The sequence below is a fragment of the Streptomyces sp. NPDC047525 genome (assembly GCF_040643025.1).
GTDB lineage: Bacteria > Actinomycetota > Actinomycetes > Streptomycetales > Streptomycetaceae > Streptomyces > Streptomyces durmitorensis.
This window is the reverse complement of sequence record NZ_JBEYTL010000001.1, coordinates 1-114,972: the sequence shown is the minus strand read 5'-3', so window position 1 is coordinate 114,972 and position 114,972 is coordinate 1. Positions and strand designations below refer to the sequence as shown.

Annotated in this window: 97 protein-coding genes and 2 pseudogenes (1 of these 99 only partly in view); 45 read left to right on the top strand and 54 right to left on the bottom strand. The window is 70.5% G+C overall.

Annotated features, from left to right (window positions below):
* Positions 1-3,278, top strand: partial view of an ATP-binding cassette domain-containing protein gene (locus tag ABZ833_RS00495; protein ID WP_361039034.1) — the 3' portion only. 598 nt of this gene lie to the left of the window's left edge; 3,278 of the gene's 3,876 nt are visible here — the last part of the coding sequence; the start codon falls outside the window, past its left edge; it ends in the stop codon at positions 3,276-3,278.
* A gap of 24 nt (positions 3,279-3,302) precedes the next feature.
* Here the strand turns inward: ABZ833_RS00495 and ABZ833_RS00490 are convergent, their stop codons facing one another.
* Entirely contained in the window at positions 3,303-3,686 is a 384-nt protein-coding gene (locus ABZ833_RS00490) for a hypothetical protein (protein ID WP_361039032.1), read from the bottom strand.
* 75 nt (positions 3,687-3,761) lie between these two features.
* On the opposite strand from ABZ833_RS00490, the gene ABZ833_RS00485 reads away from it, so the two are divergent.
* The 3 genes from ABZ833_RS00485 to ABZ833_RS00475 all read left to right on the top strand — a co-directional run bounded on the left by ABZ833_RS00485 (position 3,762) and on the right by ABZ833_RS00475 (position 8,215).
* Positions 3,762-5,387 (top strand): AMP-binding protein, encoded by a 1,626-nt coding sequence (locus tag ABZ833_RS00485; RefSeq protein WP_361039030.1) that lies wholly within the window; start codon positions 3,762-3,764, stop codon positions 5,385-5,387.
* Positions 5,388-5,482: 95 nt separating this feature from the next.
* Entirely contained in the window at positions 5,483-6,949 is a 1,467-nt protein-coding gene (locus ABZ833_RS00480) for a hypothetical protein (protein WP_361039027.1), read from the top strand.
* 141 nt (positions 6,950-7,090) lie between these two features.
* Positions 7,091-8,215: an alpha/beta hydrolase gene (locus ABZ833_RS00475; protein ID WP_361039025.1), complete on the top strand. Its 1,125-nt coding sequence runs from the start codon at positions 7,091-7,093 to the stop codon at positions 8,213-8,215.
* A 28-nt stretch (positions 8,216-8,243) separates the two neighbouring features.
* Here the strand turns inward: ABZ833_RS00475 and ABZ833_RS00470 are convergent, their stop codons facing one another.
* A complete protein-coding gene (locus ABZ833_RS00470) occupies positions 8,244-9,515 on the bottom strand; it encodes a benzoate/H(+) symporter BenE family transporter (RefSeq protein WP_361039022.1) in 1,272 nt (423 codons plus the stop codon).
* A 139-nt stretch (positions 9,516-9,654) separates the two neighbouring features.
* Between ABZ833_RS00470 and ABZ833_RS00465 the strand changes: the two genes are divergently transcribed.
* On the top strand, positions 9,655-10,197 hold the full coding sequence (locus ABZ833_RS00465; protein ID WP_361039020.1) for an XRE family transcriptional regulator: 543 nt from the start codon (positions 9,655-9,657) through the stop codon (positions 10,195-10,197).
* A gap of 100 nt (positions 10,198-10,297) precedes the next feature.
* Here the strand turns inward: ABZ833_RS00465 and ABZ833_RS00460 are convergent, their stop codons facing one another.
* Both ABZ833_RS00460 and ABZ833_RS00455 read right to left on the bottom strand, forming a co-directional pair.
* Positions 10,298-10,900: a hypothetical protein gene (locus ABZ833_RS00460; RefSeq protein WP_361039017.1), complete on the bottom strand. Its 603-nt coding sequence runs from the start codon at positions 10,898-10,900 to the stop codon at positions 10,298-10,300.
* On the bottom strand, positions 10,897-11,508 hold the full coding sequence (locus ABZ833_RS00455; protein WP_361039015.1) for a hypothetical protein: 612 nt from the start codon (positions 11,506-11,508) through the stop codon (positions 10,897-10,899). Before ABZ833_RS00455 ends, ABZ833_RS00460 begins: the two co-directional genes overlap by 4 nt.
* Before the next feature lie 356 nt (positions 11,509-11,864).
* Here ABZ833_RS00455 and ABZ833_RS00450 point away from each other — a divergent pair, with 356 nt between their 5' ends.
* Complete coding sequence (locus ABZ833_RS00450) at positions 11,865-13,310, top strand: helix-turn-helix domain-containing protein (RefSeq protein ID WP_361039013.1); 1,446 nt, start codon at positions 11,865-11,867, stop codon at positions 13,308-13,310.
* On the opposite strand, the gene ABZ833_RS00445 is transcribed toward ABZ833_RS00450, so the two are convergent.
* The gene (locus tag ABZ833_RS00445) at positions 13,291-14,310 is read right to left on the bottom strand and encodes an AsnC family transcriptional regulator (RefSeq protein WP_361039010.1); all 1,020 of its coding nucleotides are present in this window, start codon (positions 14,308-14,310) and stop codon (positions 13,291-13,293) included. The two genes, ABZ833_RS00450 and ABZ833_RS00445, sit on opposite strands and share 20 nt — an antisense overlap.
* Positions 14,311-14,402: 92 nt before the next feature.
* Between ABZ833_RS00445 and ABZ833_RS00440 the strand changes: the two genes are divergently transcribed.
* Both ABZ833_RS00440 and ABZ833_RS00435 read left to right on the top strand, forming a co-directional pair.
* Positions 14,403-15,695 carry an amidohydrolase family protein gene (locus ABZ833_RS00440; RefSeq protein ID WP_361039007.1) on the top strand — a complete coding sequence of 431 codons (1,293 nt, stop codon included), beginning with the start codon at positions 14,403-14,405 and terminating at the stop codon, positions 15,693-15,695.
* Positions 15,692-17,287 (top strand): AbgT family transporter, encoded by a 1,596-nt coding sequence (locus ABZ833_RS00435; RefSeq protein WP_361039005.1) that lies wholly within the window; start codon positions 15,692-15,694, stop codon positions 17,285-17,287. The genes ABZ833_RS00440 and ABZ833_RS00435 overlap by 4 nt, the downstream gene beginning before the upstream one ends.
* 65 nt (positions 17,288-17,352) lie before the next feature.
* Here the strand turns inward: ABZ833_RS00435 and ABZ833_RS00430 are convergent, their stop codons facing one another.
* Positions 17,353-18,054 carry a DUF2470 domain-containing protein gene (locus tag ABZ833_RS00430; protein WP_361039003.1) on the bottom strand — a complete coding sequence of 234 codons (702 nt, stop codon included), beginning with the start codon at positions 18,052-18,054 and terminating at the stop codon, positions 17,353-17,355.
* A gap of 160 nt (positions 18,055-18,214) precedes the next feature.
* Between ABZ833_RS00430 and ABZ833_RS00425 the strand changes: the two genes are divergently transcribed.
* Both ABZ833_RS00425 and ABZ833_RS00420 read left to right on the top strand, forming a co-directional pair.
* Complete coding sequence (locus tag ABZ833_RS00425; RefSeq protein ID WP_361041253.1) at positions 18,215-18,850, top strand: TetR/AcrR family transcriptional regulator; 636 nt, start codon at positions 18,215-18,217, stop codon at positions 18,848-18,850.
* A gap of 102 nt (positions 18,851-18,952) precedes the next feature.
* Positions 18,953-20,527: an MDR family MFS transporter gene (locus ABZ833_RS00420; RefSeq protein WP_361039000.1), complete on the top strand. Its 1,575-nt coding sequence runs from the start codon at positions 18,953-18,955 to the stop codon at positions 20,525-20,527.
* A 199-nt stretch (positions 20,528-20,726) separates the two neighbouring features.
* Here ABZ833_RS00420 and ABZ833_RS00415 read toward each other — a convergent pair whose 3' ends face one another.
* Both ABZ833_RS00415 and ABZ833_RS00410 read right to left on the bottom strand, forming a co-directional pair.
* A complete protein-coding gene (locus tag ABZ833_RS00415) occupies positions 20,727-22,742 on the bottom strand; it encodes an NB-ARC domain-containing protein (protein ID WP_361038997.1) in 2,016 nt (671 codons plus the stop codon).
* Positions 22,743-22,916: 174 nt separating this feature from the next.
* Positions 22,917-23,819 carry a helix-turn-helix domain-containing protein gene (locus ABZ833_RS00410; RefSeq protein ID WP_361038994.1) on the bottom strand — a complete coding sequence of 301 codons (903 nt, stop codon included), beginning with the start codon at positions 23,817-23,819 and terminating at the stop codon, positions 22,917-22,919.
* A 106-nt stretch (positions 23,820-23,925) separates the two neighbouring features.
* On the opposite strand from ABZ833_RS00410, the gene ABZ833_RS00405 reads away from it, so the two are divergent.
* The 4 genes from ABZ833_RS00405 to ABZ833_RS00390 all read left to right on the top strand — a co-directional run bounded on the left by ABZ833_RS00405 (position 23,926) and on the right by ABZ833_RS00390 (position 27,338).
* Complete coding sequence (locus ABZ833_RS00405; RefSeq protein WP_361038992.1) at positions 23,926-24,522, top strand: non-oxidative hydroxyarylic acid decarboxylases subunit B; 597 nt, start codon at positions 23,926-23,928, stop codon at positions 24,520-24,522.
* 47 nt (positions 24,523-24,569) lie between these two features.
* Complete coding sequence (locus tag ABZ833_RS00400; protein WP_361038989.1) at positions 24,570-25,997, top strand: non-oxidative hydroxyarylic acid decarboxylases subunit C; 1,428 nt, start codon at positions 24,570-24,572, stop codon at positions 25,995-25,997.
* Positions 25,998-26,051: 54 nt separating this feature from the next.
* Positions 26,052-26,303, top strand: a complete 252-nt coding sequence (locus tag ABZ833_RS00395; RefSeq protein WP_361038986.1) for a non-oxidative hydroxyarylic acid decarboxylases subunit D — start codon at positions 26,052-26,054, stop codon at positions 26,301-26,303.
* 162 nt (positions 26,304-26,465) lie between these two features.
* Complete coding sequence (locus ABZ833_RS00390; protein ID WP_361038984.1) at positions 26,466-27,338, top strand: LLM class flavin-dependent oxidoreductase; 873 nt, start codon at positions 26,466-26,468, stop codon at positions 27,336-27,338.
* A gap of 29 nt (positions 27,339-27,367) precedes the next feature.
* Here the strand turns inward: ABZ833_RS00390 and ABZ833_RS00385 are convergent, their stop codons facing one another.
* A complete protein-coding gene (locus ABZ833_RS00385) occupies positions 27,368-28,000 on the bottom strand; it encodes a maleylpyruvate isomerase family mycothiol-dependent enzyme (protein ID WP_361038981.1) in 633 nt (210 codons plus the stop codon).
* Positions 27,984-28,997, bottom strand: a complete 1,014-nt coding sequence (locus ABZ833_RS00380; protein WP_361038979.1) for a LysR family transcriptional regulator — start codon at positions 28,995-28,997, stop codon at positions 27,984-27,986. The genes ABZ833_RS00385 and ABZ833_RS00380 overlap by 17 nt, the downstream gene beginning before the upstream one ends.
* Before the next feature lie 219 nt (positions 28,998-29,216).
* On the opposite strand from ABZ833_RS00380, the gene ABZ833_RS00375 reads away from it, so the two are divergent.
* The 4 genes from ABZ833_RS00375 to ABZ833_RS00360 all read left to right on the top strand — a co-directional run bounded on the left by ABZ833_RS00375 (position 29,217) and on the right by ABZ833_RS00360 (position 32,396).
* Positions 29,217-30,056 carry an inositol monophosphatase family protein gene (locus tag ABZ833_RS00375; protein WP_361038977.1) on the top strand — a complete coding sequence of 280 codons (840 nt, stop codon included), beginning with the start codon at positions 29,217-29,219 and terminating at the stop codon, positions 30,054-30,056.
* A 111-nt stretch (positions 30,057-30,167) separates the two neighbouring features.
* Positions 30,168-30,836 (top strand): NAD(P)-binding domain-containing protein, encoded by a 669-nt coding sequence (locus tag ABZ833_RS00370; protein ID WP_361038974.1) that lies wholly within the window; start codon positions 30,168-30,170, stop codon positions 30,834-30,836.
* A gap of 59 nt (positions 30,837-30,895) precedes the next feature.
* Positions 30,896-31,369 (top strand): NUDIX domain-containing protein, encoded by a 474-nt coding sequence (locus ABZ833_RS00365; protein WP_361041250.1) that lies wholly within the window; start codon positions 30,896-30,898, stop codon positions 31,367-31,369.
* Positions 31,370-31,451: 82 nt separating this feature from the next.
* Positions 31,452-32,396: a TIGR01777 family oxidoreductase gene (locus ABZ833_RS00360; protein ID WP_361038972.1), complete on the top strand. Its 945-nt coding sequence runs from the start codon at positions 31,452-31,454 to the stop codon at positions 32,394-32,396.
* A 92-nt stretch (positions 32,397-32,488) separates the two neighbouring features.
* Here ABZ833_RS00360 and ABZ833_RS00355 read toward each other — a convergent pair whose 3' ends face one another.
* The gene (locus ABZ833_RS00355; protein ID WP_361038969.1) at positions 32,489-33,721 is read right to left on the bottom strand and encodes a MalY/PatB family protein; all 1,233 of its coding nucleotides are present in this window, start codon (positions 33,719-33,721) and stop codon (positions 32,489-32,491) included.
* Positions 33,722-33,870: 149 nt separating this feature from the next.
* Between ABZ833_RS00355 and ABZ833_RS00350 the strand changes: the two genes are divergently transcribed.
* Positions 33,871-34,455 (top strand): MSMEG_1061 family FMN-dependent PPOX-type flavoprotein, encoded by a 585-nt coding sequence (locus ABZ833_RS00350; protein WP_361038966.1) that lies wholly within the window; start codon positions 33,871-33,873, stop codon positions 34,453-34,455.
* Positions 34,456-34,757: 302 nt separating this feature from the next.
* Here ABZ833_RS00350 and ABZ833_RS00345 read toward each other — a convergent pair whose 3' ends face one another.
* Positions 34,758-35,417: a hypothetical protein gene (locus ABZ833_RS00345; RefSeq protein ID WP_361038963.1), complete on the bottom strand. Its 660-nt coding sequence runs from the start codon at positions 35,415-35,417 to the stop codon at positions 34,758-34,760.
* A 523-nt stretch (positions 35,418-35,940) separates the two neighbouring features.
* Here ABZ833_RS00345 and abc-f point away from each other — a divergent pair.
* From abc-f to ABZ833_RS00330, 3 genes and pseudogenes are all read left to right on the top strand, one after another.
* Positions 35,941-37,614, top strand: coding sequence for a ribosomal protection-like ABC-F family protein (gene abc-f / locus ABZ833_RS00340; protein ID WP_361038961.1), 1,674 nt, complete (start codon positions 35,941-35,943; stop codon positions 37,612-37,614).
* A gap of 42 nt (positions 37,615-37,656) precedes the next feature.
* Entirely contained in the window at positions 37,657-37,833 is a 177-nt protein-coding gene (locus ABZ833_RS00335) for a hypothetical protein (RefSeq protein ID WP_361038958.1), read from the top strand.
* Positions 37,834-37,905: 72 nt separating this feature from the next.
* Positions 37,906-38,001 (top strand): annotated as a pseudogene (locus tag ABZ833_RS00330) (VOC family protein); the annotation flags it as partial.
* 40 nt (positions 38,002-38,041) lie between these two features.
* Here ABZ833_RS00330 and ABZ833_RS00325 read toward each other — a convergent pair.
* Positions 38,042-38,977, bottom strand: a complete 936-nt coding sequence (locus ABZ833_RS00325; RefSeq protein WP_361038956.1) for a zinc-binding dehydrogenase — start codon at positions 38,975-38,977, stop codon at positions 38,042-38,044.
* A 67-nt stretch (positions 38,978-39,044) separates the two neighbouring features.
* Here ABZ833_RS00325 and ABZ833_RS00320 point away from each other — a divergent pair, with 67 nt between their 5' ends.
* Positions 39,045-39,698 carry a helix-turn-helix domain-containing protein gene (locus tag ABZ833_RS00320; protein WP_361038954.1) on the top strand — a complete coding sequence of 218 codons (654 nt, stop codon included), beginning with the start codon at positions 39,045-39,047 and terminating at the stop codon, positions 39,696-39,698.
* On the opposite strand, the gene ABZ833_RS00315 is transcribed toward ABZ833_RS00320, so the two are convergent.
* A complete protein-coding gene (locus tag ABZ833_RS00315) occupies positions 39,686-40,273 on the bottom strand; it encodes a helix-turn-helix domain-containing protein (RefSeq protein WP_361038951.1) in 588 nt (195 codons plus the stop codon). The two genes, ABZ833_RS00320 and ABZ833_RS00315, sit on opposite strands and share 13 nt — an antisense overlap.
* 70 nt (positions 40,274-40,343) lie before the next feature.
* On the opposite strand from ABZ833_RS00315, the gene ABZ833_RS00310 reads away from it, so the two are divergent.
* Together ABZ833_RS00310 and ABZ833_RS00305 are read left to right on the top strand one after the other, a co-directional pair.
* Positions 40,344-41,237, top strand: coding sequence for an NADP-dependent oxidoreductase (locus ABZ833_RS00310; protein ID WP_361038948.1), 894 nt, complete (start codon positions 40,344-40,346; stop codon positions 41,235-41,237).
* Between the two features lie 301 nt (positions 41,238-41,538).
* Entirely contained in the window at positions 41,539-43,008 is a 1,470-nt protein-coding gene (locus ABZ833_RS00305) for an alpha/beta hydrolase (RefSeq protein ID WP_361038945.1), read from the top strand.
* Here the strand turns inward: ABZ833_RS00305 and ABZ833_RS00300 are convergent.
* Both ABZ833_RS00300 and ABZ833_RS00295 read right to left on the bottom strand, forming a co-directional pair.
* Entirely contained in the window at positions 42,948-44,645 is a 1,698-nt protein-coding gene (locus tag ABZ833_RS00300; protein ID WP_361038942.1) for an amidase family protein, read from the bottom strand. The genes ABZ833_RS00305 and ABZ833_RS00300 overlap by 61 nt on opposite strands.
* Before the next feature lie 999 nt (positions 44,646-45,644).
* On the bottom strand, positions 45,645-46,094 hold the full coding sequence (locus tag ABZ833_RS00295; RefSeq protein ID WP_361038940.1) for a carboxymuconolactone decarboxylase family protein: 450 nt from the start codon (positions 46,092-46,094) through the stop codon (positions 45,645-45,647).
* A gap of 95 nt (positions 46,095-46,189) precedes the next feature.
* Between ABZ833_RS00295 and ABZ833_RS00290 the strand changes: the two genes are divergently transcribed.
* Together ABZ833_RS00290 and ABZ833_RS00285 are read left to right on the top strand one after the other, a co-directional pair.
* Positions 46,190-47,068: a sigma-70 family RNA polymerase sigma factor gene (locus ABZ833_RS00290; RefSeq protein ID WP_361038938.1), complete on the top strand. Its 879-nt coding sequence runs from the start codon at positions 46,190-46,192 to the stop codon at positions 47,066-47,068.
* A gap of 210 nt (positions 47,069-47,278) precedes the next feature.
* Positions 47,279-48,433, top strand: a complete 1,155-nt coding sequence (locus ABZ833_RS00285) for a serine hydrolase domain-containing protein (RefSeq protein WP_361038936.1) — start codon at positions 47,279-47,281, stop codon at positions 48,431-48,433.
* A gap of 52 nt (positions 48,434-48,485) precedes the next feature.
* On the opposite strand, the gene ABZ833_RS00280 is transcribed toward ABZ833_RS00285, so the two are convergent.
* The gene (locus ABZ833_RS00280) at positions 48,486-49,175 is read right to left on the bottom strand and encodes a nitroreductase (protein ID WP_361038934.1); all 690 of its coding nucleotides are present in this window, start codon (positions 49,173-49,175) and stop codon (positions 48,486-48,488) included.
* 101 nt (positions 49,176-49,276) lie between these two features.
* Here ABZ833_RS00280 and ABZ833_RS00275 point away from each other — a divergent pair, with 101 nt between their 5' ends.
* Positions 49,277-49,870 (top strand): TetR family transcriptional regulator, encoded by a 594-nt coding sequence (locus tag ABZ833_RS00275; RefSeq protein ID WP_361038932.1) that lies wholly within the window; start codon positions 49,277-49,279, stop codon positions 49,868-49,870.
* Positions 49,871-49,883: 13 nt separating this feature from the next.
* Here the strand turns inward: ABZ833_RS00275 and ABZ833_RS00270 are convergent, their stop codons facing one another.
* The 8 genes and pseudogenes from ABZ833_RS00270 to ABZ833_RS00235 form a co-directional block, all read right to left on the bottom strand.
* Complete coding sequence (locus ABZ833_RS00270; protein WP_361038930.1) at positions 49,884-50,993, bottom strand: hypothetical protein; 1,110 nt, start codon at positions 50,991-50,993, stop codon at positions 49,884-49,886.
* 2 nt (positions 50,994-50,995) lie between these two features.
* Complete coding sequence (locus ABZ833_RS00265) at positions 50,996-52,063, bottom strand: hypothetical protein (protein ID WP_361038927.1); 1,068 nt, start codon at positions 52,061-52,063, stop codon at positions 50,996-50,998.
* Positions 52,064-52,172: 109 nt separating this feature from the next.
* Positions 52,173-53,459, bottom strand: coding sequence for a phosphatase PAP2 family protein (locus tag ABZ833_RS00260; RefSeq protein ID WP_361038925.1), 1,287 nt, complete (start codon positions 53,457-53,459; stop codon positions 52,173-52,175).
* 144 nt (positions 53,460-53,603) lie between these two features.
* A complete protein-coding gene (locus ABZ833_RS00255) occupies positions 53,604-54,008 on the bottom strand; it encodes a nuclear transport factor 2 family protein (protein WP_361038923.1) in 405 nt (134 codons plus the stop codon).
* Between the two features lie 32 nt (positions 54,009-54,040).
* Entirely contained in the window at positions 54,041-54,871 is an 831-nt protein-coding gene (gene nadE / locus ABZ833_RS00250; protein WP_361038921.1) for an ammonia-dependent NAD(+) synthetase, read from the bottom strand.
* Positions 54,872-54,971: 100 nt separating this feature from the next.
* Positions 54,972-55,304 (bottom strand): annotated as a pseudogene (locus tag ABZ833_RS00245) (DUF899 family protein); the annotation flags it as partial.
* A 67-nt stretch (positions 55,305-55,371) separates the two neighbouring features.
* Entirely contained in the window at positions 55,372-57,984 is a 2,613-nt protein-coding gene (gene rph, locus ABZ833_RS00240) for a rifamycin-inactivating phosphotransferase (RefSeq protein WP_361038919.1), read from the bottom strand.
* 109 nt (positions 57,985-58,093) lie between these two features.
* Positions 58,094-61,153 carry a LuxR C-terminal-related transcriptional regulator gene (locus tag ABZ833_RS00235; protein ID WP_361038916.1) on the bottom strand — a complete coding sequence of 1,020 codons (3,060 nt, stop codon included), beginning with the start codon at positions 61,151-61,153 and terminating at the stop codon, positions 58,094-58,096.
* Between the two features lie 306 nt (positions 61,154-61,459).
* Between ABZ833_RS00235 and ABZ833_RS00230 the strand changes: the two genes are divergently transcribed.
* The gene (locus ABZ833_RS00230) at positions 61,460-63,217 is read left to right on the top strand and encodes a putative Ig domain-containing protein (protein WP_361038914.1); all 1,758 of its coding nucleotides are present in this window, start codon (positions 61,460-61,462) and stop codon (positions 63,215-63,217) included.
* A gap of 57 nt (positions 63,218-63,274) precedes the next feature.
* Here the strand turns inward: ABZ833_RS00230 and ABZ833_RS00225 are convergent, their stop codons facing one another.
* The 3 genes from ABZ833_RS00225 to ABZ833_RS00215 form a co-directional block, all read right to left on the bottom strand.
* On the bottom strand, positions 63,275-63,700 hold the full coding sequence (locus tag ABZ833_RS00225; RefSeq protein WP_361038911.1) for a hypothetical protein: 426 nt from the start codon (positions 63,698-63,700) through the stop codon (positions 63,275-63,277).
* A 182-nt stretch (positions 63,701-63,882) separates the two neighbouring features.
* Positions 63,883-64,344, bottom strand: coding sequence for a polyketide cyclase (locus ABZ833_RS00220; protein ID WP_361038908.1), 462 nt, complete (start codon positions 64,342-64,344; stop codon positions 63,883-63,885).
* 43 nt (positions 64,345-64,387) lie between these two features.
* A complete protein-coding gene (locus ABZ833_RS00215; RefSeq protein WP_361038906.1) occupies positions 64,388-65,680 on the bottom strand; it encodes an ROK family protein in 1,293 nt (430 codons plus the stop codon).
* A 249-nt stretch (positions 65,681-65,929) separates the two neighbouring features.
* On the opposite strand from ABZ833_RS00215, the gene ABZ833_RS00210 reads away from it, so the two are divergent.
* Both ABZ833_RS00210 and ABZ833_RS00205 read left to right on the top strand, forming a co-directional pair.
* Complete coding sequence (locus ABZ833_RS00210; protein WP_361038904.1) at positions 65,930-67,978, top strand: hypothetical protein; 2,049 nt, start codon at positions 65,930-65,932, stop codon at positions 67,976-67,978.
* 56 nt (positions 67,979-68,034) lie between these two features.
* Positions 68,035-69,843, top strand: coding sequence for an RICIN domain-containing protein (locus tag ABZ833_RS00205; protein ID WP_361038902.1), 1,809 nt, complete (start codon positions 68,035-68,037; stop codon positions 69,841-69,843).
* A 21-nt stretch (positions 69,844-69,864) separates the two neighbouring features.
* On the opposite strand, the gene ABZ833_RS00200 is transcribed toward ABZ833_RS00205, so the two are convergent.
* On the bottom strand, positions 69,865-70,524 hold the full coding sequence (locus tag ABZ833_RS00200; RefSeq protein ID WP_361038899.1) for a DUF4232 domain-containing protein: 660 nt from the start codon (positions 70,522-70,524) through the stop codon (positions 69,865-69,867).
* 405 nt (positions 70,525-70,929) lie between these two features.
* Between ABZ833_RS00200 and ABZ833_RS00195 the strand changes: the two genes are divergently transcribed.
* Positions 70,930-71,640, top strand: a complete 711-nt coding sequence (locus tag ABZ833_RS00195; protein ID WP_361038897.1) for a GNAT family protein — start codon at positions 70,930-70,932, stop codon at positions 71,638-71,640.
* Position 71,641: 1 nt separating this feature from the next.
* Here the strand turns inward: ABZ833_RS00195 and ABZ833_RS00190 are convergent, their stop codons facing one another.
* The 3 genes from ABZ833_RS00190 to ABZ833_RS00180 form a co-directional block, all read right to left on the bottom strand.
* On the bottom strand, positions 71,642-72,874 hold the full coding sequence (locus tag ABZ833_RS00190; RefSeq protein WP_361038895.1) for a cytochrome P450: 1,233 nt from the start codon (positions 72,872-72,874) through the stop codon (positions 71,642-71,644).
* A gap of 124 nt (positions 72,875-72,998) precedes the next feature.
* Complete coding sequence (locus ABZ833_RS00185) at positions 72,999-73,883, bottom strand: aldo/keto reductase (protein ID WP_361038893.1); 885 nt, start codon at positions 73,881-73,883, stop codon at positions 72,999-73,001.
* Positions 73,884-73,897: 14 nt separating this feature from the next.
* Entirely contained in the window at positions 73,898-74,839 is a 942-nt protein-coding gene (locus tag ABZ833_RS00180) for an NAD-dependent epimerase/dehydratase family protein (RefSeq protein WP_361038890.1), read from the bottom strand.
* Positions 74,840-74,909: 70 nt separating this feature from the next.
* On the opposite strand from ABZ833_RS00180, the gene ABZ833_RS00175 reads away from it, so the two are divergent.
* Together ABZ833_RS00175 and ABZ833_RS00170 are read left to right on the top strand one after the other, a co-directional pair.
* Positions 74,910-75,821 (top strand): LysR family transcriptional regulator, encoded by a 912-nt coding sequence (locus ABZ833_RS00175; RefSeq protein WP_361038887.1) that lies wholly within the window; start codon positions 74,910-74,912, stop codon positions 75,819-75,821.
* A gap of 73 nt (positions 75,822-75,894) precedes the next feature.
* The gene (locus tag ABZ833_RS00170) at positions 75,895-76,641 is read left to right on the top strand and encodes a DUF1838 family protein (RefSeq protein ID WP_361038884.1); all 747 of its coding nucleotides are present in this window, start codon (positions 75,895-75,897) and stop codon (positions 76,639-76,641) included.
* Between the two features lie 14 nt (positions 76,642-76,655).
* Here ABZ833_RS00170 and ABZ833_RS00165 read toward each other — a convergent pair whose 3' ends face one another.
* Together ABZ833_RS00165 and ABZ833_RS00160 are read right to left on the bottom strand one after the other, a co-directional pair.
* Positions 76,656-77,069, bottom strand: a complete 414-nt coding sequence (locus tag ABZ833_RS00165) for a peptidase inhibitor family I36 protein (protein ID WP_361038882.1) — start codon at positions 77,067-77,069, stop codon at positions 76,656-76,658.
* 162 nt (positions 77,070-77,231) lie between these two features.
* A complete protein-coding gene (locus ABZ833_RS00160) occupies positions 77,232-80,180 on the bottom strand; it encodes a family 16 glycoside hydrolase (RefSeq protein ID WP_361041247.1) in 2,949 nt (982 codons plus the stop codon).
* A gap of 643 nt (positions 80,181-80,823) precedes the next feature.
* On the opposite strand from ABZ833_RS00160, the gene ABZ833_RS00155 reads away from it, so the two are divergent.
* Positions 80,824-81,492, top strand: a complete 669-nt coding sequence (locus ABZ833_RS00155) for an HAD family phosphatase (RefSeq protein WP_361038880.1) — start codon at positions 80,824-80,826, stop codon at positions 81,490-81,492.
* A 134-nt stretch (positions 81,493-81,626) separates the two neighbouring features.
* Entirely contained in the window at positions 81,627-82,832 is a 1,206-nt protein-coding gene (locus ABZ833_RS00150) for a cytochrome P450 (RefSeq protein WP_361038878.1), read from the top strand.
* Positions 82,833-82,907: 75 nt separating this feature from the next.
* Here the strand turns inward: ABZ833_RS00150 and ABZ833_RS00145 are convergent, their stop codons facing one another.
* Entirely contained in the window at positions 82,908-83,843 is a 936-nt protein-coding gene (locus ABZ833_RS00145) for a ScbA/BarX family gamma-butyrolactone biosynthesis protein (RefSeq protein WP_361038876.1), read from the bottom strand.
* Positions 83,844-84,303: 460 nt separating this feature from the next.
* Between ABZ833_RS00145 and ABZ833_RS00140 the strand changes: the two genes are divergently transcribed.
* Both ABZ833_RS00140 and ABZ833_RS00135 read left to right on the top strand, forming a co-directional pair.
* Positions 84,304-84,969, top strand: coding sequence for a ScbR family autoregulator-binding transcription factor (locus ABZ833_RS00140; RefSeq protein WP_361038873.1), 666 nt, complete (start codon positions 84,304-84,306; stop codon positions 84,967-84,969).
* Positions 84,970-85,064: 95 nt separating this feature from the next.
* Positions 85,065-85,856, top strand: coding sequence for a glucose 1-dehydrogenase (locus ABZ833_RS00135; protein WP_361038870.1), 792 nt, complete (start codon positions 85,065-85,067; stop codon positions 85,854-85,856).
* Positions 85,857-85,891: 35 nt separating this feature from the next.
* Here ABZ833_RS00135 and ABZ833_RS00130 read toward each other — a convergent pair whose 3' ends face one another.
* From ABZ833_RS00130 to ABZ833_RS00045, 18 genes are all read right to left on the bottom strand, one after another.
* Positions 85,892-87,037 (bottom strand): MFS transporter, encoded by a 1,146-nt coding sequence (locus ABZ833_RS00130; RefSeq protein ID WP_361038868.1) that lies wholly within the window; start codon positions 87,035-87,037, stop codon positions 85,892-85,894.
* Positions 87,038-87,206: 169 nt separating this feature from the next.
* Positions 87,207-87,875, bottom strand: a complete 669-nt coding sequence (locus ABZ833_RS00125; protein ID WP_361038865.1) for a LysR substrate-binding domain-containing protein — start codon at positions 87,873-87,875, stop codon at positions 87,207-87,209.
* A gap of 202 nt (positions 87,876-88,077) precedes the next feature.
* Positions 88,078-89,565, bottom strand: a complete 1,488-nt coding sequence (locus ABZ833_RS00120) for a hypothetical protein (protein ID WP_361038862.1) — start codon at positions 89,563-89,565, stop codon at positions 88,078-88,080.
* A gap of 285 nt (positions 89,566-89,850) precedes the next feature.
* Positions 89,851-91,395 (bottom strand): MFS transporter, encoded by a 1,545-nt coding sequence (locus tag ABZ833_RS00115; RefSeq protein WP_361038860.1) that lies wholly within the window; start codon positions 91,393-91,395, stop codon positions 89,851-89,853.
* 143 nt (positions 91,396-91,538) lie between these two features.
* Positions 91,539-92,780, bottom strand: a complete 1,242-nt coding sequence (locus ABZ833_RS00110) for an FAD-dependent oxidoreductase (protein ID WP_361038858.1) — start codon at positions 92,778-92,780, stop codon at positions 91,539-91,541.
* The gene (locus ABZ833_RS00105) at positions 92,777-92,971 is read right to left on the bottom strand and encodes a ferredoxin (protein WP_361038855.1); all 195 of its coding nucleotides are present in this window, start codon (positions 92,969-92,971) and stop codon (positions 92,777-92,779) included. The genes ABZ833_RS00110 and ABZ833_RS00105 overlap by 4 nt, the downstream gene beginning before the upstream one ends.
* Positions 92,972-92,991: 20 nt before the next feature.
* On the bottom strand, positions 92,992-94,209 hold the full coding sequence (locus tag ABZ833_RS00100; RefSeq protein WP_361038852.1) for a cytochrome P450: 1,218 nt from the start codon (positions 94,207-94,209) through the stop codon (positions 92,992-92,994).
* Positions 94,210-94,333: 124 nt separating this feature from the next.
* Complete coding sequence (locus tag ABZ833_RS00095; RefSeq protein ID WP_361038850.1) at positions 94,334-95,533, bottom strand: acyltransferase; 1,200 nt, start codon at positions 95,531-95,533, stop codon at positions 94,334-94,336.
* A gap of 48 nt (positions 95,534-95,581) precedes the next feature.
* A complete protein-coding gene (locus ABZ833_RS00090) occupies positions 95,582-96,472 on the bottom strand; it encodes a fumarylacetoacetate (FAA) hydrolase (RefSeq protein WP_361038847.1) in 891 nt (296 codons plus the stop codon).
* A 158-nt stretch (positions 96,473-96,630) separates the two neighbouring features.
* Positions 96,631-97,902, bottom strand: coding sequence for a pyridoxal phosphate-dependent aminotransferase (locus ABZ833_RS00085; protein ID WP_361041244.1), 1,272 nt, complete (start codon positions 97,900-97,902; stop codon positions 96,631-96,633).
* A 23-nt stretch (positions 97,903-97,925) separates the two neighbouring features.
* Positions 97,926-99,653: an AMP-binding protein gene (locus ABZ833_RS00080; protein WP_361038845.1), complete on the bottom strand. Its 1,728-nt coding sequence runs from the start codon at positions 99,651-99,653 to the stop codon at positions 97,926-97,928.
* A 41-nt stretch (positions 99,654-99,694) separates the two neighbouring features.
* Positions 99,695-100,861, bottom strand: a complete 1,167-nt coding sequence (locus tag ABZ833_RS00075) for a Glu/Leu/Phe/Val dehydrogenase dimerization domain-containing protein (protein WP_361038843.1) — start codon at positions 100,859-100,861, stop codon at positions 99,695-99,697.
* A 79-nt stretch (positions 100,862-100,940) separates the two neighbouring features.
* Positions 100,941-101,504, bottom strand: coding sequence for a gamma-glutamyl-gamma-aminobutyrate hydrolase family protein (locus ABZ833_RS00070; RefSeq protein ID WP_361038840.1), 564 nt, complete (start codon positions 101,502-101,504; stop codon positions 100,941-100,943).
* Positions 101,505-101,532: 28 nt separating this feature from the next.
* Positions 101,533-102,381, bottom strand: a complete 849-nt coding sequence (locus ABZ833_RS00065; RefSeq protein ID WP_361041241.1) for an acetylglutamate kinase — start codon at positions 102,379-102,381, stop codon at positions 101,533-101,535.
* An 8-nt stretch (positions 102,382-102,389) separates the two neighbouring features.
* Positions 102,390-103,445: an N-acetyl-gamma-glutamyl-phosphate reductase gene (argC, locus tag ABZ833_RS00060; protein ID WP_361038837.1), complete on the bottom strand. Its 1,056-nt coding sequence runs from the start codon at positions 103,443-103,445 to the stop codon at positions 102,390-102,392.
* A complete protein-coding gene (locus tag ABZ833_RS00055) occupies positions 103,442-104,293 on the bottom strand; it encodes a RimK family alpha-L-glutamate ligase (RefSeq protein ID WP_361038834.1) in 852 nt (283 codons plus the stop codon). Before ABZ833_RS00055 ends, argC begins: the two co-directional genes overlap by 4 nt.
* A 29-nt stretch (positions 104,294-104,322) precedes the next feature.
* Complete coding sequence (locus ABZ833_RS00050) at positions 104,323-104,511, bottom strand: lysine biosynthesis protein LysW (protein ID WP_361038831.1); 189 nt, start codon at positions 104,509-104,511, stop codon at positions 104,323-104,325.
* A gap of 41 nt (positions 104,512-104,552) precedes the next feature.
* The gene (locus ABZ833_RS00045; RefSeq protein WP_361038828.1) at positions 104,553-105,713 is read right to left on the bottom strand and encodes a LeuA family protein; all 1,161 of its coding nucleotides are present in this window, start codon (positions 105,711-105,713) and stop codon (positions 104,553-104,555) included.
* A gap of 273 nt (positions 105,714-105,986) precedes the next feature.
* Here ABZ833_RS00045 and ABZ833_RS00040 point away from each other — a divergent pair, with 273 nt between their 5' ends.
* Entirely contained in the window at positions 105,987-107,192 is a 1,206-nt protein-coding gene (locus ABZ833_RS00040; protein WP_361038825.1) for a nuclear transport factor 2 family protein, read from the top strand.
* A 128-nt stretch (positions 107,193-107,320) separates the two neighbouring features.
* Here ABZ833_RS00040 and ABZ833_RS00035 read toward each other — a convergent pair whose 3' ends face one another.
* Entirely contained in the window at positions 107,321-107,923 is a 603-nt protein-coding gene (locus ABZ833_RS00035; protein ID WP_361038822.1) for a ScbR family autoregulator-binding transcription factor, read from the bottom strand.
* 534 nt (positions 107,924-108,457) lie between these two features.
* Here ABZ833_RS00035 and ABZ833_RS00030 point away from each other — a divergent pair.
* The 6 genes from ABZ833_RS00030 to ABZ833_RS00005 all read left to right on the top strand — a co-directional run.
* A complete protein-coding gene (locus tag ABZ833_RS00030; protein WP_361038820.1) occupies positions 108,458-109,645 on the top strand; it encodes a transposase in 1,188 nt (395 codons plus the stop codon).
* A gap of 31 nt (positions 109,646-109,676) precedes the next feature.
* Complete coding sequence (locus ABZ833_RS00025) at positions 109,677-110,438, top strand: response regulator transcription factor (RefSeq protein WP_361038817.1); 762 nt, start codon at positions 109,677-109,679, stop codon at positions 110,436-110,438.
* Between the two features lie 206 nt (positions 110,439-110,644).
* Positions 110,645-111,250 carry a sigma-70 family RNA polymerase sigma factor gene (locus tag ABZ833_RS00020; RefSeq protein ID WP_361038814.1) on the top strand — a complete coding sequence of 202 codons (606 nt, stop codon included), beginning with the start codon at positions 110,645-110,647 and terminating at the stop codon, positions 111,248-111,250.
* Positions 111,251-111,262: 12 nt separating this feature from the next.
* Complete coding sequence (locus ABZ833_RS00015; protein WP_361038811.1) at positions 111,263-112,474, top strand: MFS transporter; 1,212 nt, start codon at positions 111,263-111,265, stop codon at positions 112,472-112,474.
* A 38-nt stretch (positions 112,475-112,512) separates the two neighbouring features.
* A complete protein-coding gene (locus ABZ833_RS00010) occupies positions 112,513-114,405 on the top strand; it encodes a 2-oxoacid:acceptor oxidoreductase subunit alpha (protein ID WP_361038808.1) in 1,893 nt (630 codons plus the stop codon).
* Positions 114,395-114,972, top strand: a 578-nt coding sequence (locus ABZ833_RS00005) for a 2-oxoacid:ferredoxin oxidoreductase subunit beta (RefSeq protein WP_361038806.1), incomplete at its 3' end; no start/stop codon positions are given. The genes ABZ833_RS00010 and ABZ833_RS00005, both read left to right, overlap by 11 nt.

Below are 114,972 nucleotides of genomic sequence, written 5' to 3'. Positions count from 1 at the left end.
CGGTGATCCGAAGGGCGGGCTATCTGCGGTCACTTGCCGTGGATCCCGAGCCCGCCAAGGAGATACGCGTCTTCGGGCTCGGTGACTGGCTCGCCGACCGGATGACGGCCGTCTGGCAGTCGGGCATGGCCAGGGTCTGGGCCAGTAGAGGAGAAGCCGCGCGGCGAGCCTATGGGGCCGTGGCGTTCGTGGTCCTCGCGGAGGGCGTGGTCCTGGGGTACGCGGCCTTCGCCGCCGCGCGCGGCGACCTCGGGCTCACCCAGCTCGTGATCAGCGCCCAGGCGGCGCTCGCGCTGCCCGCGCTCGGCTGGGTCGGCGACGACGACCTCATGGTGCGTGACGCGCTGCTGGGGCTGAGGTCGCTCGCCGCGCTGGAGTTGCGGGGGACCGCCGACAGCAGGGCCCGGGGTGACGTGCCGGGCCCTGCTGTCGGCGACCGGGGTGGTTTCCGCGCCGACGGACAGAGTCCGGCCCGCAGCGGTCACATCAACGGCCGGGCTCCGGCAGCCCACGGCCGCATCGCCTTCGAATCCGTGGACTTCACCTATCCCGGCACGACCAAGCCCGTCCTGCGCGGGCTCGATCTTCAGATCCCGGCCGGGGCCTCCGTGGCGATCGTCGGGGCGAACGGATGCGGCAAGACGACGCTGATCAAGCTCCTCGCGCGGCTGTACGAGCCGGATGCCGGGCGCATCACGGCGGACGGCGCGGACGTACGGGAGTGCGACGCGCGGCAGTGGCGCCGAGGAATCTCCGTCGTCTTCCAGGACTTCGTGAAGTATCCGCTGACGCTGCGCGACAACGTGGCGATGGGCGCACCGGACATCGGCGGCGACCCGGACGCCCTGGAGCGCGCCCTGGAACTTGCCGACGGCGGCGAGCTGCCCCGCGGGCTCGGCGCGGGCTGGGACACCGTGCTCTCCCGGCAGTTCGCGGGCGGTGCCGACCTGTCCGCCGGTCAGTGGCAGCGGGTCGCGCTCGCCCGTGCGCTCCTGGCCGCACGCTCGGGCGCGGTGCTCGTCCTCGACGAGCCCACCGCACATCTCGACGCGCGGGCGGAGGCCGACTTCTTCGACCGTTTCCTGACGGTCAGCGGGGGCGCCACCACGGTCCTGGTCTCGCACCGCTTCTCAGGCGTACGCAGGGCCGGTCTCATCCACGTCATGGACGGCGGGCGGATCGTGGAGAGCGGCACGCACGACGCGCTGATGGCGCTCGGCGGCAAGTACGCCCGGATGTACCGGCTGCAGGCGGAGCGATTCGTCGACGATGATGCGGGCCGGGGTGATGGAGGCGGAGCTGGTGCGGGCGCCCGGGACGATCGTGCTCCTGCCTGCGAACCCGTGGCGTTGCCACCGAAGGCATCGGTGGCGTCGCCCCGGCCGGAGGACGAGACGCCGGACGGCCCCGGCGGCGGCGACTCTCCTGAGATGTCCGAAAGCGGTTGGCGCAGCGTGCTCGACGCGCTGCGCACCCTGGTCGCCGAGTCCTTCCGGGAGTCGTGGAAACTCGCCGTGCTCGGGCTGCTGCTCGTGCCCGCCGCGGCCGGACTCGCGGCTCTGCAGGCCCTGTGGCTGCGGTCCATGGCCGAGGGCGCACAACAGGAGCTGCTGGAGTCCACGTTGACGGCGGCGCTCCTGCTGGTGGTGAGCCTCGGGGTGTGGGAGGCGGTCGAACTGGCGGCCATCGGCGCCAGGATCGGGCTCAGTGAGCGCGTGGGCTTCGCCTTCGACCGGTTGCTGGCCCGCATCGCCGCGGGCATCCCCGGGCTCCGCCACCAGGAGTCGCCCGCGTTCCAGGACCGGCTCCACCTGCTGCGCGACCGCACCCTGGCCATGGGAGCGCTGCTCAACTGGGTGCTCAACCTGCTCGAACAGCTCGGCGGCTTCCTGGTGACCGCCGCGCTCCTCGCCACCGTCCACCCCGCCCTGCTGGTGCTGCCGCTCATCGGGGCGCTCGCCCTGCGCCTGCAGATTTCCGCCCGCGGCGTCATCGCCCGCGCCCAAGAGGCGACGGCGGTCGACTACCGGCTCGCCGCGCGCCTCGCCCGCCTTGCCACCTCACCGGAGGCGGGCAAGGAACTGCGCGTCTTCGAAGCCGGGCCCGAACTGTGGTCCAGGGTGGGCGAGTTGCGCAGCCGCGCGGACGGCGTCGCGAGCCGGGCCCAGTGGCGGTTCGCCGCGATCGGCTGCGCGGCGGGACTGCTCAACTCGCTCGGCCTGATCGGAGCGGTCGCCTTCGTCGTGCAGCTCGCGGTGACCGGTCACACCAGCCTGGGCGCGGTCCTGCTCGCCGTCGTCCTGGCGGGACGGTTCACCGGTCATGTCGGCGGACTCGTGCAGGCCACGGGGGCCGTCGTCGAACTCCTGCAGAGCGCCGAGCGGTTGCGCTGGCTGCGGACCTACGCGGAGCGGGCGAATCCGGCGCCTGCGGTGACCGCCGCTTCCCCCACGACGGCTTCGGGCACCGCTTGGGCTGCCGTGCCGTCGGTGCTGCGGCAGGGCATTGCCGTGGAGGGGCTGACCTTCCGCTATCCGGGCACGGCGGCGATGACACTGCGAGACGTCGATCTGCGGCTACCGGCCGGGGGAGTGGTGGCCCTGGTCGGTGAGAACGGCTCCGGAAAGACCACCCTGGTCAAGCTGTTGTGCCGGATGTACGAGCCGACGCTGGGCCGGATCACGGTCGACGGGGTGCGTCTCGACGCCCTGGCGCCGGAGCAGTGGCGCGAGCGTCTCGGAGCCGCCTTCGAGGACTTCGCACGCTTCGAGTTCGTCCTCCGCGAGGCGGTCGGTGTCGGGGATCTGTTGCGGATCGCCGACCCGCGGGCGGTCGTCGGAGCGCTCGGCCGGGCCGGGGCCACCGACCTGCCCGGCACGCTGCCGGACGGTCTGGAATCCCAGCTGGGCAGCCGCTGGGAGCGCGGGACCGACGTGTCGACGGGCCAGTGGCAGAAGCTGGCGCTCGCGCGTGCCCTGATGCGGCAGGACCCGCTCCTGCGCATCCTGGACGAGCCGACCGCGTCCCTGGACGCGGAGACCGAGCACGTCATCTTCGAGCGCTACATCGAGGCCGCGCGCCGACCCCGGCCGGACGGCGGCCGCCCGGACACGGTCACGCTGCTGGTCTCGCACCGCTTCTCGACCGTACGCAGCGCCGACCTCATCGTCGTGCTCGACCACGGACGGGTCGCCGAGACGGGCACGCACGAGGAACTGCTGAGGCGAGGCGGCCTCTACGCGCAGATGTACGGGCTCCAGGCGCGCGCCTACCTGTGAGTGGGGCCTCCGGCGCGCTGCCGCTCAGTCCAGTTCGGGCAGGATTCCCTCAGGGCCACCGGCGTCCATGATTCCGCGAAGGGACGCCATCATCGCGTCGACCCCTCCGGTCGGGACGATGACGAGGTCGGGGCACTGGAAGAACGCGCCGCCCGCGCATTCGCCCGTCTGCTTCCAGCGGTCCATGACCTCGGCGATCTCGCGGAGCGTCATGAAGGTGGCACTCCACCTCGTTCCGTCGGGCAGGCGGAGCTCGACGTCGACGTTCTCGACGTCCTCGGCGCGGTCGTCGGCGCCCAGCATGAAGAGAGCCGAGAACCGGTCGTCCTCGACGACGTACTGCGGGTCACTTTGCCCGCCCATGACGGTGAACTGCATCAGTGGGCCTGCCTTTCGACGGTAGGGCATGGTACTCCGCCTGCTGATGGCCGAAGTTGACCCCTGTGCGACCATGGATTCTGAGTGGCATGTTTGCATGTGTCCATGATCATTACCGCACAGCAAACATCCGAGCAGCAGACGTACGTGGACCGCATCCTGGAGCACTGGAACAAGGACGAGGATGCCGAAGCGCTCGTCCAGGGTGCGCAGCGGCTGACCCGGGGTGAGGCTCGGCGGCGGCTGTTCGGTCTGGGGCACGCGCTGCGCCGGCAGGGACTGGAACCCGGCGACGGAGTGGGACTGTTCCTGGCCAATCGCGTGGACTCCGTCCTGGTGCAGCTCGCCGTCCATCTCATCGGCTGCCGCGTCGTGTTCCTGCCGCCTGAACCGGGCCCCGGCGAGCTCGCCGCACTGGTCGAGCAGTCCCGGGCGCGCGCCGTGGTCACCGACCCGGTCTTCGCCGGGCGGGCCGCCGACGCCGCGGGACGCAGCGTCCACGCGCCTGTACTGCTGAGCCTCGGGCCCTGCGAACTGCCGTGCACGGACCTGCTGACCCTGGCGGCCGAGTGCCCCACGGCGCGCCCCGAGGGCGTGCCCGCCCCGGGAGCTGACGAGGCCGTCACCGTTCTCTACACCGGCGGCACCCTGGGCCATCCCAAGCTCGCCGCGCACACCCACCGGCTCTACGACACGGTGGTGGACCTCGCGGACGGCGCCCCGGAGGACTCCGGATCCGCCTTCTTCCCGACCATGGACGCGGACACGGACCGGGTGCTCGCCGCCACACTGCTCACGCACGGCAGCGGCCATCTCACCTCGATCCAGGCGCTGGTGACAGGGTCCGTCCTCGTCGTGCTGCCCGAGTTCGAGGCGGGCGCGGCGCTGGCGGTACTGCGCGAGGAGCGGATCACCGCCACCATGTTCGTACCGCCCATGCTGTACGCGCTCCTCGACCACCCGGAGTGCGTGCCGGGCGTCCTCCCCGCGCTGCGGCGCATCGTCGTCGGCGGCGCGGCTTCGTCGCCCAGCCGGCTGCAGCAGACGGTCGAGGTCTTCGGACCCGTGCTCAGCCAGGGCTACGGGCAGTCGGAGGCGCTCGGCATCGCCGCCTTCGGCGCGGAGGATCTCGCCTCGGAAGGAGCCCGTCGCCCCGAGCTCTGGCGCAGCTGCGGTCGCGCGATATCCGACACCCAGATCGAGATCCGTGCCGATGACGGTGTGACCGCGCTGCCCGTCCGGCAGGTCGGCGAGGTGTGTGTCCGGGGCAAGGCCGTGATGCTCGGCTACTACGAGGACCCGGAGCGCACCGCGGAGGCGCTGCGCGACGGCTGGCTGCGCACCGGGGACATGGGCTACCTCGACGCCGAGGGATACCTCTATCTCGTCGACCGGGCCAAGGACATCATCGTCACCGGCAGCACCAGCGACAACGTCTACTCCCGAGTCCTCGAGGACTTCCTGCTCACGATCCCCGGGGTGCGCAACGCGGCGGCGCTCGGCGTGCCGGACGAGGAGTTCGGGGAGGCCGTGCAGATCTTCCTGGCCACGGCCGATGGCGCCGACGTCGACCCGATCACGGTCGGCGCGGCGGTGACCGCCGAGCTGGGAGACCTGTACACGCCCCGGAAGACGGTCCTGCTGGACCGGCTGCCGACGACCAAGGTCGGCAAGGTGGACAAGAAGGCGCTGCGTGCCGAGTGGGCGAGCGCAGCCCTGACGACGCCGTAGGCGCCGCCGCCGAACGTCGGGGATCCGCTCCGGGACGAAGGGCGTACCTGGCCGTCTCGCGGTCCTCGGCGATCACGGCGCTAGGGTGCGGACGTATGACCGATCGTGTTCTGGAGCTCTTGCGGACCCGGGCCGACCTGGCCGAACTGGCCGCGTTCCCCTTCAACTTCGATGTGAGCCGTGCGTATCACGTCGAGGACGTGCACCTGGCCTCCGGTGCGTCGTTGGAGCCGATCGCCGGCGACGACACCGGCGGCACGTACTTTCTCTGCGCGGGATCGGCCGTGCTCCACGCGTCGTCCGAAGGGGACGCCGTGCTCATCGCCGACAGCGTCACCGAGGCGCTCGAGATGCTCGTCCGGCTGCCCGAGTGGTGCGAGGAGCTGACCTCAGAGCTGGACGAGGAGGGCCTTCGTGCCCACGTGCGCGCGGCGGACGACGAGGCGCGCGAGGAGTTCGCCCCCGACCTGGACGCGCAGCGAGTGGCGTTGATCAGTGGCCTCGGCCTTCCGGAGCGGCCTTTGGTGGAGCTCTTCGCGCTGATGGAGTCGGCCGCCGGGCGTACCGAGCCGGACCACGTCCTGCTCAACTCCCGTGACCTTCTGGCGTATCGACTGCACGAGTCCTACCGCCGTCCGCTGCGGGAGTTCGTGCTCCGGCCAGGACGGGAGACCCTGGATCGGATGCGCACCGGCGACCTGGGCGCCCGCGACGCGGCAGCGGCCGATCCGGTGCTGCGGGCAGGTGTGCTGCGGGCGGCGCAGTTCGACCGGGGTCAGGGCGACCTGCCACTGCTGCGGTTCCTGTTGGAGTGCGAGAGCGCCGAGCGCACCGAGTGGTTCGAGGAACGGCGCCTCGCCGCGGTGTTGGTGGCGTCGCACGGGCGGGACGAGGATGTCCCGCTGCTGCGCTCGGCCGCCGCAGGGCACGTCACCGACGGTCTCGGAGCACGGGAATGGTCCCGCGCGGAGGAGGCGAGGCGGTTCGGACGCGACGTGGCCGCGGAGAGCGAGTTCACCTGGGTCGAACTGGCCCACCGGCAGGGGCACGTCGAGCACGCCCGGGTCGCACTCATCCGCATGCTGGACGACACGGGCCCGCACGCGGACCGCCTCCGGGAGCTGAGCCGCGCGCTGGAGCGCATCGGCGACCACGCGCAGGCGGCGCGCGCCCAGTTCTTCCTTGTCTCACTCCAGGACACAGGGTGGGAGCGGGCCTCGGAGGCGTACGTCCTTGCCCGTCTGGAGCGCCTCAAGGGCGACCTCGCCGCAGCGGGGCGCGCGTTGAAGCGGGCTCGGGAGGCGGTCGGCGCGGAGGGGGCCGCCCCGGACGGAACGGTGGATCAGTGGCACCGGCGAGGGCTCGGCCGGCTCATCACGGAGCAGCACCTGGAGCTGACGCTGGCCGCGATCGACGCGGCTGACGAGGACTTCGCACGGGCGACGATGGCGCATGCCCGGCGCCTGCTCGCCTCGATAGGCAAGGAGTCGGCGAAGGCGCTCGGTCCGCTGTCCACGCGCGCGAAATGGGCGGTGGCGGGGCTGGGGAGGCAGGGCGGTTGAGCGCAAGCGCCTCGCGTGGATGGATCCGTCCGGGGACGTAATCCCCGGGGTGAGTACCTCTCACCGGATGTGGACCACAGGGCGATGGGGAACGCCCCCGCCGTCCCTAGCGTGGAGGCACCGGTCGACGAGAGGACTTCAGTGAGACGCATATCCCTGGTGGGGGCCGCCGTAGCCATGGCGCTGGCGGGATCCGTGAGCGCGCCGACTGCCTCTGCCGACACCACAGCGGACCCGTCGCCCACGACGGCATTGGTGTTGCCGGAGCCATCGGGGCGCCACCCGGTCGGCAGGGCCACCGTCCATCTGGAGGACGAGGGCCGCCCCGACCCCTGGGTGCCGTCGGTAGCCCGGGAATTGATGGTCTCCCTCTGGTATCCAGCCGTGAGGGCGTCCAGCACACCCGCCCCCTATATGACTCCCGCCGAGTCCGCGCAGTACATCGAGGCCAACGAACTGGGCCTGCCGCCCGACCTGTTCAGCAAAGTGATCACCCACTCCACCGCCGATGCCAAGCCTTCTGGAACTCGGCGCGGGCTGCCCCTCGTCGTACTGTCCCCGGGCTTCGGCATGCCGCGCGCCACGCTCACGGGACTTGCCGAGGAACTCGCGAGCCGTGGCTACGTCGTCGCCGGGATCGGGCACAACTACGAGGCCAGCGGCATCTCGTTCCCCGACGGGCACACCACCCCTTGCGCGGTGTGCCAGGACCCGGACTATCCCAAGGTCGGCGCGGTCCGGGCCGAGGACGTCTCGTTCGTGCTCGACGAACTCACCTCGGAGCGACCTGCGTGGAAGGGCGGCACGCTCATCGACGCCGACCGCATGGCCATGGCCGGGCACTCGGCCGGTGGGTTCAGCACGGTCCCGGCCATGCTGCGCGACCCGCGCATCAAGGCCGGGGTCAACATCGACGGCAATTTCCACTTCCCCGATGACACCCCGCTGGACCGGCCGTTCCTGATGCTGGGAAAGGCTCGTCACGTGCCGGGCGCCGAGCCGACGTGGGACGAGACGTGGACCGAACTGGCCGGATGGAAGCGCTGGTTGAGCGTCGAGGGCACGGAGCATCTCTCCTTCACCGACTTGGCGCCCCTGGCCAAGCAGCTCGGCATGCCGCTCCAGGACTTGGACGGCGATCGCAGCGACGCCGTCACCCGCGCCTACGTCGCCGCATTCGTCGACAAGCACCTGCGCGGCAGCAACACACGACTGCTGGATGGTCCCTCGGCACGCTACCCGGAAGCGCGGTTCCATCGACCCTGATGCGAGCCCTGGCCTCAGTGGCCAGTGTTCACGCGGAGGTTCGCTCAGGTGCGCGCGAGGCCGATGTGACCGCCTGCGGGGCGGGTACGGGTGCGGGAGCAGGCCCGGCTGCGGCGGCTCGGCGCCGGCGTCCCACTGACGCGATGACGCTGGTGAGCACGCCCGCGAGCAGCCCCCAGAACGCGGACCCGATGCCGAGCAGCGTCACACCCGAGGCCGTGGCGAGGAAGGTGACGACGGCCGCCTCCCTGGATGCGGGGTCCGACAGGGCACTGGCCAGGGACGCCTCGATCGTGGCGAGCAGGCCGACCCCGGCGACGGCCAGGACGAGCGCGTGCGGCATCGCGGTGAGCAGCGAGGCGACGGTCGCGCCTAGCAGGCCGACGCACAGGTAGAAGACGCCCGCCCACACGGCTGCGAGGTAGCGCTGCCGGCGGTCGGGGTGGGCCGATTCGCCGGTGCAGATCGCGGCGGTCATCGCCGCCAGGTTGATGCCGAACGCCCCGAACGGCGCGAGCACGGCCTGCACGGCACCGGTCCACGTCAGGACGGGCGAGACGGGCACCTCGTAGCCGGACCCCCGCAGCACGGCGACGCCGGGCAGGTTCTGCGAGGCCATGGTGACGACGAACAGCGGGACGCCGACGCTGATCAGTACCTTCCAGTCGAACTCGGGAGCCGTGAACACCGGATGCGCGAGCGAAAGACGGACCCGTTCCAGATGCCAGCCCCCGGTGAGGACGGAGGCGACGACCCCGCCGCCGAGCGCGATGAGGACGGCGTAGCGGGGGAGCAGCCGGCGCGCGAGGAGGTAGAGCACGAACACCGGAAACGCGATCGCGAAACTGCCGCCCATCTGGGAGAACAGCCCCGTCCCGAAATCGAGCAGCACACCGCCGAGCAGCGCCGACGCGAGCGGTACCGGGATCCGGTCCATGATCCGCGCGAACCATCCCGTCAGACCGCTCACCGCGATCAGCGCGCCGCTGAACACGAACGCGCCCACGGCCTTGCCCATGGACACCCCGCTCAGGCTCGTGGCGAGCAGGGCGGCTCCCGGCGTCGACCAGGAGGTGACGATCGGGGCCTTGTACCGCAGCGAAAGACCCACGCAGGTCACGGCGATCCCGACGCCGAGCGCCAGCATCCACGAAGAGACCTCCCGCGCATCCGCTCCCGCGGCCCGCGCCGCGGTGAACACGAGGGCAGCGGCACTGGTCACCCCGACGGTGACCGCGATGAGCGCCGCCGCCACGGCCGAGGGTGGTGCGATGGCGCGTATGCGGGCGAGCGGGGACATGCGGGCATCACTTCCGGAGGGGGCAGGAGAACAGGTCCAGGCGTTCCTTATACGGAACGTTCTGTTTGTGGAACACTAAGGACGCAGGTGGCGGCACGTCAAAGCGCCGGTGGGCGTGGAAACGGACGGAAGCGGACGGATGGGTCTGAACGACGAGGTGGGGCGCAGGCTGAAACGGCTGCGGCAGGACGACGGCCTGTCCCTGTCGGAGCTCTCGCGCCGCTCGGGTGTCGGCAAGGGCACGCTCTCGGAACTCGAGACGGGCCGGCGCAACCCCACGCTGGAAACGCTCTACGCCCTGACGACCGCGCTCGGCCGCCCGGTCAGCGCCGTGCTCGACGACCCGGCGCCCGGCGTCGCGGCGGGCGCGGGAGGAGTCTCCGGCAGCGCCGTCACCGCGGTCCTCCTGGAGCGGTACGAGGACGAGGAAGCGGCCACGGACGTCTTCCGCGTCACCGTCGCCGAGGGCGCGACCCAGGAGTCGGCCGCGCATGTCCCGCTCACCACGGAGAGCCTGATGGTGCTCTCCGGAACGGCGGTCGTCGGCCTGCCGGACGCGCCGCAGACGGCCGGGCCCGGCGGCCACGCCCACTGGCCGGCCGATGTCCCGCACTTCTACAGCGCACCGGACGGCGAGGTCCAGGGCGTTCTCTTCGTCCGGTATCCGAAGACGCGTTCATGATGCGGGCGTCTTCATCCAGTGCTCTGTGCTGACCCCAGCCGATGGCGCACGGAAGGAGCGCCGGCACTGGCCGGCGCTCCCCTGTCGTGCGTACGGACGACTACGCCGCGGCGTCCCGCGCCACCACCCATGCCGGGTCCAGCGGCTCCACCTTGTTGGCGAAGGCGACGAGCTGCGTGTACGCGGCCAGGTCGGCCATCGCGGACTGGATCCGCGGCAGCGCGGTGTCCGCCGCCGGGGCGTCGATCCGCTCCAGCCACTCGCCGATGAGCGCGGCCACGGCCAGAGTGCGCTCGCGCATGTCGTGGCAGATCCCGAGCGGGCCACCGGTCAGGGCCTGCCGGGTGAACGCCTGCCACAGCTCGGCCGCGTGCGGCACCGCGCCCAGGCTGATGCCCGAGCGGTAGAGCCGGTCGTAGTCGAGCCTGCTGTACCACGCGGCCGACTCCGGGCTGAGGCTGCCCTTCGCGAGGATGTCGGCCACCTGGGCCAGCATCCGGGCGGCGCCGTCGAGCCGGTCCCGTGCCGCCGCGGCGTACACCGCGGCACCGGCCACCCCGTCGCCGTGCTCGGCGAGTTCCAGGGCCCGGCACAACTCACTGGTGGCCGCGGTCACTTCGGTGCCCGCTGCCTGCGCGAGCTGCTTCTTGCTGCGCAGGTCCTCCTCACCGAGGCTGAGGAGCTTGTTGCAGACTGCGCTCATATCCTGGTGCTCCTTTCCTGCCCGGCGCCGGCGATGGCGACGGCGGCGGGGGTCATGCCGAGGATGTTGACGACGGCCAGTGCCTGACCGTAGATCCGGATGCGGTCGAACCCGGTGAGCAACTGCCAGGCCAGGCGCTGCCAGTCGGCAGGACCGGCTTCGGTGGCCTGAGCCGCGAAGCCCTCCAGCTCGGCCGAGAAGCCGGTCAGTTCGGTCACGAAGTGGCCGAACGCCGCCTCGTCCCCGCCGTCTTCGTAGCGCCGCGCGACGGCCTCGATGGCTCCCCGGTCCAGCTGGACCAGGTCCGCGTCACGGGCGGCGCCGAGCGTCTCGCGCACCGGGGCCGTCCCGCCGCCCGCGACCCGCAGCCGCTCGTCGTGGACCGGGTAGAAGCCCAGCTCCTGGGCGACGCGGTGCGAGGTGCGGTACTCCACCAGTGCGGCCCGGACGGCGGCGGCAGCACAGCGCACCCGCAGGGCGGCCTGGCGCACGTCGTTGAGCTCCAGGTCGGAATGCATCAGGTGCAGCTCACTGCCCGCCCGCATGAAGTGGGCCGAGCCGGTGGCGATGGGGCCGTCCACGCGCTCGTACAGAGACTGTTCGGCCACGCTGCCGTCAGGCAGGCTGGGGGCTTTGTTGCAGACCCTACTCATATAGGTCGTGCCTCCTTGGTTGTCCGATGTCGGTTGTCCGATGTCGGTCGTGCGGTGTTGCGACGCTCGGCCCGCGGCGTCCGCCGGGAAGCCGCACCAAACCGGAGGGCGATAATCCACGAATGCCGTAGTGACAGCCGGTACGGTGCCCGGTCGCCGATACGCGGGATCCGAGCGGTAGACGGATGCTCGCAGCGCGTCCCGGGGGGAGATCCCCGGAATCGGGCACCACCGGACAGGTCCGGATGGCCTCGGCCAGGCGACGGTCACACGAGGTCGCCCGGCGCGAGCCGGTGCGGAGGATGCCAGCCATGTCAACGGGGGCGGCGGGACACCCGCCGGACGGGGGAGCGCGGGACGCGGCGGCGGACGTCGGCCCGGTCGAATCCGTGCACACGGCCGATGCGTTGGCCGCGCTGCTGCGGCAGCTGCGCAGACGCGCCGCGCGCAGGGACGGGGGCGCCCAGCTCACTTACCGTCAGCTGGCGGCGCGGACGGGCTGGGCGCACGGGGTGATCGGCGACTACTTCGCGGGCAAGACCCTGCCGCCGACCGACCGCTTCGACACCCTGGTCCAACTGCTCGGGGCAACCGGCCGCGAGCTGCGGCTGCTCGCGACGGCCCGCGACCGGGTGGAGGAGACGCGCCGCTCGCGCACGGCTGCCCACGGCCGCGCGGGCCCGCCCGGCACGGACAACGCCGGTTGCCCGCCGGCCGTGCCCCGCCAGTTGCCCGCGGACATCCCGGAACTCTCCGGAAGGGGAGGGGAGTTGGAGGCGCTCGATGCGCTCCGCCCGTTGCCGCGGGGCAGCGGCCCCCTGGTGGTCGCGCTCGACGGTCCCGGCGGTGTCGGCAAATCGGCGCTCGTCGTGCACGCGGCCCATCGGCTCGCCGAGCGGTACCCCGACGGTCAGCTCTATGCCGACTTACGGGGCTCACGCCACGACGAGCATCCCGTCCCGCCCGCTGTCGTCCTCCGGCGTTTCCTCTGCGCGCTGGGCGCGCCGAGGCCGACTCCGGGCAGCGAGGCGGACGCGGCAGCCGCCTACCGCACCCGGCTCACCGAGCGGCGGGTGCTCATCGTCCTCGACAACGCCCTGGACGCAGCCCAGGTGCGTCCCCTGCTGCCCGCGGCGCACGGCTGCGCGGTGCTCGTCACCAGCCGCGGGGTCCTCGCCACACTGAACGGCGCCGCCCACCTCCACCTGACGCCGCTGCCACCCCCGGCCTCCGTCGAGGTGCTCGGCCTCTGGGCGGGACCGGGGAGACTGACCGCCGAACCCGGAGCCGCCGATGCGATCGCGCACCACTGCGGTCACCTCCCGCTGGCCCTGCGCATCGCGGGAGCCCGCCTGGCGGCACGGCCCCGGTGGCCGGTGCGGGAACTCGCCGACCGGCTGGCCGACCCCGCGCGGCGCCTGGCGGAGCTGTCCTTCGCGGATCTGGACATGCGCGCGGCCCTGGAGGTGGGCCACCGGGAGCTTCTGGCCCGCGGCGCCACCGGACGGACCGCGGCGCTCGCGCTCCCCCTGCTGGCGGCGGGGCAGGGCGAGTTGACGGTGGCGCGGGCGGCAGCGACGACCGGCGCGGCGCCCTCGGCGACCGAGGTGATCCTGGAGCAGCTGGTCGACGTCCAGTTCCTGGAGTCCCCGGCCCCGGGGCGCTACCGCTTCCACCCGCTCACCCGGCTGTTCGCCCTGCGACCGGCGGGCCGGAGCACCGCAGAGCGGAACACCCTTACGTGTCCCAGTAGTTGAGCGGCGCCGGTCCCACGCTGTGCCCCCTGCGGTCGAGCACCCGCCCCACGTGCTTGACCGTGCGCAGCACCACGGCGCGCTCCGTGATCCGCAGATCCAGGTGCGCGAGGCGGCTGTTGAGCAGCGCCTCGGTGGTGTGGACCTCGGACAGGGCGGGCAGCCAGATGTCGAGCATCAGATTGTGCGCGCCCGCCGTGATGCTGCACATGCGCAGGCCCGGCAGGGTGCGCAGCGCGCTCACCGTCTCGTCGAGATGCTGGGCGGGCACCGAGCCGAAGTAGACGACCGAGACCGGGAAACCGGTCAGCGGCCTGGCAAGGGCGCAGCGCAGCGAGAGCCGCCCGGTGCCGGTCAGGACGCGCAGCCTGCGCCGGACGGTCGCGGCGGAGGCGCCGACGGTCTCCGCGAGCTCCGTCAGGGGCATCCGGCCGTCGGCGCCGAGCGCGAGGGCGATGCGGCGATCGAGGGGCCGCAGCGGTTCGTCGGGCAGCGCGGGCTTCTCCACGGTGAGCGCGGTGCGCTGCTGCCGGGTGAGGATGCGCAGCCGCCACGAGGCCCCCTCGAAGGGCGCCGCGGTGATGACGTGGCTGCGTACGGCACGTACTCCCGGCAGCTGCGACACCCGGTCGCCGGAGAGCCTGGCGAGACCGTCGAGGTCGGCGGCGGCGACGATCGCGAGCAGATCACGCCCGCCCGAGGTCTGCTTGAGGCTCAACACGTGCGGATCACGGGCGAGTTGCCCGATGGTGTCCTCGCTCAGGCGGCCGTCCATGTCGATCTCGATCTGGGCGTAGACGCCCTCGTCGTGGCCGGGCGACAGATAGCCGTCCACCCAGGCCACGCCCGCGCGCACCATGCGCTCCCAGCGCCGGGCGACCGTCACCGCGTCGACCTCCAGGACCTCGCCCATCCGCACCCAGGGGACCCGGGGCTGGATCTGGAGGGCGTGCACGATCGACAGATCCAGTTCGTCCAGGGTGTGCGTCCGCTGCGTGTCCATGGGAGGTGCCGAATCCTGCGTCGAAGGCGTCGTGGTGAAGGATTCCGGCGATTTTACACAGTCGTGATCCCTGATACCGAGGATCGTCGGCCATGAGCCACGCACAGTTCTCCTCCTTGCGCATCATCCGGGCCCGACTCGTCGACGGCACCGGTGCGGCCCCCGTCACGGACGCCGTCATCGACATCGACGAGGACGGCACGATCGTCCACGCAGGACCGGCCGCCACCGCGCCCGAGGCCCCCGCCAGGGCCCGGACCGTGGACGCGGCGGGACGCACGGTTCTGCCGGGCTTCATCGACACACACGTCCACCTCGCCATCGAATCGCCCCGGCAGATGGTCCGCCGGCACGAGAGCGACCAGACCCTGGAGACCTTCCGCACCGCCGAGCGCCTGCGCATCACCCTGGAAGCGGGCATCACCACCGCCCGCGACCTGGGCGGCCTGCCGGCGGGGTACCGGGACGCGGTCGCCGCGGGCCTCACCACAGGACCCCGCCTGCACACGGCCGTCCGCATCCTCAGCCACACCGGCGGCCACGCCGACTTCCGCTCGGAGTGCGGCTTCGACCCCAGCGCAGGGGTGGGCGAGATCGCCGACACCCCGGACGAGGTGCGGGTCGCGGTGCGCCGCCTGCTCCGCTCGGGCGCCGACGTGATCAAGGTCTGCGCGACCGGCGGAATGAGCAGCCCCTACGACCAGCCCGACGACGAGGGCCTGACCGTCGAGGAGATCAGTACGGTCGTCGACGAGGTGGCCCGGCACGGCGGCCGCCCGGTGGCGGCCCACGCACAGGGCACCGCGGGCATCGTCAACGCGATCCGCGGCGGCGTGAGCAGCGTCGAGCACGGCTACGGCCTCACCGCGCAGGCACGTGAACTGGCGGGCGAGCACGGCACGTTCGTGGTGCCGACCCTATCGACGGTGTTCGACGGCATCGACCGCTCGACCATGCAGCCCTTCCACTACGAGAAGAAGATCCGCTGGTCCGGCATCACCCGGGAGAACATCGCCGCGGCCATCGCCGACGGCGTACGCATCGCGATGGGCACCGACGCGGCGATGGTGCCCCACGGCCGCAACCTGCGCGAGCTCTCCCACCTCGTGGCCCTCGGCATGACGCCGCAGCGGGCCATCGAGGCGGGCACTCGCAGCGCCGCCGAACTCCTCGGACTCTCCGCGGAGATCGGCACGCTCGAAGCGGGCAAGCACGGCGACCTGGTGATGTGCGACGGCGATCCCCTCGCGGACATCTCGGTGCTGTCCGACCCGGCGCGCATCGTGCTCGTCGCCCAGCGCGGCGCCGTACGCAAGGACACGCTCGGCCTGGCACGGACCGCCCCGGCGGCCGACGGAGCGCCATCGGAAGGAGCCGCCGGATGAGCACCTCGGTCACCTCCACGAAGACGCCGACGGGCGGCCCGCCGAAGCGGTCCGTGCTCGACAAGGTCCTGAACGGCATCGAGCGTGCGGGGAACAAGCTCCCGCACCCGGTGCTGCTCTTCCTCGGTCTCTTCCTGATCATCGGCACGGTGTCGACGGTCCTCGCCGCCACCGGCACCACCGTCACGGTGCCGGGCGAGGACGAGACGCTCGCGGTCAAGGGCCTGTTCAGCGGTGAGGGCGTGCGCTGGCTGCTCGAGAACTTCATCCCGAACTTCACCGGATTCCCCTCGCTCGGCACCGTCCTGCTGATGATGGCCGCGGTCGGCGTCGCCGAGAAGACGGGCCTGCTCGAAACAGCCGTACGCGCCTCCATCGCGCGGGCGCCCCGGCGGCTGCTGCCCTACCTGGTCGCCTTCGTGGCGTGCCAGGCGCACCTGATGAGCGACGTGGCGATCCTGGTGATCCCGCCGCTGGCCGCACTCGCCTTCAAGAACGCGGGCCGCAACCCGATCGCCGGCCTCATGGGCGGCTTCGCCTGTGTCTGTGCCGGCTACGCGGCGGGCTTCTCGATCGGCGCGCTCGACGCGCTCTACACGGGCATCACGCATCAGGCCGCCGCGGTCGTGCCCGGCGGCGAGAGCGCCCCCACGCACATCCTCATCAACTACTTCTTCACGGCCGCCGCCAGCTGCGTGCTCGCCCTGATCGGCGGCTTCCTGATCTCCCGCGTCCTGGAGCCCCGGCTGCCCCAGCCGGATCCGACCGCAGAGGGCGAGGGCGAGGGCGAGACCGATGGCGACGGTGCGGGCTCCGCGGTCACGGTCACCGTGACCGCGAGGCAGCGCACGGGCCTGCTGCGTTCGGGCCTGGCCGTCCTGCTCTATGCGGCCGTCGTGGTCACCTGCTGGCTGCTGCCGGGCTCCCCGCTGCGCGGCGAGGGCGGTGCGCTGGTCCCCTCACCGGTCCTCAACGGCATCGTGCCGCTGCTGTTCGTCGCCTTCGTCCTGGCGGGCGTCGTCTACGGCCGCACCGTCGGCACGCTCAAGCGCGCCGACGACGCTCCGCGCATGATGGCCGAGTCGATCACCGGCATGTCCGGCTACATCGTCCTGATCCTGGTGATCTCACAGGTCATCGGCGTCTTCGACTGGTCCAACGTCGGCACGCTGCTCGCGGTGAAGGGTGCGAACCTCCTGGAGTCCGCGGGCCTCACCGGTTTCACGGGCCTGGTCCTCTTCGTCCTCCTGGTCTGTGTCCTGAATCTGTTCGTCACCTCGGGCTCGGCCCTGTGGTCCCTGGTCGCGCCGGTCTTCGTCCCGGCGTTCATGCTCCTCGGCATGGAACCGGCCGTCACCCAGGCCGCGTTCCGGATCGGCGACTCCGCGACCCAGATGATCACGCCGCTCAATCCGTACGTCTTCCTGATGCTGACGATCCTGCGCCGCTACGAACCCGGGGCGCAGCTCGGCACGGTCATGGCCCGGCTCTCGGTGTTCGTGGTCCCGTTCCTGATCGCCTGGCTCGCGGTACTCGGCCTCTTCTACGGCCTGGGCCTGCCGCTTGGCCCCGGCGCGGACATCCACCGCTGACCTGACGCCCGCCTGTGCCGTTCAGACGTTCACAGACGTTCACAGGCGGTCAGGCGGTCAGGCGGTCAGGCGGTCAGGCGATTGCGGTGGGAGGCGCGACGGGCCGCGGCCAGGAGCCCCCGGATCTGCGGTCCTGCCTGGTCGATGTCGCTGACGGGAGTGGCGAACGGCAGCCGGACATCGAGATGCGTGGTCGGGTACTCCAGACGCAGCGTCACGCCGTAGCGGTCCATGGCCAGCGGGACCGCGCGCAACATGCCCTTCTCCGGCTGCGGTTGCACAAGACGGACCAAGAGCGGGACGAGCTCGTGGTGGCTGTCCACGAGATGGGTCAGCATGTCCGCCTCGCTGCCCGTGATCGGATCCGGAGGGACCGAGCAGAGCTCGTCCAGGGAGACGAAGTGGCGTCCCTGATCGTCCTCGAGGAGCGCCTGACCGAACTCCATGCAGGTGCTCTGGTCCGACTCGTCGCTGTACGGGGCCGTCAGGAGCCCCGTGACGGTGACGCGGGCACGCAGGCGATCGCGTACGGCGGTCGGCGCGATGTCGGTGAACTCCAGGCGTACCGGGCGGCGTTCCTGCGGCGACGCCGGGGTGTCCTGGCCCGGGGCGTGCAGGTGGATGTGGCCCGCACCCGCGCCGTCGAGCCGGTGGACCTCGGTGTGACTCCCGTCGCTGATCACTGTCATCGACTGTGCCGCGTGCAGGATCGCGTGCACGCGTTCGGCGGGGGTCGGCTGCGTGATGCGAGTGCTGTGTGGGCGCATCCAAATGCTCCATGCCGTTGAAGAGACCCAAGCCTCTAACTTAGGTATGCCTAACCTAACCTATGGATGGGGGTGGGGAACACCTGGCGGTACAGGGCGGATTGCCCGCGGCTAGTGCATCGCTTGAGTTAATTTTGCGCGCACTGCATCTTTGCGTAATCTGCAAGATGTGACGAGCAAAGACGCCGCGCCCGGACTCCGTGAGCGCAAGAAGCGGGCCACGCGGGCGGCGTTGTCCGATGCCGCGGTGCGGCTGGCCGCCGAGCACGGGGCGGAGAACGTCACCGTCGAGGCGATCAGCAGTGCGGCGGGAGTCTCACCGCGCACCTTCTTCAACTACTTCGACAGTCACGACGACGCCTTCCTGATGATCGACGAAGAGGTCGGCGAGCGGCTCCGGCGCACGGTGCGCCAGGCGCCCGCCGATCTGTCCGTCCTCGACGTGCTGCGGGACGCGTTCGCCGCGGAACTGGTGGACATCGAGGAGCGCCACGAGATCTGGAGCCTGCGGGCCAAGGTCTTCCAGCGCTCGCCGCATCTGCTCGTCCGTGGCCTGGGGGCCCACATGGCCGAGGAGTCGGAGTTGGCGCAGGCGATCGCCGAGCGGCTGGGGGGAGCGCCGGGCGAGGCGGTCGGGCTCTACCCCCGGCTGGTCGCCGCCGTCTCCACGACCGCCATCCGGGTCGCCATCGAGGACTGGTGCGGGCGCACGGCCGACATCGCCTTCGTCGAGGTCTTCCGCCTCGCCTTCGAGCACCTCTCCGCAGGCCTGGCCGCCCCCGCGGCCGACTCCTGAGTCCGCGTCCCCCTTGAATCCCGTTCCTGCCCGATCCACGGGTCGACTTCCGAGAAGGACACCTTGACCACAGTAGAGGCGCCCGATCAGGCGCCCACTTCCATGAGCAACAAGCAGATACTCCAGGCCATGTCCGGGCTGATGGCGGGCATGTTCGTCGCCATCCTGGCCGGTACGGTCGTGGCCAACGCCCTGCCGCGCATCATCGCCGACCTCGGCGCCAGCCAGTCGTCCTACACCTGGGTCGTGACCTCCGAGCTGCTCGCCATGACGGCGACCGTCCCTCTGTGGGGCAAGCTCTCGGACCTCTACAACAAGAAGCTGCTCCTGCAGCTGTCCCTCGCCATGTTCATCGTCGGCTCCCTGCTCGCCGGGTTCTCGCAGGGCGTGGGGCTGCTCATCTTCAGCCGCGTCGTGCAGGGCATCGGTGCCGGTGGCCTCACCGCGCTCGCGCAGGTCGTCATGGCGGCCGTCATCCCGCCGCGCAGGCTCGGCAAGTACGCGGGCATCTTCGGCGCCGTGTTCGCCGTGGGCACGGTGGCGGGGCCGCTGGTCGGAGGTGTCCTGGTGGACACGTCCTGGCTGGGCTGGCGCTGGTGCTTCTTCATCGGTGTGCCGTTCGCGCTCCTGGCCATCCTGATCCTGCAGCGCACGCTCCGACTGCCGACCGTGCGCCGTGACGTGAAGATCGACTTCCTGGGCGCCTTCCTGATCGTGGCCGGCGTCTGCGCGCTGCTGATCTGGACCTCGCTGGCGGGCCAGCAGTTCGACTGGGCGTCCTGGCAGACCGCGGCGCTCACCTCGACTGGTGTGATCCTTTTGGTGGCGGCGGTGTTCGTGGAGTCCCGGGTGCCGGAGCCGATCATTCCGCTCGCCATCTTCCGCAACAGGACCGTCACGCTGACGACCGTCGCGAGCCTGCTGGTGGGTGTGGCCATGTTCGGCGGCACCGTATTCCTCTCGCAGTACTTCCAGATCGCGCTCGGCAAGTCGCCCACGGTGGCGGGCATGATGAGTCTGCCGATGATCCTGGGACTGCTGGTCTCCTCCACCATCGCCGGCCAGTTCATCAGCAGGACCGGCAAGTGGAAGGCCTACCTGGTCTGGGGCGCCGTCATCATGACCGCAGGTCTGGGGCTGCTCGCCACCATCGACGCGGACACCGGCTTCGGGCTGCTCAGCCTGTACATGGCCGTGCTCGGCATCGGCGTCGGCATGCTGATGCAGAACCTGGTCCTTGCCGCGCAGAACGACGTACCGGCAACCGAGTTGGGCGCGGCGACGTCCGTCCTGTCGTTCTTCCGCAGCATGGGCGGCACGATCGGCACCAGCGTCCTTGGCGCCGTCCTGGCCAACCGCGTGGCTTCGGAGATCTCCAAGAGCGTGGGCGCGGCGGGCGGTGCGGCCACCGAAGATGCCGGCGGCGGCGAGGGAGCCGTACCCGACATGACGAAGCTCCCCGCGCCGATGCGGGAGATCGTGGAGAACGCCTATGGCGTGGCGACCGCCGACCTCTTCCTGCTGGCGGCTCCGTTCGCGGCGCTGGCACTGGTCGCGGTGATCTTCATCAAGGAGAAGCCGCTGAAGACGACGAGCGGCATGGAACGGCTCGCGCAGGAGAACGGCGCGCAGTCGGACGGCGACGGCAAGAACACCGAGCCGATGCCGGCCAGTTGAGCCGACGCCCCAGCGAGGCCGCCTTTCGAGGAACGGCCCCGGTCACCCCGCAAGGGTGGACCGGGGCCGTTCCTTTTGGCGAGGAATCAGCGCACGGCCGATCTGTCCCAGAAGTGGACACGGTAAGCAGGTAGCGGCGTCGGCGTATGGGCACGCCGGAGGGAAGCGCCGGGCGGGGTGAGCTTCGGGGAACAGCCGGTCAGGAGGTCGGCGGTACCTGTAACGCGAGGGCGAGGCCCTGTTCGGCGTCGTCGTTGACCGCGTTGCGGAAGGCCTTGTCGTAGGCGTTGGCGCCGGCCGCTTCGCGTGCTTGCTGCTCCCATTGCTCGCGGATCTCGGAGAGTTCGGGCGTGCCGCGATTCGGGTGGCCGAGCATGCGCCAGTACGTCAGTCCGGTGCCGGAGGTGCAGGCGGCTCGGATGCCGTTGCCCTGAGCGGCGTTCGCGCCGGTGAGCAGGTCGAGGGCCAGCGCGATTCCCAGGTTGTCGTTGAGGTGGTGCTTGCTGGTGAGCATGGCTCGCGCATGGCGCTCCGCGGCCTGCGGGCGGCCGCGGCGCAGGTCGATGAAGGCGAGCTGGTGGAATGCGTACGACCGTGCCCAGTGCTCGCCGTACTGGTGGCTGAGACTGCGCAGGGCGGTGGCCCCTTCGTAGGCCTCGTCCAGCCGGCCAAGCGCCGATTGGGCGAAGACCCTGATCACCATGCAGCAGAGCTGTGGCGCGCCTGCCGGGGGAGAGCTTGCGCAGGTGACCAGGGCGTGGTCACTCACCTCGTAGGCGGCCTGAGGGCGGCCGGCCATGAGGTGGGTGAGGCCCAGGGTGTGCGCGGCGAAGAGCGCGGACTGGGGTGTGCGGTCCTGGTCCTGTTGTGCGGCGGCGGCGCACTCCTCCCCGACGCGCAGGGCGCTTTGATGGTCGCCCTGGAGGGTGAGCGTGATGCCAAGGGCCCATAGAGCGCGCGTGCGGGGCGGACCGTCGGGGGTGTCGAGCGCGAGGGCGCGTTCGAGGTAGTCGCGTGATTCGTGCAGGTGTCCGCAACAGGGCCAGAACAGGCCCGTTCGCCCGGCCATCTCGATGGCGGCGTCCGGGTCCTCGACGATGAGGTGGTCGAGTGCGGCGCGTACGTCTGCGTGGCTTTCGGAGATTCTGGCGTACCAGGCGACCTGCCGGTCGCTGAGCCAGCCCGCCTCGGCGCTCGCGATCACGGTGGCGAAGTGCGCGGCATGGAGCTGGGTGAGGGCGTGCGTCTCACCGAGTTCGTCGAGCCACATCGCGCCGTACTCGCGCAGGGTGTCGAGCATGCGGTAGCGGGTGCCGTCCCGTTGGAGGACGGACTGGTCGGCGAGCCGCTCCAGGATGCGAGGGATCTCGTGCGTGCCGAGAGGGCCGCCGGCGCAGACGGACTGGGCGTCCGCCTGTTCCACGGGTCCGTGGAAGACGGAGAGCCTGGCCCACACCAGGCGTTCGAGCGGGGCGCACAGTTCGTGGCTCCAGCCGATCGCGGTGCGCAGGGCTCGGTGGCGCATGGGCCATACGGTCTCGTCGATCAGCGTGTCGAGCCGCGAGCTCAGACGCTCGGCGATCTCGACGAGGCTGTTCTGACCCAGACGTGCGCAGGCGAGCTCGACGGCGAGGGGGATTCCCTCCAAGCGGTTGCAGATGCCGGAGATGACCTCGGCGTCGGCGGGGGAGTCGACTGACACCCCGGGGGCGGCCGTGGCGCACCGCTCACGGAAGAGGCGCATCGCCTCTCCGCCGTCCTCCGTGGAGAGCGGGGAGACCTCGATGCAGTGCTCGCCGTGGGTGGCAAGGGGTTCCCTGCTGGTGGCGAGGACGGTCAGCTGAGGGGCGGCGGCGAGGAGTTCACTGACGAGGTGCAGACAGGAGGAAAGGACCCGCTCGCAGCAGTCGAGGACGAGCAGGACCTGCCGTCCGGTCAGCCACTCGCACAGCCCTTCTATGGGCGCGCGCGGGTTGTGGTCCAGGAGACCGACGGCGTCGCAGACCGTGGCGGTGAACAACCGGTCGTCGTTGAGGGTGGACAGGTCAGCCCACCAGACCCCGTCGGCGTACGCGCCGCGTACCTGCTCGGCGACGCGCAGCGCCAAGCGGCTCTTGCCGACACCGCCGCCACCGGTGAGGGTGACCAGGCGGTTTTCGGTCAACGCCGTAGCGATGACGTCCAGTTCGCTGCTGCGGCCGACGAAAGTGGTCATCACAGCTGGGAGGTTGCCTACCACGGTCCTATCTTGCAGTGCCGCGGCGCGTGGCTACATCCCCTTGCGAGAATCGGTCACAAAGGATGACGTTTTCCGTACAGGGCCCGCGCGTTGTACTACGTCGTTGACGCGGAGCACGAGGCGGCCCTGGCCGAGGAGCGCGCCTCTCGTTCATGCGGAGCCGAACACGGCCTGCCCCAGAGCCTGTGCGCGGAACGCGGCCGGAGTCGTGCCCGTCCGCAGCCGGAAGAACTTCGTGAAGTCGCTCGCGTCCGCGAACCCCAGCTTCCCCGCGATCTCCTTCGCCGGGAGGCTGCTGTGCTGCAGGAGGCGTTTGGCCTCCAGAAGCACCCGCTCGTCGACGAACTTCTTCGCACTCGCGCCGGTGACGGCCGACGTCGCCCGCGACAGGGTGCGCGGGCTGTAGCCGAGCGCCGCCGCGTAGTCCTCGACCCGCCGTGTCACCGCGTGGTCGCGCTCCACCGCGTCGTGAAAACGCCGGAACACCTCGCTCACCGGGCCCGGCAGGGGCTCCGTCCCCCGCACTGCCGCCAGGCGCAGCACCAGGACGGACACCAGGTGCCTCACCACCTCGACGTGCGCCTCCAGGGGGAGAGAGGCCAGCGCGTCGTACTCGTACGCGAGATGGTCGAGCGCCCGCCGCAACGCCCGCGCCTGCTCGCCCTCGGGCACCAGCGGCCGCTGCTCGTAGGGCGGATCCATGTGCGCGGCCGCCACCGTCGCGGGCGGCAGGAAACCGGGCTGGAACAGGACGATCACCCCGTCCGCCGCGACGAGATCCCGGCTGAACCGCTGCACCTGCCCCGCCCGGATCCACAGCCAGGATCCGGGCGGCAGATCGTGCTCGACGAAATCCACCGCGATGCGCAGCGGGCGCGCGCGGACCGCGATCAGCTGGTGGAAGGCGGGGCGCAAGGGCGCGTACGGGTCGTTGCCGTGCCGCCGCGAGCGCGCGTAGAGGCCGCCGAGCTCCACCACCTCGACGCCTGTGGGAGCGCCGACCGCCGCGGTGTAGTCGAGGTCCCTGACATCAGGGTGTCCGTTTTTCCCCATCGTGAGTCCCGAGCGTACCGCTGCCGCGCACCAGCGGCCTCCTAGCGTGGAAACAACGGCGCGCAGGAGTAAAAGCGCAGGTCATCTTGGTGCAAGGAGCGGGCGAGTGCGGCTGATCGTGGGAATGACCGGGGCGACGGGGGCAGCCATCGGCGTGCGGCTCCTGGAGAATTTGGCCCAGCTGCCGGACGTGGAGACCCATCTCGTCCTGTCCCGCTGGGCACGCACCACCATCGAACTGGAGACCGGTCTCCCGGTCTCCGCGGTGAGCGAGCTCGCCGATGTCACGCACCATCCCGACGACCAGGGCGCCACCCTCTCCTCCGGCTCGTTCCGCACCGACGGCATGGTGATCGTGCCCTGCTCGATGAAAACGCTGGCCGGGATCCGCGCCGGCTATGCGGAGGGGCTCGTGGCCCGCGCCGCCGATGTCGTCCTCAAGGAGCGGCGCAGGCTCGTCCTCGTACCGCGCGAGACACCGCTGAGTGAGATCCACCTGGAGAACATGCTCGCCCTGGCCCGGCAGGGCGTGCGGATGGTGCCGCCGATGCCCGCCTTCTACAACCACCCGGCGACCGTCGACGACATCGTCGACCACATCACCGCCCGCGTGCTCGACCAGTTCGACCTGCCCGCGCCCGCCGCCAAGCGCTGGGAAGGCATGCGCGCCGCCCGCGCGGCAGCCCTGTGGCCCGCTTCCTGAAGCGCACGGCCCCTCAGAAGCCCCCTTCCCCACACAGGAGTTACCCCATGGCCCACGACGACCTGCGCAGTTTCCTCGACACCTTGGAGAAGGAGGGGCAACTGCTGCGGCTCACCGAAGAGGTCCTGCCCGAGCCCGACCTGGCCGCGGCCGCCAACGCGACGGGCCGCATCGGCGAGAACGCACCGGCCCTGTACTTCGACAACGTCAAGGGCTTCACCGACGCCCGCATCGCCATGAACGTGCACGGCTCCTGGGCCAACCACGCCCTCGCTCTCGGTCTGCCCAGGAACACCCCGGTCAAGGAGCAGGTGGAGACCTTCGCCGCCCGCTGGGACGCCTTCCCCGTCGCCCCCGAACGCCGCGAGGACGCCCCCTGGCGTGAGAACACCCAGGAGGGAACGGACGTCGACCTCTTCTCCGTCCTGCCCCTCTTCCGCCTCAACGACGGCGACGGCGGCTTCTACCTCGACAAGGCCGCCGTCGTCTCCCGCGACCCCGAGGACCCGCGGAACTTCGGCAAGCAGAACGTCGGTACGTACCGCATCGAGGTGATCGGCACCAACCGACTCGCCTTCCAGCCCGTCCCCATGCACGACATCGCCCAACACCTGCGCAAGGCCGAGGAGGCGGGCGAGGACCTGCCCGTCGCCATCACCCTCGGCAACGACCCGGTGATCACGATCGTGGCCGGCATGCCGATGGCGTACGACCAGAGCGAGTACGAGATGGCCGGCGCCCTGCGTGGCGCGCCCGCCCCCATCGCGACCGCACCGCTGACCGGCTTCGACGTGCCGTGGGGCAGCGAGGTCGTCATCGAAGGTGTCATCGAGTCCCGGAAGCGCCAGATCGAGGGCCCCTTCGGCGAGTTCACCGGCCACTACTCCGGCGGCCGCCGCATGCCCGTCATCCGCGTCGACCGGGTCTCCCACCGCACGAACCCCGTCTTCGAGTCCCTCTACCTGGGCATGCCGTGGACCGAGGTCGACTACCTCGTCGGCCCCAACACCTGTGTCCCGCTGCTCAAGCAACTGCGCGCCGAATACCCCGAGGTGCAGGCGGTCAACGCCATGTACACGCACGGCCTGATGGTCATCATCTCGACCGCCAAGCGGTACGGCGGCTTCGCCAAGGCCGTCGGCATGCGCGCGATGACGACACCCCACGGCCTCGGCTACGTGGCCCAGGTGATCCTGGTCGACGAGGACGTCGACCCCTTCAACCTGCCGCAGGTCATGTGGGCCATGTCCGCCAAGGTCAACCCCGCCGACGACGTCGTCGTCATCCCCAACCTGTCCGTCCTGGAGCTCGCACCCGCCGCCCAGCCGGCCGGCATCACCAGCAAGATGATCATTGACGCGACGACCCCGGTCGCCCCCGACGTACGCGGCAACTTCTCCACCCCGGCCAAGGACCTGCCCGAGACGAAGGAATGGGCGGCGAAACTCCAGCGGCTCATCGCGGCCCGCTCCTGACCCCTGGCTCCCCTCCAGCTGCCCTCAGCTCCCCCTCCGGAAGGAAACCCGGCCATGACCATGCCCGATGCCCCCGCCATCTGCCCGCGCTGCGCCTTCGAGACGATCGACCGGCTCGCGACCTCACCGGTCCCCGGCGTCTGGGACGTCCTGCAGTGCCGCCAGTGCTTCTACACCTGGCGCACCACCGAACCCGCCCGCCGCACGCGACGCGACGCCTATCCCGACCAGTTCAAGATGACGGTCGCGGACATCGAGAACGCGATCGAGGTCCCGGCCGTCCCGCCGCTGCGCAGCGCGGGCTGACGCCGATCGGCGCCCGGCCGGGATGCCGGGCGCCAGAGGGCAGGCGAGCAGGGAACTTCGTCGACATCCAGCCGATGCAGTTCGCGTACTCGATGTGTGGCCAACGGTCACGCATGCAGCTCATCGGTTGCCGGGCTGAGCGCCGTGCCGCAGGATGCGGGGATGCGCTTCTCGGTCAACATTCCGAACTTCGGCGACTTCGCCGATCCCAAGGCCGTGGCGAAGGTGGCCGTGGCGGCGGAACAGGCAGGGTGGGACGGGCTGTTCGTCTGGGACCACGTGCTGCATCGCAAGCATGGGGGCAGGCCTTTCGGGGACCCTTGGATGCTGCTGACCGCCGCCGCGCTGGCGACCTCCCGGATCAGACTGGGGACACTGGTCACGCCCGTCGCCCGCAGGCGCCCACAGCAACTCGCCCGCCAGGTGGCGACCCTGGATGCTCTCAGCGGCGGCCGGGTCACCTTCGGGGCGGGGCTCGGCGGACCCGTCGAGGACGAGTACGCGAGCTTCGGCGACACCACGGATCCAAAGGTGCTGGCCGAGCGGCTGGACGAGGGACTGGACCTGCTTCAGCGTTACTGGTCGGGCGAGCCGGTGAACCATGACGGACGGCACTACCAGGCACGGGACGTGACGCTGCTGCCCGCCACGGTGCAACGGCCTCGGCCGCCGGTCTGGGTCGCCGGCTTCTGGCCGAACCGTCCTCCCATGCGCCGGGCCGCCCGCTGGGACGGCGCGGTCCCGCTGTTCGCCGATGCCAAACACGGCCATGCGCCGCCGGTCGACCAGGTCCGCGACCTGGTGGCGTACGTGCGACGGCAACGCGAGGACGTGGGCCTGTCCGGTACTCCCTTCGACGTCGTCCTCGGCGGTGCCACGCCGGGCGGCGACGCCGCCAAGTCCCGTGATCTGATCGGCCCGTTGGCCGACGCCGGAGCCACCTGGTGGGACGAACGTCAGATCCAGACCGACGACGGCCTCGACCGGCTCACCCCGGTGCTGCGGCGTGTCGAACAGGGGCCGCCGGTCTTGTGAACCGCGTCGCGTTGTTCCCGGCGTCCTCGTCAGGAAGCCGCCTTCAGCGTGTCGAGTCCCGGGCCGTCGAGCTCGTCCAGTGCTTCTCGCCGTCCGGAGATGGCCAGCAGCAGGGAAAGCGCGGTTCCGCGTACTTGCGGGCCTTCGCCGATCCTCAAGTCGGTGTCGGTCGCGGCCAGTTGGACATCGGACACGCGTTCCTTGGCTCCGCCGAAGGACGCTGACGTACGAGCCTGCAGGCGCAGCGACCTGACGACAGCCTCCGGCAGGTAGGAGTGGGTGAGCCCCAAAGGCCGACGGATGTCCTCACCGTGCACGACTTCCTCGACGAGCCGGGTGTCGAGCGGTGCGGGAGGGCCCGATCTGCGTGAGGCCACCTGACGCAGTCGCTCCAACGTCTCCTGTGGTGAGGCACCGCGCTCGCGCTCCACACCGCGTGCGTTCTGCCGGTCGAAGTCGAAACGTGCCCGGACCATGCCGCTCACGAAACCGAGGCGCGTCGTGCGCGCCGTGTTGACCAGGTGGGCGACCACGTCGTGCACGGTCCACCCGTCACACAAGGACGGGAGATCCCACTGTTTGTCGTCGAGGCCGGTGAGGTCCTCGATCAGCGCCGCACGCTCGGCGTGTACCAGCGACCAGACGTCATCGTTGTCGTTCACGGCTGTTCCTTTGCTCGTCCTCAGTGTCTGTCAGGGGAGACCCGAAGCGCGGGAGGAACTCATCGCCGGGTCGGGGCGGACCCTCGGAACGGCGCCCGCTGTCGAACACGGCCTCCAGCGCCGAGCGGGCCTGGGTGCGCAGCCAGGTGTGGGCTCGGTCGTTGTCGTGGCGTTGGTGCCAGACCAGGTGCAGGGGAACCGGCGGCATCACGAGGGGCAGGGGCAGCGTCCGCAGGCCGAGGCCGCGCAGGGCGGAGTCGGTGACGGCTCGGGGGACGGTGACGACGAGGTCGGTGTCGAGGGCGAGGGTGAGGGCCGTTGCCGTGCTCGGTGCTGCGGCGACGACCTGGCGTTCGAGTCCGAGGTCGGCGAGGGCGTCATCGACGGGGTCGCGCAGGCGTCCGCGCCGGGAGACGGTGATGTGTCCGGCCGCGGCGTAGCGCTCGGGGGTGAGGGGCCCGTCGGTCAGCGGGTGACCGGGGCGGACCGCGACGACGAGGCGGTCTTCGCCGATCAGTTGGTGGCGGACGTCGGGCACCGAGGGCGGGGCGGAACTTGATTCGAGGTCGACCTCGCCGCGCCGCAGTTCCGGGGTGTCGGAGGTCGATTCCGCCACCATGCGCAGCCGTACGCCCGGGGCCTGACGGTGGACTGCGGCGAGCAGGGCGGGGCCGCATGCCGATGCCAGCGCGTCATGCCAGCGGATGGTGAAGGTGCGGTTCAGGGTGGCCAGGTCCAGTTCCCTTTCCTTGCTGAGGAGTTGGTGGGCCTGCTGGACGAGGTCGTGTACCTGCGCACGGATCTCCAGGGCGTGAGGAGTGGGAACCATCGTCCGGCCGGTGCGGACCAGGATCTCGTCGCCGGTGACCTGGCGGATCCGACCCAGGGTCCGGCTCATCGCCGGGGACGTGACGTGCAGACGGGCGGCGGCGCCGGCCACGCTGCCTTCTTCCAGGAGCGCGTCCAGCGCGGTGAGCAGATTCAGATCCAGTTGCATGAGAGTAATGCTAGAGGTTACAAGCATGCACTTGCTGTTAATCCACGGGGTGCCTACCGTCGAGACACAGTCGCTGTCGCTGTCGCAGTCGCAGGCATAGACGCAGACACAGACGGCGGCGTGCATGAACGCCGCCCCCGTACGAGAGGGCGGAGCACGTCACGCCGCCCTCCTTTCGCTCAGACTTCCGTGCCCAACCGAGTCTCTTGGGAGCACCTCATGTCCACTGAAATCAGCCCCGCAAATGCCGCTGCTGGTACGGGTGTTGACCTCGGCGGAGCCTTGCTCGACCAGGTCACCGCCGCCGTCCGTGCGGCCGGTGAGCGGCTGCGCGAGCGATACACCCCGCAGGCCCGCGGTACCAGTGCCGATGAGATCGTCGCGGAGATCCACGCCAACGACGACGCGGTGCTGGACCTCCTGAGGGCGCCGCTACTGGCCGCCCGGCCGGGATCGAACTGGGCCGAGGACGAACTCGCCGGCGGCGCGCTGCCGACGGGGGAGTGGTGGGTCGTGGACCCGGCCGAGGGCAACATCAACCACGTCCACGGCATGCCGGACTGGGCCGTGACCGCCACCCTCGTACGCGACAACGAGCCGGTCCTCACGGTCGTCCACCTTCCGCTGACCGGCGACGACTACACCGCGGTGGCCGGACGCGGCGCCCACCTGAACGGCGCTCCGCTGCGGGTGTCGGCCAAGACCGATCTCGGCGCGGCCCTGACCGGCACGGGCCAGGCACGGCCCGGCGAGGACGAGGACACGTTCCGCCGGATCGGCGCGGCCGTCACGCAGATGCTGATGAACGGCCTCGTCGTCCGCGTCTCCGTGCCGGCCACCCTGCAGCTGATCCACGTCGCCGCCGGCCGAATGGATGCCTTCTGGCAGTTCTCCGACGTGCGCTCGGGGCTGGTGGCAGGCGCCCTGCTGGTCGCCGAGGCCGGAGGCACCGTCACCGACACCGACGGCAACCCGTGGAGTCTGACCAGCCCCGACTTCCTGGCCGCAGCCCCCGGCATTCATGCCGCGGCCGTCACGGTCCTCTCCCCGCTCGCCTGATCAGCCGCCACGCACACAACATCTGGCGGCCCGCCACACCCGCCATACCCGTCCCACCCATCACACCCATCCCACCCATCACATCGGTCACACCACAAGGAGCACATCAGCATGACCAGGATCGGGATTCTCGGCGCCGGACGCGTCGGCAGTAGCCTCGCCCGCGCACTCGCCGCCGCCGGCCACGAAGTCACCCTCGGCCACCGGCAGTCACCCGTACAGACACGGCAGTCACCGGTACAGACAGATGCCCACGAGACCGGAGCCGCCAGGCCGATACGCATCGCCGACCAGCGCGCCACGGCAGCCACCGCCGACCTGGTCATCAACGCCACCCCGGGCGACAGCGCCCTGGCACGGCTGTCCGCCCTGGACACCGAACTGACCGGCAAGATCCTCATCGACGTCTCCAACGCCACGCGCCACAGCCCCGACGGAATCCCGGCGGAGCTCTGCTACCCGGGCAGCAGCCTCGCCGAGCAGCTCCAGGAGGCCTTGCCCGCCACGCAGGTCGTCAAGACGCTCAACACCATGCTCTTCCCGGTCATGACCGCCCCCGCCTCCCTGTCCACTCCGCCCACCGCGTACCTGTCCGGCAACGACACACAGGCCAAGGCCGTCGCCGCAGGCCTTCTCTCCGACCTGGGCTGGCAACCCGGATGGATCGAAGATCTCGGCGACATCACCACCGCCCGCGCCACCGAAGCACTCGTCCTGCTCGTCCCTCACGTGCTGCGCCGCAGCGGATTCCAGCCGTTCGCCGTCTCCCTCGCACGCTGATTCCCGCCATTCGCTCACGCAGTTCGATGCCAAGATGGGTCCGGCGGGAGGGGCGGATGATGAGTTTCAGGCTGGCGGCATACGCCGTGTGCGTAGAGGAAGGGCGGGTCCTCCTGGCCCGACACGTTTCACCCCACGGCGAGTCCAACTGGACGCTTCCGGGTGGCCGAGTCGAGCACGGGGAAGATCCGTACGAGACGGTGATCCGGGAGGTCGCCGAGGAGACCGGCTGCTCGGCGCTGGTGGAACGTCTCCTGGGCGTGGACTCAAGGGTCATCCCCGCGGCCGAACGCGCCGTCCCCGGGGGGCCGGAGCACCAGAACGTCGGCATCTTCTATCAGGTGCGCATCACCGGTGGCCAACTCCGGCCTGAGCCGAGCGGCGAGATCGCCGAGTCGGTCTGGACCCCGATCCCCGACGTCAACGGCCTGCGCCGGTCATCGCTGGTCGACATCGGCCTCGACCTGGCGCGAACCCGTCCGGCCACCGGCCACGTCGCTCCTGTCCCGGTCGGCGGCCTGATCCAGCACTGATGCACGGTCCCGGACAAACCCGCTGGTGGGGCAGGTCTAGGCTCGTGCCGACAGAGTGCTCACCGAGCCAGGGGGAAGCGCGATGAAGGTAGTGCTTGCAGGAGGAACCGGGCAGGTCGGAGCCGTCCTGGAGCGTGCGTTGACCGCCGCCGGACACGATGTCGTCGTCCTGACCAGGAACCCAGTGCGTGCGCGCCAAGTCGCCTGGGACGGACGGACATCGGGCCCCTGGGCGGCGGAGATCGACGGCAGTGATGTCGTGGTCAACCTCGCGGGGCGCAGCGTGAGTTGCCGCTACACCGAGGCCAATCTGCGGGACATGATGGACTCCCGGGTGCGGTCCGCCGAGGCCGTCGGCGCGGCGATCGCCTCCGCGGCGAAACCGCCGGCGCTCTGGCTCCAGATGAGCACCGCCACGATCTACGCGCACCGGTTCGACGCACCTCACGACGAGGCGACGGGTGTCATCGGCGGTACGGAAGCCGGGGTCCCGGAGTACTGGGAGTACAGCGTACGAATCGCGAAGAACTGGGAGCGCGCCCAGCAGGAGGCCGCCACCCCGCACACCCGCAGAGTCGCGCTGCGCGCCGCCATGGTGATGAGCCCCGACCCGGGCGGTGTCTTCGACGTCCTGCTGCGGATGGCCCGGCTGGGCCTGGGCGGGCCGGTCGCGGGCGGAGCCCAGTACCTGTCCTGGATCCATGACCGGGACTTCGTGCGCGCGGTGGAGTTCCTGATCACCCGCGACGACATCGAGGGCCCGGTGAACCTGGCCGCCCCCGGCCCCCTCCCGCACCGGGCGTTCATGAGGGACCTGCGGGCTGCGGCAGGTGCCCGTGTGGGACTCCCGGCGACCAAGTGGATGGCGGAGATCGGTGCCTTTGTCCTGCGCACGGACACCGAACTGCTCCTCAAGAGCCGCCGCGTGGTCCCGGGCCGACTGCTCGGCGAGGGCTTCGCCTTCGAGTACGCCGCATGGCCGGACGCGGCGGCCGATCTCGTACGGCGCGCACGGGACCGCCGCTGAGTGGGTGCGGCAGGGCGGCGCGCGGAGCCAGCCCCATTGGCCGTCTGCCTGTGCTTCGTCCGCCCACGGCCGGTCCTTGGCCTTCCGGCGAGTCAGACGGCTGCCGAGGCCATCCGCCGGACCGCCTCGGTGATCACTTCCGGTGAGGCGGCCAAGTTGAGACGTACGAAGCCTTCGCCACCGGTGCCAAAGGCTCTCCCCGAGCTCAGAGCGACGCGGCCGCGCTGCAGGAAGGCCTCGGCCGGGTCGCCGCCCAGGCCCAGTTCCCGGCAGTCCAGCCAGGCCAGGAAGGTGCCCTGCGCGGGCGCATAGCCGATGGAGGGCAGGTGCTCGGCCAGCAGGGAGGCCAGCAGCCGCCGGTTGTCGTCGAGGCCACGGAGCAGCGCGTCGAGCCAGTCGCCTCCGTCCCGCAGAGCCGCCGTGTGGGCGATGACGCCGACATGACTGGGGCCGTGGCTGACCTCTTCCGGGATGCGGGCGAGGTCGTCGGCGGCTTCGGGTCCCGCGATGGCGAGGGCGGCCTTGAGCCCGGCCAGGTTCCAGGCCTTCGACGCCGACATCAGCGACAGCCCGTTCTCCGCTCCGGGCACGCTCAGGAAGGGGACGAAGGAGGCGCCCGCCGCCACGATGGGGGCGTGGATCTCGTCCACCACCACGCGTACGCCGTGCTCCCGCGCCAGGTGCGCGATCCGCGTCAACTCGGCTGCGGTGTGCACGGTCCCGGTCGGATTGTGCGGGCTGCACAGCAGATAGACCGGACGGTTCGACCCCCGTGCCACACCCCGTGCCGCACTCTGCGTCGTACCCCGTGCCGAACCCCGCCCCGCACTCCGGAACGCGTCCTCCAGCGCGGCGAAGTCGATCCGCAGGTCCGGACCCAGGGGTGCCTCGACGACGGGTCGGTCAAGGTTCCCGACGAACTGGTAGAAGGGCGGGTACACCGGACAGTTGACGATGACGGGGTCGCCCGGCGAGGAGATCAGCTTGAGCATCTCCACGATGCCGAGCATCACGTCGGGCACGATCGCCGTGCGCTCGACGGCGAGGCCGTCCCAGCCCCACCACTTGTGAGCGAACTCGGCCAGCGCCTCCGCGTAGGCCGTCCCGGCGGGATAGCCGGTGTCACCGAGCGCCACGGCAGCGGTGATCGCCTCGGCCACGGGCTCGGCCAGTGGGACATCCATCTCGGCCACCCACAGCGGCAGCACGTCGTGCGGGTAGGTCCGCCACTTCATGCTCGTACGCCGCCGCAGTTGCTCCAGGGAGAGGCGGCGCAGCGGATTCGAGTCGTCCGGCATGACGAGATCTCGCGACACAGATTCCATACGTCAAAAGTAGGCAGGCCCACGCGGATTCCTACCCCCTTTGACGCGATCAGGGCCCACATTCATCAGCCGTTTCACGCTCCAGTAAGGTGAGCCTAACTTGTGCATCCAGCAGTCTCTTCGCCCGCTCGCCGACCTTGAGGAACTCCGTGCCCGACGCCGCGACACCCATGACCGTCCCGTCCTCCGGCGGTAACGCCACGGCGCCGCACACCTGGCAGGAACTCCGCTTGGGCGAAGAGCTGACCGAACTGCTCGGCGAGCCGCACCCGATCGTCATCGACAAAGTCCACGACGAACTGACCCCGGACGACCTGGGGATATTGGCCCGCTCCCCGTTCTGCGTCGTCTCCACCTCGGACGCGGAAGGCAACTGCGACACCTCCCCGCGAGGCGACGCACCAGGTTTCGTCCACCCCCTGGACGCGCGCACCGTCGTCCTGCCCGACCGCCCGGGCAACCGGCGAGGCGACAGCTTCCGCAACATCCTCGCCAACCCCCACGTGGGGCTGCTCCACCTGGTGCCGGGCAGCGCCGACATCCTGCGCATCAACGGCCGGGCACGGATCCTGACGGACGCCCCGTTCTTCGACTCGATGACCGTCAAGGGCAAGCGCCCCCAACTGGCGATCGTCGTCGAGATAGACGAGATCTTCCTGCACTGCTCGCAGTCACTGCGGCGTGCGGGGATCTGGCACCCGGAGACATGGCCCCAGGACACGCCCCGCCCTTGATTGAGTGCGGCCGACCTCATGCACCACCGGGTGCACCGGCGCGGGTCTTATTGAACCGGCACGGCCCGCGAACTCAATCAGTTCCTCACAGCCCTGGTCGGTGGGCGGCTGCTTACGCCCGCCGCTCTCGCCGCCATGCGAACCGCGGTCCCGGTGCCGCAGGGCAGTGGCCACCCTGCGGGCACCCGGGACGGCCTGGGGCTTTTCTTCACCCCTCTGTCGCGAGGGGGCGGCTACCTCGGGCACGGTGGAAGCGGCTTCGGCTACCTCGTCCGGAGCGCCACCACGACGGCAACCTCCGGTCAGCTGGTGGAGGTCGTCTCCGGCTGCGGGGCGGCGGGCTCTTCCGCCGGGGTGACCGAGGTGTAGAAGACGGAGGAGCCCTGCTTGGTGCGGTGAGCACGGCCCTTGGCGACCAGTCCCTCCACCGTGGTGCGCACCACGGTGGTCTTGATGGTGCGGTCGGGGAGATCCTGGGCGAGTGCGGTGGTGATCTCGGCGGCGGAGCGCGGTTCGCTCTGCCGGCCGAGGTGGTTGTCGATCAGCTCGACCAGGGTCGGCCCTGCCGCCGGCGCAGAAGGCTTCTTCGCGACGGCCTTGGGCGCGCTCTTGGCCGCCTTGTCTTGGTCCTTGTCTTTGTCCTTGGGCTTGGATTTGGTGGCAGTGGGCTTCTTTGTTCGGGCCGCGCTGGAGTTGTTCGCACTTGCCCGGGGGGCGGGCACCGCCTTCTTGCGGGTTGACGGCTTCTTGACGGCGGCCGCCGGGGTGCTGGGCGAGCCCAGTGCCTGCTGCATGCTCAACAACAACGCGTGGTCCTTCTCCAGCGACTGCAACTGCTCCTGCAGTGCTGCCACTTCAGCCCCGATGCGTTCCTGTTCCGTGCGGTTGGTCTCCAGGTCCGTGGCTACGCGGGTGGCGTACTGGGCCTGCACTCCGGGAGTTTCCGGCTGAACGTCTGACATGGCAGTGACCTTTCGTGAGCGCACGCGGTCGTGCGGGGCGGGTCGTGCCCACGACTGAGCACTCCTGATGGGGGCATTGAGCGCACCCCTGCATGTTGGCTGCCCAACCTGCACCAGCAGTAACTCATGTGCGGTTAGCGAAGGCTACGTGCTTGAGGCCGCGCGCGGGACGAACTGGGCGCAGACTCACCCTCATCTCCACCGGGGACAGGGGAGTTTGCTGCTGTCACTGTGCGCGATCGGTGAAGGTGTCCGGGAGTTGGGAGTTGCCATCGCGACGATCGATGAGGGCTGTCGGATGGATGAGTGGGGGCGGCTGCCGCGGCCCGTGTGGATGAGCGATGGCAGCTGCCGCGGCCCGTCCTGGCGCGGATCACGGGACGCGTGACACATACGAGTGGAGACGAGACGCATCGTCTTGTATGGTGGGGGCATGGCTTTCTACTACTACGTCTGAGTCCGGGCACGGCCGACGCCGCCGTTTCTGCTGCCCGTAGACCCTTCGCATTCCCAGGGAAGCCTCATGCCCGAACGCACCCATACCGCTGTGCCCGCTGCCGTGGCGCAGCTGTCCGTCAAAGACGTCACCAAGTCCTACGGCACCCGAACCGTCCTCGATCAGGTCTCCTTCACCGTCCGCCCGGGGGAGAAGGCCGCCGTCATCGGCGAGAACGGCTCCGGCAAGTCCACCTTGCTGCGGCTGCTTGCCGCAGTCGAGGCACCAGACACGGGCGAGATCACTGTCAGCTTCCCCGGTGGCACCGGCCACCTGGCCCAGACCCTCGACCTCGACCCGGACTGCACCGTGCAGGACGCCGTCGACCTCGCGCTGGCCGAACTGCGCGACATGGAATGCCGGTTGCGCACGGCGGAGGAAGACCTCGGCGAGGCGTCGCAGGAGGAACTCGCGGCGTACGGCGAGCTGCTGATCGCGTACGAGGAACGGGGCGGATACGAGGCGGACGCCCGTGTCGATGCCGCCCTGCACGGGCTCGGTCTTGCCGGGATCACGCGCGACCGTGTGCTCGGTTCGCTCTCCGGCGGTGAGCAGTCGCGGCTCGCGCTCGCCTGTGTGCTGGCCGCCGCCCCCGAGCTGCTGCTCCTGGACGAGCCGACGAATCATCTTGACGCGACCGCCGTGCGCTGGCTGGAGGAGCACCTGCGCGGGCACCGCGGCACCGTCGTCGCGGTCACCCATGACCGCGGCTTCCTGGAGCGCATCGCCACCACGATCCTCGAGGTCGACCGGGACGCGCGCGCGGTGCGCCGGTACGGCGACGGCTGGGCCGGATACCGCGCGGCGAAGGCCGGCGCCCGACGCGGCGCGGAGCAAGCGCACGCCAACTGGCGTGAGGAGGTGGCCCATGCCGAGGAGCTGCTGGAGGCCGCCGGGAGGCGCCTTGCCACCACCGGCGGGGACCCGCGGCAGGGCTTCGGCAAGCATCGCCGCTCGCATGAGGCAAAGCTCGGCGGGCAGGTGCGATCCGTTCGGGAGCGTCTTGCCCACCTGCGGCGCAACCCGGTGGCTCCGCCGCCCGAACCGCTGCGGTTCACCGCGGCCCTGTCCGCGGTGGGTGGCGCGCATCCGGGAGGGTCCCCTGCGCCCGGCTCGGGCAGGGGATGCCCCCTTGCCGAGCTCGACGGAGTACGCGTCGGCGAGCGGCTGCGCGTGGAGGGACTCCTGACGATCGCGCCCGGACAGCGGCTGCTGGTCAACGGCGAGAACGGGGCAGGCAAGACCACGCTGCTGCGTGTCCTTGCGGGCGACCTGGAGCCGGATGCGGGGACGGCGCGCCGACCGGCCCGGATCGGGTACCTCGCGCAGGAACTGCCCGCACGCTCCACGCGGCTCCCGCTGCTCGCCGCTTTCGCTGCGGGGCGGGCCGGTCTGCCGGAGGAGTACGCCGATGAGCTGCTGGCACTGGGGCTGTTCCGTGAGCAGGATCTGGACGTCCCGGTGGCGGCGCTGTCCGCGGGGCAGCAGCGGCGCCTGCAGCTCGCGAGGCTGGTGACCCGGCCCGCGGACCTCCTCGTACTCGACGAGCCGACGAACCACATCGCGCTCGACCTGGTCGAGGACCTGGAGGAGGCGCTCGCGGCGTACCCGGGAGCAGTGGTCGCCGTCTCGCACGACCGCGGCTTCCGCGAGCGTTTCGCGGGGGAGCGGTTGGAGCTGCACGAAGGCCGCAGACGCTGACCCTCGCCCCACCGCTGGCAACTCACCTGGAACGAGGGGGCCATGGCCGATTCCGTGACACCACAGCACATCGCCCGCCGCACTGCCGCCGCCGTGGACGCGGCGGCCCTCGGGTCGTCCCCCGCCCGGCGGACCGGCCCCAAGCGGGCGATCACCGCAGCCGTGCACAGCCCTGCCTTCCGGCGATCGAGCGGCTGCGCCCTGGGCGGCATACTCTGAGCCGCGTCCGCACTGCCTGGGAGAGGAATGACAAGTAGGTTCACCGAGTTGACCGTTGACTGCCACGATACGGACGTGGGCCAGGGTTCAGACCGGAACTGGGTGGTCATGGCCGACCTCGAGGGCAACGAGTTCGACGTCCTGCGCACCCTGGCGCCGCAGAGCTAGGCCGCGAGCGGGCGCGCACGGGCGAAGACCGGCCCGCCTGTCAGCGGACGTCGATGACGGCTTTGCCCGGCACGCGGCGGTCGACCAGTTCGGTGGCCGCCCGTGCCACCTGCGTCCAGTCGGTGCGCAGGGCGACTTGCGGATCCAGTTCGCCGCGCGCGGTGAGCGCGGCGAGCCAGGTGAGATCGGCCCCGAGACCCGCTGAATCGTCCAGCAGGTAGAAGGTGGCGATCTGACGGTTGTGGCGATGGGCGTTGCCGAAGAGGGCCCCGAAGGGGAACTGCTCACCCTCGCCGGATATGTGCCCCGCGGCGACCAGCACCCCGTGCTCGGTGAGGGCGCCGTGCGCGGCGACCATGTGTGCGCCGCCGACGAGTTCGACCACGCCGTGTACCGGTTCGATGTGCTGAAGTGCGGCCAGGTCGGTGACGATCTCATGAGCCCCGAGCTCACGCAGTGAATCGCCCTTCGCGGGGTCGCTGGTCACCGCGGTGACATGTGCGCCGCCCCGGGCCGCGAGCTGCAGCGTGAAGCGGCCGACGCCGCCGCCCGCGCCGGTCACCAGTACCCGCCGTCCCAGGATCGGGCCGATGCGGTGCAACGCCCGCAGCGCGCTGCCCGCCGCGACGGGCAGCGCGCTGATCGGGCCCAGGTCGGCTCCCTCGGGCACCGTCCCGATCAACTCGGTGTCCACGGCGCGCAGTTCGGCCCATGCGCCGTCCGGTCCCAAGGTGACGACGGGGGTGCCGACCGGAGGGCCGGAGCCGTCGGCGGCCGCCTGGACCACCACGCCTGCGGCGTCCCAGCCGGGCACCGTGCCGGCTTCGCCGTCGGGGACGACGTGGTGGACCTCGCCGGAGTTGAGGGAGAACGAGTGGACCTGTACCAGGGCCTGGTGGGCGGTGGGTTCGGGGTCGGCCACCGTGGTGAGAGCGAGGTGTCCGGGTGCCGTGTGATCGATCGTCAGTGCCTTCATGGCGAGAGATAGTGCCACTGAGTGGCATAAGCGCACAAGGGGCAATAGCTGCTGATAGGCTGCGCCCGTGGAGAACGCCCCGAAGGATCTACCGCTGCGTGAGCGCAAGAAGCTGCGGACGCGCCAGGCTCTGGTCGACACGGCCCTGGAGCTGTTCGCCGAGCGGGACTTCGCCGACGTCACGCTGGACGAGATCGTCGATGCGGTGGAGGTCTCCAAGCGCACCTTCTTCCGTACGTTCCCCTCGAAGGAAGACGTGGCGCTGGCCCCGGAGAAGGAACTGTGGGCGGCCTACGCCGCGGACATCGAGTCGCGGCCCCTGTCCGGCGAGCATTTGCTGAGTGCCTACGAAGGTGCGCTGTTCGCGGCGGTCGAGCAGATGGCCGACGGATGGGAACGGCGCTTCCTGGTCAGCCGAAGCCTCGCCGACCGCACTCCGGCGCTGACCGCACACAGTCTGCGTGCATGCTCCGAGGTGTCCGAGCAGGTCGTCCGGATCGTGGCGGACCGACTCGCACCGCACCCTCTGGGCCGCACCGAACTGCGCCTGCTGCTCGACCTCATGCTCGCCGCCTGGCGCTGTGCGCTGGAGACCTGGACCGCATCGGACGCCGCGCGGCAGGACCGCGCGGCACTCATCCGGAACGTGCGCGACGCCTTCGCGGCGATCCCCGCAGTCGCGGCCTTGGCGGCAGGGGGAGCAGTTCCTCACGCACGGTGAGGCTGGTGGGTGACCTCCCAGGCCGCTTCGATCATCTGGAAGATCTCGTCCACCGCGGCCTCCGGGTCGGCCGCCTCGCGGGCCAGTGAATGAGCGTCGATCGCGAACCTCGCGATCGACCGGCAGGCCGTCGTGGTCCGTGACAGGCCGGGATCGGCGGCGATGGCCGTGGCCAGCGACTCCGCATGGCGCACCCTCATCGACGCCTCGTACTCCCGCAGGGCGGGTGATGCGTCGATCATGCGCCAGATCGGGGCGGCGCCGTTCGCCGTGCAATGGCGTACCAGCGCAAGGATCTCGCGGCGCAGCGCGGGGATGAGCGGTTCGTGCGGAGCTCGGTCGGTGACCGCCTGCGTGAGGCGTTGCTCGAAGTCGTAGTCCTGCTCGAACACCAGGGCCTCTTTCGAGGCGAAGTGGGAGAAGAGCGTGGTCACGGCCACATCGGCCTCGGCGGCCACGTCACGGATGCCCACCGCGTCGTACCCGCGTTCCAGGAAGAGCCGCAGGGCGCTGTCAGCGATCTTCTGACGGGTCGCGGCCTTCTTGCGTTCGCGGCGTCCGGGCGGCTCGGTCATGACCTGACGCTATCAGATACAAAGCCATAACCGTTCCAAAACACTAACCGTTAGTGCTACGGTCGGTCGCATGAAGAGAGTGAGCTTCGCCGAGTTCGGCGGTCCGGACGTTCTGCAACTCATCGACGCCGAGGAGCCCCACGCGGGCCCCGGCCAGGTACGCATAGCCGTGCGGGCGGCGGGCGTGAACCCCGTCGACTGGAGGATCCGTGAAGGCCAGTTCCTGAAGGCCCACCCGATCGAGTTGCCTTCTGGCGTCGGGCTGGACGCCTCCGGGGTGGTCGATGAGATAGGGGAGGGTGTCGAAGGGGTCGAGGTCGGCGACCACGTGTTCGGCGAAGGGGCGAGCACCTACGCCGAGTTCGCGGTGCTGTCCGCCTGGGCCCGTATGCCCGAGGGCCTGACGTTCGAAGAGGCGGCCGGGTACCCCTCCGTGGTGGAGACAGCGCTGCGCATCATCCGCGAGGTCGGTGTGCGGCCCGGACAGACGCTCCTGGTCAGCGGTGCGTCCGGGGGAGTCGGATCGGCGGTGCTGCAGGTCGCCCGCGACCGGGGCATCACGGTGATCGGCACGGGTGGGGCCGCGAATCAGGACTATCTGCGCAGCCTGGGCGCTGTCGCGACGACGTACGGCGATGGCTGGGTCGAGCGGGTGCGGCAGCTCGGTCATGTCGACGCGGCTCTCGATCTGTCCGGGTCGGGTGTGATCCGCGAGCTCGTCGAGCTGACCGGGGATCCGCAGAAGGTGATCTCCATCGCCGACCTCGCAGCGCCGGAACTCGGTGTCCGATTCTCCGGCGTGGCCGGGAGCGTGCCGGAAGCACTCGCCGAGGCCTCCGACCTCATCGCGCGGGGAAAGCTCCACATCCCGGTCGAGAAGTCGTACACGCTCGCCGAGGCCGCGGCGGCGCACATCGACAGCCGTGCGGGTCACACGCGCGGGCGCCGGGTCATCGTGGTCTGAGCCGTTGCCTGCTCAGGTCACGGCACCGCCAGTCGAACGCCGTGGCGGCGGTGAGGCTCCCGGCCTGAGCAGGTGGTTCGGCCCTCGAACTCGGCTTGAGTCAGGGCTTGTTGGGGCCGACCCCTACGGGGCGATTCAGGGTCTTGCCGGATGTCGGGCGGAGCCCGCAGCGGGCGAAGATCGAGACCTTGGACAAGCCGAGGGAGCAGGCATCGTGGTGGACGGTCATGGATCGGGTGAGCGGCGCAGCCGGCGCTGGAGAGGGCGGTTGCCCCTTGTCTGGGGTGCAACGCTCGCGGTGATGGTGAGCTTCGTGGGTGTGGAGGCGGCGACCGGGGCGCCCGGCGGACGGGAGAGCGGAACTGCGGGCGAGGCGCGGGTGGTGCCGGGACCCGCGGGGGCGGGCTCGCACATCGCCTGGAAGCCGTGCAAGGAGGATGCCTCGGCGGAGTGCGGTGGCCTCTCGGTGCCGGTGGACTGGGGCAAGCCGGGCGGGGAGAGGTTCGATCTCCGGCTCGCCCGGCGCAAGGCCACCGACTCCGGTGCGCGCGTGGGCTCCATGGTGTTCGGACCTGGCGGGCCCGGGGACTCGGGCGTGCAGCGCATCGTGGACAAGGGCAACATGCGCCGGTTCAGCGACAACCTCCGCAGTCGCTTCGACATCGTCAGCTTCGACCCGCGCGGTGTGGGGACCAGCAACCCGATCCGCTGCTCGCAAGAGCGCCTCGACCGGCGTCCGCCGACGGTCATCCAGAGCCAGGCCGCGTTCGACGCCATGGTGAAGTACAACCGTGGCCTGCGCGAGGACTGCAGGAGGAACACCGAAAAGGGGCTCTTCGATCACGTCGACACCCTCAGCATGGTGAAGGACCTCGACGCGATCAGGGCGGCACTCGGCGAGCGGTCCCTCACCTTCCACGGCAGTTCGTACGGAACGCTGCTCGGCGAGCAGTATGCGGAGCAGTATCCGAAACGGGTGCGCGCCCTGGTCCTGGAGTCAGTGGTGGACCACAGCCTGGGCACGAGAGAGTTCCTCACCACCCAGGCCGCCACGCTGCAGGACTCCTTCGACGAGTTCGTGGCCTGGTGCGAACGGACCAAGAGCTGCGCCCTGCACAGCTCAGATGTGCGGGCCCTCTGGGCGGACCTGTTGGACCGGGCCGAGCGCGGGGAGCTGCGGCACGACGGCATGGTGCTGGCCCCGTTCGACCTCAACGTCCTGGTGATGAAGAAGTTGTACGACCCGAAGTGGGCGGAGCTGGGGGAGTTCCTGCAGGGTCTGAGTGAGAGCGAGCCGGGGACGGAGCGGGAGGCCGCGGAGGCCGAGGGCAAGCCTGGGCCCGCCCTCGGATCCCATCCGTTTGAGATCTTCTGCCAGGACTGGAGCCTGCCGGTTCGTGACTACGGCGACTACAGACAGGACTTGCGGCGCGTCGCCAGGGTCGCGCCGGACATGAGGTACCCCCGAGCCCTGATGTCCGTCTCGGCCTGCCTGGGTGCCCCGGCCCCCGACAATCCGCAGCATCGCCTGAAGGTGCGCAACAGCCGGCCCATCCTCCTGACCAACTCGCTCCACGACCCGGCATCCGGCTACAACTGGGCCACCAATGTCGCCGACCAGCTCGGCCGCAACGCGGTCCTGCACACCTACGAGGGTTGGGGCCACGGGACGTACTCCAGCAGCCCCTGCGCACAGCAGACGATCGACGACTACCTGATATCGACGAAGGTCCCGGCACGCGGTGCGTCGTGCCCGGCCGTCGGCAGATAGCGCGGTGCTCGCCAGGCCTTGAGCCGGTGTTCCACCGCGGCCCCCAGAGACAGGAGCTTGGCGTCCTGGTGGTCGCCGGCCATCAGGAGCAGTCCGACCGGCAGTTCGTTCACGGACCCGGCGGGTACGGAGAGGGACGGATATCCGGCGACGGCCGCGGGTGTGGAGGAGGGGATGACGTCGTTGTCGCCGCGCGCGCAGTCGGTCGTCCAGGCGGGCGGGTTCGTGGGCGCGGTGATGGCGTCCAGGTGATGGGCGGCCAGTGTCTCGTCGATGGAGCGACGGGAGAGGTCCTTCAACTCGGCTCGCATCGCCCGGTACTTGGGGTCGGTGGTCGGCGGCGCGGCGAGTGCCTGCTCGAACAGCTCCTGGCCGGCGAAACAGGTCTGTTCCTCGGGGTGGGTGCGGTTGAACTCGATCAGCTCGGCGAGGTTCCGGGGTCCTTCGCGCGTGCCGAGGTAGGCGTCGATGTCCCGGTGGAACTCGCTGAGCAGCGCCGGGAACTCGAGTTCGGCGAGCCGCGCCTGGTACGGGGGTGTCACCTCGACGACCACCGCTCCGGCCTTGCGCAGTTTCTTCGCCGTACGGGTCATCACCGCGTCGACGTCGGCTCCGAGCGAGGGCAGGCGCCACAGGCCGATCCGCTTGCCGCGGAGGCTGGTTCCGAGGTCCGCCGCCGCGTCGTCCTTGGCCGGGAGGCCGGACGACGGGCCCGGGTCGCTCCGGAGTCCCGGGAGGCCCTGAAGGGCGCCTGAGCGGGCGCCGTCGCCACGCGAGCCCTCGCCACCGCTCAGCACCGAGAGTGTGAGCGCGGTGTCGATCACGTTGCGTGCCATGGGCCCGGCCGTGTCCTGCTCGGCCGAGATCGGCACCACCCCCGACTGGCTGACCAGACCGAGGCTGGGCTTGTGGCCGACGACGCCGTTCATCCCGGCCGGGCACACGATGGAGCCGTCCGTCTCGGTGCCGATCGCCACCTGCGACAACGACGCGGCGAGCGCGGCCGCCGAGCCGGAGGAGGAACCGCACGGGTTGCGGTCGAGGACGTAGGGGTTGTTGGTCTGCCCGCCCACGGCCGACCAACCCGATGTCGGCTTCGCCGCGCGGAAGTTGGCCCACTCCGACAGGTTGGTCTTGCCGAGAATCACCGCCCCCGCCTTCCGCAGCCGGGTCACCAGCGCGGCATCGGTGCCGGGCGGGCTCCCGGCGAGCGCGAGCGATCCGGCTGTCGTCGGCATGTCACGGGTGTTCACGTTGTCCTTGAGCAGAACGGGGATGCCGTCCAGCGGCCCAAGGGTCTTGCCGTGCCGGTGTCTTGCGTCGCTGGCGGCCGCCTGGCGCAGGGCCGTCGGGCTGGTGCGCAGCACCGCGTGAATCTTGGGATCGACGTTCTCGATCCGCCGCAGGTAGGCCCGGGTCAGCGTCGATGAGGTCAGCGAACCGGCCGCCATGCGTGCCTGTAACTGCGGAATCGTCACGGTGTCAAGGTCGACTCCAAGTGCGAGAGGCGACCCGGTCGGCGGCGACGAGCTGTTGGTGCCGTGCTCGGCGTCCTGCGCACCGGCATTCGGTACGCCCGTCAGAAGGGACCCCGCGACGAGGGCGGCGGTCATTGCGGCAATGCTCCTCTTCCCCATGCGCATCAGCGGACCACTCGGGCAGCGTCCGGCGCAAGGGTGCGGGGCCTCTGCAGACTCCCCTTGCTGCGGCAGGCCGCGGATGTCCGAAACCGGCCGGTAGGTGGACTACACGTGCAGCGCCGTTGGGTGGCTTGCCGGGGCGTCCACCGGTGCGAACTGGGGGTCCAGCGTGATCGACATGAAGAGATCGCCCTTGTACCCGACTCCGAGGTCCTCCAGGCGGCGCGTACCGCCGCAACTGCTGCGACGCGGTCCGCAGTTTCCTGGCGTCCTGGTCCGGCAACCCCACGGTGGCCGCCGGGGTCCACAACTCGGGGGACATGGAACTCGAAGCGGACGGCGCTGTCCGAACCAAGCGTTGGCTGCGGAGCAACCCCTCCTCGTCCCTCCTCGGGTTGACCGCCCTCAACCAGTCCGCAGCGCCGCCGGAGCTGGTCAAGGGCCCCTTGGGATCTATCTTGTTGAGCTTCTGGGTGAGCGGACCCACGAGGGAGTAGCCGAACGCGGCCGGGTCGGGGAACTGCTCGTACCCGCCGCCCTGAGTCTTGGGGAAGATGCTCTCCAGGTGGGCCTGGTCCTCCGGCCTCGGCGGCTTGAGCTGCCCCGGGCCGAACTCCCGCACATCATTCACCAGCGCGTTGGACGGCGCCGCGGCCCCGGCCCGCTGCACGGTCGGCGCGTGGCCGGAGCCGCCTCGCGCCCGACGGGGTGATTCCGGACGCGGGCTCCGTCCGAGAAGCGGGCAGCCGGGCAACGGAGTCGGGCCGCTCTTCCCGCTCACTTGCACGCACGACGGGCCACCTCTCTCTTGACAGCTCCTGCCAGGTCTAGCAGCGAACGCCCGTCACTCGGGAGGTCCACGAGGGCAAGGTTGCCCACGCTCGGGCACACATGGGGGAGACGAGAGGAACGTCCTTTCGGGCATGACGCCGAGCGCGTCCACGAGGTCCGGTACGAAGACACTTCGCCGCTGACCGGTTCACGGCCCCGCCAGGCTCACCAGGTCTTGCCTGCCTGCTCCCGGACCGTGCGGTTGAGTCGGTTGAAGAAGTTGGTCAGCGCGATCTCCAGGGCGATCGCGCCGAGTTGCCGCTCGTTGAAGTGGTCGGCCGCGGCGTCCCAGATCTCGTCGGTCACGCCCGGTGCGCCGTCCTGGATGCGGGTGGCGGCCTCGGTCAGGGCGAGGGCCGCCCGCTCCTGCTCGGTGTAGAAGGGCGTCTCACGCCACGCGACCACGTTGTGCAGCCGCTCGGCTGTCTCACCGGCCTTCGTCGCCGCCTCGGTCGAGGCGAAGACGCACGGGCTGCAGGCGTTTATCTGGCTGGTGCGCAGATGGATCAGGGACAGCAGCCGGCCGTCCACGCCCCCGGCGTGAATCGCCTTGTAGAGGTGCTGAATTGCTGTCATCACGTCGGGGTCGGCCGGGCTGTTCAAGCGTGCTTCCATCGGTCCTGCTCCTTCATCGCTGGGTTCATCGGTTACCTGCGCCCTTCCGGGCCCGTCATCACCCATGACGGAGCAGCGCCGAGGAAGGTAACAACATGACTGACACCAGGCCGACAGACCCGATGGCCGAGACGTTCGAGGCCCAGCGCGACCGGCTGCGCGCGGTCGCCTACCGCATGCTCGGATCGCACGCCGACGCCGAGGACGCGGTCCAGGAAGCCTGGCTTCGCCTTTCCCGCCAGGACGCGACGGACATCCACAACCTCGCGGGCTGGCTCACCACGGTGGTCGGCCGGATCAGCCTCGACGTCCTGCGCTCGCGCCAGGCCCGCCCGGAGGCGTCGTACGACGACCGCCTCTCCGAGCTCGTGGTGACGCTCGACGACAGTCCTGCTCCCGAGGACGACGCGGTGCTCGCCGACTCGGTCGGGCTCGCGCTGCTCGTCGTCCTGGAGTCCCTCAAGCCGAGCGAGCGGCTGGCGTTCGTGCTGCACGACCTGTTTGCGGTGCCGTTCGACGAGATCGGCCAGATCCTCGGCAAGTCCACTGCCGCCACCAAGATGCTCGCCAGCCGCGCCCGCAGGAAGGTGCAGACGATCGAGCGGCCGACGAGCGCCGGACGGGAGCAGCGCGAGGTGGTCCAGGCCTTCCTGTCGGCGGCTCGAAGCGGCGATTTCGAGGAGTTGCTGCGGGTGCTCGACCCCGAGGTGCAACTGACCCTCGACACCCCGTCCGGCGAAGTCGTCGTCCTGGGTGCCACCCAGGTCGCGGCCGGTGCGCAGTTGTCCGCCAGTGCGGCCGCATCGGGGCGGTCGGTGCTCGTCAACGGCCTCCCGGGGGTCATTTCCTGGCGCGAGGACGGTGTCCCTGCGTCGGTCCTCGCCTTCACTGTTGCCGATGGCCGGATCACCGGCATCAAGGCCACCGTCGACCCGGACAAGCTCAAGCTGATGGACCTGCCGGGTCCTGCGTGAGTCCCTGCCGGGGCGGGTCCACGACCTGCCCCGGCCCTTCTGCGCTGTTCGTCGCCCCCGATGAGTGCCCGGCCCCACGTCGTCCGCCACGACGAAGCCGCGGTCGGGCCCGCTGCCCTAGCTTCCGGTCATCCGGTTCAGGAACCGGCAACCGCTGTGCCGCGCGGTACGGCCGTTGCCACTGATCGCAGCGACCGAAGGGGTCAGCAGATGGCAGGGCACACAGCACGGATGGGCGCGGTGGGGCTTGCGGCAGCGGCGGCTCTGACCGCCGCTTCGTTCACCTCGCATGCGGCGGCCGACGCCGGCGTGGGACATGCGCGGACCCAGGAGGCCTTGGACGCCGCGGTCAAGGGCGGGGTGCCCGGGGCCACCGGGCAGGTCGATGACCGGTACTCGATCTGGACAGGCACGTCGGGCGTCGGGGACCTCAAGACGGGCGCGCCGCGCTCGGCGGTCGACCGCTACCGGATCGGCAGCATGACCAAGACCTTCGTCGCCACCGTGCTGCTCCAGTTGGAGGCGGAGGGCAGACTCGACCTCGACGACAAGGTCGACAAGTGGCTGCCCGGTGTGGTGGAGGGCAACGGTCACGACGGCCGCCGGATATCGGTGCGGCAGCTGCTCAACCACACCAGCGGGATCTTCAGCTACACCGCCGACCCGGACTTCCTGGAGCGGGGCTTCACCGAGAAATTCCTGGAGCACCGCTATGACACCTACACCCCCGCTCAGTTGGTGGCCATCGCCATGCGCCACCAACCGCTCTTCGACCCGGGCGCGGGCTGGAGCTACTCGAACACCAACTACACACTGGCCGGAATGATCGTCGAGAAGGTCTCGGGCCACCCGTACGAGGACGAGATAGGGCGGCGCATCGTCAAGCCGCTCGGCCTGCACGCCACTTCCGTACCTCGCACCGCATCGTCGATGCCGAAGCCGGGCTCCCGCGCGTACTCCAAGCTCTCCCTGGCGCCGCAGCCGACGGACCCGACCCATGACGTCACCGAGCTCAATCCGTCGGCCGCGGGTTCGGCGGGTGCGATGGTCTCCGGCTCCGGTGACCTGAACCGCTTCTACTCGGCCCTGCTGGGCGGGAAGCTGCTGCCCGCCCAGCAGCTCAAGGAGATGAGGACCACCGTCCCGGTCAGCGGGGCCGGGCTGATCACGGGCTACGGTCTCGGGCTGATGAAGTTCGAGCCGTCCTGCGGCGTTTCGGTCTGGGGACACGGCGGCAACATCCAGGGATCGGCGTCCCAGGCCGTGACCACGCCGGACGGCAAGCACTCGCTCGCCTTCAACTTCAACGGCGACTGGGCGGGGAACAGCCAGGCGGTCATCGAGGCGGAGTACTGCCCGGAGTGAACGGTGTCGGGGGACGGTACCCGACTTCGGGGTGTGTGGCCCGGTCGGCTGTCTAGGCGTGAAAAGCCGTGGTCGCATCGAGCGCGGCGCGTTCGGTCGTGACCCGGTTCACCGGTGCGGCCTCATGGCCATAACCGAAGGAGACACCCACGAGCAGCTTTCCTCCAGTGACGCCGAGTCCGGCTCGGACGGTGTCGGCGTAGAAGCTCAGCAGTCCCTGCGGGCAACTGTCCACGCCGTACGCGGTCATCGCCAGGAGCAGTGTCTGCATGTAGGCGCCGACGTCCGCCGCCAGCCGGGCTCCGCCGTCGCCGGTGACGAACAGGAACGCGACGTGGGGCGCGCCGTAGAAGCGCAGGCTCTCCGCGTCGTACGCCGCACGTGCTGCGTGGTCGTCGCGGCCGATGCCCAGCGCTCCGTACAGCTCGGCGCCGAACGCAGCCTGGCGGTCCCTGTGCACCGGTGCGTACATGTCCGCGGAGTACGGAAAGTCGATCGAGGTGCTGTTGGCGGCGTGGGCCGCCTGAAGGGAATCCGCCAGGCGCTCGCGCGTCGCTCCGCTCGCCACCTCCACCTGCCACGGCTGCGCGTTGGAATTGGACGGCGCGGCGCCGGCCAGCGAGAAGATCGCGCGCATGGTGTCCTCCGGCACCGGGTCCGGACGGAACGCGCGCGTCGCGTGACGGCCGCGTATCAGCTTCTCCGCACTGCCGCTCAACTCGGTGGAAACCGGTCGGCTCATGGGCACCCCTCAATCGATGAATGTAAACGCAGGCGTTTACTTGCGAGGGGGACGCTAGCAGGTGGTTCTCGCCTAAGTAAACGCGTGCGTATACTTCCGTCATGAGTGCGGCGACGACGACATCTCAACGGCGGGGACGCGGCGGACGGGAGCGGATCCTGGTCGCCGCCGCCCATCTGTTCGCGAGCCAGGGGATCAACGCGACCGGCATGGAGCAGGTCGCCGAGGAAGCACCGGTGTCCAAGCGCACGCTCTACGCGCACTTCCGGACCAAGAGCGACCTGGTGGTCGCCCACCTCCAGGACCTCGCGACCTCGGGAGTCACCCTGGAGAGCGTGCTGACCCGCGAGGACATCCCGCCGCGAGAGCGGATCCTCGGACTCTTCGGCCCGCTCGCGACGGACAAGGATCCGGTGCGCGGGTGCCCGTTCATCGATGCCGCGGCGGAGTTCCCCGACCCGGCGAGCGCGGTGCACTCCTACGCCCGCGAACAGAAGCTTCGGATGGTGGGGCTGGTCACCGCCCTGGTGGCGGAACTGGGCTGCCGTGAACCCGCCGAACTCGCCGAGCAGCTGGTCACCCTCGCGGACGGCGCGGCCAGCCGAGCCATGGTCCTCGACGAAGCTGACTACGGCCGCCACGCACGGGCAGCAGCGGCGATCCTCCTCGAACGCGCCCTGCCCGACGCGAGTTGACCGGGAAGCCGCCTCAGCCGAACCGCAGGATGCGTGGGGCGAAGGTGCCCTCGGGACCGGCGGCGCGGCCGACCGACCACACCGTCGCGGCGCCCGGCACCGGCGTAAGCCGCAGGTCCGAGGAGTCGCCCTCGCCGGCCACCGCCGGTTCGCCGTACTCGGTGAACGACTTGCCGTCCCAGGCAAGGAAGTCCGGCCCGGGGACGAGCGGCGGAGTACTGCCCGGCGGGCCCCACTTCTGCGAGCGGGTCACCGAGACCCAGCCCAGCTCGCCGGAGGCGGCGGGCGCGAGTGAACTGATGAATCCGAAGTCGGCGGGCGTGGTCACCCGGTTCCACTCCTGCCCGTCGAAGCGGACCAGCAGCGGCGGAATCGGCTTGCCCGGCGGGCCGCCGACGAACCCGTCCGTGCCACCCGCCCACACCTCCGTCGGCGAGACCGCCAGCACACTGCTCACGGCCGACCGCGGGAACCCGTTCACGACGGTCTGCTGCCATGCCTTGCCGTTCCAGTGCGACACGGCCGCACTCGAATCGGTGGCGCCCGCGGCCCAGACGTCGTCGGCCGCCACGATGTGCAGGCCGTACACGTATCCCGGCGGCACGGGCACGTCCCGCCAGCCGCGCCCGTCCCAGCGCAGCAATGCCTGCGCGTTGTCCCGCGAACCGATCAGCCAGGTCTCACCGCCGCCCGCGACGACCTTGGTCAGCACGACACCGCGCGGCGGCCGGCTCTCGGACCAGGCGGTGCCGTCGAAGCGGAGCAGACGGGAGGTGCCCGCAGAGTCGCGGCCGACCGCCCAGACCGCGGCCTGTGAGGTCGCGGCGATGGACAGCAGCTCTCCCTGCCAGCGGATCCCGGGCAGACTCTGGCGCTTCCACTCGGTTCCGTCCCACCGCAGCACCAGCGGGAAGCCCGGCGCCTCGCGGCCGACGGCGTCGGCACCCACCGCCCATGCTTTGCCGGGCCCGAACGCCACGGCTTCGTTCAGCCCGGCCTGCGGGCGGACCTGGGCCGGGACCGGAACGTGTTGCCAGGACCGGGTCTCCGCCGCGGCCGAGGCCAGGACGGTCACGATGGTCATGGCGACGGCGAGAGCCGCGACGAGAAGTCTGCGTGCCATGGTCAGCCTCCCAGCCGCTCGCTCATCAGGTTCGGTTTCGAGCCGTAGATCTCGACGGTGCCGAAGGACAGCAGCGACGACCCTGCCTTCGCCAGTACACGCGGCTTGACGTCGATCGCGTTCGTGCGCTCCGGGCCGTAGGAGAAGGTGGTGCGGGCGCCGTCCACCCGCGCGTACTTCGACTGGAAGGCGCGGTCGCTGCGCACCGGCAGCCACAGGGCGCCGTCCGGACCGCGGACCATGGCCTCGGTGTAGGTGTCACCCAGTGGTGGGTGAGTGGTGCGCCAGGCCTGCCCGTTGAAGGTCATCAGGTAGGTGCGGGCCACGCCGTCGGTGTACTGGCTGCCGCCGATCGTGACCCGGCCGGACGGTTCGTGCAGGATCGTGTGCACGTTGCTGTTGGGCGGCAGCGGCACCTTCGCGTCCCGCCACGCCGTGCCGTTCCAGCGCAGGACGCTGGTCCCGGTGCTGGTGTCCGCCCAGGCCCAGGCGTCGGTGGCAGTGCGCGCGTTGATCCCCATCAGGTACAGCACACCGTCCGGAGCGGACTGGGTGGTCCAGCCGGAACCGTCGTAGTGCAGCACCTTCAGCCCCGTGTCGTCCTCGCCGACCACCCACGCGGCACCCGGAACCGCGGTGAAGTCCTGGTAGGTCCACAGGGTCTGCGGCAGCGGGACGGTACTCCACCCTCCCGCCGACCGGCGCAGGATCTCCCCCGCGCCCTCGCGGTTGTGGAAGATCCACACCTCCTCGCCGACGAACTGCACCTTGCCGAGCCAGCCCGGCTCACCGGCGCCGGGGAAGCCGGTGTCCCGGCTCCACGCCTTGCCGTCCCACCGGTACAGCATCGGCCGCAGTCCATCGGCGGCGTGCTCGTAACCGGTCGCCCACGCCTCGCCCGGACCCCGGGAGGCGAGGTCGGACACGGTCACCGGCGGGGCCGCGGCCGGCACCGGCAGCGCCGACCAGCCCGGCCGCACGGCAGCGGCGGGTGTCACAGCGGCGGCCGGCGACACGGCTGCGGCCAACGCGATCACCAGGCAGACAACGACCGCACGGAGACCGTTCACGAGACCCCCCAGGGCACACGAAGGTCGCAGAGCCTAGGGGCCTTCACCCACCCGTGAACAGACTGCATCCGGCCGACTGATCGCCGAAGGAACAGCCTCGTCCGCGTCTTCAGGCCAGTTCGGGTTGTGGCTCTGGCCGGAGCGCTGGTGCGGCCTTCGGCTCCCACAGCCTGGTGGTCCGTACGTAGGCGTAGATCACCGATGTCATGGCCAGAACGAGGAGTGGTCCGGACACCTCAGGATGCCTGGCCATCTCCACCGGCAGATAGCGGTACGAGACCAGGAGTGCGGCGAAGACCGTCGTGCCGTAGAGGACCAGCTGAACGCCTTGCCGGTCCCAGCCGCGGTCGAGCGCGCGCAGACCGGCCTCGACCGTGAGGGCGAACACCACGCCGACAAGGAGATCCACGCCGTAGTGGTAGCCGAATCCCAGCGTCGCGCCGAGCGTGGCCATCAGCCAGAACGTGCCTGCGTAGCGCAGAAGTCGTGGGCCCTTGCGGGAGTGGATGAAGATGGCGGTGGCCCACGCCGTGTGCAGGCTGGGCACGCAGTTGCGCGGGGTGATCCCGTCGTACGTCACCGGGTGCGGAACGCCGACCGCCGGTGGCGTGTGCGGCCACAGGTCGGCCACCGCCCACTGCACGCCGCCGGTGCCTGAGGTGCCCGGGCCGTAGGCGAAGATCGGTCCGACCACCGGGAAGATCATGTAGATGGCCGGTCCGAGGAGGCCGATGACCAGGAAGGTGCGCACCAGATGGTGGCGCGGAAAGCGCCGCTCCGCTGCCACGTTGCGCAGCTGGTACAGGGCGACGACGATCGCTGCCACCGCGAGCTGGGCGTAGACCAGGTCGAGAACATGGGTGCTGACCGGTCCCGAGGCCTTGAGTATCCGGCCTGCCAGCCACGAGGGATTGCCCAGCGCGTGATCGGCGGTGGCCACGTACTGGTCGAGCACGGTCGGGCGGGTCTTCGCGGTGATGAGCAGCCACGTGTCACCGGTCTTGCGGCCGGCCACGAGGAGCAGGCCGAGGCCGACACCCTTGAGGAGCAGGACACGTTCCTGGCCGGTGCGGCGCGTGATCGCGATGACCCCACAGCCCAGCATCACCCACAACGCGCCATTGCCGAAGAAATGACCGTCCGGCACCTCGGCGTCGACCGCCCACCGCACCAGGACGAAGACGGCGTCGATGCCGATCGCGGCACCGGCGGCGATGAAGCGTTGCCGCCAGGTGAGCACCACCATCATCAGGGCCAGACCGCCGTACAGCGGACCCGGCTTGGGGGCGAAGATCACCTCTCGCACCTGGTTGGTGATCGGCCCGGGTACGCCGCCGTAGCGACGCGCGGCGATCTCCAGCGCGACGAGGAACCCGAGGGCCACCACGCACGCCATGGCCCACAGGGTGGTCCGTGGTGGGCGCCACGGGGTGAACTTGATCTTGCGGCGTATTCGTGAAGAAGCCCGCGCAACTATAGGTAGCAATTATTTGACCGATTTATTCAGAAGACCCACGAAGGGCGAGCTGCCGGTGGACGATCAGTCCTCGAAGTAGGCCTTGGCGACGGCGTAGGTGTCCTCGTAGAGGTGGTAGCGGGTGATCCGCCCGTTCCGGACCGTGGTGTGCAGGGCGAACGCGGTGTCGATGTCCCGGCCCGTCTTCTTCACCTCGGAGACCATGCGCCCGATGAGCACCACGTCGTCGCCCTCGGCGATGACCTGGCGGAGGTCGAACTCCTTGGCCTGCACATGGGTCTGCAGCAGCTCGAAGAACGTCCGCATGCCCTGCGCCGAGTCGACCTCCGGCACCCACGGAATGCCCGGCGGGTGCGGGACGGAGAACGACACCGAGTCGGCGAACAGCGCCGCCGCCTCCGCACTCCTGCCCTCGGCGAGCAGCGGGAACAGGCGCTGCACGGTCTGCGTCGGTGACTCAGCTGTCATGTCTGTCGACCTCACGGATCGGACGGGCGGGCTCAGGGGGCGATGGGCAGTTGGCGCTTGTGCTCGGTGAGACGGTAGCGGCCGGTGATCGTTTCGAAGGCCCGCTCGTCCACCGGCTTGCCCTCCAGGAAGTCGTCGATGTCGTCGTAGGTGACCCCGAGCGCGTCCTCGTCGGCCTTGCCCGGGTCGAGGGTCTCCAGGTCGGCCGTCGGGGACTTCCACACCAGCTCGGCGGGCGCACCCAGCGTCTCCGCGACGGCGCGCACCCGGCGCTTGGTCAGGCCGGTCAGCGGGACCAGGTCGGCGGCGCCGTCGCCGAACTTGGTGAAGAAGCCGGAGACCGCCTCCGCGGCGTGGTCGGTCCCGACGACCAGGCCGCCGTGCGCACCGGCCACCGCGTACTGGGCGATCATGCGCTGCCGGGCCTTGATGTTGCCGTGCACGAAGTCCTGGTGGTGGGCGTCGCGGAAGCTCACGCCGGCGGCCAGCGCAGCCTCGAGCGCGGCGTCGCTCGCGGGCTTGATGTCCACGGTCAGCACGTGGTCGGCCTGGATGAAGGAGAGCGCGAGCTGCGCGTCGTGCTCGTCGGCCTGGGTCCCGTAGGGCAGCCGCATCGCGTAGAACCGCGCCTCGTGCCCGGCGGCCCGCGCCCGCTCGACGGCGAGCTGGCACAGCCGGCCTGCGGTGGTGGAGTCGACGCCGCCGCTGATGCCGAGCACGAGGGAGCGCAGACCCGACGAGGTCAGCCGCTCGGCCAGGAAGGCGGCCCGGCGCTCGATCTCCCGCTCGGCCTCGAAGGTCTCGGCGACCTGCAGTGCCTGGGCGATCTCCTGCTGCAGGGCGATGGACGCCGACTCGCTCACGTCTGCTCCTTGTTCCGGTTCACGATGTGCTCTCGCGGAACCCTAGCCTGGGGCGCTGCCGCGGGCGCCGTCGGCCGTGTCCGGGGGCTGGTCGAGAGCTTCAGGACGCCCCCGGGCCGTGGCGTGCGGCGATGCCCTCGGAGCCGGCCCACCGGCTGTAGGTGGGGGACTTCGGCCAGCCCTCGGGCGAGTCCTGCCACTCCTCCTGGCGTCCGTACGGCAAGAGGTCGATCAGCGCGAAGGTGTGACTGAGCTGCTCGGTTCCCCGGCCGCTGGTGTGCCAGGTGCGGTAGACGGTGTCGCCGTCACGCAGGAAGACGTTGACCGCGAATCCGCCGCCGGGCGGCGCGCCGACGTCGGTGCCGGGCCTGCCGTCGAAGATGTCGGCCAGCCGGGCCGGTCCTTCCTCGCCCTCGAGGGTGTAGTCGGGCATCGCGGTACAGCGCGGTGTGTACGTACAGACCGCCCCCGTTCGCCGAACTCATCGACCTCCCGCCATTTCAGGGCAGGATCTCGACGTACCCCTCGGTTCCGTGCACGCGGATCCGCTGCCCGTCCCGGATCAGCCGGGTGGCCTGCTCCACGCCCACGACGGCCGGCAAGCCGTACTCCCGAGCGATCACCGCGCCATGGGTCATCAGTCCGCCCACCTCCGTCACCAGGCCCGCGATCCCGACGAACAGCGGTGACCAGCTGGGGTCCGTGAAGGTCGTGACCAGGATGTCGCCCGCTTCGAGATCGGCCTGCGCCATGTCGAGGATGACGCGGGCCCTTCCCTCGATGGTCCCGGCGGAGACAGGGACGCCGATCAGGGCGCCGGCCGGAGCGTCGTCGCGCCGGTACGCCCCGGAGACGGCCTCGCCGTCCGATGTGAGCACGCGCGGAGGGGTGAGCGCGTGGTACGACCGGAACGCCTCCTTGCGCCCCTGGATGAGCTGTTCGTCCACCTGATGCGAGCGCACGACGTCGTGGAGCTCCTGGAACGTGAGGCAGAAGATGTCCTCCCGCTCACGAAGCACGTCGGCCTGCACGAGACGCCCGGCTTCTTCCAGCAGGGCCTGCTTGTAGAGGAAAGTGCGGCTGACGATGCCGTACTTCGGGTACTCCCGGTATCCGACGAAGGCTCTGACCTGGTCGATCATCCGCTTGGTCTCGTCGGCCTTCTGGTCCCCGTCCGGCAGTTCCCGCAAGCGGGACAACACCTCCTGCTCCTTCTTCAGCGCCTTCTGCCGCCCTTGCTCGAAGTGCCGCTCGGCGGCGCCCGGTTCGAAGTTCCTGACGTTGTCGAGGATCACGGGCACGAGCGTGGAGGGACGCTCGCGCCACCGTGGCCGCGTGATGTCGATCTCGCCGGCGCAGCGCATGCCGTACCGGTCGAGGTAGGCCTCGATGGCGTCGCGTGCCTCGGCCCCGCCCGTGAGCTTCGCCAGTTCGTCCAGGAAGCCCTCGTCCTCGACGCCCCGCAGGAACGCCACCACCTCCGGGCGCGGGCGGATCACGTCCGCGACGTCGAGCAGCGCGAGCCCCATCTCCGAGGTGACGTTGTCGGGGGCGGACAGCGTGAGGGTGTCAGCCGCGTTCTTCTCGCCCAGCCACTCCCGCAGCTTGTCGTTGAGCCACCACGTGGCCTCCATCCCCGCCATGATCGCCTGAAAGTTCAGCGGATCGCTGAGGACCCGCTTGTGCTCCTTGAAGGCCTCCAGCAGGAAGTCGAACAGCGCCGGTCCGGTCTTCGTACGGATGTCGCGTTCCAGGGCGGCGATGGATGCCTGGCTGCGCTCGATCAGCTCGGTGATGACGGCCGGATCGGTGGCGGTGGGGGTGGGCGCTCCGCCGGGCGGTGGCCCGACAGGGCTCGCGTCGGGGGCATCGGGGAGCAGTGGGACGAAATCGTCGCGGTCAAGGACGGTCTCCAGAGCGTCCCTGATCAGCGGATCGCCTTTCCCCATGACATCCAGGAGGGCGGCGCGGCTCGCGGGCGAGGACAGACGCCCGGTGACGTCGACGAACAGCCTCCCGGCGGCCGCGTGCATCGGCACCATGGCGGTCAGCTGCCACATGGAAAGCCCGAGGGGCTTCATGGGGTCGGTCATCATCTGCTGGTGGCCGACGGAGACGTAGACGTGATTCTCCTGGTCGCCGGTCTCGGGGACGGGGACGGGGAACAGCGTCGTGATCGGCCGGCTCTGCACGATCTGGAAGCCGTCGTCGACCAGGCACCATTCGATGTCCTGCGGGCGGCCGAAGTGCGCTTCGATCCGCCGCCCGAGCTGCACGAGCCGCACGGCCTGCGCATCCGTCAGCGCCGGCTGCTCCTGCCGCTGCGGGTCGATGGCCACTTCCTGCGTACCGCCGGTCGGCAGGGCGTGAACGGCCCGCTGTTTGGCGGCGATCGTCTTGGCGACGACTTCTCCGTGGCGCACCTTGAAGACGTCCGGGTTCACCAGGCCGGAGACCAGGGCCTCGCCGAGGCCGAAGCCGGCGTCCACGGTGGCCACCTTCCGATTGCCCGTGACGGGGTCGGCCGTGAACAGGATGCCGGACGCGTGCGGGAAGACCATCTGCTGCACGACCACGGCCATGTGGACCGTGCGGTGGTCGACGCCGTTGCGCTGGCGGTAGGTCACGGCCCGCTCGGTGAACAGCGAGGCCCAGCACCGGCTGACGTGACGGAGGATCGACGTCGGACCCACGACGTTCAGGTACGTGTCCTGCTGGCCGGCGAAGGAGGCCGTCGGCAGGTCCTCCGCCGTCGCGCTGGAACGGACGGCGTAGGCGGCCTGCTCGCCGGACCGGGCGAGCGCACGGGTGATCGCCGCCGCGAGATCGTCCGGGACGTCGATCCCTCCGATGGTCCTGCGGATCTCCGCGCTGAGGGTGCGGAGCGCATCGCGGTCGTCCGGGTCCAGGCGCGCAAGCCGGTCGAGCTGATCGCCCATCGACGGCGCTGCCGCCAGGATCCGCCGGAAGGCGTCGGTCGTCACGCAGAAGCCGGCCGGCACGCGGATGCCTTCGATCCTCGAAAGACCGCCCAGATGCGCGCCCTTGCCGCCGACGACGGCGACCTGCATCTCGTCGACCTCTTGAAGATCCACCACGTAACGCTCGATCACTGCGACACCTCCGGGGCAGCCGTGCTCCGTTGCACTGGACCGGCTGATCGAATCACAGAAGCCTTCAACTCTGCCGCCCCGGTCGCCCGCCCAGGGGCGGCGCCTCGGGCTACGGGGTGAGTGCGGCGGCGAGTTGTGTCCGGGAGCGGATGCCCAGCTTGCGGTAGATGCGGCTCAGCACGGTCTCCACGGTCTTGACCGAGATGAACATCTGCTGGGCCGCTTCCTGGTTGGTCGCGCCGGTGCGCACGAGCTCGGCCAGGCGTACCTCGTGTGCGGTCAGGCGCCGCCCCTGCGGCCCCGCCGAGCCGCCGGGCGCGGATGCTTGGCCCGTCAGGTGGGCCAGATGGTCGTTCGCGAGCGCTGTCCAGGGCCGCGCCTCGGCGTCTTCGAAGAGCGTGCGGGCTCTCTCCCACGCGGTGCGCGCGGCGGCGGCACGCCGGCGGCGGCGCTCGACACGGCCGCGCAGCAGCTCGGTGCGGCCCTCCTCGACCGGCAGGCCGAGCCCGGCGAAGACGCATGCCGTGTCCGCCAGAAGCTCCGCGGCCTCTTCCCCTGAGCCGTCGAGGTAGCGGCAGAGCGCGCGGGCCCGGGTGAGCGTGGCCCGCAGAGCGGCGTGTGCGGGGTGCGGGCCCACCCGCTCCTGCATCCGCTCCAGCAGTCCGCGGGCCTCGGCCATGCGCCCGCAGAGCGCGAACGCCTCCACCGCGTCGCCCTGCCAGCGCAGTACGCCCGGATCGGCCGCCCCGGAGCGGGACTCGAGCTCCGCGACCTCCGCCAGCGTCGCGGCGGCCCTCTCGACCCGGCCGGTGTGCAGGAGGGCGGCGCCCAGGGCCCACAGGCCGCGTGTCGTGTGGAGTGCGTCCTGCTCCTCGCGGGAGGCGCGCACACCATGCGTGGCGTGACGAAGTGCGTGGGCGAAACTGCCGCCGCAGGTCTCGGCCGTGGCGGCGGTGTACCAGGCGGGGCCGGGGGACAGACCGGCGGCCGCGGTGAGGTCGACGGCGCGGGCCGACCAGTGCAGGGCCTGGCCGCACGCACCGCGTCCCGCGTCGACCTCGGCGAGGCTGCGCCACAGGTCCACCAGGTCCTCGGGCTCCCCGCACTCCTGGGCCGCGGGCAGCAGTTGGAGCAGGAGAGCGCGGGCCTCGGGCAGGCGGGCGTCGAACACCGCGTGGCGGGCGGCGAGGTACTGCGGGCTGTTGCGGATCCCCAGCAGAGTCGGCGGCACGGCAAGCGAGAGGGCGCGGTCCAACGTGGCCGCGGCGGTGTCGAGACGGCCAAGGACGCGCTGCATGCGGGCGGTCATCGTCAGCGCGGCAGCCTCCAGGGGCACGGCGCGAGCCGCTTCGGCCAGGGTGGTGGCGGCCTCTGCGTGGTGCAGGGCACGGGCGAAGTCCTCGCCGGAGATGTTCGCCTGCACCGCGGTGCGCAGCTCGACCGCGGCGAGCAGTGCGGGGTCCTCGGCGGCGGTCCTGCGCGCGGTGGCGAGCAACGGCCGTGTACCGGCGGTGTCCTGGCCATGTGCGTCGACGACGGCGAGCAAAGCGTGGACCTGTTGCGCGGGAGTGCCGTGCTCGGCCACGATCCGGTCCGCCGCCAGCCGGGTCAGGGCTGCCGAGCCGGCGGCCGCGGCTTCCTGCGCGGCCTCGGCGAGCCGTTCAACACGCAGGCGGGACCGGTCGGCCGGGGTGAGGCGGGCCGCGAGGAACAACAGCTCGGCCGCGCGCAGGCGTTCGCCCGCCGCGCGGGCCGCGGCGGCCGCGTGCGCGGTGTCACCGGCGACGGCCAGGTCCGGGGATTCCTGGGCCAGCGCGGTGTGCAGGGCGGGCGCGACGGGGCCGTGGGAGCAGGCGGCGAGGGCGAGGTGGATCGCGGTGCGCCGCTCCCGGGCCACCGTGGCGGCCGCGGCGTCGGACAGGGCCGTCGCGGTGAATCGGTGCGACGGGGCCACACCGGCCGGGGCGGATCCCGTGACGCCGTCCGCGGTGACGAGACCGGCGTCGACGGCATGGGCGAGATGGTCCTCGGCGTCGCGGCGCCCACCGCCCCGCAGCAGCTCCGCGTCGCACCTGCCCGCGAGCGCCGCGACCTGGAGCGTGGCGCGGACGTCGGCAGGGACGGAGGCGAGCCACGTGGCGGCGAGGTCGCGCACCTGCCGCGGCGGTTCGGGCGGCCCGGTGCAGCCGTCCGCGTCACCGGACCGCGCGGCGGAGGGGTGGAACCGGACCCAGGCGTCGAGCAGTCCCCGGTGGCCCCCGCAGTAGCGGTGAACGGGCGCAGCCCAGCGCGCGGGCAGCCCAAGGCGCGCGCAGGCGGCGGCCGTCTCGGTGAGATCGGCGGGAGGCACGGGCAGCACCGCCGGGTGCTCGCCGAGCAGCGCGGCCGCGGCGGCGGGGTGGCCACTGGTGCGTTCGGCTGCCACGGCGGTCAGCTGCGCGGGGCCAAAGGTGCGGACGGCGTAGCCGATCAGGTCCGCGCTGGCCGGGTCGAGCCACTGCGCGCCGTCGATCAGGAGCAGGATCGGAGGCCCTTCGGTGAGCAGCCGTATCAGGGCCACGCGCAGCCTCAGCGGGTCGTCGGCGGCGCCCGAGAGCCAGGCGGTGCCCCACGCGCTGCCCCGCGCAACGGCCTCTGCCTCTAAGGCTGATGGCGTCGGCGCGGGCTGCGCGGGCTGCGCGGGCTGCGCGGGCTGCGCGGGTGCCACGGCACAGGGGAGCAGTACGGCCGCGGCGGACTCCGAGGACGCAGCGGACTCCGAGGAGGACGAGTGAGGAGACGGCTCCGAGGACGCCGCAGGGGATCGGGGAGGGGCGACGACCTCGCCTGCACGGTCAGCGCCGTGCCCAGGGCCCTGCGGGCCACAGCAATCCGTGCCCACACCCTGCATCCGGGCCGCGCTGAGCAGTTGGACCAGCGCGCCGTAGCGGACCCCGGCCTCGCCTGCCTGCGTGCACACCCGCAGGCAGCGCCGCTCCACCCCGGTGCCCTGCACAGTCGAAGACTGCTCGGCCAGCGCGTCCAGCAGGGTGGTCTTGCCCGCGCCCCACGGACCGCTGACCGCCAACCGGCCGTGGCGCTCCAACAGCGCCGCGGCATCGCGGACCACGGCGGCCCAGCCGTCCTTCGCCGCCCACGCCTCGCCGTCCACGCCCGTACGTCCTCGCACACCGGGCACCGTAGGCGCCCGCCTGTCCTCCCACAACGCCCGTGCACGGTCCGCGTACCGGACGAGGGACATCCCTGACACGCCCGCATTCCCGCCGAGGGATGCGTAGCCGGGGCCCCGGGGGCTGTCCGGTTTCCGGGACGTACGCGACAGGGGGCTTCCCGGATACCGCCGACGCCCCGGCACCAGGACGCTGTGGCCGTCCCGGGCGGCACGCCCTCCGGTCTGCCCACACCCACCCCGGACGCACCACGTCGCTGCTGATGCCCCGTCACCGGCGACGCCTCCCGGAAAGGAACAACCCCCATGCGAACCCTCTCCCAACGGCCGCTCCTGGCAGGCCTCGTGGCCGCAGCGGCCCTCGCCGGCCTCGCCGCCCTGCCCGCCCATGCGGGCACCCCCGCTGATCCTTCCCCCGGAACGACGGCCGAGCCGCGACTGCCGGACGAGCTCCGCGCCGCCCTGGCGCGGGACCTCGGAGTGAGCCCCGCGGGGGTGGCCGAGCGCCTGGCCGACGAATCCCGTGCGCAGCGCGCGGCGACCGTGCTCCGCGGCGAGGTCGGCGACCGGGCCACCGCTCTCTGGTTCGACGCGGCCGACGGGCGTCTCCACGCCGCCGTCACCACACCCCGGGCAGCCGACGTTGCGCGGGCCGCCGGAGCGGTGCCGCACGAAGCACGCCGTACACGCGCCGAGTTGGAGGCGGCGGCGCAGGCCGTCGGCGCGTGGAGCCGGGGGGTGCCCGGCGTGCGCTCGTGGGGTCCGGACGCCCGCGCGGGACGGGTCGACGTGGTCGTCGACCCCGCCGCGTCGACCGCGTCGACGAAGGCTCTGCGGACCAGGCTCGCCTCCCTCGGCGGTCTGATACGGGTGGTCGAGTCCCGCGACGTACCCCGCCAGCAGGGCGGCGATGTGGTGGGCGGTGAGAAGTGGACCCCCGGCAGCGAATCGCCCTGTTCGATCGGCTTTCCCGTGACGCGCACTAGTGGAGCCGGCAAGGCGTTCCTCACCGCCGGGCACTGCACGAACGACGTCAGCCAGCCCGCATACGGCAAGGACGGCACGCGCGTCGGCACGTCGAACAAGAACGGCACCGGGTCGGTCAACGCCCGCGAGGGCGACATGGGCATCGTCGATGTCGACCAGGCGGGCTGGTCGCTGGCGCCCAAGGTGGCGGGCTGGGGCGAGGGGGACGTCGCCGTGACGGGCTCCGCCGAAGCGGTCGTGGGAACGGCCGTGTGCCACTCGGGTCAGACGACCGGATACCGATGCGGTGAGGTCACCAAGGTCGACCAGAGCGTCGACTACGGCAACGTGGTGATCGACGGGCTGTCCTACTCCAGTGCCTGTTCCGCGGGGGGTGACTCGGGCGGCAGCTACGTCACGCCGGCCGGGGGCCGGGCCGTGGGTCTGCACTCGGGCGGCGGCAGCGCGACGTGCAGCGGCGGAAGCGGCGAGAAGTACACCATCTTCCAGCCGGTCAACGAAGCCCTCGCCAAGTTCGGTGCCCAGCTGGCGACTTCGAACCCCCAGCCCGGCGAGGTGACGGTCTCGGCGGTGTCCGCGCAGACCACCGCCACCGGCGGCCGGGTGGAGCTGCGCAACAGCGCGGAGGGCGGCACGGCCCCCTACACATGGACCGCGACCGGCCTGCCCGCGGGGCTGTCCCTCGACGCGTCCACCGGCACCGTCTCGGGCAGTCCGACGGCCGCCGGTACGCACCAGGTGACGCTGACCGCGACGGACACGGTCGGCAAGAAGGGGTCCACGTCGTTCGCGTGGACGGTGACGGCCCCCGGCTCAGGCGCACCGAAGCTCGCCGATCCCGGCAGCCAGAACGGCTACGTGGGGCGCCTGGTGAGCGTGCCGCTGAAGGCGACCGGCGGCACGGCCCCCTACACCTTCACCGCGACAAACCTGCCCGCAGGACTGGCTGTTCACCCGACCACAGGCCTGATCTCGGGCACCCCGACGAGCTGGGGATTCCGCAACGCGACGATGACCGTCACCGATGCGACGGGCAGGAAGGCCTCCGTCGCCGTCACCTTCACGATCTGGTCCTGACCAGGTGAACCGCCGCCCCCGGGCCACGCTTTCCGGGGGCGGCGGCCTCCGGGCCCCTCAGGCGCCCTCGAGCACCTCTTCGCCGGGCCCGCATTCGGGGCCCCACTTCAGGGACGTCACGGTGTACCCGTAGCTGTTCGTCGGCTTGAGCTCGACCTTGTACTGGCCGCCCGACCCGTTCGAAGTCGCGTAGTGCAGGCAGCCCTTGTACTTGTGTGCCTTGCCCGTGGTGGGCGAGTACTTCTCTGCGGTGAAGCGGATGTGGTCCACATCCACGTCCTGTGTCCCGTTGTTGACGATCCGAGCGCTGAACTTCCTGCCGCTCCAGTTCCCCTCCGTGGGGAAAGAGGGGGAGGACGAAGGGTTGTCGTACAGGCACACATGGCCGGGCTTGCACCCGTAGGCGGACGGATAGATGGCGGCCGACGCGGTGCCGGTGGAGGCGACCGCGGCGAACAGTGCGAAGGTGGCGCTTGTGGCCACGAGACTGGCCGTACGACGCATGCGCATGGTGTGGGTGAACCTTCCCCGTTGGATGCGGCGGGCCGTCTGCCCGCCCGTTGAACGGGCCCTAACGTAGGGACACTTCGCTGTCGGGACCTCCTGGAAAGTCAGAGGTTGACAGCCCGGCCGAGCAGGGACGAACGAGCACGGCGTGGCCGTCGCTACTCCACGTTCCGCGCCAGAATCCCGAGGGTCGCGCGAAGGCCCGCCTCAGGGATGACGGGAAAGATGCCCGCGTCCCGGTACCGTTCCTCGATCTCGCTCCAGTCGTAGTACGAGGTGGCCAGAGTGCCGCCCTCGTGGGCCTTGAGCCGGTAGCCGTAGAGGTGCCGGATGGGAGGCTGCACCTGGCCGGAGATCGTCCATTCGATCAGGGCGTCCTGCTCGAACTTCGTGATGATCACGGTGACGTCGTACTTGCCCAACGGATAGTCGTTCAGCGCCTCGCGGTCCATGTGGACGACGAATTCGTCGCCGGTACCGCGCACAGGCTCTCCCTCGGCGGACTGCAACATTCCTGAACTGTCGATCGCCACATGCCCGGCCGGGTCGCACAACAACGCGAAGATCTTCGCCGGGGACGCGGCAATCTGACGCTGCACTTCGAATCGCTCTGTCGTCATGGGGGCCACCCTCGCACGATCACGGAAGCGGGGGAGTGGCCGCCTAAGACCCCGTGCGCCCGTCCGTCACGGAAGTGGTCGTTCCGCTCGGGTCCTGGTAGACCCGGTCGATGGACAGGTAGGCGCCGCCGCGTGCCGCAGCGCTGAAGCCCAAGGACGACAGCATGATCTCGCAGCCGCCGGCCTCGGGGGCCATGACCCGGGCGGCGAACTCATCGCGTACGCGGTCGATCAGGTAGTCGCCGAAGTGCGTGAAGTAGCCGCCCAGGACGACGGCCCGGGGGTTGAGCACATCGGCCAGCAGCGCCACTCCCAGTGCCAGGCCGTCGGCGATCTCTTCCAGTGCGGCGAGGGTGGCGGCGTCGCCCGTGTCGGCCCGGCGGCGCAGCTCCGTCAGTCGTTGTTCCAGGTCGACGGTGGGGTCGTGAACCGGGTCGTGCGGCGGCGCTGCCCGGCGGAGCAGGGCCGTCAGACCGACCATGGTCTCCCAGCAGCCGACCCGGCCGCAGACGCAGGGCAGTCCGCCCGGGTCCAGGGGCATGTGGCCGATCTCGCCGGCGAATCCGGCCGAACCCTGCAGCAGTCGGCCGTCGGAGATGATGCCGCCGCCGACGCCCGTCTCGCCGGTCACGTAGATCAGGTCGTGGATGTCGGCCGAAGCGGCGAGGAGATACTCGGCGATGGCGCCCAGCTTGGCGTCGTTCTCCAGATCGATCGGCGGTGCTCCGGGACCGAGCCGGGCGCGCAGCCCTTCGGCGACGTCGATGTCCTGCCAGCCGATGTTGGGGGCGTAGGAGACCACGCCGGAACCGGTCTTGATCACGCCGGGGGCCGCGACGGTCACCGCCACCGGGGTCACGCCCCGCGCGTGCAGGGTCGCCATCGTCTCGCCGATGGCCTGGGCCATCCGGTCGAGAACGGCGGCTGGGTCGCTGCCGCGGGTGTCCAGGGGGACGCGATGACGGGCGGTGACCTCGCCGCGCAGGTCGAGGGCGACCAGGCTCAGGTAGGCGACGTTGATCTCGACGCCGATGCCGCAGACGCCGCGGCCGTCGATCTCCACGGTGCGGCTGGGGCGGCCGACGGAGCCATGGCGCTCGGTCTCCCCTTCGCGCACCAGGCCGCTCTCCATCAGCTCCGCGACCAGGTTGGTGATGGTGGCCTTGGGCAGGCCGGTGTCGGCGGCGATCTGGGTGCGGGGACGTGGTCCGGCGTCGCGCAGCAGGCGCAGCACCAGGCTGAGGTTGGACCGGCGCAGGGAGGCGCGATCGCCGGCCCGCGATGGTCCCGCCCTGCCCAAGTCGCGTACGCCCGTGCCGCGTAGGTCTGCCTTCACCAGGTCCGCTCCTTGTCCGTGCTGATCGTCGCGTATCGCGGTGCCCGCCAAATTACGTGGTGGCCGGGGTGTGGGGGAGGAGGGGGCGGAGTTCCGGGCCGGAGAACTTGTCGTGAACCTGTTGACGAGCCTCTACTTATTTTGGATCCTAGCCGAACTAATTATGACCGACGCGCGACAGAGGTACGACCGAGGCACGACTGACGTACGCCTGAGGGAGCGTCAGGCCTCGGCGAGGGAGCCGCACACATGGACATCGGCACGGAGCATCACCCGACGGTGCCTCGGCCCACCCGGCGGGCGCGCTATCACCTGAGGTTCCAACTGCGCCCCGGCGACGACCTTGCGGACCGCGCCCGCGCACTGGCCAAGGTGTGCGGCGAGAACGGCGTCGAGGAGGTGGTCCTGCTGCTCGGAGCCGAGCAGCAGCACACCGGGCACCTCGCCGGAGCGGACGAGGCGCGCTGGTTCGCGGCTGCGGGCGAGGCCCGTGACGTGCTCGGCGCCGCCGGCCTGGACGTCAGCCTCAACCCCTGGGTCACCGTCGGCCACGCGGACCGGGGCCGCGTCGGCGCGCTCGGGTTCGCCCCCATGGCCTCGCCCACCGGGCGCCACGCCACCGCCCAGGCGTCCTTCGCCTGCCCCCTCTGGCGCCGCTGGCTCTACGCGCACTACGGACTCTTCGCCGAACTGGGCTTCCGCGTGCTGTGGGTCGAGGACGACTTCCGCTTCCACAACCATGCCCCGCTCGACTGGGGCGGCGGCTTCGAACCGCTCATGCTGGAGCGGTTGGCCGCACTCGTGGGCGAGCCGGTCGGCCGGGAGCAGGTGGTCGCGGCCGTCACCGCGCCCGGCCCGCCCCACCCCTGGCGCGCCCTGCTGCAACAGGTGTGGCGCAAGGCCCAGCTCGAGGTCGCCGAGGGCCTGGCCGAGGTGGTGAGGCAGCGCTCCGGCGGCCGCTCGCACCTGGGGCTGATGAGTTCGCTGCCCGCGATGCACTCCGTGGAGGGCCGCGACTGGGAGGCGCTGTTCGGCGCCCTGTCCGTGGGGAACAAGGTGACCCACCGGCCGCACTTCGCCCCGTACTCCGACACCCCTGCCCGCGGCCTCGCCTCCGCACTCTGGTCCCTGGAGGCACAGCGCACCCTCCGCCCGCGCCACGCGGCCTGCGAGCCGGAGATCGAGAACTGGCCGCACACCGCATGGTCGAAGTCGGACACCCAGACCTGGTCGGAGATGGTGACCGCCCAACTCCTCGGAGCCGACGCGCTGCTCCTGAACCTCCACCCCACCCACGCCGAGCGCGCGGAGAACTTCCCGCGCGTCGACCGGCTGCTGCGCCGCTCCCGGCCGGCCCTCGACTGGCTGGCCGCACGCCACACGGACGATGAGGTCCCGCTCGGCGTAGGACTGCCCTGGCGGCAGGACACCGCCGCGCGGCTGCCCACCGAGACGGGCCGGATGCAGGAACTGGTGGCGGACCCCGCGCAGACCGCGGAGTTCCTGCTCGGCTACGGGGTCCCTGTCACCTCGCGACCGGCCCCGGTCCAGGCCCTGTTCGGCAGCCTGGTGCACACCATCGACGACGCCGAGATACGCGAACTGCTCCACGGCGGGCTGCTGTTGGACGGCGTGGCCGCACACGCCCTGACCCGGCGGGGTTTCACCGACCTCCTGGGTCTGCGGGCGAGCGAGCTGATCGGCCGCGAAGAGCGGGCGCTGCCCGGCCCGTACGCGGTCGAACAGATCACGGGTGAGTACGGAACGGACGGCGGGGCGCTCTTGAGCGTCGACGTCCAGCCTGCGCTGGCCCGCATCGAACCGCTGCCCGGTGCCCACGTCGTCACCCGGATCCAGACGCCCGACGGCCGCCCCTGGGGCGCGGGCCGCTGCCACTTCGTCAACGCCCTGGGCGGGCGCGTGGCGGTCCTGCCCGCGACGGTGCCGGCCGCCCTGGCCCGCAGCGACGAAGGCCGAAGCCTCCTCCACGCGACGATCCGCTTCCTGGAGGGCGAGCAGCCCCAACTCCCGTTGGTGAGCGGCGCCCCGCACCTGATCCCGTACGCGACGCGCTCCGGCGACGGCCACCGGCTCGCGGTGGCCAACGGCAGCGCGGACCCGGCCCACCCCCGCATCCACCTGCCGGGGGCCGGCCACGACGTGCGGTCCACCCTGCTCGCACCGCTGGCCGAGCCCGCCGATGCCGCCACCGAAGCGGCCGACCCTGAGGCGGCCGGTACCGCCCTTGAGCTGGGGACCCCGCTGCCGCACCGCGGCTGGGCGGTCTTCGCATGGTGAACCACCGCCCCGCGGGCACGCCGCCCGCGAGGTGTCCGGCCCCGAGAGGAGTACCCGTGTCACTCCGTTCCCGAGCAAGAACCCTCGCCGCCCTCGCGGCGGGCGCCGCTGTCCTGCTCAGCGCGGCAGCCCCCGCACCGGCATCCCCTGACGCCCCCACGTACCAGGTCGCCGTCGGGCAGAAGGGCGCGTGGACCCACCCCGACGACACACCCGCCGCCACCTACATCGACAAGGACGGGACGTTCCACTACCAGTCCGCCCACGCCCTGTACGGCGCCGACGACCCGCGCAAGTGGACGTTCTACACGGGCAAGGACTTCGACTCCGCTACCCGTGACGCCGAGCTGAGCGACGCGGTCAACCCTGCCAACGCCAAGGACCGCAACAACGACACCACTTGGCGGTGCAACAACAGCCCCACCGGCCGCGAGGCCACCCAGGCCCAGGACACCTCGCACTATGCGCAGCAGAACTACTGCGACCTCATGGGCGTGTGGGTCGACCCGGACACCGGCCATTGGTACGGCCTGGTCCACAACGAATTCACCCCGCAGCCCTTCGGTGACGGCCTGCACTACGACGCGATCGACTACGCCGTCTCCAAGGACCAGGGCAAGACCTGGGACATCAAGGACCACGTCCTCACCTCGCCCTACAGCACGAAGCGAGGCGACAACAAGGCCTTCCCGCACGACACTTACCACTACGGGAATGGAGACGCGCGCCTGTTCGTGGACACCGCGTCCGGCTACTTCTACGTCTACTACAACTCCCGCGTCATCCCCAAGGGCGGCGTCCCCGGCGGGTGGACGGACGGCAGCCGGGCCCACGTGGCCCGCGCTCCCATGTCCGCCAAGCTGGCACCCGGCTCCTGGAAGAAGTGGTACGACGGCGCCTGGTCGCAGCCCGGTGTCGGCGGCCTGGAGAGCAACATGGAACCGGTCGGCGCCGACAACTCCACGGGCTACACCCCCGTGGAGCACGACTACGACCCGTCCAACGAAGGCTCCGTGCAGGAACAGCAGGCCGCCGGTGAACTGCCCGCCAAGTCCGACCTGTTGACGATGAACATCGCCTACGACGCCTACCTGGGCAAGTACATAGGCCAGCCCGAGGCCATCGTCCAGGACAGCACCCAACCGCAGCGCTTCTACGCCACCGACGACCTCTCCACCCAGAAGTGGGAGCTGATCGGAGACACCGGTGACTACCGCTCAGGGTCCTGGTACCGCTGGATGCTGGACTCGGTGAACAAGACCGGATCCACCATCGTCGGCAAGAAGTTCCGCAGCTACTGCTCGTTCTCGTGCTCGGGCGGTGCCGACGGCGAGTACTACGACACCACCATCGGGACCAGCAGCCCGGCCGCCCCCGTCGACACGGGCTCCGCCCACACCATCAGCAGCGGCGCGGGCCGCTTCCTCGCCCAGTCCGCCAACGGCAGCGGCACGACCTCACGGCCCTCCGGCGAGGACTCCACACGCGGGCACTGGGTCTTCACCTCCAACGCCGACGGCTCGTACCGCATCGCCAACGCCGCCACCGGCCGGCTCCTGGGCGTCGACTCCACCAGCAAGGACGGCCGCGCCTGGGGCGCCGAGCCGACCGTGACCTCGGCACCCAAGGCCGGACCCACCGTCGGCCAGCAGTGGTTCGTCGTCCCCGGCCGGGACGCCGACGGACGCGCCACGGACACCGTGCGCCTGGTCAACCGCTACAGCGGACTGGTCATCGGCCTGTCGGACACCGAGGGCAGGCTGGCCGAGACGACACCGACCCGCGCCTGGACCGACACCACCGGCGGCATCGGCGGCGCGAGGACCGCGGCCGAGCAGACGCTGGACCTCAAGCCCGTGGATTGAGCCGGCTCCGGGGCGTTCGGGTCAGTTCGCCCCGCCCTGGCCGGCGCTGCCGATCGGGAAGACCTTGACCGGGGAGCCGGAGCCGTCGGTGACGGGCAGGGTGGCGGCGCCCGGCCATTCGAGGGAGTACGACTTCGTCTCGCCGGGCGGGGTCACGACCAGGCCGGTGACGCCGACGCCGGAGCCGCCCGAGTCGTTGACTGGGTAACTGACGGTGAACGAGACGGACTTGCCGTCCTTGAGGGTCATCGGGCTGGCTCCCTGACCACTGCGCTCGGCGGACAGTTCCCCCTCGCTGGTCTTCAGGTCGACGCCCGCGAAACCGGAGAGGATGCAGTCACGGCCGCCGCCGTTCTGGAACGTCACCGCGACCGAGCCGTCGGTGTCGCCGTCGATGGTGCTGTCCGTCGCGGTGATGTCCAGATCGTCGGTGCGGCACTTGCCTGTCTTGCTGTCCGCGTCGGAGCCGCTCCCGGCGGCCGTACCCTGCCCGCCGGAGTCCTTCGCGCTGTCCTGCCCCGCATCGCCCGAGCCCGCATCGCCCGAGTCGGAGCCGCCCGAAGAAGACTCGGTGGACGCGGACGACGGGTCGCTCTGTGCCGTGTCGTCGCCGTTGCAGGCCGTCAGCGAGAGACTCGCGGCAACGGCAAGGGCGGCGAAGGTGAGCTTGTGAACGCGCATCGTTTCTTCCTCAGTATCAGTTGGGGGGTGCGGTGCCATGTGGTGCGGGCTGCTCGGTACGCGTGGGTACGAGCGAGCATTTCTGATCACCAGGACCGCACAAGACCGATCAGGCGTTCCCCCCAACTCCCCCCTAAGACATTCCTGTTACATGCACGGACCGTCACCGCGGCCGCCATCACCGGTCACACCCCGCCGCCACCAGCCTCCCGCCACCATGGCGCACCAGTTCGAGGCCACCGCCCGTTGGGACAGACCCGTGACCCGGGACATCTTGACCCCAGCCGTCTCGGTGCCGTGCCCAGCCGCGGTCGGCTTCGAGGTGGGGGCGTGGCTGGGGGGCCCGCAGGCCGGTGTGGCTTCCCGGTCGTAGCGTGGCCGGAGAACAAACATTTTGGAGATCTGGTGACACCACGCCTGAACGCATTCGACCAGCCCGTCGGCGAGCCCCTGCCTGACTGGGCACCTCGTCCGGCCCCCGCGAGGGTCGACCTGGACGGCGCGTACTGCCGCCTTGAGCCGCTTGACGCCGGGCGGCATGCGGACGACCTCTACGCGGCGTACGCGACCGGGACCGACGGCCGGAACTGGACCTATCTGCCCGACGAGCCCTTCGACACCGCCGACGGATACCGCCGCTGGGCCGAGGCCGCGGCCCGCAGCGCCGATCCGCTGCACTACGCGGTGATCGACCGCAGGACGGACAAGGCGGTGGGCACCATGGCGCTGATGCGGCACGACCCGGCCAACGGCGTCGTCGAGGTCGGCTACGTGGTGTTCTCGCCGCTGCTGCAGCGCACGCCGGTCTCGACGGAGGCGCAGTACCTCCTGATGGCCTACGCCTTCGACGTGCTCGGCTACCGCCGCTACGAGTGGAAGTGCGACGCCCTCAACGCGCCGTCGCGCAAGGCGGCCGAGCGTCTCGGCTTCACCTTCGAGGGCGTGTTCCGCCAGGCGGTCGTGTACAAGGGGCGCAACCGCGACACGGCCTGGTACTCGATCGTCGACGGTGAATGGCCGCTGCTGCGCAAGGCGTTCCGTGCCTGGCTGGCCCCGGAGAACTTCCTCGATGACGGTCGGCAACGGCGCTCACTCGGCGGGATCCTCAGCGGTTGAGTCAGTTGTCGGTGGCCGGGCGGAGGATGACCGGAAGTTCCCGGTGCCCGTTGGAGATGAATGACTCCGCGGGGCGCAGCGTGGATTCGGGGACGGCGAGGGCGAGGTCCGGGAAACGGGTGAACAGCGCCCGGAGCGCGGTCTCGGCCTCCATCCGGGCCAGGGCGGCGCCGAGGCAGACGTGGACGCCGTGGCCGAAGGCGAGATGGGTCTTGCCGGCGCGGGTCACGTTGAAGGAGCCGGCGCTCGGGCCGTGGAGGTCGGGGTGACGGCCTGCTGCGGCGTAGGAGGCGAGGATCGCATCGCCCTGATGGATCGTCAGTCCCTGCGCCAGCGCGATGTCCTCGACCGCGAACCGCATCGGCAGGTGCGCGACGGGTGCCTCGTAGCGCAGTGTCTCTTCGACGACGTCGGACCACGCACTCTTGCCCTCGCGCACCAGGGCGAGCTGTTCGGGATGGGTGAGCAGCGCGGCGATGGCCTGGTCCAGCAGGTTGACGGTGGTCTCGTAGCCCGCGCTGATCACGAGGAGGAGGGTGTCGAGCAGCTCCTGCTCGGTCAGCGCGGAGCCGTCGTCGTCCCGGGTGGCGATGAGCACGGAGGTCATGTCCGCACCGGGATCGGCGCGCTTGGCCGCGACGAGGTCGGCCAGGATCGCGTACAGCTCCTGGGTGTTCGCGGCGGCTTGGCCGGGGCTGAGTGTGGTGTCGAAGACGCCGTCGACGGTACGGCGGAAGCTGCGCTGGGAGTGGTCGGGAAGCCCCATGAGTTCGCTGATGACCCGGATCGGAAGCGGGTAGGCGAACCGCTCGCGCAGGTCGGTGGGTTCTCCCGAAGGAAGGGCGGCGAGCTCCTCGACCAGGGTGTGCGAGATCTCCTCGATGCGCGGCTGCAGCGCGGCGATACGGCGCGAGGTGAAGGCCGGGCTGACCAGACGCCGCAGCCGCCGGTGGTCGCCGCCGAAGGCGGTGAACATGTTGTCGACGGCCACCCACAGCGCCAGGGGCCAGATGCCGACGATCTTGTCGGGGAACAGCGGCCAGTGCCGCCGAGGATCCTTGGAGACCCGCGGATCGGTGAGGAGTTGCTTGAGCAGAGCCGGGTCGGTCACCGCCCACGCTTCGACACCCAGGACGTCGACACGGGCGGCCGGACCGCGCGAGCGCAGCTCGGCGTCCTCGGCGTGCCGGTCGCTCCCGGCGGCGTCCAGGACAAGTATCGGTGGCCGGTGCATGCGAGAGCTCCTCAAGGCAGGGGAGTGGGCTGCGTCCAGGACAGCACGTCCGGCTGTCGTGCGGTGGCCGTCTGCACAATCAGGCGCGACCGCAAGGGGGCGGCCGGTCGGACTGCCGGTCGTTTCAACTCGGCAGCGCGCCGTCAAGTTCCGCCAACTCGGCCGAGCTCAGCCTGAGTTCGGTGGCCCGGGCCGAGTCCTGGATGGACGCCGGGCGGCTGGCTCCCGGTACCGGGATCATGGCCGGGGAGCGGGTGAGCAGCCATGCCAGGGCGATCTGTTGCGGGCTGACTCCGTGCCCGGCCGCGACATGGTGGAAGGCGGTGCCCGCGGAGGTCGGGCCTGACGGACCGTCGAGGGAGCTGCGGGCGATGCCGCCCAGTGGACTCCAGGGCAGGAAGGCAAGGCCCAGCTCCGCGCTCAGCCGCAGTTCGGGCTCGCTGTCGCGCACGGCGGGGGAGTACTGGTTCTGGACGGAGACGAGCCGGTCGCCGAGGATCGCGTGCGCCTCGCGGATCTGGCCGGTGTTCACGTTGGAGATCCCGGCGGCGCGGATCGTGCCCGCGTCCAGGAGTTCGAGCAGCGCGCCGACGGAGTCGGCCCAGGGCACCGCCGGATCCGGCTTGTGCAGCTGGTAGAGACCGATGGCCTCGACACCCAGCCGCTTCACGGATGCCTCGGCGGCGCGCCTGAGGTGTCCGGGGGTGCCGGTGACCGTCCAGCTGCCGTCGCCGGGCCGGCCGCGGCCGCCCTTGGTGGCGACGAGGACGCCGGAGGTGTCGCTGCCGTAGCGGGCCAGGGCGCGGGCGATGAGGAGCTCGTTGTGGCCGCTCTCGCCGGCGTGCCAGTGGTAACTGTCCGCGGTGTCGATGAGCGTGACGCCCGCGTCGAGGGCGGCGTGGAGGGTGGCGACGGCCCGCTCCTCGTCCGGTCGCTCCTCGATGGACAGCGGCATGGCACCCAGGCCGATGGCACTGACGGTCGTGTTCCCGATACTGCGGTACTGCATGGCGGGTCTGCTCCTCAGATGGCTCGGGCGGCGGACGCGTCGAGGGCTTCGGCGACGGCGGCGGGCAGCCAGTCGGTGGTGCGGGAGAAGGAGAAGCCCAGCTCTTTCGCACGCCTGTTACTCATCGCGTAGTGGCGGTCGAAGGAGAAGGGCGAGGCCGCGGATCCCGCGGCGACGGTCCGGAACACGGGCTCACGGCCGGTCTGCGCCGCGATGACGGCGGACAGAGCGCGTACGTCGAGCGGTTCGTCGGAGCAGGCGTTCACCGGGCCGGTGAAGTCGGTGGCCGTGGTCGCCCACAGGAGCAGGTCCGCAAGCTCCTCGTAGTGGATGAACACGGTGGGCAGCGGCTCTGCGTGCACGGCTATCTCCGTGCCCTGGCCGATGCGCTCGGTGTAGTGCGCCAGGCGGCCCGTGAACTCCCGCACGCCGCCGCCGAGTACGTGGGCGCTGCGCACGGAGGCAAAGGCGAACCCGTCGTCGCGGGTGAAGACGGCCTCCGCCTGGCGCTTGCCCTCGGCGTAGTGGGCTTCTCGGTACGCCGTGTCGTGCCAGGGCAGGTCCGTCCGCACCTGCCAGGCGGCCGGGTCCACGACGTCTTCCGGCACGGGGGTGCCGTGCGGGACGGCGGGCAGTGCGGCGGTCGCCGGGTCGTACACCTCGATCGTGGACGTCATGACGTACCGAGTGGTGCGGCCGTGGAAGGCGCGGGCGGCGATGGCGGCCTGCACGGGGGTGTAGCAGACCTGGTCGACGACCACGTCGAAGGTGCGGGAGCCGAGCGCGGTGGTCAGGGCGGTCTCGTCGTCGCGGTCGGCGACGAGGTGCTCGACGCCGGGGGGTGGTGGGGTGGAGCCGCGGTTGATCACGGTGACGTGGTGCCCGGCGGCCAACAACTGCTGGACCAGGAGCTTTCCGAAGTACCGACTGCCTCCGATGACACAGATTCTCTGCATGCCCCCACCTTGAAGGTCTAATGTCACCAGTAGAAGTGCTGACTTGCTGGATGGGTATTAAGGAATACTGTTGATCGATGTGCAGCGGCTTCGCGTCCTGAGGGCAGTGGCGGAGCACGGCAGCTTCAACCGGGCGGCGGCAGCCCTCCGCCTCACCCCGTCGGCCGTCTCCCAGCACATGGCTGTCCTGGAGCGCAGTCTCGGCACGCAGGTCGTGGCGCGCAGCACGCGCGGGGTCACTCTCACCCAGGCCGGTCGGATCATGGTCCAGGCCGCCGAGTCGGTCACCGCCGAGCTCGCGCACGCACAACAGCAGGTCGAGCGGCTCGGTACGGGCCGCACGCAGCTCACCGTCGCCACGTTCACCAGCGGCGGCAGATTTCTGCTGCCCGGCGCCCTCGCCCGGCTGACGGAGGTCCACCCCGACACCGTGCTCCACGTCAGGGAGGGCGAGCCCGAAGACAGCCTGGCTCTGGTCCGCCAGGGCGCCGTGGACCTCGCGCTCGTCTATCACTTCGACGGACCGCTGCCCGGCCGGGTGGGCCAGAACTCAGGCATGGAGTGGACTGAACTCTTGAGCGATCCCTTGCACGTCGTGCTGCCCGAGGGCCATCGACTGGCCGGCCACGCCGCGCTCGACATCGCCGAGCTGGAGGCCGAGTCCTGGGTGCTCGGCTGCCTCAAGACAGAGGCATATCTGAGGCGTTACGCCGAGCGCGCCGGTTTCAGCCCGCAGCTGCGCGGCACGACAACCGACTATTTCTTCGCTCGCTCGCTCGTCGCCGCGGGCATGGGGATCTCGCTGATCCCCTCCATCGCGCTGTCTCCGGAGGTGCCTGGCGTGCGCTCCGTTCCGATCAAGGAGCCGGTTCCGACGCGGCACATCGGCGCCGCCACGATCGGCCGCCGCCGCGACCACCCCCAGCTCGCGACCCTGATCACTGCTCTCCAAGAGCAGGCCGCAGCCGCGGACGACTGGTGACCGCCGGGTGCCGCCCGTCCGGCCGCATGCCCCGGTCGCGCGGACTGCGCGGCAGTGGAGCAGAGTTCTCCGTATGACGACACCGGCAGAGCTGCTCCGCTCCTTCGCCCGCACCCGGGCCTCGCTCGACGGCGACGAGGTCACGTACTGGTGGTCCGGAGACGTGTACTCCTGGGCCCCGGACGAGCCCTACCAGCGCGTCTTCGGCTTCGAGGGGCTCAACGTCGCCCGCCTCGTCCAGGACGCGGAAGGCGGTCCGGACGCCTATCAACTGCTCACGCGCGAGGCCGCCTTCTACCTGGACCCCGTGACGCGCGAGATCCTTCAGACCTGGCAGGACCTGCCGGTCGTGCACATATGGAATGACCCGGCGAACCAGAAGTGGCGCCCCTTCCCGATCCCGACGACCGATCTCGGTGGGCAGGTCTGCTTCAGCCTGGAGATCCCGCTGGCCTACCCCTCGCCGCTGCCGGTGGCCCAGTACCCCGTCCACTCGGCCGGCGACACGTACAAGGCACTGGAGCTCTTCCAGTTCTTCGCCGACCGGGCCGACCTGGCAGGACCGGCCCCCAGCGTTCCGGCCACCATGTCGTGGACCCGGATGTCCCAGTGGCTCCCGTGGATGGCCCGCGGCCAGCGGCCCGGCGGCCTGACCTACCACTGCCGCGGTCGCAAGCTCGGCTCGTACGCCGAGGTTCCCGAGCGCACGCGTGCCTACATCGCCGACCACCACCCGGAGTTCGCCCAGGCCCCGGAGAAGTGGAGCGAGCCGAACGAGACCAGCTGGACGTACTTCCGCAGGCTCAACCCGCCGAAGTAGCCGTTCAGGCCGGCTCAGCCGCCTTCGCCGGGCGGCGTGCCGCAGCTCTGACCGCCCGGCCCGTCGAACTGCACCGAGCTCAGGAAGTCGCGGTAGGCGGGGAAGAAGTTGCCTTTGCCGGTCGGCCCGGCAGAGGTGACGACCGTACAGCCGGAGTAGTTCGCGTCGGACCAGAGGTAGATGGTGGAGGGCGTGCGGTTCCAGTCCGACTTGGCCCGGTCGGACATGCCGAGCGCCGCGAGGTCCGGGGTGTTTCCCTTCAGGGCGATCATGTCGCCGGTTCCGTCGAGGCCCGAGAACATGCAGTACGAGCCGTCGGGGCACCGGTCGTACCCATCGGCCGCGTGGGCCGTGGAGAGCGGCACCGCGGTGGCGGTGGCCGCGGCCACCGCCACGAGCAGCACGGAGAGCTTGTTCCTCATTGCCATGGCCTTGCGCATACGTGTCCGCCTCAGTCATCAGGGCCCGCGGGCCGTTGTCACCTCAGGCTCGTTGCCCTGTCCGGTGATCCGCCATCCCCCGCAGGGGTGAGACGTGCGCTCTCCGGGCCGCCACTCGGCGGCCCGGAGAGCGCACGGTCCTGCCGACGTTCAGTCGACCGGTTCGATCCAGACGTTGCGGAAGCGGACCTTGTTGCCGTGGTCCTGGAGCCGGATCGCGCCCAGCGCCGCGGATTCGGGATCGCCCGCCCCGGTCGGGCCGTCGACGGCCACGTTGTCGTGGACCTTCTTGCCGTTCCACACCACGCTGACCCTGGCGTCCGCTGTCTTCTTGCCGTCCGCGTCGTAGCGGGCGGCGCGGAAGACGATGTCGTACGTCTGCCATGTCTCCGGCGCGGTGGAGGCGTTGAGGTCGGCGGCCTTCTTGGTGTAGATGGACGCGGCTTCGTTCGCGGCGAGTTTCTCCACTCCGAACGAGTCCAGGATCTGGATCTCGTACCGCTCCTGAAGGTAGATCCCGCTGTTGCCGCGATCCTGTCCTGTCACGTCGTCGGGCAGCTTCGGCACGCGGAATTCCGCGTGCAGCTTGAAGTCGCCGAAGGCCTGCTTGGTGCGGATGTCCCCGCAGCACACCTCGATCGACTTGTCGGCGGTGTGCGGCCATTCGACGCTGCGGCCGTCGGTGTGCTGCCAGGCGGTGGAGGCGCTGCCGCCGGAGAACAGGTCGATGCGGCCGCCCGGCTTGCGCACCTCGATCATGTCGAGGTTGACGTGGCCGGTGTCCTCGGGCCGGACGGCGTACGTGATGGTGTTGCGGCCTTTGCGCAAGGCGAGTTGCTCGGTCTTGGTCGACCAGCGCTTCCATGTCTCGGTCGAGGGGAGCTTCGTCTGGTGCGCCGTTCCGCCGTTCACGCTGACCCCGAGGGTCTTGGTTCCGGCGGCGGGGTTGGGTCCGTTGGAGTAGCGCAGGCCCACGGAGTAGGTGCCCTTGGCCGGAGCCTGGACGTCGAAGGTGGCGGAGGCGCCCGGGTCGCCGAAGCCGTCGACGAAGCCGCCGCCGGTGTAGCCGGCGTGCTCGGTGTCGATGTCCGCGCCGCCCGAGAGACGGGCCGACTCGGCGTCGTAGGAGGTGACCGGATCATCCTGGCCGGGGCGCGCGTTGAGCGTGTACCAGGCCTCGGTGGACCACAGCTGCTCGTCGTCGGCCGAGGAGAACGGGCGCGGTGAGCGCACGTGCACCACGCGGTCGCTCTTGAGGCCGGGGATGGTCAGCTGGACGGTGCGGCGGTCATCCGAGATGCGGGCGCCGGTGACGGGCAGGGACTCCTCGTCGACCTTGGGGCCGCCGTAGGCGGGGGTGGGGGCGTAGCGCCACTGCTCGACGGAGTAGGCGCCGCTGGTCAGCTTCTCGACGGTCTTGTCCGACAGCGGCTTGGTGTAGGTGAGTTTGAAGCCGTCGCGGGTGGCACGCATGGTCTTGATGTCGAAGGCGGTCTTGCCGTTCGGGGTGAGCTTTTGCAGGCCGAAGCGGAGTTTGCCCTCCTGGCCCCAGTTGCCGTCCGCACCGAGCCCGCCGGTGTAGATGGCCCCGTCCGGTCCGGTGGAGATGCGGGTGATGCCGGACTCCAGGCCCTGCGTGTGGCGGAAGACCGCGCCCTGGAACTCGCCGTTGACCTTCTCCAGGTCGGCGCGCTGCAGGCCGCCGTAGGTGACGTCGCCGAACATCAACTGCCCGGCGAAGGTCCCCTTCTTCACCGTCATGGGGGTGCTGGGGGAGTTGGCTATCTCGTTCTGCGGCAGCCACAGCACCGGCTTGGTGACGCTCTTGTCGTCGAACGGGCCCTCGGGGTTGGTGTAGTGGTTGAAGAACCGGTCCTGCTTGACGTGCACCAGTTTCGACGCGGGCAGCCATCCGCCCTGGTTGTCGGTGACGAACAGCTCGTTGTCCGGGCCGCGGCCGATGCCGTTGGGTGTGCGCAGACCACCGGCCAGATAACTGACCTTGCCGCTCGCCTTGTTCACCTTGATGGTGGTGCCGCGGTTGGCGGCGGGCTGCGGATCGGTCGTCGCGCCGCCGTAGTTGATGGCGACGGAGAGGTTCAGATAGAAGTCGCCCTTCTCGTAGAGCAGCCCGAACGCGAACTCGTGGAAGTTCCCGCCGTAGGGCCACTCGGCGATCTTCCGTCGCTCGCCCGCGTCGTTGTCGCCGTTGATGTCGGCGAGCTCGGTCAGCTGGTGCTTCTCGGAGACATACAGCTTCCCGTCCACGTACTTGATGCCCATCGGCTCCTTGAGCCCGTCGGCGATCTTCTCGTACGTGACCTTGTCGGGACCGGTGTCGCCGGTGACGTTGTCCAGGACGTACACCTCGCCCTTGGTCTCCTGGCTGCCGCCCCAGGTGGTCACCGCGAGCCGGCCGTCGGGCAGCCAGTCCATGGCGGACACCTGCGGCTCAAATCCCTTGGGACGCAGGTCGGTCAGCGTGTAGCCGGGGTTGACCGACTTCAGCGGGAGGCCGTCGCCGGGGGTGTCGTAACTGCCCTCGCACTCCTTGCGGCCCGGCGCGGTGACCCGCACCACGTCGGCGTCCGTGCTGAGCACGGAGTTGGGCACGAGCACGAAGGAGTCGGCGCCCGGCGGCTTCCACTGCAGGGTGACCTGCTGGTCGTTGCTCCGGTCGAAGTGGTCGATGCGCAGCGGGTGGTAGCCGGGGGTGAGGGTGATCTCGCCGTCCTTGGGCTCGGCGCCGTGCAGTCCGTCGTGGTCGATGACCTTCTTGTCGCCGATGAACAGACGGGAGCCGTCGTCGCTGATCAGACGGAAGGAGTACGCGCCGTCGGCGGGGACGTCGATGTTGCCGATGATCTGGGAGACGAAGTTGTCGTTGAACCCGAAGCCTTCGGTGGAGGACCAGTCGACGGTGGGGATCAGCTTGTCGACGTTGGGGGTCTGGGCGGGCTTGAGGTCACAGAGCTTGCTGAGCGGCGACTGGACGTCGAAGACCCGCAGCGTGACGCCGGGTTCCTGCGGCGGCAGATCGGCGAAGGGCTTCTTCTCGGCGCCGACGGCCGGCGCGGTGAGCCCGGCGGCCAACAGCAGTCCCAGGAGTATCCCGGTGGCTCTGCGCGGTCTCAGACGCGTGCGTCGGCTGATGCGGGGTGGGCGCGTGGGGTTCTCGTGTGGCGTCACTCTGTCTCCTGCTGGGGCGCTGCGAGGCGGCCCGGGCCGCCTCGGCCCGCGTCCGCGGAGTGGAGTTCGTGCACATAGCGATGGTGCGGGCCGCGGCATTTCGGCCGCGCCTTGCGCAGACTTCCGTACGAGAGCGACGCCCAGAGTACGAAGAGTGCCTCGCAACGTCCATACTTTGTCCTCAACAAGGAGAAACTGGCGGGGAGTTGCTGTATCGGGAGGCCTGCCGGGTGAAGGGGGCGAGGCGTTCGCGCCGAGCACGCGCTGCCCGCCATGCGCGGCGCCGCGGGAGGCGTCATCGTCAATGTCGCGTCCGACGGCTCTCGACTCGACGGGTGATCCCGGCAATGGCGGTTGGACCGCTCACTGACGCCTGCATCAAGGGTGCGGGGGCCGGTCGGACCGCCATCACGAAATCGGAAAGCCGCCTCGTGGATTTCCTCGACTCGTAATCATCCAGGGCGCCGATCCGGAAGTACCGACAGGCGTTCTGAATGTGGGACAGGTGTGCCGGATCTCTGCGGTGCCCCGCATGCATCGATATGATCCGCGCATGATCTGGTTTGATTTCGGAGGGGTGCTCTCGCCGCCGCTGGCGGAGTTATACGGAGCCTATGAGCGCAAAACCGGCATTGCGCCCGAGCAACTCAAGGGCGCGATGAGGGCCGTGGCCGATGAGATGGGTCTGCCCACGCTGGCTCCCGTCGAGTTGGCGACTCTCACCGAAGCGGAATGGGGTCGACGACTTGCCCGATCTCTGACGGACGATCACCCGGGGATCGACCTCTCCCGGGCCCGGCTTGAGTCTTTCGGTGAGCAGTGGTTCGACGGCGTCACGGCCAACCCGGTGATGGTGGAGGCGCTTCGGGCCGCTCGTGATCACGGTCTCGGAGTGGGGATTCTGTCGAACAATGTCGTGGAATGGGAGCCTTTCTGGAGGCCGATCGTGGCACCTGCCGGGGACGTCGAATTCCTCATCGATTCCTGCAAAGTGGGTGTCCGTAAGCCAGATCCGTTGATCTTCCGGCTGGCCGCGGAGAGCGCCGGTGTCGAACCCGGCGAGTGTCTGCTCGTGGACGATCTTGCCGTCAATTGCGAGGCCGCCAGGAGCGAGGGATGGCGCGTCGTGCATTTCCGCGACAATCTTCAGGCTTTGCGCGACCTGGGCCGGCTCACGGGGTGTCCGGGGTTCGAAGTGCTGCACTCGAACCTGTTGATGTGAGGCACCGAGCCGCACCGAGCACCTGTTGACGCGGTGATTGTCTTCAATGTCCCGCGCTGCTTCTCGGAGAGGCGATCGCGGGCGAGTTCGAACGACCAAGTGACGGTTTACGACGAACAAGGGATGTCATGAATATGAGCACTGCCGTGCCCGCCTCCATCATCAGCGTCAAGGACATTCCGCGCCTTGACCCTCCTCCCGCCTACGTGCCCCTGGCGGAACTTTCCGAGGGCGGGTTGCCGAGGATCGGCCTGCCCAGCGGTCACGCCGCCGTGCACCTCACTCGCTATGCCGATGTCCACCAGGTGCTGACCGACCCGGCCTTCAGCCGGACCGAGACCAACACCGACGACGGGCCCAGCTTTCTACCCACGGCCATGCCCCCCGAGCTCCTCATCAACCTCGACGCGCCACATCACGCGCGGATGAGGCGCTTCGTGACGTCGGACTACAGCTCCGCCGGTGTCGCACGTCTGAGACCCGCGCTGGGGGAGATCATCGATGCACGGTTCGCGGACCTGAGGGCCCAGGAGCACCCTGATCTGTTCCGCACCGTCCTGGACTCGGTCCCCGCCGAGGTCAACGCCAGGTTCCTCGGCTTACCGACCCAGGATCTCGCCCTCGTGCACGCCTACGGCCGCACCGTCCAGTTGGCGTCCGGCGAAGACATGGACACGCTGACCGAGCACTTCACCGCGGTGTACGCATACGTCACCGACCTGGTGACCGGTGCGCGACCCAGCGACCCGGACGGCCTCGTCGGCCGGTTCGTGGCCGGCAGGGAGCAGGCCGAGCCTGCGCTGAGCGACGAAGAACTCGTCGGGCTGCTGCTCCCGGCGGTCGTCGCCGGTGATCACAACTCGCTGTCCGTGCTGGCCAAGGCCGTGTACGTCATGTTGTGCGCCCCGCCGTTGTGGCAGCGGCTCGTGGACGACCCGACTCTCGCGCCGCGCCTGGTCGAGGAGTTGATACGGCTCATACCGCTCGGCGTCTCCTCGGCCTTCCCCCGCCTTGCCACCCAGGACGTGAAGACGACCGGAGGAGTGGTGTACGAGGGGGAGGCCGTGTACGCAGACGTCTTCGCCGCCAACCGCGACGCCGAGGTCTTTCCCGCTCCCGAGACCATCGACCCCGACCGTGGTGGTGCGAGGCACCTGCAGTTCGGTTACGGAATGCACCACTGCCTGGGGGCGGCCCTGGCCCGTCTCGAGATCACGACCGTGCTGACCAGGCTGGCCAAGGAGTTCCCGCGACTCGCCCTGGACGCGGACCCCGAGACGCTGCCGTGGGACGTGGGTGTGCTGCTGCGGCGGCCGACGGCGCTGCCGGTGCGCTGGTAGTCGCAGGGAGCACGCCGATGTGCCCCGGATCGCATGAGGCGATCCGGGGCACATCGGCTTCTCAGCTGTCGGTGGTCACGGGGCCGGCGGCCCGATGAGCGCGGTCACGAGGCTCGAGAACGTGATGTCTCCGTTCTGGGTCGCGTGCACCTGTGTCCGTTGGTGGGTCCGGTCGCTGGTGGGCAGTGCCTCGACGGAGACGTGGCACGGTGCGTCGAGTTCGGAGAACTGCAGGAACGTCGACTCGATCTTGATGGGGTACGCGTGCTCCGCGTAGACGTTGGCGTGAGCATGGGCGGCCTGGCGTGCCGCTTCGAGAAGGAGCATCCCCGGCGAGTGGTCCACGGGGTGGTCGAAGAGGACGGGGTGAGACGTGTCGTTGCGCAGGATCCAGCGACCGTGCTGCTCGGTCGGCGAGAGCACCACGTTGTCGTCCTGGTCCCGCGCCACCAGACTCGGCGTCTCCGCGGGCGGCAGAGTGCCGGTCGCGCTGGTCATGCCTGCGTGGCGGCCGCGCAGGCGGGTGTATATGGATGGCGCATGACAGGAGAAGCGCGCCTGAGCCCTCCCCAGGTGTTTGCCGTCCCGTAATGCGGTGACGTGCAGGGTCACCGCTGCCAGCTGTCCGTTGTGGCGGCGCTGGATGTCCGAGCACGTGATGTAGAGCTGGAGGTCGGTGGGGCCGGTGTCTATGTGCATGGCCGAAGGTCTGATCTCGTAGCTCAGGTACTGCCAGATCAGGTGGTGCCCCAGGGGCAGGTCGTAACTGGCATGCGACAGCAGCGGGAAGCACTGGCGCACAGTCTCGGCGAAGAGCATCGGGTCGTGCAGGCCGCGCTGCGGGTCATAGAAACGGTGGCGGACCGGCCAGCGGGCGGAGACGACGAATGTGTCGGGCCGATAGTTGTCCAAGGACGTCAGGAGAACCTCTGATGCGTCCAGCTTGTGCACGTAGTGCGGTGGAACGGTTGTACCCGCTGGAGTGAGCGGGAGTGGGTGGATGACAGGCATGAGTGGCCCCCCCGGGTGCATGGACGTAGATGGATGCTTCGCCGTACTCAGTTGGCGCTGTCACGCCGCTCAGGCAACATAACGAGTGTTCTTTTTGTTGTCGAGAGCTGGCTGGAACGCGGCGGTCGCCCGAGTTCGTGCCCGACGGCGCCGAGGGTGGGACGCGGCGGCACTTGAGGCTGACTGGAGGGGTGTTGAGCGTGTGGAGGAGGGGAGGGTGCGCCGGTCGGCGCGCGTCACTTCGTCCCGCACTTGGCTTGAATCGCCGCGTGACAGACAGTGACGCACCCTGTCGAGCGGAGGTGCGGTTGGCGAACTCTCGCCGGTGCGCGAGAGGTTGGCGGGTGCGGAAGCGGAGATTCCTTTGCTGCTCCTTGAATGCTGCGAGTGGTCATACCCTCGGAAGAGCCGGTAAAATAACGGCCGTTCGTTTTTATGTCCGTGGAAGGCGGGACGCTCGATGGCAGTGCAGCCCAAGCAGGAACGTGCTCTGAGGACCCGCGACGACATCTTGTATGCCGCCGCCTCCGCCTTTGACGAGCTGGGATACAAGGGCGCCAGCATGCGAGAGATCATGAAGCGGGCGGGTGTGACGCTGGGGGCGGTGTATTTCCACTTCGAGAGCAAGGAGGCGCTGGCCCGCGCCGTCATGCTGGCGCAGACCAACCAGCTGACTGCGGACCTGGAGTCCGGCGGGGTGCAGCGGGTGGTGGACTTCTCGATGGTGTGGGCGCACCAGTTGAACGTCAGCCCGCTGATCCGTGCCGCGGTGCGGCTCGCCATGGAGCAGCAGGCGCTCGGCATCGGAAGGGATGTCTCCTACCAGGACTTCGAAGCGATCTTCGAAGGGTGGCTGGAGGCGGCACAGGAGACGGATGAGCTGCTTCCGGGGGTCCTCCCCGGCGTCGTGGCGTCGTTCCTGGTGGGTGCTTTCACGGGGATGCAGCACTATGCCCAGGCCGTGGGCGGCCTGTCCGCCCTGCCTGAACGGGTGATGGAGATGTGGCAGTTGCTCTTGCCCGGGATCGCCAGGAGTGAAGTCGTCGAGCGGATCGTCGTGGATCCGGACCGGGGTTGCGTCAACGTCAACGCGGTCAAGGGAGAGGGTTCTTCCGTGTCGCCGTGAGTGCGAGGGGTCACGAACCGATGGGGAGAGGGGGCCCCTGGCCGGGGTCAGTCAGGGTGGAGGTGTTGTTGTAACCGGCTTTAACGGGAGGGGCTATGAGGCGCATGTGGGGTTCGAGTGGGAGTACCGACCTGCTGAGCGGCGCAACGATCATGATCACCGGGGCGTCAAGCGGAATCGGCGCTGCGGCTGCCAGGCTGTTCGCCGCCGAGGGAGCCTCGGTCGTGCTGATGGCGCGGCGGGAGGACCGCCTGCGGGAGCTGGCTGAGGAGATCACCGCGGCCGGCGGCAAGGCGCTCGCGTCGCCGGGTGATGTCACGCTCCCCGGCGATGTGGAGCGTGTGGTGAAAGACGCGGTGAAGACGTACGGAACCCTCGACGCGGCCTTCAACAACGCGGGCTGGGCCACAGCCGGGACGCCGCTGCACGAGACCGACGACTCGGTGTTCACCCAGGCGCTCGACGTGAATCTGCGCGGGGTGTGGAACTGCCTCAAGTCCCAGATAACCGTCATGCTGGAATCCGGTACCGGAGGTTCCATCGTCAACACCGCCAGCATCGCGGGTGTCCTGGCCACGGGAGCGACCGCGCCCTACATCGCCGCCAAGCATGCGGTGATCGGCCTGACCCGGGCCGCCGCCGACGAGTACGGCCAACGGGGCATCCGTGTCAACGCGTTGGTCGTGGGCAGTACGCGGACCGAGCTCATCGAGGACGTGCTGCGGTCCGCGCCGGAGCTTGAAGAGGCCTACACCACACGGTCCTTGCAACGCCGGATGGCCGAACCGGTAGAGGTGGCGCAGGCCGCGGCCTGGCTGTGCAGCGACCGGGCCTCGTTCGTCACGGGAGCCGCTGTTCCTGTCGACGGCGGGTGGACCGCGGCCTGACGTCAGGGACCCTGCGGCCCGAAGCCAGGGATCCTTCATCCCCAGCGGCGAGCCGCAGTCGTCGTCCAGGCCGTCAGGAGTGCGCACAGGGCGGCGCCGGACGCGAACACCAGCGTGCGGTGACCGTCTTGGAGCAGTGTGGTCGTCGTGGCCACCACGGCCGATCCTGCCAGCATCCCCGAGGCCGAGAACAGGGACGCCGCCCGCGCCCGCTCCCGGTCCGGGACCAGGCGCGGCAGCCAGGTCTGCAACGTGGTGTGCAGGTAGCTCCAGGCGACGCCGAGCAAGGCCGCGCAGAGCAGGACGAAGGCCACGCTCGGCGTCGCCGCGGCGAGCAGCGCTCCGGTGCCCGCCAGTGAACCGCCCGTGGCGAGCAGCCTCCTGGGGCCCCAGCGGGGCGCGTGGCGGCGCAGCGCGAGCGTGCCGAGGAGAACCCCGACGGCGTAGACAGTCAGGGCCGGGGAGGCCGCCTGGGGTGTGCCGGCGGCGGCGAGGGCCGGGGAGATCAGGGCGGGCAGGGCCAGCATGACCGCGCCCTCGGCGGCGCCGAGCCCGATGACGGTGACGTAGGCGGTGCCCATGGGCGCGTGCGGCCGGAGCCCGGAGGGACGCTTCGACGCCGCCAGGACCGTGATGTCGCGTTCCCGCGCCGATGAGGGGCGGATGCGCAGAGCTGTCGCCGCCGTCAGGAGCGCGAGCAGGGCGAACGCGGGGCGCCACGAACCGATCTGCACGGCCGTGCCCGCGATCACTGGTGCGGCGATCGCGCTCGCCGCGGTGACGGTGGTGAGCCCGGCGAACGCGCTCTGACGGGCCTGCGGCGAGTGCAGCCGGTCGTAATAGAGGGACACCGATGGCGCGACGGCGGCGAAGCCCACGCCCGCCGCGGTGCGCAGCGCGATCCAGTACGCAACGTCGGGACAGAACGCCAGACCGGCGGACGCGACCGCGGCGATCAGCAGGCCCGCGCGCAGGCTGCGCGCGGGCCCGATCCGGTCGGTGAGCCAGCCCCACAGCGGCAGTGCGAGGCCCTGGCCGAGCGAGTGGGCCGCGATGCCGGTCGCGACGGAGGCGATGTCCGTGTGCCAGGTGGTCGCGAGCGCGACCAACAGTGGGGCGCCGATGTGCCAGTCGGCGTTGCACAGGGCCGCGGCCCAGCGCAGCCCGGGGGAGTGGCGCACCGGCGGCTTCCGGTACGGGCGCGGTGCGGGCGGCGGCGCAAGCCGGTCCGGCCGAGTCGACTGGAGGGAGGGAAGCATCGCTACGGCCCGGCGGGCAGGGTGTCGACAGCCCCGACAGCCCCGACAGCCCCGACAGCAAGGACGTCGTGGGCGGACGGGCGAGGCGCGCTCACTGCGCGGCTCCCGCCTCGGCGGCGACGACGAACTCCAGTACCTGGGCGGGGACATCGCCCCGCCGCCAGACGAGCGTCACCGAAGCGGGTGGCAGGTCGTGCACGGGAAGGACCCGCACCGTGGGCGGAGCGACATCGGCCACCGACAGGACCGACAGGTGGACGGCGGTGCTCGCGGTGAGCAGGCGCATCAGTTCCGGCACGCCGGTCAACCGGTACGCCCGGCGCAGCGGCAGCCCGGACGGCGTGTGCCTGGGTACCACCTCGTCCCAGATCTCGGCGGGGAACAGGTCGGGCCGGTCGAGGACGGGGAAGTCGGCGACGTCCTCCACGGACACCGAGGAACAGCGGGCGAGCGGGTGGTGCGCACCGACGACCGCGGCGCGGGCGTCCTGGGTCAGGACCCGGCTGGACACGAGGTCCGGTTCGCGTACCCCGAACTTCGCCACCATCACGTCGAGTTCGCCCGCGCGCAGCAGCCAGAACGGGTCCGTGATGTCGTACTCGGTGATCCGCACGGTGGACGCGTCGCGCCGGGCGAGCCGCAGAATGCGGGTGACGATGTCCGCGGAGCCGGTGTGGCCGAGGCGGACGAGGCTCGCTCGGGGCACAGAGGCCGAGAGGACCGGGTGCGTGAGCAACGGGGTCGGCGGGTGGTCAGGCAAGGCGCTTCTCCTCGGTCAGCCCGGCGGCTGCCGTGAGCCGGCCGGACGAGATGGTGTTCGTGCGCGATCCGCGCCGCGTGCCGGGCGGCAAGGCCGGGCCGTGCCCTCCCGGCATGCCGCGCGGCCGTGTTCAGGTGGCTCTGGGTGAGGCAGGGGGGTGTCACCGCGCGCCGGAGTACCGGGCCCGCGGGATGCGGTGGGCTCATCGGTGTGCCGCTCCGACCAGTTCGGCGCCGGGTGCGGAGTGCTCCGCTGCCATGACGCGGCGCACCAGCTCCTCGCGGCGGGGCGGGCGCGGCCGGTCGTCGGCTTGAGGCGCCCCCTGCCGGACCCGGGCCACGAACGTGGCGTCGGACAACAGCTCCGGCGGGGTGGTCAGGGACATCAGCATCCGGGTGTGACCGCGCCACACCATGCCGTCGAGGCGGGCCGCCCTCGCCATCTCCTCGACCGTGGGCAGGCAGCCGTCCGGCGCCGAACCGGCCCATGCCGGGGTGCCGTTGACGGCGGAGCGCCAGCGGGCGATGCGGGCCCGGTCGCTCGCCACGGACTGCGTGTACCAGGGCAGGAACAGTTCCTCGGTCATCCGCGCGACCGACCGGCGCTGGGCCGCGTCGATCTCGGGGCGATCGGCGAGCGCGTCGGCGAGGCGGAACGCGTGCGCCAGGGCGAGCGACATGCCGCGGCCGAACAGCGGATTGGTGACGCAGGCGGCGTCCCCGACGGGGAAGAGCCCGGCAACCGGGTACTGGCGGGAACTCGCCGTGCCCCACAGGGCGTTGAGCGGACTGCTCAGCGTGCGCACCGGGGAGATCGGCGCACTCACGTCCGGGTCCAGCCACGGGGCGAACCCCGGAGTGGCCGTTGCCGCCGCCGTGAAGCCTGCCGATGTGCGCAGGCCCGACAGGGCCTGATCACCGGGCAGTGTGCCCAGGGCGATGGAGAAGGTGCCGCCGTCGGCGGGGTGCAGCATGCCCGCGTAGTGGTCCCAGACGTCGCCGACGCCGTGCCCGCGGTCGAGGGGGGTGGGGAACTCGTCCGGCGCCAGTGTGTGTTTCAGGCGGTAGAGGCGTGAGTGGCTGCTGAGCCCGGACGGGCCGGTGAGGTCCTGGGCCAGGGGGATGCCGCAGCCGCGCAGCCAGGACCGGGACAGGGCCCGGCGGCCGGTGGCGTCCACGACGATGTCGGCCCGCACGCGGCCGCCGCCGCGGGTGACGACGCCCCGCACACGGTCCGCGCCCGGGGCGAGTTCGAGCGCCTCCACCGTCGTGCCGTGCCGCAGGGTGACGCCGGGCAGCGCCGCCGCGTACCGGTGCAGCGCCAGTTCCAGGACCGCTCGGCGGCAGCCCAGCGCCACCAGCTCGTCGTCCCCGGGCTCCCGTGCCCCGCCGGTGGCTCCGGCCGGCTGACAGCGGGTCAGGTCGAGCTGCCGCGCGCCCGCCCCCAGGGCCAGGGCGAGAACCCGCGGGGCGCGCTCGCGCAGGGTGCGTACGCCGAGAGAGGTGAGTGTGTGCGACTGGTGGGCCTGGGGCACTGTGGGGCGCTCCCACATCTCCGCGGCCTGTGCCACGGGCCCGAGGGGCGGCTCGGGGGCGGGCTCCAGGACGAGGACACGCCAACCGGTCTGCGCCAGGGCGACGGCGGTGGCAAGTCCGGCGACGCTGCCGCCCACGATCAATGCGGTGCCCATCCGTTCCCCCTCAGGTGTGTTGTCCCGCCGCGGCCGAGCCGCACGCGAGGACCGGATCTCCGTCGAGGCTACGTGGAAGAAATCCCGAAAAGGAAGGAATGCATGTTGTCTGGGATGACTATGGCAACTTGCACAGAAAGTTGGGTTTTGCCACACAGCAGCGCAGGCGTGCCGTCCGTGGCACGCCTGCGATCGGCCATCGCCGCTGCCCGGGCCGGGCCGTGGGGCCCGCCCGGGATCCGTGGCGGCATGCGCCCCCTCGTCGAGGGGCGGCACGCCGTCCGGTCAGGAACCGGCGCCGACTGTGGCGGGCTCCTTGTCCGCCGTCCCGCAGGCCGGCTCCGACGACGCGCTCTGCTTCTGCAGCGCCGCGCAGCTGTCCGACGAGCCGCAGGCCGGGGCGGGCAGCGGGGCGGGCCGCTCCTCGTCCTTGTGCGGAACGTCCTTCTTCAGCGCCAGGGCGACGAAGCCGCCCAGGATGAGCAGGCCGGCGCCGATCACGCCGGCCAGTCGCAGCCCGGAGACGATGTCGGCCTTGGCGGCGTCGGCGTAGGTCCCGGTGAACGTGGAGTTGGCGACCGCCACCAGGACGGCGAGGCCGACGGCGCCGCCGACCTGCTGGGCGGTGGAGGCCATGGCGCTGGCCACGCCCTGCTCTTCGTCGCCGACGCCGGAGCCCGCGGAGGCGAACACCGACACGAAGACGAGACCGCCGCCGATGCCCCAGATGACAGAGCCGGGGACCAAGGCGTAGAAGGAGCCGCCGGTGGTCATCACCATCGCGGTCAGGGCGATGCCGACGCCGTTGACGATCATTCCGGTGGACAGGGTGACGCGCATGCCGAAGCGGTCCATGAACTTCGGCGCCATCTTCCCGGAGCCGATCATGGAAGCCAGGGTCAGCGGCAGGAACGCAAGGCCGGCCTCGATGGCGCTGTAGCCGAGCACGGGCTGCGCGTAGGTGGTGAAGACGTAGTAGCCGCCGGCGAGCGCGGTCTGGAACACCAGCAGTACCGCCACGGACACGACCAGCGGACGGTTCTTCAACAGCCGCAGCGGCATGAGGGGTTCACGGGTCTTGGCCTCGGTGACGAAGAAGGCGGCGAGCAGCACCACACCCAGGATCAGCGCACCCATCGGCAGCGCGTGTGTCCACCCCTCCTCGGGCCCGGTCACCAGACCGGTCACGATCGAGGAGACGCCGACGGTCGCGAGAATCGCAGCGGGCAGGTCGAAGCCGCCCACGGACAGGTTCGCGCGTCCGTCGGGACGGATCGCCTTCGGGGCCGGGATCAGCACGATCAGGGCGAGCGGGATGTTGATGAAGAACACCCAGCGCCACGAGGCCAGATCGGTCAGGACGCCGCCGAGCAGCGCACCGGCCGCGAGGCCGAGCGAGCCGGCCGCACCCCACACGGCGAACGCCTTGGTGCGCAGCGGGCCGTCGAAGGACGTGGCGATCAGGGCGAGTACGGCGGGGAAGAGCAGCGCGCCGCCGACGCCCTGCACCAGTCGGGCGCCGATGAGGACCGTCCGGTCGGAGGCGAGACCGCCCGCGAGCGACGACACGGCGTAGAAGACCAGACCCGTCAAGAACAGTCGCCGAGCGCCGATCCGGTCCACCGCGCGACCGCCGAAGAGAAGCAGGCCGCCGAAGGAGACCGCGTACGCGGAGACGACCCATTGGAGCGACTGGGCGGAGAAACCAAGGGACTCACCGATGTCGGGCAGGGCGACGTACACGATGTTGTAGTCGACGCTGATGATGAACTGCGAGAAGGCCAGCAGGAACAGGACGAGTCCTGTCCGCTTTGCTGGAGCCGTGGTCATGAGACCTCCTCAGGCCTGACGTCCGTTCGATGTGCGAGCGGGGGAGGGCACCGGCGAGGCATCGCCGGTGTGCGAAGGGACCCAACTGGCGGCAGTGCGCCTTCGGTCCCTCTGTCGTGGTGACCTGGGTCACATGGGGTGAATCAGTCAAGGGCCGTCGTGAAACCGGCCACGGCCTCGTCCCAGGGGGTGGGGCGCGCGATCACGGCGCGCAGGGCACGCACCGTGCGCGGCGGCAGATTCGCCGCGGCGACACCGGTGGCGAGGCCCTCATCGCCGTACAGGGCCGCGGCGCCGAGCCGCTCGCCGCGGGCCACCCGGGTGTGGCGAAGCCCGCCGGTCGCGAGCAGCCCGTACGCCTGGACCTTGATGTCGTACTGGTCCGACCAGAAGTAGGGGACCGGAGCGAACTCGGCGGCTTTCAGGCCCAGTCGGGGGCGCAGGCCCGCCAGAAGGTTGCGGGCCGCGGCCGCGCCCTGCTCGGTCGCGTTCATCCGGTGCTCGACGCGCAGCTCGCGACCGTAGACCGGGTGGCGCCAGCGGGCGACGTCACCGGCCCCGTACAGATTCGGTGCGGCCGCACAGTAGGTGTCGCAGCCCAGGCCGTCCGTGAGGTCGAGGCCGTCGTCCCCCGCAAGCCATGCCGTCGCGGGCGTCGACCCGGTGGCCGTCAGGACGAGGTCGGCCGGCAGCTCCGTGCCGTCGTCCAGGTGCACCGAGCGCACCGCGCCGCCCTCCGTGCCCAGGGAAGTGACCCGGCGCCCGCCGTGCAGCACCACACCCTTGGCGGTGTGGGCCTGCGCGAGGAGGGCGCCGAGACACGGACCCAGTGAGTGCTGCATCGGAGTGGCCGCGGGTCCGACAAGTGCCACCTCGTGCCCCAACTCCCTTGTCACGGCGGCGATCTCACTGCCCAGGACGCCGTTGCCGACGACGACGACGACACGCTGCCGCGGTGCACGGAGCATCCCGCGCAGCGCCATCGCGTCGTCCAGGCCGCGCAGACTCCGCACGCCGGTCACACCCGCGGCGCCCGGGAAGGGGCGGGAGAGCAGGCCGGTCGCGGCGATCACGCCCGCGCACCGCAGTTCCCTGCCGTCGGACAGCGTCAGGAGCCCGGCCCGCGCGTCCAGGGCGACCGCGGCCACATCGAGGCGCAGATCGAGGCCGAGGCTCGCCAACTGCTCGCGGGAGCGCAGCCGGGTGCGCTCGGATTCCCATGCCCCGGAGAGGAACTGTTTCGACAACGGCGGCCTGTCGTACGGCAGATGGGGCTCTGCGCCGATCAGGCTCAGCTCGCCCTGCCAGCCGTGCCGGCGCAGCGCCTCGGCGGCGGCGAGTCCTGCGGCCGAAGCGCCGACGACGGCGACGCGGTCCCCGCTCACTCCTCGGCCCGGATGGCCGCCGCCGGGCAGAACGCCGCGGCCTCGCGCACCGCGTCGTACAGCGCCGGGTCCGGCTCCGGCCGCAGCACGACGGCCAGGCCGTCCTCCTCACGCTGGTCGAACACGTCGGGCGCCAACATGGCGCACTGGCCTGCGGCGCAGCACTTCTCGTGGTCCACGGTGATCTTCATGGGCAGCTCCAGGGTCCAGGTCAGCCGAACCGCAGCGGCAGGTGTTCGGGGCCGGTGATGCCGACGGCGGGACGCCAGGTGACCTCGCCCGTGAGGGAGGGCGCCGGCAGCTTCCCGGCCAGGGCGGGCAGGGCCTGCGCCATCTCCATGCGGGCCAGCGGGGCGCCCAGGCAGTAGTGCGGGCCGCCGCCGAACTGCAGCACCTGCGTCTGCCGGGGCTCGGAGATGTCGAAGACCTCCCCGCCGGGGTAGGCACGCGGATCGCGCTGTACGGCCTGCACACCGATCAGGAACATGGTGTCCCGGCCGAACTGCTCGCCGCGGAACTCCAGGTCCTCGGTGACATGCCGGAACACGGCGTTCGACGACGGACGCCAGCGCATGACCTCCTCGACCGCCTGAGGGGCGAGCTCCGGCCGCCGGCCGAGCAGCCGCCACTGGTCGGGGTGCTCGGCGAAGGTCACCATCGCGTTGGCCAGCTGAAGGCGGGTGGTGTCATGGGCTGCGAACACCATGGTGACGACCAGGTTGCGCAGCTCTTCCGGTGTCACGTCGCCCTCTTCGGTGCGCACCTTGACCAGGGCGGAGATCAGGTCGTCGCCCGGCCGGTCGACCTTCTGGGCCATCAGCGAGTCCACGTAGTCGTACAGCCCGCTCACGGCCGCCTCGACGCGCGCCGGGATGTCGCCTCCGGCGGCCAGGCTGAAGACCAGGCCGATGTCCGAGCTCCACGTGCCGAAGGTGGGAAAGTCCTTGGCGGGCACGCCCAGGAGCTCGGTCATCACCGCCAGCGGCAGCTGATCGGCGAAGTCCGCGTAGAAGTCGGTGTGGTCGGCGGCGGCGAGGTCGTCGGCCAGGCGCTCGGCCGTCCCGCGGATGACCGGCCGCAGGTCGTTCACCATGCGCGGCGTGAACGCCTTGTTGACCAGGGACTTGAGACGGCGGTGGTGGGCCCCGTCCTGATTGACGAGGGCCCCCACGAACCAGTCGTACACCGGGCCTTCGGTGATGCCGTTCTGCTTCATGAATCCGGGGCCGTCGTGCGTCATCCTGCTGTCCCGGATGATGTCGTTCGCCTCCGCGTGACGCAGCACGAGGCGCCCGAGCGGGGTGTTCGCGTACCAGTGCCGCTCCTGTGCCTCGGTCACCTCCGGGTTCTCGAAGCGGAACGCGGGGTCGAGCACGTCGAGGTGGGGGACGTCGGTGGTGCGGGGAGCGGGTTCGGTAGCCGCTGACATCTTCGACCTTCCTTCGGGCTTGCGGGCGGGAGAACGGGAGAGTGGTACGACGAGGGCGGCGGGGGCGGTGACTGCTTCAACCGGTCGGCGATGGCAGGCGGTCCGCACCCCGCGGTGACCTGGGTCACGCAACTGGCGTGCGGGGCATGGCCTTTCGCGGCTTCGACCATCTGCGGGTCAGCGGACGCTCCACCCACGCGTACATCGCCCAGGAGATCAGCAGCGACACCGCGACCTCGGCGACCAGCACCGCGATGCCCAGTGCGGTGGTGAGCATCCGGTCGCCGAGGAGCTCGCGGACCAGGGTCAGGACCGTGTAGTGCACCAGGTAGAAGGCGAAGGAGACCTCGCCGAGCCAGGTGGCCGTGCGGCCGCTGAACAGGGTGCGCCTTCCCTCCGCGTCCGCCATCGCGCCGGCCGCGATGAGCAGCGCGGCGGGGACGACGCACATCACGCGAAGCCCGTACAGGAGCGGTGTGAAGGAGGCGGCGACGTACGTCGTGACGAGCAGCACCCCGGACCAGAGCATGCCGATGTTGCGCCAGCGGCCGGCCAGCACGGCGCGCGCCACGAGGATGCCGAGCAGGAAGTCCAGCAGCCGCGCGGGCGGGAAGATGTAGGCGAACCAGAAGTAGTTGGCCGAGTTCGCCGGTTCGTTCGGCACGACCTCGGTGCCGAGCGGGATCAGCGTGTAGGTGATCAGCGGCGTGGCCGCGATCACGGCGACGGTTGCGGCCAGCCAGTACTTCAGGTGGTACGCCGGTATGCGACGGACCGCCAGGTAGATGGCGGGGAAGCAGAGGTAGAAGAACGCCTCGGTGGAGAGCGACCAACCCGGGTTGTTGACCGCGAAGTTGGTGGTGACGTCAGGGATCCACGACTGGACCATGAACAGCGTGGCCCCGCCCTGCCACCACTTGGCGGCGGACAGGTCGACGAGGAGGAGGGCGAGGAGCCACGACACCAGGTAGACCGGCACGATCTTGGCGTAGCGACGCCGCCAGAACGCCCGCGCGGGGTCGCCCTCACGGGCCGACCAGGTCAGGATGAAGCCGCTGAGGACGAAGAAGAAGGTGACACCCAGACCGCCCGACTGCGCGGCGAAGGCATAGAACACGTCCGCCACGCCGTCGTCGGCGAACACCCGCATGTCCGAGAGCGGCAGTGCGGCATGGAACAGGAACACCAGCAGGGCGGCGGGAAAGCGCAGCCCGGTCAAGGTCGGAAGCCTGCTCCGGCCCCGGGCGCCACCGGGCGCCGCGGCCCGCACGGCGGCCGGCGCGGTGGTGTGGTCGGACGGTCTGGCCAAGTCTTCGGTACTCATGGAACGGCGACTCCTCGGGTAGTGCCCCCTGGCTGGGGGCGCCTTGCGCTACTCCGTGCCGGGTGTGCCACCGAAGCGGACGGGGTTGGCCAGCGTGACGTCATGGCTCTTCACGTCGATCTTGATCCGGTCGCCGTCGGCGATCCGGAAGCCGTCGTGGAAGCTGGCCTCGTCGGCGCCCAGGAGGACGTAGTTGACCAGCCCGGGGCGGCGCAGGGCCGGGTACTCGAAGAGGTTGTCCGCCATGTCCTGGACCTTGAAGTACAGGGCGTCCGCACCGCAGTCGAAGGTGCCCTGCCAGGCGGCGACGCCCCCGCGCTCGATGACGGTCGTGCCGGTCACCGTCCGCGGCGGCTCGTCCAGGAACAGCCAGGGCGTGATCGAGGTGTCGCAGAGCTTGCAGTACGGGTTCCAGCCCGGGTTCTGCCGGTGCAGGCCGATGTCGCACAGGTCGTTGGCGAAGGTGTAGCCCGCGTAGTGCGGGGTGCCCTCGTCGTCGTTGACGTAGACGAGCGCGACCTCGGGCTCCTCGATCAGGGCCACCGCCTTCGCGGGCACCGTCAGCGTCTGGTCCGGCATCCGCAGCCAGCCGCCGAAGCCCTTGAAGAACCAGTTGGGCGCCACGAACTCGGTCGCCTCGGTCGGCTCGTCCTCGTACTTGGACTTGTGCGTCCGCATGAAACCGCTCACCAGGGCGGTGTCGCCGCCGGTCGGCAGCAGCGGCGGCAGCGTGCGCAGCTCGGCGGCTCCGTCGACCGTGACGGGCGCGATCTCACGGGTGAGGGCCCTGACGGCCGCCCGTGCACCGCCCTCGGCGATGATCGCCGCCTGCACCTGGCCGGGGGACACCTTGTAGAGGGCCAGCTCCTGGCCGGGGACAGGCCGCGTGAAGCCCGCGTAGCGCTCGCCCTCGTACTCGCATTCGAAGAGAATTGACATGGTGTACGGCCCTCCAACGGCCGTCGGCAGCAAAGCCCGTGAAGTAAGGGAGCCCAGGAAGGGCGGGATGGGGGAGAGGGGCCCGGGAACGCCCGCGTGGGGTACCGCATGCCGGGGGCCGGGGGAAGGTCCCCCGGCATGCGGTGGCGCGGGGTGGTTCAGGCCGTGTGCGGCCGGTCGGACGCGGGACCGGTCAGATCGCCGAGTACGTCCTCGACCCGGTCGAGCGACGACCGGATCCAGGGCAGCGCGGTGGGATCGGCTGCCCCGAGAGCGATGTCGCGCTCCTCGTCGGTGTCGCCGTACAGCCGGCTCGTCGCGGCCCTGATGCGCAGCGTCGCCGAGGGTTCGCCGAACGCGCTCGCAGGCAGTACGCCCACACCGTGCCGCTCGACCAGGAACTGGGCCAGCTCCGAGCCCGTGTGCACCCCGTGGGCCCGCACCAGGTGGGTACGCAGCGGCGCGAAGTCCGGGTACAGATAGCAGGTCGCCCGCACCGGCGCGAGGATCGCTCCCGCCGCCGCGAACCGTTCTGCCATGGCCCCGGCCACCGCCGCGTGCAGCCGTCTGCTCGCGGCCACCCGCTCGACGATCTCCGGGGGCTCACCGAAGGCGTACGCCGCTGCCTCCTGGACCGGCGCCACCGCGCTCGACCAGAGCTGACTGGCGATGCCCACGAGCCGGCTGTGCAGTGCGAGCCCGTTCTCCCCCGCGGGCAGCCGGGCGACACCGAGCCGCCAGCCGCCCACGGCCAGGTTCTTGGTCAACCCGGTGGTCACGACGGTTCGTTCGGGCACGAACCGGGCGGGCGAGACGATCTTGGTCGCGGGGTCGAAGACCAGGTCGCAGTAGATCTCGTCGGAGATGATGACGAGGTCCAGGTCCCTGGCCGCCTCGCACAGACGCCGTACGGTCTCGGGCGAGGCGACGGTGCCGGTCGGGTTGTCCGGCAGGGTGACCACCACGGACCGCGGATCGTGTCCGGCGGCCCGTGCGGCCGTGACCGTCTCGCGCAGCAGACCGGGATCGGGCACGCCGCCCTGGCCCGGCAGGATCGGCACCGGCAGCGGCCGGACCCCGGCGAGCCGGGCGTGCGCCGCGTAACTGACCCAGCCGGGCACGGGGATGACCACGTCACCCCCGACGGCGAGCACCAGCGCGAAGAGCAGCGGCTTGCTGCCCGGCCCGCACACCACCAGGTCCGGGTCCGTGAGCAGGCCCCGGCGCCGCCAGTAGCCGGCGGCGGCCGTGCGCAGGGCGAGGCTGCCGGCGACCGGACCGTAGGAGGCCCGGTCCGCGGCTTCGGCGAGCCTCGCCCGCAGCGCGGGGTGGACCGGCAGACCGATCTCGCCGCTGGTCATCGCGATGACCTGCTGGCCGGCCCGGCGACGGAGCGCGATGGCCTCGTCGGCCGCGAGCGTCGCGGACATGGACACCTGTGCGGGCACGGCGCTCACCCCTCGCCGTACATCTGGCGCAGCGTGGCCTTGCGGACCTTGCCCGTCAGGGTCTTGGGCAGGGTGTCGATCACCTCGAGCCGCTCCGGCAGGAACCGCTCGTCCATGTCCGCATCGCGCAGGTGCGCACGGAGCTCGTCGAGGGAGGGCAGCTCGTCGCCACGGGGCACGACCACCACGAGTATCGGGTCCTCGACCCGGCCCGACGGGCCGACCAGGACGGCCTCGGCGACCTTCTCGTGCCGGTTGACGATGGACTCGATCTCCGCCATCGGCACGACCATGCCGTCCCGCTTGATCGCGTCGCTGGCGCGGCACAGGATGCGGATGCCGCCCCGGCCGTCGTCGCGCGCCACGTCACCGGTGTCGAACCACTGGTCGTCGAGCATCTTCTCCTGGTACTCGGCCTCGCGCTTGAAGTAGCCGAGTGCCTGCGAGGCACCGCGGACCCTGAGCCGGCCGACGGGGGCCCGCTCCGTGGGGTTGAGGCACTTGTCGATCCGGATCTCCATCGCGTCGATCGGACGGCCGTTGCTGTGCGCGGCCCAGTCCTGGTTGTAGTCGAGCTTCGTGATGGTCACCGGGCCGTTCTCGGACATGCCCCACAGTGAGTACGTGCGCGCACCGAGCGTCTCGCGCAGGTCGTCCACCAGCGGCTGAAGGACCTGCGCCGAACCGGTCACCACATGACGCAGGGTGGACACGTCGCGCGGCTCGGTGCGCTGGGACTGGGCGATGTCGGTGAGGGTCGGCGGCGGGCCGTACAGGAGCGTCGCGCCGTACTTCTGCACCAGGTCGAGCAGCGCCTCGTTCTTGCGGTGGTCCTGGAAGGCGATGGTGCCGCCCAGCATGATGCTGGCGAGCACGCCCTGGCCGAAGCCCGAGTAGTGCACCAGCGGGGTGGTCACGGCGGCCACCAGGTGCTCGTCGAGCAGGAAGGTGTCGACGTATCCGCGGATCGCCGAGTGGATGGTGTTCTGGCTGTGCAGCACGCCCTTGGACTCACCCGTGGTGCCGGAGGTGAAGAGGACCACGAACGGGTCGTCGGGCTTCAGCTCCAGACCGTCCAGATCGTCGTCGTGCACGTTCTCCCAGAGGTGGTCCACGAAGTGGTCGCGGAAGTCGATGGCACCCTCCGGCGGGTGGCCGTCGACGACCGCCACGTGGTGCAGGGAGTCGAGCTCCTCGCGCAGTGCGACCGCGCTCTTGGCGAGCGCCGTGCCCTCCCACTCCGAGACGGTGATGAGCACCCGGGCCTGGGTGAGGGTGAGCCGGTGCCGCAGGGCGTCCTCGGGGGTGGTCGGGCCGATCGGGCAGATCACCGCGCCGACGCGGATGCACGCGTACAGGAGCGGCACCATCTCCCAGCGGTTGGGAAGCTGCACCGCCACGAAGTCACCCGGCTTGACGCCGAGTTCGACCAGGCCGCCGGCGAACCGGTCGGTCAGCTGGCGCAGTTCGATGTAGTCGAGGGTGTCGGTGCGGGCCTCGCGCAGGCGCCGCGCGGCCATCGCCAGCTTGTGCGGACGGATCCGGGCCTGGCGCCGCAGGTCGTCGAGGAACGTCTCCTCGCGCCACCAGCCACGCTGGTAGTACAGCGCCTCCCGGGCCGCGCGGTCGTCGGGCAGCGGGTCGGTGATCGTGACGGTCGGCATGTTCTGCCGCATCATCAGGACCCCGTCGACCACGGGGATGTCCTTGACCGGGCGTGCCCCGCTTACCACGGGGGATTTGTCGAACGTCGATGTCCCAAGAGCCGGGGCAGTCATCGGTGGTCCTTCCTGCGGGCGGTGAGCAGGGACGGCAGCGGGTCCTGGCCCGTGGCCGCGGCGATCTCGAGGAGATCCTTCGTGTTCTGGCGCACCCGGGAGCCGACCCAGTCGAAGACCCAGTTCTTGCGCTGCTCCGACGGCAGCTCGAAGGGCACGATCCGGGCGAGGGCCAGTCCGGCGGCGGCCGCGCCGCCCACGTTGGCGACCACGTCGGGCACCAGGGTGGCTCCGGCCACGGCCAGCTTCAGGCGGGCCTCGGGGCTGACGGTGATGTTGCCGCCCTCGACGACCAGGCCGGCCCGGAGGCGGTGCGCGTTGGCCGAGTTGAGGGCGTTGTGGTTGGCGGCGAGGATCAGCACGTCGGCGTCCACGTCCAGCCAGGCGTCCGGTGCGCTCGACACCGTGACGTGCTCAGGAAGCCGGCCGCGGTCGATCCGGCCGAAGCCGTCGGTGAGGGCGAGCAGATCGGCGACCGGCAGCCGCTCGGCGCTGATGGTGCCCTCGACATCGGCGACCCCCACGACACGGTGGCCGCGGTCCTCGAGGAACCGCGCCACCGAACGGCCCACGGTGCCGAAGCCCTGGATGACGACGCGGCGCGCGCCTCCCTCGGGGTGCAGTTCCTCCAGGGCGGCGACCGTGGCCACTCCCACGCCGTGGCCGGTGCAGTCCACCAGCGGCTCGTAGTAGGCGCGCCAGTCGTAGGGCATGTCCACGGCGCGGTTCTTGCGGCGCGGGTCGTAGCCGGCCTCGTCGAAGAACACCGCCCGGTCGGCCGGGGTCACCCCGAGGTCGCAGCCCAGGTGCAGGCCGCCGTGCAGCAGCGGAGCGACGGTGCGGCCGAAGGTGCGCAGCGTCTGCTCACGGTTCGAGCCGTCGGAGACGATGCCCGCCTTGGCGCCGCCGATGGGCAGGCCGACCAGCGTCAGCTTGTGGGTCATGCCGCGGGCCAGGCCGCGTACCTCTTCCTCGGTGACGTCCGCGGTCATCCGGGTGCCGCCCATGGCGAGGGAGTCGACGAGGGTGTCGACGACCACCCAGCCCTTGAGAGGCCCGCCACTGCCGTTCAACGACACCGTGAACGCGGGCTCTTGAGTCCCTCGCGTCTCCTCGGCACGGGAAGTCCGCACCTCGGCGGGGATTTCGGTCAGAACGCTCATTGCCAGGGGACCTCTTGATCCATGTCGATACGGGGTTGGGCCATTTCGATACGGGGGTGGGGCGCCGCCCACACCGCGCTCACCGGTACAGGTCCGCGAAGCCGCGCAGGATCTCCGCGCCGTCCCTGCGGAACTCCAGATGGGCCTGCGCGCCGTAGACGCGGCCGTCGTCCGAGCGCAGGAACTCCACCGGGGCGTGCTCGGACCGGCCGATCGTGCGGAAGCCCTCGGGGGCCTCCTGCAGGTACAGGGTGTGCCGGTGGAAGACCGTCACTGTCGGCTTCACGTACGAGAACAGCGGATCCTGTGGATCGACGTGCGCCTCGTGGCCGCCGACCCGCTGCTCTCCCTCCTTCAGCCGCCCGCCGTGCGCCACCGCGATGATCTGCATGCCGCCGCAGATCCCGAGGACCGGCACGTCCGCGGACCGCACCAGGTCGATCAGCGGCTTGTAGAACTCGCCGTCGTACGCGCGCACTTTCGTGCCGCTGAGCACGATCGCCTGGTAGCGGGAGCCGACGCTCGTCGGCACCGAGGCCGCGTCGACCGTGTCGGTCTCGGAGCCGAGCTCCTCGAACCGCCGGCGCAGCTGCTTCAAGGACAGCGTCCCGTTGTTGACCACTAGAACCCTGGACGTCGCCACGAATTCCGCTCCTCTCGCTGGTCTTGGTTCACGCCCGGACGGTGTCGGCGCGCTCGCGGGTGATGACGGTGCCGGTGCGGGCGGCGAGCATCTGCGACACGGGCGCGCTGCCGATGTGCACGCGGCCGACGCCGCGTTCCAGGGCCTCGCCCGCCGCACGCAGCTTCTTGCGCATGCCGCCGGTGGCGCCGTGGTCGCGGAACCTGGCGGCCTCCGCCGCGCAGATCTGCCGTACCGGCGTTCCGTCGATGAGCAGATGCGGCACGTCGGTGACGAGGGTCAGGGCGGTGGCCGCGGTGGCCGCCGCGACGGCGGCGGCGGCCCGGTCGGCGTCGGTGTTCACCTCCTGGCCCGCGGTGTTGCGGGCCAGCGGGGTGACGATGCAGCAGTGCCCGGACCTCAGGTTCGCCAACTGCCCGGGATCCACACCGGTGATGGGCCCGACGAGGTTGTCCAGCTCGACCAGTTGCTTGTCGCGCCACCACCAGCGCTCGCCCTCGCCCGCCTGTACCAGGCCGTCGCTGCCGAGGACGCGCTCCGCCGTCAGGCCGCGCCGCTGAAGGCGCCGGATGATGTCGTCGCCGAGCTTGGCGCTGACCGTCTTGATGTCGGCGATCACCTCGGGCGTCGTCCACCGGCTCTGGTTGCCGTAGCGGTCCCGCAGGATCGCCGAGGGCTCCGTGTAGCGGGCGTTCAGCTGCTTGAGCGGCTTGGACCAGCCGTGCACCAGGACCAGGGGCCGCTCCTGGCCGTGCGCGACCAGGTCGTCCCACCAGGAGTCCGCCATGTCGTCCAGGCAGCTGCCGCCCAGCTTGACCACGGTCGGGGTCTGCGTGGCCACGTCGGTCCCGGACCGGGGACCGAGGGGCTTCTCCATGAGCGTCGTCATGCCGGCATCACCGGCTGCATGCCAAGACCGGTCTCCTCGGCCAGTCCGAAGCGCAGGTTGAGCGCCTGGACGGCCTGGCCCGCCGAGCCCTTCACGAGGTTGTCGAGGGCGGCGAGCACGACGATGCGGTCCCCTTCGGTGTCGGGAAGCACCGTCACGTCGCAGTAGTTGGAGCCGAGCACCGCCTGCGGGTCGGGCACCGGGATCAGCGTCTCGGTGTGCCGCCGCACCCGCACGAACGGGTGCTGCTTGTAGAACCGGAGGTAGGCACGCTGCAGCTCACGGGGATCCACGGCGTCATCCGTGAAGACATAGGTGCTTGCCAGCAGCCCACGCACGTGCGAGACGCCGTACGCCGACATGGTCAGCGAGCCGATCTGCCCCGGCTTGGCGCGCTCAAGGAAGTCGGACACCTCCGCCGCGTGCCGGTGCCCGGTCGGGGCGTACGGGGCGATGGCGCCGTTGCGCAGCGGGTGCAGATCGGTGGTGCGCATCTGCAGACCGCCGCCACTGGAGCCGGACTTGCCGTCCACGAGCACGGTCTTGAGGTCGAGCCCGAGCGAGAGGACCAGCGGCGCGAGCCCCAGGGTGATGGCGGTCGCATAGCAGCCGGGCAGCGAGATCAGCGCCGCGTCGGCCAGCTGGTCCCCGATCAGCTCCGGCACGCCGTACACGAAGCGGTCGGCGAGGTCGGTGGAGCGCGCCACCTTCGGGTACCAGCGCGCGTGCAGCTCAGGGGTACGGATACGGAAGGCGCCGCTGAGGTCGATGACGCAGGAGACCCGGTCGGCAAGCCGTGCGGCGAGCTCGGCGGAGACCGGAGCGGGCGTGGCGAGCAGCACCACGTCGCAGCGGTCCGCCACGTCGTCGGTCACGGCCTCGATGGCCAGGCCCAGGTCGAGGCGGAGCCCGGGGTGCAGCTCGGAGGGGCGCCGCCCGATGTTCGACGAGCCGCCCAGGAAGGTCAGTTCGAGGTCGGGGTGCTGGGTGACGAGCCTGATCAGCTCGCCGCCGGCGAACCCTGAGGCGCCGACTATTCCCACACGGATCATGCGAGGGTCTCCTGCACATAGCGAACGATGGAGGCCGGGATGTCCGCGTCGGTCGCCGTGGCGACCGCCCGGAACGCCGGCGCGTGATTGACCTCGTTGACGACGGGGCCGTGCGCTGTGCGGAACAGGTCGATCCCGTAGATCCCGGGGCCCAGCCGGTCCACCACGCCGTCGACGACCTTCATGACGTCGGGGTCGTGGGCGAGCGCCCGGCTCTGGTTGCCCAGCGCGGCGTTGCTGCGCCAGTCGCCCCCGGCGCTCTCGAACTCTGCGGCGGCGATCAGCTCGCGGCCGACGACGAAGCAGCGCACCGACGTGCCGTCGGCGAGGTACGGCTCCACCAGAGCGGCCTGTTCGAAGCCGTGCCCGAGGTCCTCGACGTAGTCGTACACGGACTGTGCCGTGTCGGCGTCGCGGATCAGTGTGACCCGCTTGCCCATGCCGCCGAACACAGGTTTGAGCACGACCGGCACGTGCAGTTCGTCGAGGGCCCGCTCGAAGTCCCGGCGGGAGAGCACGAGCCGGAAGTCCGCGACCGGGACGCCCGCGTCGCGCAGCAGGGTGCGCAGTTCGAGCTTGTTCTCGCAGGCGTGGATCGCGGCGGCCGAGTTCAGCGTGGGCATGCCCGCCGACTCGGCGAGGGTGGCGAGCAGCCCGCCACGGGTGTAGCTGCGGCTGCGGATCAGTACGGCGTCGTACGCGTTGATCGACGGTGCGTCCGCGTGCCCGAGGCACAGGGACTCGTCGTTGGCCCATTCGATCTGCAGGCCGAGGTCCGGTGCGGACTTGATCAGCAGGCGTTCTTCCCAGCCGATCCGGTCCGCGACGATGGCAACTTTGCCGCCCATGGAGTTGGTCTCCTCCTACGCGTCGGTGGTCACTGGCCCCAGTCGCGCAGTTGCACTTCGACCATCTGGAGCGACAGCGTCCCCTCGGCCACGCCGTCGACGCGGAGGGTGAGCATGCACTCCGGGCAGGACAAGGTCTCGCCGTTGACCATCGGCGGTGTGGTGAGGTCGGTCTCGCACTCGGGGCAGATGCCGGTGAGGGTGGCAGCGGTGGTCATGTTCTCTCCGTTGATGTGGTGTGGATGCGGTGGAACGGCGCTCAGCGGGACGGGAAGTCGACGGCGAACTTGCGGATCGCGCTGCGGTCGAGCAGCGGCCGTCCGTGCTCCTGTTGCCGGGCGGTGAGCCAGTCGGCGAAGGCGTCCACGTCGATGTCGAGGCCCTGGTCGTCGGCCAGCGCCCAGGCGACGAGGGCCGGGGTGATGCGGGTACGGACGCGCAGCTCACGGGAGTTGCCGACGACTTCCGGCGGCAGCGTCTCGTAGGCGTCCGGATTGCTGAGCTGGCCCGGCAGTTCGTACGCGAAGGCGTGCTCGGTGGTCGGGCCCGACTGGAAGGAATCCCCGAGCCCCGAGCCCTTGAGCGCCGCGCGCGACAGGTCGGTCAGGTGCGTCAGGTCGAAGCGCTCGTCGCCGTGGACGACCCGCAGCGAGGTGAGCAGTTCGGCCAGAGGAGCGTTGCCGCCGCGTTCGCCGATGCCCGACACGGTGCACGAGATCCACTCGGCGCCCGCGCGATAGGCCGCGAGGGAGTTGGCCACGGCCATGCCCAGCATGTTGTGCGAGTGAATCTCGATCTCGGCGCCATCGATGGCGGTCAGATGCGCGATCTGCTCCTCCATCTGCCAGGGCGACAGATGGGCGACGGTCTCGGCGAGCCGGAACCGGTCGGCGCCGGCCGCGAACCCGGCCTCCACGTAGGGGACCAGACGGTCGGCGGGGGTGCGGGCACCGTCCTCGCCGCTGAACGTGACGTGCAGACCACGGTCCTTGGCCCCCTCGATGGCGGCACACGCCAACGAGGTGAGGTACTTGGCGCTCGGCGAGCCCAGCTTCAGCCGCGCGTGGGCCTCGGAGGTCGGGATGGAGAACATCACCGACCTGACGCCCAGACGGACGGCCTCGTCCAGGGCCTTCGCCACCTGCTGACGGTTCCTCACCACGACCAGGCTCAGACTGTGCTCGGGCCCCACCGTCGCGTGCACGGCCTCGATCAGCTCGGCGTCCCGGCTCCCCGGTCCGGAGATCATGCCGACCTCGACCAGTTCGACGCCGGTCTTCACGAGAAGATCGGAGATCACCGCGGCATCCTCGGCACCGAACTCGACTCCGGCCATGTGCGCGGAGTCCCGCAAGGTCGCATCGGATATGTGCGGGAGCGGCCGTGTGCTCCGGCCCTCATCTTTCTCTGATACCGCCATTTATGAAATCTCCTTCTGCTGGACCCTTATTGCGGGCCGACGGAGTGCGAACTCCCTTTTCTAGACTCACCTTTCCGGATGGCAGGGTCAAGGCGCTGATGTCCTCTCCACGTCAAGTTTTGTGAAGTCGAAGTGAAGTAATCGAGATCGGAGAAAGGTAGGTCAGGAGGCCTGTCATTCGCGTGAACAGGCTTCCTGGGCCGTGGTGTTCTGGCCTAGGGTGGCGAGCGATTTGGATACCCGAAACGAACGCAACCGACTGGGGGCATTGCCATGGATCTGATCGAGGTGCCGCGGCTCGGAGTGATAGTTCCCCCGGAAAACCCCACGGCCGAGCCGGAGTTCAACCGGCTTGTCGGCGCCCGGATGAATGTCTATACATCTCGTTTCCCGGGCGCCAAGGGAAAGAATCTCAGGGAAACCCTGGAAGCATGGAACGACGCTCTTCCCGACACGCTGGCCGCGTTCTGCGGGATGCGCCTGGAAGCGGCAGTCGTCGCCTGCAGTGCCTCGCACTACCTTCTCGAGCCCGAGGGCGACCGGGCGTTCTGCGAGGAACTCAGCGCGCGCGTGGGCTACCCGGTCATGTCCTCCACGCAGACCATCCTCGCCGCCTGCGAGACGCTCGGCCTCGACCGTCTCACGCTCGTCTCGCCCTACGAGCCCTGGCTGACGGAGACCTCCCGGGCGTTCTGGGAGGCGGCAGGCATCGAGGTCGACGAGGTCGTGATCGTCCCGGCAGGCGACGACCGCTTCGACCCCTACCAGGTGACGACCGAGAGCATCATCGATCAGGTGGGGGCGCGTGAACTCCCCAAGGACTCCGCGCTGTTGTTCACCGGCACAGGCATGGCGACCCTCGCGGCCCTGGACGAGCTGGGGCGGGACACCGACAGGGTGCTGCTCACCTCGAACCTGGCCGGCGCCTGGTGGGCGCTGCGCAGGGTCGGGGTGCGCTGCGACGGCTTCGAGGCGCACCCGCTGCTGCGCCGTCTGGAGCGCGCGGCCGCGGCGTTGCAGGAACGAGCGCAGGACGCGGCGGATCCCCGCAAGGAACTCACCGAGTCGGCGGTACGCCAGTTGGTCGCGTCCTGGTTCGAGGCCCTCGACCGCCACGACCCGGTGGAGAAGGTGCAGCCCCTGCTGGCCTCCGACGGCCTGACGTTGAGGCAGCGCGAGGGCACCTACACCGGGTTGGACGGCTTCCGCACCTGGTACGAGGAGGTCACCCACCGCTTCTTCGACGAGCGCCGCGCTCTGTCCGTGGTGGAGGTCAGGCTGGGCGACGGCCCGAGCGCCGAGGTCGGCGTACACCTCAACTGGCAGGCCACGGAGTGGAGGCCGCCGACCCCGGCCAGCCGTCGGCTCGGCTTCGACGTGGCGCAGACACTGACCGTGGTCGTCGAGGACGGGGTGCCGCTGATCCGCACCCTCGCGGTCGAATCGCTCGCACCGATGCCGGGCTCGGCGTCCCTCTGAGACCGGCCGTCCCCCTCAGCCACCTGGGGGACGGCTGAGCATGGCCGCGGCGCTGCGGGCGCGCCGCGGCCATGCGTCGTTCTGCGAAGCGGTCATGCGTAGTTCTGCGAAGACGGCCCCGCCGCCGCTCACGGCAGCGGGCTGGGGCCCTGCGAGATGCCGGGGAGCACGAGCCGCCACAGCCTGCACAACTGCTCCTGTGCGCTCTCCCGTTCCTCGGGCACGAGGCCGCACCAGCGGATGTAGTTCTCGGTGCCGGCGATGAGGTGGGAGGTCAGTGTGAGGATCGCCTGGGGGTCGACGTTCGGTCGCAGCTCCTCTTCCGAGGCCTGGGCGAGCAGTGCCTCGACGGCGGGGAGCCACACGGCGCTCCAAGGGGTCTCCACCCGTGGGCACTCGCGGGTGAGGCGGGCCGCCGCACGCACCGAGACATCCTTCTCGAGCAGTCGGGCCACTTCGAGGGTCAGGTCGACCACGGACCTCAGCGGCCGGTCCGCTCCGGCGGTGATCTGTTCGGCCGCTATGCGCGTGGCGCACGCGCCGCGTGTCTGAACCGCGACCGCGAGCTGTTCCTTCGTCGGGAAATGGAAGGTCAGGGCTCCCATCGAGATCCCGGCCGACTTGCTGACCTGGGCGAGGGAGGCTGCTTCGTAGCCGACGCAGTCGAAGGCCGCTGCGGCTGCCTGGACGAGTGCTTCTCGGGTGCGAGCGGCTCTTTGCTGTTTCACCATGTGCTGTCTCCGGATGTCCACCCACGCGGGGCTGGGCCGGGCCGTTGAGGCCCGTGTGGTGCTGAGGTGCGGCGCCGGAGGCGCAGCACGGCGGAGTGCGGCCGGGCAGGTCCCACGTCCTTGGGCAACCCACCGGTCGACGCGGCGTGTTCCTGGTCTCCATTGTGTCGGCATGCTTGGGCATGTCCATTGCTGGAGCGAATTTACGCCAGGTGCCCGTGGAGGCCCAGGCCGCGTCGGGAGGTTGGCTGACAGTGCCTCACCGCCCGTCGGTGCCTTCATCGCTGGGCCGAAGCGTGGGCGGGGGAGGCGTCGCCACGCAAGGCTGACTTGCGAGAGTGCGCTCGCCATTTGGCGATCATGGCGCGATTCCGCGCCCTTCTGCCCCGGCTCCACGCATGGCAAACGGCCACGTGGCGACTGGACTTGGCCAAGTCGCGGACGAGCCTTCAGAAACAAAGCGAACGTTCGCTATGCTTTTGGAGGGCGCCCCGCCAGAGACGGCGGGCGCCGTCCAGGGGGAGGTAAGCAGGAATGGCAGATCACGACGAGTTCGGCCCGCTTGAGTCGGCCCAAGGCGCACCGGTGTCCTCCTTTGCACAGGCGATCTTCGGCCATATGGCACGAGCGGATCAGCGGCGTTGGGCCGAGGTCTATCTGCAGGGGCTGCTCTCCACGCCCGGCCGGAAGTCGGTGCGGCGCATCGCCGCGACCGTGTCCGGGTCACCCACGGCGGCCATGTCCCTGCAGCAGTTCGTCAACGCGAGCCCCTGGGAGTGGGGGCCGGCACGGCGTGAGCTGACGCGCTTGGCCGAAAGGCGCACGGAGCCACGGGCATGGACGATCGGCAACGCCATCCTGCCCAAGCGGGGCGACTACTCCTGCGGGGTGCACCGCCGCTTCGTGTCCGCTGCGGGTAAGACCATCAACTGCCAGGTCGGCACCGGCGTCTTCGTGGCGTCGGACGACGAGGCGATCCCCGTCGACTGGCGGCTGCTGCTGCCCGAGGCGTGGACCGAGGACGTGGACCTGCGGACCCGCGCACGTATCCCGGATTCCCTCGACTGCCGCCCGATGTGGGCGCAGGTGCTCAACCTGGTGGACACCATGGCCTCGCGCATCTCGGGGCCCCGCGTGCCCGTCGTCGCCGACATGAGCGAATGCACCGACGTCGAGCCTCTGCTGCACGGCCTGAGCAGGCGCCGACACCGGTTCGTCGTCGCTGTGCCCCCCACCCTCCAGGTCATCGAGGGCGCGAGCGCGCGATCGGCGACGGCGGTCCGACATGACACGACGGCTTCTCAAGGCGCCCGTGCCGCGCGGGACTTCGTGCGCAGGAACGGCGCGCGCCAGTGGCTCCCCGCTTTGGAAGGCCGGCGCCGCCAGGTCCAGTTCCTGTCCCGGCCGGTGCGCCTGCCCGGCATGGGGCACACGTACCACCTCTTCACCGAGGGCCGCCCCACGGAGATCTCCGAACCCAGGCTCTGGATCACCAATCTGGTGGGCCATGACGTCGAGGGGCTGATGCGTCTGACCGGCCTGCGTGCCGGTACGGCGGACGCGATCGACTCCCTGGAGCGGGACTTCGGGCTTCTCGACTTCGAGGGCCGTTCGTTCCCGGGCTGGCACCACCACATGACACTGGCCTCCGCCGCGTACGCGTACAGCCGGCTCGGCAGTCGCGCGGGAAACGCCGACGGCGGGTTCGGTCTGAGCGCCTGACCTAAGAGAGCCGCCACCACACGAGGAAGCGATGTTGAGAGTACTTGTGGTAGAAGCGTCCGCCGCGCGGGCCGAATCCACTGCCCGCGTACTGCGGCGGCAGGGGTACGACGCCGAGAGCGTGGACTCGGGTACCGAAGCACTGCGCCTGCACAAGAACGCTGACCTGGTCCTGCTCGACCTGGATCTGCCCGATGTCGACGGGCTTCAGATCTGCCGGGCCATCAGGGCCGACGGGCCCACCCCGGTCATCACGTTCACCGAGCGGGACACCGAACTCGACCGCGTGCTCGCCCTTCAGGCGGGCGCCGACGACTGCGTGGTCAAGACCTGCGGCTCCCGCGAGGTGCTGGCCCGCATAGAAGCCCTGATGCGCCGCGCCTATCCCTGGCAGGAAGGTCCCTGCTCGATCTCCCTGGATCCGCTCCACATAGACGGCAGAAGCCGGGAGATACGGATGGACGGCCGGCTGATAGACGCCACGGCCAAGGAGTTCGACCTGCTCTACAGCCTGGCCACGCGGCCCGAGAAGGTCGTCTCGCGCAAAGAGCTCATGGTGAAGATCTGGGAGCGTGACGCCGCGGAGTCGAGCCGCACCATCGACACCCACGTCAGCAGCCTGCGCGCCAAGCTGGGCGCCGGCGAGTGGATCGTCACGGTGCGGGGCGTCGGCTACCGCATCGGCTGTGGCCGCGAGGCCGCGCGCCTCCCGGGGCCGAGCAGGGGCGGGGCGGGTGTCGGGCCCGGCAGGGCCGATCGTCCCCCGCTCGGTCTGGTCACGCGGAGCTCCTGAACTCCTGTCGTATTCCCTGAACTTGCCATTGTCGCGCGGCTTTGCAGGCAGGACCTAAAAACCGAACAGTTGCTATGTAATCTGAGTGCAGCGACGCGTACACAAGCGTTCGCCGCAATCACAGTGACGAAGGGCCGGCGGCGAGGCCGTGAGCCAAGCTCCGTCCCTCTTTCCGCAGTCGGCATGACCACCGGAGCCGAATCCTGATGACGGACAAGACCACAGCCCTCGCACCCGAGACGGACGAGCAGCGCTCGGCCCGCTTCGCGCGGGACGCCCTCGTCTTCCATCCTCAACTGCACGCCCAGGCCCTGAGGCTGACCCGCCATCCCGCGGATGCGGAGGACCTGGTCCAGGAGGCGTACACACGCGCCTTCCGCAGCTTCCACCAGTTCCGCCCCGGCACCAACCTCAAGGCCTGGCTGTCCAGGATCCTGCTCAACATCTATCTGACCTCGTACCGCAAGAAGCAGCTGGAGCCACGCTGCGCGCCCACCTCGGAGATCGCCGACTGGCAGCTCGTGAACGCCGCGTCGCACACCTCGGGCGGACTGCCGTCCGCCGAGGCACAGGTCATGAGGTGGATCCCCGACCCGGCCGTCTGCCAGGCGATGCGGTCGATCCCCGACGACTTCCGGACCGTCGTCTATCTCGCGGACATCGAAGGGCTGCCCTACGAAGAGATCGCCGACCTCGTCGGCATCCCGCACGGGACCGTCAACTCCCGCCTGCACCGCGGCCGTCGGCGCCTGCGCCACCTCCTCGCGGGGCACCACGGGCGCCCCGGCCCGACCGCCACACACGAAGGGTGAGAAATCCCGGTCATGACCACTGACACCACCGAACTCGCCGAACCACGCGGCCGGTCCGCGCCCACGCGACTGCCCCTCTCGGCGTTGCTCGCGCTGGCCACGGCCGTCTTCATCACCAGTCTCACGGAGACCCTGCCCGCCGGCGTGCTGCCCGCCATGAGCGCGGACCTGGGCGTCAGCGAATCGGCGACCGGGCAGACCATCACCGTCTACGCCCTGGGCACCGCCCTCACCGCGATCCCGCTGACCGCCGCGACCGAGGCCTGGCGGCGCAAGAAGCTGCTGCTCACCGCCATGGCCGGTTTCGCCGTCGCCAACACGGTCACCGCGGTCTCCACCAACTTCCCGCTGACCATGGTGGCGCGCTTCGTCGCCGGCGTCGCCGCCGGTGTCGCCTGGGCGCTGCTCGCCGGATACGCCCGCCGCATGGCGCCCCCGCACCTGCAGGGCAAGGCCATCGCCATCGCCATGGCCGGCATCCCCGTGGCCCTCTCGCTGGGCGTGCCCGCCGGCACCCTGATCGGCAAGGCCTTCAGCTGGCAGATCGCCTTCTGGACCATGACGGTGCTCACCGCGGTGCTGCTGCTCTGGATCGTCGCGGTGGTCCCGGACTACCCGGGGCGGCGCAGTGCGGCCAGGACACGGATGCTGCCGGCCCTGTCCGTGCCGGGAGTGCGGCCCGTCCTTGTGGTCACCTTCGTCTTCGTCCTTGCCCACACCATCCTCTACACGTACGTCGCGACCTTCCTCGAGCACATCGGCATGGGCGGTTCCATCGAAGTCGTCCTGCTGGTCTTCGGCGGTGCCTCGCTCATCAGCATCTGGGCCGTCGGCAGCCTCATCAACCGGAGGCTGCGCGCACTGACCGTGGGCAGCACCCTCCTCGTGGGCGTCGCAGGCGCGTTGCTCGCGGTCTGGGCCGACAGCCCGGTCCTGGTCTACGCGGCCGTGACCCTCTGGGGCCTCGGGTGGGGCGGAGTGCCGACCCTGCTGCAGACGGCCGCCGGTGACGCGGGCGGCGAGGAAGCGGCCGACGCGGCCCAGGCCATGCTCGTCACGCTGTGGAACCTGGCCATGGCCGCCGGCGGTGTCGTCGGTGGTGTCCTGCTCGGGCTCCTCGGTACGGCCTCCTTCCCGTGGAGCGTGTTGCTCCTGATGATCCCGGTGCTGCTCGTGGTGCTCGCGGCCCGAATCCACGGCTTCCCCGCCGAGCGGTCCTCCTGACCCGTGCTCCGCCCCCATCCCAAGACGATCGGAGAGCAATGCCCACCGCCCATGTCCGGGACACCGCCCACGGCAAACCGGTCCGCAGACTGGACCGGGTGATCATCCGATTCGCGGGTGACTCGGGTGACGGCATGCAGTTGACGGGTGACCGGTTCACCTCGGAGACGGCGTCGTTCGGCAATGACCTGTCGACACTGCCGAACTTCCCGGCCGAGATCCGGGCCCCTGCGGGGACCCTGCCCGGTGTGTCCAGCTTCCAACTCCACTTCGCCGACCACGACATCCTCACGCCGGGCGACGCCCCGAACGTGTTGGTGGCGATGAATCCGGCGGCACTGAAGGCCAATCTCGGCGATGTGCCGCGGGGTGCGGAGATCATCGTCAACACGGACGAGTTCACGCGCCGGGCGCTGCAGAAGGTCGGGTACGACTCAAGTCCCCTGGACGGGAACGCGCTTGACGCCTACAGAGTGCACCCGGTGCCGTTGACGACGCTGACGGTCGAGGCCCTCAAGGACCACGATCTGTCGCGCAAGGATGCGGACCGGTGCAAGAACATGTTCGCCCTGGGGTTGCTGTCGTGGATGTACCACCGTCCGACCGAGGGCACCGAGAAGTTCCTGCGGACGAAGTTCGCGAAGAAGCCGGGGATCGCGGCAGCCAACATCGCGGCTTTGCGGGCGGGTTGGAACTTCGGGGAGACGACGGAGGACTTCGCGGTCTCCTACGAGGTGCTGCCGGCGGCGTCGGCGTTCCCGGCGGGCACGTACCGCAACATCTCGGGGAACCTCGCCCTGTCGTACGGGCTGATCGCCGCGGGCCAACAGGCGGATCTGCCGCTCTACTTGGGCTCGTATCCGATCACTCCGGCCTCGGACATCCTGCACGAGCTGTCCAAGCACAAGAACTTCGGCGTGCGCACCTTCCAGGCCGAGGACGAGATCGCGGCGATCGGGGCCGCGCTGGGGGCCGCGTTCGGCGGTTCGCTCGCCGTCACCACCAACTCAGGGCCCGGTGTGGCGCTGAAGTCGGAGACCATCGGGCTCGCGGTCTCGCTCGAACTGCCGCTGCTGATCGTGGACATCCAGCGGGGAGGGCCTTCCACCGGCCTTCCGACCAAGACCGAGCAGGCGGATCTGCTCCAGGCGATGTACGGACGCAACGGCGAGGCTCCGGTGCCGATCGTGGCAGCGAAGACTCCCGCCGACTGCTTCGACGCGGCGATCGAGGCGGCCCGCATCGCGGTCACCTACCGCACGCCGGTCTTCCTCTTGAGCGACGGCTATCTGGCCAATGGTTCGGAGCCATGGCTGATCCCGGACGTCGATGAACTCCCGGACCTGCGCGTGCAGTTCGCGCGAGGCCCCAACCACACACTGGACGACGGCACCGAGGTGTTCTGGCCCTTCAAGCGCGACCCGCAGACACTGGCCCGTCCATGGGCGATCCCCGGTACGCCCGGTCTCGAACACCGCATCGGCGGCATCGAGAAGCAGGACGGTACGGGCAACATCTCGTACGACCCGGCCAACCACGACTTCATGGTCCGCACCCGCCAGGCCAAGGTCGACGGCATCGACGTACCGGCCCTGGAGGTCGATGATCCCGGCGGGGACGCGCGGTTGCTGGTCCTCGGATGGGGCTCCACGTACGGCCCCATCACCGCCGCTGTGCGAGAGGCGAGGAGCGGTGGTGCCGCCGTGGCGCAGGCTCATCTGCGGCACATCAACCCCTTCCCGTCCAACCTCGGTGAAGTCCTGCGGCGCTACGAGCACGTCCTGATACCGGAGATGAACCTCGGCCAGCTGGCCGCGCTCGTCCGTGCCCGTTACCTCGTCGACGCCGTCTCGCACACCCAGGTGAACGGAATGCCGTTCACCGCGGGACAGCTCGCCACCGCAGTCCGGGAGGTCCTCGATGTCGGCTGAAGCCCTGCGTCTCGTGCCCAAGGCCGAGGCCAAGCAGTCCATGAAGGACTTCAAGTCCGACCAGGAGGTGCGCTGGTGCCCCGGCTGCGGTGACTACGCGGTCCTGGCGGCCGTGCAGGGCTTCATGCCCGAACTCGGCCTGGCCAAGGAGAACATCGTCTTCGTCTCCGGCATCGGCTGCAGCTCCCGCTTCCCGTACTACATGAACACCTACGGGATGCACTCCATCCACGGCCGCGCCCCCGCCATCGCCACCGGACTCGCCTCATCGCGGCGGGACTTGAGCGTGTGGGTCGTCACCGGGGACGGCGACGCGCTGTCCATCGGCGGCAACCACCTCATCCACGCCCTGCGCCGCAACGTGAATCTGAAGATCCTGCTCTTCAACAACCGGATCTACGGCCTCACCAAGGGCCAGTACTCCCCGACCTCCGAAGTCGGCAAGATCACCAAGTCGACGCCGATGGGCTCCCTGGACGCGCCCTTCAACCCCGTCTCGCTGGCCATCGGCGCGGAGGCGAGCTTCGTGGCGCGGACGGTGGACTCCGACCGCAAACACCTCACCTC

Coding starts and splice junctions, on each gene's coding strand:
- ABZ833_RS00490 (WP_361039032.1), bottom strand. CDS start 3,686: ATGCCCTACCGTCGAAAGGCAGGCCCACTGATGCAGTTCACCGTCATG.
- ABZ833_RS00485 (WP_361039030.1), top strand. CDS start 3,762: ATGATCATTACCGCACAGCAAACATCCGAGCAGCAGACGTACGTGGAC.
- ABZ833_RS00480 (WP_361039027.1), top strand. CDS start 5,483: ATGACCGATCGTGTTCTGGAGCTCTTGCGGACCCGGGCCGACCTGGCC.
- ABZ833_RS00470 (WP_361039022.1), bottom strand. CDS start 9,515: ATGTCCCCGCTCGCCCGCATACGCGCCATCGCACCACCCTCGGCCGTG.
- ABZ833_RS00465 (WP_361039020.1), top strand. CDS start 9,655: ATGGGTCTGAACGACGAGGTGGGGCGCAGGCTGAAACGGCTGCGGCAG.
- ABZ833_RS00460 (WP_361039017.1), bottom strand. CDS start 10,900: ATGAGCGCAGTCTGCAACAAGCTCCTCAGCCTCGGTGAGGAGGACCTG.
- ABZ833_RS00450 (WP_361039013.1), top strand. CDS start 11,865: ATGTCAACGGGGGCGGCGGGACACCCGCCGGACGGGGGAGCGCGGGAC.
- ABZ833_RS00445 (WP_361039010.1), bottom strand. CDS start 14,310: ATGGACACGCAGCGGACGCACACCCTGGACGAACTGGATCTGTCGATC.
- ABZ833_RS00440 (WP_361039007.1), top strand. CDS start 14,403: ATGAGCCACGCACAGTTCTCCTCCTTGCGCATCATCCGGGCCCGACTC.
- ABZ833_RS00435 (WP_361039005.1), top strand. CDS start 15,692: ATGAGCACCTCGGTCACCTCCACGAAGACGCCGACGGGCGGCCCGCCG.
- ABZ833_RS00430 (WP_361039003.1), bottom strand. CDS start 18,054: ATGCGCCCACACAGCACTCGCATCACGCAGCCGACCCCCGCCGAACGC.
- ABZ833_RS00420 (WP_361039000.1), top strand. CDS start 18,953: ATGAGCAACAAGCAGATACTCCAGGCCATGTCCGGGCTGATGGCGGGC.
- ABZ833_RS00415 (WP_361038997.1), bottom strand. CDS start 22,742: ATGACCACTTTCGTCGGCCGCAGCAGCGAACTGGACGTCATCGCTACG.
- ABZ833_RS00410 (WP_361038994.1), bottom strand. CDS start 23,819: ATGGGGAAAAACGGACACCCTGATGTCAGGGACCTCGACTACACCGCG.
- ABZ833_RS00400 (WP_361038989.1), top strand. CDS start 24,570: ATGGCCCACGACGACCTGCGCAGTTTCCTCGACACCTTGGAGAAGGAG.
- ABZ833_RS00395 (WP_361038986.1), top strand. CDS start 26,052: ATGACCATGCCCGATGCCCCCGCCATCTGCCCGCGCTGCGCCTTCGAG.
- ABZ833_RS00390 (WP_361038984.1), top strand. CDS start 26,466: ATGCGCTTCTCGGTCAACATTCCGAACTTCGGCGACTTCGCCGATCCC.
- ABZ833_RS00380 (WP_361038979.1), bottom strand. CDS start 28,997: ATGCAACTGGATCTGAATCTGCTCACCGCGCTGGACGCGCTCCTGGAA.
- ABZ833_RS00375 (WP_361038977.1), top strand. CDS start 29,217: ATGTCCACTGAAATCAGCCCCGCAAATGCCGCTGCTGGTACGGGTGTT.
- ABZ833_RS00370 (WP_361038974.1), top strand. CDS start 30,168: ATGACCAGGATCGGGATTCTCGGCGCCGGACGCGTCGGCAGTAGCCTC.
- ABZ833_RS00365 (WP_361041250.1), top strand. CDS start 30,896: ATGAGTTTCAGGCTGGCGGCATACGCCGTGTGCGTAGAGGAAGGGCGG.
- ABZ833_RS00360 (WP_361038972.1), top strand. CDS start 31,452: ATGAAGGTAGTGCTTGCAGGAGGAACCGGGCAGGTCGGAGCCGTCCTG.
- ABZ833_RS00355 (WP_361038969.1), bottom strand. CDS start 33,721: ATGGAATCTGTGTCGCGAGATCTCGTCATGCCGGACGACTCGAATCCG.
- ABZ833_RS00345 (WP_361038963.1), bottom strand. CDS start 35,417: ATGTCAGACGTTCAGCCGGAAACTCCCGGAGTGCAGGCCCAGTACGCC.
- abc-f (WP_361038961.1), top strand. CDS start 35,941: ATGCCCGAACGCACCCATACCGCTGTGCCCGCTGCCGTGGCGCAGCTG.
- ABZ833_RS00335 (WP_361038958.1), top strand. CDS start 37,657: ATGGCCGATTCCGTGACACCACAGCACATCGCCCGCCGCACTGCCGCC.
- ABZ833_RS00325 (WP_361038956.1), bottom strand. CDS start 38,977: ATGAAGGCACTGACGATCGATCACACGGCACCCGGACACCTCGCTCTC.
- ABZ833_RS00315 (WP_361038951.1), bottom strand. CDS start 40,273: ATGACCGAGCCGCCCGGACGCCGCGAACGCAAGAAGGCCGCGACCCGT.
- ABZ833_RS00310 (WP_361038948.1), top strand. CDS start 40,344: ATGAAGAGAGTGAGCTTCGCCGAGTTCGGCGGTCCGGACGTTCTGCAA.
- ABZ833_RS00305 (WP_361038945.1), top strand. CDS start 41,539: ATGGTGAGCTTCGTGGGTGTGGAGGCGGCGACCGGGGCGCCCGGCGGA.
- ABZ833_RS00300 (WP_361038942.1), bottom strand. CDS start 44,645: ATGGGGAAGAGGAGCATTGCCGCAATGACCGCCGCCCTCGTCGCGGGG.
- ABZ833_RS00295 (WP_361038940.1), bottom strand. CDS start 46,094: ATGGAAGCACGCTTGAACAGCCCGGCCGACCCCGACGTGATGACAGCA.
- ABZ833_RS00290 (WP_361038938.1), top strand. CDS start 46,190: ATGACTGACACCAGGCCGACAGACCCGATGGCCGAGACGTTCGAGGCC.
- ABZ833_RS00285 (WP_361038936.1), top strand. CDS start 47,279: ATGGCAGGGCACACAGCACGGATGGGCGCGGTGGGGCTTGCGGCAGCG.
- ABZ833_RS00280 (WP_361038934.1), bottom strand. CDS start 49,175: ATGAGCCGACCGGTTTCCACCGAGTTGAGCGGCAGTGCGGAGAAGCTG.
- ABZ833_RS00275 (WP_361038932.1), top strand. CDS start 49,277: ATGAGTGCGGCGACGACGACATCTCAACGGCGGGGACGCGGCGGACGG.
- ABZ833_RS00270 (WP_361038930.1), bottom strand. CDS start 50,993: ATGGCACGCAGACTTCTCGTCGCGGCTCTCGCCGTCGCCATGACCATC.
- ABZ833_RS00260 (WP_361038925.1), bottom strand. CDS start 53,459: ATGGCGTGCGTGGTGGCCCTCGGGTTCCTCGTCGCGCTGGAGATCGCC.
- ABZ833_RS00255 (WP_361038923.1), bottom strand. CDS start 54,008: ATGACAGCTGAGTCACCGACGCAGACCGTGCAGCGCCTGTTCCCGCTG.
- ABZ833_RS00230 (WP_361038914.1), top strand. CDS start 61,460: ATGCGAACCCTCTCCCAACGGCCGCTCCTGGCAGGCCTCGTGGCCGCA.
- ABZ833_RS00220 (WP_361038908.1), bottom strand. CDS start 64,344: ATGACGACAGAGCGATTCGAAGTGCAGCGTCAGATTGCCGCGTCCCCG.
- ABZ833_RS00210 (WP_361038904.1), top strand. CDS start 65,930: ATGGACATCGGCACGGAGCATCACCCGACGGTGCCTCGGCCCACCCGG.
- ABZ833_RS00200 (WP_361038899.1), bottom strand. CDS start 70,524: ATGCGCGTTCACAAGCTCACCTTCGCCGCCCTTGCCGTTGCCGCGAGT.
- ABZ833_RS00190 (WP_361038895.1), bottom strand. CDS start 72,874: ATGCACCGGCCACCGATACTTGTCCTGGACGCCGCCGGGAGCGACCGG.
- ABZ833_RS00185 (WP_361038893.1), bottom strand. CDS start 73,883: ATGCAGTACCGCAGTATCGGGAACACGACCGTCAGTGCCATCGGCCTG.
- ABZ833_RS00180 (WP_361038890.1), bottom strand. CDS start 74,839: ATGCAGAGAATCTGTGTCATCGGAGGCAGTCGGTACTTCGGAAAGCTC.
- ABZ833_RS00170 (WP_361038884.1), top strand. CDS start 75,895: ATGACGACACCGGCAGAGCTGCTCCGCTCCTTCGCCCGCACCCGGGCC.
- ABZ833_RS00165 (WP_361038882.1), bottom strand. CDS start 77,069: ATGGCAATGAGGAACAAGCTCTCCGTGCTGCTCGTGGCGGTGGCCGCG.
- ABZ833_RS00155 (WP_361038880.1), top strand. CDS start 80,824: ATGATCTGGTTTGATTTCGGAGGGGTGCTCTCGCCGCCGCTGGCGGAG.
- ABZ833_RS00150 (WP_361038878.1), top strand. CDS start 81,627: ATGAGCACTGCCGTGCCCGCCTCCATCATCAGCGTCAAGGACATTCCG.
- ABZ833_RS00145 (WP_361038876.1), bottom strand. CDS start 83,843: ATGCCTGTCATCCACCCACTCCCGCTCACTCCAGCGGGTACAACCGTT.
- ABZ833_RS00140 (WP_361038873.1), top strand. CDS start 84,304: ATGGCAGTGCAGCCCAAGCAGGAACGTGCTCTGAGGACCCGCGACGAC.
- ABZ833_RS00135 (WP_361038870.1), top strand. CDS start 85,065: ATGAGGCGCATGTGGGGTTCGAGTGGGAGTACCGACCTGCTGAGCGGC.
- ABZ833_RS00120 (WP_361038862.1), bottom strand. CDS start 89,565: ATGGGCACCGCATTGATCGTGGGCGGCAGCGTCGCCGGACTTGCCACC.
- ABZ833_RS00115 (WP_361038860.1), bottom strand. CDS start 91,395: ATGACCACGGCTCCAGCAAAGCGGACAGGACTCGTCCTGTTCCTGCTG.
- ABZ833_RS00105 (WP_361038855.1), bottom strand. CDS start 92,971: ATGAAGATCACCGTGGACCACGAGAAGTGCTGCGCCGCAGGCCAGTGC.
- ABZ833_RS00100 (WP_361038852.1), bottom strand. CDS start 94,209: ATGTCAGCGGCTACCGAACCCGCTCCCCGCACCACCGACGTCCCCCAC.
- ABZ833_RS00095 (WP_361038850.1), bottom strand. CDS start 95,533: ATGAGTACCGAAGACTTGGCCAGACCGTCCGACCACACCACCGCGCCG.
- ABZ833_RS00090 (WP_361038847.1), bottom strand. CDS start 96,472: ATGTCAATTCTCTTCGAATGCGAGTACGAGGGCGAGCGCTACGCGGGC.
- ABZ833_RS00085 (WP_361041244.1), bottom strand. CDS start 97,902: ATGTCCGCGACGCTCGCGGCCGACGAGGCCATCGCGCTCCGTCGCCGG.
- ABZ833_RS00075 (WP_361038843.1), bottom strand. CDS start 100,861: ATGAGCGTTCTGACCGAAATCCCCGCCGAGGTGCGGACTTCCCGTGCC.
- ABZ833_RS00065 (WP_361041241.1), bottom strand. CDS start 102,381: ATGGAGAAGCCCCTCGGTCCCCGGTCCGGGACCGACGTGGCCACGCAG.
- argC (WP_361038837.1), bottom strand. CDS start 103,445: ATGATCCGTGTGGGAATAGTCGGCGCCTCAGGGTTCGCCGGCGGCGAG.
- ABZ833_RS00055 (WP_361038834.1), bottom strand. CDS start 104,293: ATGGGCGGCAAAGTTGCCATCGTCGCGGACCGGATCGGCTGGGAAGAA.
- ABZ833_RS00050 (WP_361038831.1), bottom strand. CDS start 104,511: ATGACCACCGCTGCCACCCTCACCGGCATCTGCCCCGAGTGCGAGACC.
- ABZ833_RS00045 (WP_361038828.1), bottom strand. CDS start 105,713: ATGGCGGTATCAGAGAAAGATGAGGGCCGGAGCACACGGCCGCTCCCG.
- ABZ833_RS00040 (WP_361038825.1), top strand. CDS start 105,987: ATGGATCTGATCGAGGTGCCGCGGCTCGGAGTGATAGTTCCCCCGGAA.
- ABZ833_RS00035 (WP_361038822.1), bottom strand. CDS start 107,923: ATGGTGAAACAGCAAAGAGCCGCTCGCACCCGAGAAGCACTCGTCCAG.
- ABZ833_RS00030 (WP_361038820.1), top strand. CDS start 108,458: ATGGCAGATCACGACGAGTTCGGCCCGCTTGAGTCGGCCCAAGGCGCA.
- ABZ833_RS00025 (WP_361038817.1), top strand. CDS start 109,677: ATGTTGAGAGTACTTGTGGTAGAAGCGTCCGCCGCGCGGGCCGAATCC.
- ABZ833_RS00020 (WP_361038814.1), top strand. CDS start 110,645: ATGACGGACAAGACCACAGCCCTCGCACCCGAGACGGACGAGCAGCGC.
- ABZ833_RS00015 (WP_361038811.1), top strand. CDS start 111,263: ATGACCACTGACACCACCGAACTCGCCGAACCACGCGGCCGGTCCGCG.
- ABZ833_RS00010 (WP_361038808.1), top strand. CDS start 112,513: ATGCCCACCGCCCATGTCCGGGACACCGCCCACGGCAAACCGGTCCGC.